We start from the raw sequence: 112,443 nt of genomic DNA on the forward strand, positions 1-112,443 counted from the left end.
TCAGTCTTTCATCAATGGTGCAAAACTACTGGTAGGCAGGATGATCGAACCTGATAGGGGCGAAACCTTCAGCCGTGCCGGACCGCTACCAGCTTCCCCGGACATCACTGTCCGGAGAGATACCGATAGATGGTCGCTCGGGAGCATCCGAGCATCTTCGCGATATCCGGTGCGCTGATCCCCTTAGCCCTCAGCTGTCGAGCCTTGGCGGCGTCGTCATCGTTGACCTTGCGGGGCCGTCCACCTTTGCGGCCGTTGGCCGCTGCGGCTGCCAGTCCGGCCTGAGTCCGTTCGACCATCGTGTCTCGCTCCAACTGAGCGAATGCGGCCATGATCGTCAGCATCGCCTTGCCCATCGGCCCATCGGTGTGCAGACCTTCGGTGACGCTGCGGAAGCCGATACCGCGCTCTGTCAGGTGCTCGATCAGCTGGAGTACATGAACAGTGTTGCGGCCCAGCCGGTCCAACTTACACACCGTGAGTACATCACCCTCGCGAAGGTGGTCCAGGCACCGATCCAGTTCCGGCCGTTCGGCCTTGGTGCCGGATACGCCATGGTCCGTGAAGATACGTTCGGCACCAGCCGATTCGAGCGCGTCTAGCTGAAGCTGTGGGTCTTGGTCGGTGGTGCTGACTCGTGCGTATCCGATGACTGCCACTGACTCGTTCCTATCTCATAATCCCGTCGATCTAGTGATTTTGAGATTATAGGTTATGAGACGGGTTTTCAAGACAGTTGGTTCGGAAGTTCCTCGAGGGCAACGAGAGTCCGACCGGGGGGCGGTCTCAGTCGCAACAATCGATCGTTTTTGAGACACCGAATTGTGGGAGTGGGACGACACCGGAGTAGGCCCGGAGTCGGCAGGGCAGAGAAGGTGGGCACCGGCAAGCCGTAGAGGCGGACACCGGGGAATCGTCGGATTACAGAGCCCAGACAGGCGGATCTGATAGATACGGCGCTTGACCGAGGAGTGCGCCGGAACGGGCCGAGTGTCGAGCAAGACCCGCGTTCGGCTGGGTAGCACATCCGTGCATAGGCACGTCGAGATCGGCATCACGGCCCCCAGGGGGTATACCCTCCCCATGTCCTTTAGACCGGGGCGTTATGCGGGTTCGAGGCCCTGTACGGGTTGGGGAGTCGCGAAGCCGGGACAATGCGTTTGATATGTTGTGCAATGAGTGATGTATGGCTCGTGGAACATCAAATGGAACACGGGTATCAGTCAATCAGGTGGCTGAGAGCTACCGACGATGTCGGTCAGTCGGACAGCAGTCGAAGTCGATGGTCTGTGTTGTTCCTCAGCGGCAGATCCGCCCCGCGTTTCCGAGTAGTGACAGGTTTCTGCGAGAATCGGGGTGTGACCGATGCCGATATATCTGCCGCACATCATCGGGCTGAGCGCAGTGGTCCGGGAGCGGAGTTTCTGCGTTGTCATCTGCCGATGGCGATTGTGGCACTGGTCATCGTAGTGGCGGTGGTGCTCGTCGCTGCCGAGCGATGGCGGCGGGGGGTGCTGTTCTTCGGCGGTGCGACGTTGCTGGCCGCGGCATTCCGGCTATGCCTTCCGACTGCGCGGGTCGGACTGCTCGCGGTGCGCAGCAAGCCCTTCGACGTCGGTGCGCTGATTTTGCTCGGCTCCAGCATTATATTTCTCGCGGTCACGATCAATACTCTCGGTATCGGCTAGCCGATGCGGGACACTTTCGGCATCGGCTAGCCGATCAGGGTGCAGCCTCTGGCCGCCCCTGAAGCATGCCGCCCCGAGGAGATTCGGTGCGGCTCTCAGCGCTCGGGCCGCACGGCGAACTTTGCCAGTCGCATGGTCTCGGTCAGCAGTTTCGCCACCGCCGCGGTCTCGGTGAGGAACCCGTCGTGCCCATAGCGTGAATTCAGAATCTCCAGTCCGTCGCAGCCGGGTAGCAGATCGGCCAGCTCCTGTTGGGTTTGCAGGGGATACAGCCGGTCGGAGTCGACGCCGCCCACTACGCACGGCACCGTTGTCGCCGCGAGCGCGGTTTCGATGCCGCCACGGCCACGGCCGATGTCGTGTCGGTTCATCGCCTCGGTCAACAGGACATAAGTGGCGGGATCGAAGCGTTTGCACAACTTTTCGGCCTGGTGGTCGAGGTAGCTCTGCACCGCGTAGCGGCCGCCGGCACGGGGATCCTCGCCGCTCTGAGGCTTGTTCTCGAATCGGTGGTCGAGTTCGAATTCGGTGCGGTAGGTCAGGTGCGCGATCCGCCGGGCGATGCCCATACCCGTCATCGGGGCCCGGCCGGTGCCGTGGTAGTTGCCGCCCTGCCAGTCCGGGTCGGCTTTGATCGCTGCGATCTGCGTGGTCTGGGTACCGATCTGGTCGGCGGTGGCGCGGGCGCCGACCGCGAGCACCAGAGCGGCGGCCACCCGCTCGGGCATGTCTACCATCCACTCCAGCACTCGCATCCCGCCCATCGACCCCCCGACCACGGCGGCGAGACGGTCGATGCCGAGCAGGTCCATCAACATCATCTCCGCAGTCACTTGATCGCGGATGGATACCTCCGGAAACCTTGCGCCCCAGGGCTTTCCGTCTGGAGCCCACGAGGAGGGGCCGGTGCTGCCCTTGCAGCCGCCCAGCACATTCGTCGCGATCACACACCACTCGTCGGTATCCAGTGGCGCACCCGGTCCGACCATGCCGTCCCACCAACCTGGCAGTAGGTGGATGTCGTCGGGTCTGCCGACGACGTGCGAGTCACCGGTCAGTGCGTGCTCGACGAGCACGACGTTGTCCAGTCTGGGGGAGAGCTCGCCCCAGCGCTGCACCCCGAGGTGCACATTCGGAACGACCATGCCGTTTTCCAGCGGTACGTCCCCGATGTCGATGGTGCCGAGCTGTCCGTCCGGAGGCGGTAGGGCGATGCCTGTGGTCCGAATGCTCGATTCGGTGCTCACGGTCACGTTGCCGCTGCCGCGAAGCCGGCGCGCAGATCGGTCAGGATGTCTTCGATGCCTTCGATACCCACCGCGAGGCGGACCAGTCCGGGGGTGACACCGGAGGCCAGCTGTTCTTCTGGCGTGAGTTGGGAATGTGTTGTCGAGGCAGGGTGGATCACGAGGGAACGCACATCCCCGATATTGGCTACGTGGCTGTGCAGGGCCAACCCGTCGACGAACTTCTTGCCCGCGTCCACCGCACCCCGCAGTTCGAACGCGACGATCGCGCCGGTGCCTTTCGGAGCCAGCCGTTTCCCGCGTTCATGCCATGGTGAGGAGGGCAGGCCCGCATAGTGGACCGCCTCGACTGCCGGGTGTGTGCTCAAGAACTCGGCGACCTTCTCGGCATTGGCGACGTGCCGTTCCATCCGGAGGCTCAGTGTTTCGATGCCCTGGCTGATCAAGAACGCGTTGAACGGCGAAACCGCCGAGCCGAGATCACGCAACAGTTGCACGCGAGCTTTGACCGCGAAGGCGGGTGCGCCGAGATCGGCGTACACCACGCCATGATAGCTCGGATCGGGGGTGGTGAAGCCGGGGAAACGGGACTGTCCCTGCTCGTCGGTCGCCGTCCAGTCGAAGGAGCCACCATCGACGATCACGCCCGCGACAGCCGCGCCGTGCCCGCCGAGATATTTCGTGGCCGAGTGCACGACGATGTCAGCACCGTGCGCCAGCGGCTGAATCAGGTATGGGGTGGCCACGGTGTTGTCTACGATCAGCGGGATCCCCGCGGCGTGGGCGACGGCGGAGACGCCGGGGATGTCGAATACGGCGCCGCTCGGGTTGGCGATGGTCTCGCCATAGCAAGCTTTGGTGTTCGGACGAATCGCAGCCTCCCACTGCGCCAGATCGTCGGGATTTTCGACGAAGGAGACCTCGACGCCGAGCTTGGCCAGCGAGTAGCGGAAGAGATTGTAGGTGCCGCCGTAGAGGTGCGAACTGGACACGATATGGTCGCCGGCTTCTGCGATATTGAGGATCGCGAAGGTTTCCGCGGCCTGACCGGAGGCGAGCAGCAGTGCGGCCACACCACCCTCCAGGGCGGCGATACGCTGCTCCACCACGTCCTGGGTGGGGTTCGTTATCCGGGTGTAGATGTTGCCCGGCTCGGCCAGGCCGAACAACGCCGCCGCGTGGTCGGTGTCGCGGAAGGCGTAAGAGGTGGTTTGGTAGATCGGTAGGGCGCGGGCTCCGGTGCTGTTGTCGGGAGTCTGGCCCGCGTGGATCTGCTTGGTCTCGAAGGACCACTGCGTCGGGTCGTTCCCGGCCACAGGCGCGGTGGCTTCACTCATTATTGCTCCATAGATGATGTTCGCCGGTACGGGTTAGGGGTTAACGGTGTGACGAGCGACAACACATGCCAGAGACCTCCTGATGCGCGCTTGCTCCCGACTCTCGGGAGCCAGGTCATCACCCGGAGCACCCCACCGCTGCTGGAGGGTTGCCGACCAGCGAGCCGGGGCTTGCCGCTGGTACTCATGACCTATCGGGCATCATAACTGGCGAGTGGTCAGCAGCCGAAATCTGCTGTCGAATTCACTGGCCAGGGCTTGGTCGCGTGAGACAGCACACGCGCACGAAAGCGTCGAAGCTCTCGTTGAGCGCGGTGCGTACCGACTCGGCCGTGGTCGCGATGTCCTCTTCCGTGAAGACTTTGTCGGGCGGGAACTGTTCGTCCGAGCACTCCATGCCGACGTGGCAGATCACTTGCCAGGTCCCGACGATGAGTCGTACTTCGCGCGCGTCAGGTTCGGTACCGAGACGTTCGGCGACCACGGCCGCGGTCGCCGCGTTGTCGGTGCGCTCCAGGCTGCGTGCGTTGACCGATGGACTGCTGCGCAGAATTCGCCGTATCTGCTGGAACTGTCGAAATGAAACCGCGCTATCGGTGTCGGCGGCTCGATCGATCACACGCAGGAAGGCTTCGCGCAGGGCTTCCAGTTCATTGCTGGTACGGGGGAGTTCGCGCAGAGTCTCGGCGACAGCGGCATCGAAGTCCTCGATAGGACCGAGGATTATGTCTTCTTTGCTATCGAAATAGCGATTGACTGTGCGTGGTGAGACGTCTGCGGCATGGGCGACCTGTTCGACCGTGGTTGTGTCGAAGCCGTGCCGGTCGCACAAGTCGAGACCGGCCGCGATGATGCGCAACCTGGTTTGTCGCTTCTTGCGTTCACGCAGCCCCAGGGCTGTGCGGGTGTCCGCGGCGTTGTCGGCCGCGACGGTCGCGCCCATCGGGGCCGATGACTCGAGCATGCTTCCCATGGTATGGCAAGCCATCATTTCCTGTTCAAAGCAGCCAAATGTCGTATTACGACACTTGGCTATTGACGACAAATGTCGCTTACTGCCAGTATGGCTTCAGCGTATCGAAGGACGAGGAGACGGCAATGAGCCAAGTGGTGACAGCGGCGGACCCGCCGCGAAAACAGGGGAGTTCAACGCGCTGGCTCGCGCTGGCGGTGATCGCGGTGGCTCAGCTCATGGTGGTGCTGGATGCCACCATCGTGACTATTTCGCTGCCGTTCGCACAGCGCGATCTCGACATCAGCGATAGCGACCGGCAATGGGTGATCACGGCCTACACACTGATCTTCGGTGGTCTGCTGCTGCTGGGTGGTCGATTGGCCGACTACTTGGGACGACGCCGGATCTTCATCATCGGCCTGATCGGTTTCGCGGCTTCTTCGGCCCTGGCAGGTCTCGCGCAAAGCGGCGCGGAAATGTTCGCGGGCCGCGCACTGCAGGGTGCCTTCGGTGCGCTGCTCGCACCTGCCGCGCTTTCGCTGTTGTCGGTGACCTTCACCGAACCCAGTGAGCGCGCCACCGCTTTCGGGGTGTTCGCCGGCATCTCCGCGGGCGGCGCCGCGCTCGGTCTGATCGCAGGTGGCGTGCTTACCGAATACGCATCGTGGCGCTGGTGCCTACTGGTCAATACGCCAGTAGCGTTGCTCGCATTGTTCGGCGCGCTGGCCTGGGTGATGAAAGATGCTCCCACGAAGCGCACGGGTGGCTATGACGTGCCCGGTGCGGTCACGGTGACGCTCGGCTTGATCGCCGTTGTGTATGGATTCAGTCGTGCCGCGGACGACGGTTGGCTGGCAGGCAGCACGCTGTCGCTGTTGATCGCGGGGGCGGTCCTGCTCGTCATCTTCGTCGCGGTCGAACAGCATTCATCGAATCCCCTGCTGCCGCTGCGTATTCCAGGAGAGATCAACCGGGGCGGCGCGTTCTTGGTGGCGCTGCTCATCCCGATCCCTATGTTCGCGATGCTCCTGTTCCTCAGCTATTACTTCCAGATCACGCTCGGTTATTCTGCGTTGAAGGCGGGCTTCGCGTTCCTGCCTTTACCCGGGGGCATCGTGATCTCAGCGGCTGTCACCAGCGCGTTGCTGCCGAAGCTCGGCCCACGTCCGTTGATGATGGTCGGCGCTGTACTCGGCGTCGTCGGACTGGTGTTGTTGGCCCAGCTGAGCTATGGCGACAGCTATCTCACCAGTGTGTTGCCCGCTCAGGTGATCATCGCGCTCGCCATGGGCCCCTTGTTCATCGGTATGCAGGCTGTCGCACTGCACCAAGTGGGAGAAGAAGACTCGGGTGTCGCCTCCGCCCTGCTGAACGCGGCGCAGCAGATCGGCGGCGCGGTGGGTACGGCACTGCTGACCACTATTTCGGTGCAGGCCGCCCAGGCATTCGCGGAGAACAACCCGGCCATCGACAACCTGGCTGCCCGAGCCGCGATTCACAGCTACGATGTGGCCTTCTATATCGGTGCCGGATTCTTTCTCCTAGCCATCCCGATTATCGCCTTGATGATCCGGGACCGGCCGGAGAATCTGATCGAAGGATCGGAGGAGGAGGCCCGGAGCCCGCTCGCGGTCTGACCAGGTCGTGCGAGGTCCGCGTATCATATCGGTGGTACGCGGACCTCGGCGTTACCCGGACCGGGTCGGCGGCGAGATTGTCATCGCAGTGCGGGAAGCGGATCATTGCGGAGACGGCAGCTCTACACACCTCGCCGCAGCCTGGGTGCCGCTTGGTCGATCGATAACCGGGGTGGTCTGGCTCACTGTCCGGGTTGCCCGCGCGGTGAGAATGTCAGCAGCAGTACGCTTGTCTTGTTTGCACCACACGTCTCGTGGACAGCGCGGGACATATACGTTGTCTGTTGGAACAGCTGGGGTCCGCTCACAAGCGTGTTCACCTGGCCGTGCAATGATGGCACCATCCTAGGAGGACACGAAGATCCATGTCCAAGATCAAGGTTGAAGGCACCGTTGTAGAACTCGACGGTGACGAGATGACTCGGATCATCTGGCAGTTCATCAAGGACAAGTTGATCCACCCCTATCTCGATGTGAATCTGGAGTACTACGACCTCGGTATCGAGTACCGCGACAAGACAGACGATCAAGTCACCGTCGACGCTGCCGAGGCGATCAAGAGACACGGTGTGGGCGTGAAGTGCGCGACTATTACGCCGGACGAGGCACGGGTCAAGGAATTCGGCCTGAAGAAGATGTGGCGTTCGCCCAACGGCACCATCCGTAACATTCTGGGCGGCACCATCTTCCGGGCGCCTATCATCATCTCGAACGTTCCTCGGCTGGTGCCGGGGTGGACCAAGCCGATCATCATCGGTCGACATGCTTTCGGTGACCAGTATCGCGCTACCGACTTCAAAGTGCACCAAGCGGGCACTGTCACCCTCACCTTCACTCCGGAGGACGGCAGCGAGCCGATCGTCCACGAGGTGGTTAAGGTTCCCGAGGACGGCGGCGTTGTACTCGGGATGTACAACTTCAAGAAGTCCATCGAGGATTTCGCGCGGGCTTCGTTCAACTACGGTCTGCAGCAGAACTACCCGGTGTATCTCTCTACGAAGAACACCATCCTGAAGGCCTACGATGGTATGTTCAAAGACACCTTCCAGGACATCTTCGACGCCGAGTTCAAGACCCAGTTCGACGCGGCGGGCCTGACCTACGAGCATCGCTTGATCGACGATATGGTCGCCTCGTCCATGAAATGGGAGGGCGGCTACGTCTGGGCGTGCAAGAACTACGACGGCGATGTACAGTCCGACACGGTGGCGCAGGGCTTCGGTTCTCTCGGTCTGATGACCTCCGTGCTGCTGACTCCGGACGGCAGGACCTGTGAGGCAGAGGCCGCGCACGGGACTGTCACCCGGCACTTCCGCCAGCACCAGCAGGGCAAGCCGACCTCGACCAACCCGATCGCGTCGATTTTCGCCTGGACTCGTGGTCTGGAGCACCGCGGCAAGCTGGACAATGCCCCCGAAGTGATCGGCTTCGCGCAGACCTTGGAGGACGTTGTCATCAAGACCGTCGAGGGTGGCCAGATGACCAAGGACCTCGCGCTGCTCGTCGGGGGGGACCAGGGATACCTGAGCACTGAGGAGTTCCTCGGCGCTCTGGATGCCAATCTGGCTCGCGCGCTGCGCTGAATCGGCTCGTTCGACCTACTTCGGTGCTGGGGCGTACCCAGCGCCGGGCATGAATGCCATCGGGCACCCGCCCCACGTGTAAGTGGAACGGGTGCCCGGATTGTTTCCGGTCAGTTTCGGTGCGATTTCCTCTTGATTGCCAGACGGGTGGTTCCATCGCCGGAAGATGCCATGTTTTTACCGGCAGTATGGCGATGAAGAGGGCTGCTGCGGTTATGCTGATCTCGAGCGCCGTCAATGTAGCCGGCGTTCCCGCTGTCATCCGAATCAGGTCGGCAGTTTGCCCGGCGTGGCTGCCGAACTGAGCGGCCATTGGTCTTCTCCGTGAGATCCCACCTTGTCGTGAACTGACTGGTGGAGGAATTCCTCTCGATCCAGCCGTGTTCGAAATCCATTCGGTGTGGACAACTCGCCACTGACGGGCCATCGCAGCGGTGACGAAGTCCCGTCCAGGCGGGCCTCGATCAACCCGTAAACCTCCCAGGCGCCGGCCTTTGGGGGCCAGTAGGGTGACGTGATGGGCGAAGACTTGTCTGTCTACCTGCAAGTTTGTAGTTTTGTCTCAGAGAGTTCTCGTGCCGATGACGTTACTCGAGGAGTGCGAGGAAGTCAGACTGCTGACTGTGGCCGGGCCAAGGTGAAATCGACAAGGATCGGAACGCATGGCGCATATCGAGGAGATCAGGGATATAGATACCTCTCCGGAAGAGGTATGGGCTTTTGTCGCCAACCCGCATACTTGGGGCGAATGGTTCACGAACATAGACCATTTTCTGAAGGAGCCGCCAACGGTACTGACCGAGGGCGCCAAGCTGGCTGTCAAGTTCACGTTGCTCGGCATGACGAGCGATTCCGAAGTAACCGTTGTCTCGATGGCCGCACCGAATACGCTGATCATTCGCAGTGAAACAACTGGGGTGAAGACTGATTTCGTCTATGACATCCAGCCGAACGGCGATGGCAGCACGATCACGGTGCAGTGTGAATTCTCCGGACTGATGATCAGGGGCTCACTCGCCAAGGCAGTGGAGTCGATCGGCCGTGAACAGCTCGATCGAAACCTCACACAGCTCACCGCGCTGGCCTCGGGGAACACGACGCCGTCTGGTGATTCAGGGCCAGTGGACAGCTGATGCCGCAGGGGCGGCATCCGACCAGCACGGTACGGTCAGCGTGTGCCATGCATCTCGACGGTGAACGTGAACGGTGTCCGCGCGGCCGCGAGGAAAGGCCTACTCGCCTGGTTGGCGACCACAGCGGCCGACGTTGTCTGTCTGCAAGAAACCCGCGCCACCGATGAACAGGTCAGAGTCGCACTGGCATCCGCGCTGGACGCGGGGTGGCAGTTGACGCACGCCGAGCCGGAATCAAAGGGACGTGCCGGCGTCGGCATTTTGTCTCGACAGGCGCCGCGCGCAGTGCGGATCGGTTTCGGCAGTGACGAGTTCGGGGCCGCGGGTCGTTATCTAGAGGCCGATTTCGACGACACCACGGTGGCGAGTGTGTATGTGCACTCTGGTGAAGCGGGCACCGCGCGCCAGAACGAGAAGTATCGTTTCATGGCCGAACTCGGTGCCTACTTGACCACGCGGCCCGGCGATTTCGTGGTGGCAGGCGACTGGAACATCGCGCACACCGAGCGGGATCTGAAGAATTGGAAGGGCAACCTGAAGTCGGCCGGGTTTCTGCCGGAAGAGCGCGCCTGGATCGATGAGTTGCTGGCCGCGGGCTATATCGACGTGGTGCGCAGCTTGCATCCCGGGGTCGAAGGCCCCTACAGCTGGTGGTCGTACCGCGGGCGTGCCTTCGACAACGATAGTGGATGGCGCATCGATTACCATCTGGTCCGGGGTGAGCTCGCCACGCGCGCTGAACATGCGCGGGTAGAGCGGGCCGATGCTTACGATCAGCGCTGGTCCGACCACGCACCCGTCACGGTGCGGTACCAGTGAATCGCGCACAGGTGAATTGGTCGGGCTGGACCGATGCGCCGCGAGCGTAAATGTTCGCACGGCCTATCCGGTACGGCGCGCTGATAGGTCAAAGTGTGGTCACGATTCTGGTAGAGGGTGTTGCCAGAGTGGTTGATTCTGTCGGATCCTGTTGCTGGATGCTCTCGAGGAGACCGCGATGTCCGAGCCCGGCTACTTCAGTGACCATTCGATGGTTCGACGAGTCATGCGCAAGCGTGCGGTAGGTCTCACCTATGGTCTGCGCGCTCTGGTCGTCGGCGCGGTACACCCGCTGCTCTATGTCGGCACCGCGGAAAACACCGAGCATCGGACGATGCCCTACACCAGGCTCGCGCTGACCGGGAGGCTGTTCGAGGCGGTGTTCCTCGGCAGTAAGACCGAGGCCGATCGCGCGCTGGCGTTCACCAAAAAGAAGCACAGTACAGTTCGTGGCGCGCTGCCAGAGGACGCGGGCGCCCATTACCCGGCGGGCACCCGATACTCCGCGCTCGACCCGCACCTGATGTTCATGACGATGGCCTTCGCCTTCGATTCTGCTGAGGTGATGCACGACTTGCTGGTGCGTACCCTGAGCGACGACGAACGGGAAGGTCTCTACCAGGACTATGTGCGTTGGGGTGAGCTATTCGGTATGTCCGCGGCCGCCGCACCGGGCAGCTATCGAGAGTTCCGCGCATTCTTCGACCATTACCTCCACTCCAGTGAACTGTTTCTCACCGAAGAGGCGCGGCTGGTCGGATCTTATCTGGCCGGCCAGCGCGTACCGTATGCGCCCGGTATGCCGCTACGGCAGGTTACCTCGGCGTTCTATCTGCTGGTGCAGGGTAGTTTGCCGTCGCGTATCCGCCGGATGTACGGGATGCGCTGGGGGATTGCGGACGAGGCCGCCTATCTGATGCTGGCGCGTGCAGTCCGTACTGCGCATGTGCCGGTCCCACTGCTGCCCGAGATATTACACGGCGCCCTCGCAGGCCCCAGCGCGCCGGTATACACCATGCTCGCCGAACGCGAACGCGAACTGGTCGGCAGTGGGCGGCCGAGCATGCCGGGGATCGATCCGCGGAACTGGGTGCAGCGGAATCCGGCTTGAACCGCATGCGAAGATCGGTGGCATGTCCAGTCCTGCGCCCACTCCGGCCGCCGAACGCACACAGCGGGTTCTGTCCGGGATCCAGCCGACCAGCTCCTCATTTCATCTCGGGAACTACCTTGGCGCGTTGCAGTACTGGGTGACCATGCAAGACGACTATGACACGTTGTATTTCATCCCTGATCTGCACGCGATCACCGTGCCGCAGGACCCGAAGGAGCTGAAAGCGCGGACCAGGGCCGCCGCCGCGCAGCTGCTCGCGCTCGGTATCGACCCGAAGAGGTCTACCCTTTTCGTGCAGAGTCAGGTACCCGAACACGCCGAATTGGCCTGGGTACTCAGCTGTATCACGGGCTTCGGCGAGGCGAGCCGGATGACCCAGTTCAAGGACAAGTCGGTGAAACAGGGCGCGGAGAACGCGACCGTCGGCCTGTTCACCTACCCAGTGCTGATGGCCGCGGATATCCTGCTCTACCGGACCCATCAGGTTCCGGTCGGTGAAGATCAACGGCAACACTTGGAACTCACCCGAAACCTGGCGCAGCGCTTCAACACCCGGTTCAAGAAGACGTTCGTGGTGCCGGAGGCGCATATCGTCAAGGGCACTGCGAAGATCTACGACCTGCAGGATCCGACCGCGAAGATGAGCAAGTCGGCCACCACCGACGCGGGCCTGATCAACCTGCTGGATGACCCGAAGATCACCGTGCGGAAAGTGAAATCGGCGGTCACCGACACCGGACGCGAGATCCGCTACGACACCGAGCGCAAGCCGGGCATCAGCAACTTGCTGGTGGTCCTGAGTGCGCTGACCACAACGCCGATCATCACGCTGGAGAAGGATTTCGAGGGCAAAGGCTATGGCGAGCTGAAGGCGGCTGTCGCCGACGCGCTGGTGGAGTTCGTCACACCATTGCAGGCGAAGGTGCGAGAATATCTGTCGGATCGAGGGGAGCTGGACCGGGTCCTCGCCACCGGAGCCGAGCGGGCGCGCGAGATCGCGGGCAGTACTCTTGCACAGGTATACGATCGAGTCGGCCTGTTGGGCCGCTGAGCACCGTTCGTGAGTTTTCGCGTCGAAAGGCGAATGGTGCGGTGATCGACACTATCGTGACGGGGGTCAAGCGCTGGATTCAGGCCCGACCCTGGTTGGAGCATCTGGTCCGGGCGGCAGGCCGCTACCGTGACCAACGGGGCGACCATTACGCGGCAGGCATCACGTATTTCACTGTGCTGTCGCTGTTTCCGCTGTTGATGGTCGCTTTCTCGGTCGCGGGCCTGGTCTTGTCCAGCAATCCCGACTTGATCGATATGGTGCGGGCCAAGATCATCGAGAATATGCCGGGCCTATTCGGCACGCAGGTGAGCGATCTGATCGACCGGGCGATCGAATCACGGGGCACGGTCGGCGTGCTGGGTCTGCTCGTCGGGATCTATACCGGTCTCGGTTGGATGACCCATCTGCGCGCTGCGCTCACCGAGCAATGGGAGCAGCGGACCACTGAGCGCAACTGGCTGGTGACCAAACTCTCCGATCTGGGCGCGTTGGTCGGTCTCGGTCTTGCTCTCACAATTCTGCTCGGCTTGTCGGCGTTGGCGTCGAGCGCGCTCGGTACGCAACTGCTCAGAGGTCTCGGCCTCATTGATCTCCCTGGCGCCGATTTACTGCTGAGGGTGGCTTCCATCCTGCTCGGGCTCCTGGGCTCCTGGGCGATGTTCGCCTGGATCATTGCCCGGCTTCCGCGTGAACCGGTCACGCTGGCCAGTGCGGCCAAGGCGGCGGCGTTGGCCGCGCCGGTATTCGAAGTATTCAAGCTCGTTGCCTCGCTCTATCTGCAAATAGTCCTGAACAGTCCCGCGGGTGCTACATTCGGTTCGATCATCGGCCTGATGGTGTTCACCTACACCACCTACCGCATCACGCTGTTCGCTACCGCATGGGCCGCCACTGCCGCCGAGAACGAGCCGGAGGCCGAGATCTCCCCGCCCGGCACTGCTGTGATCGTGCCCCGGGTCGGCGCCAGCGGCCTGCCGGTGGGCGCGGGCGCCAGTTACTTTGGTGCGGGTGTCCTTGCCGCCCTTATTCTTTCGAGGTTGCGGAGGCTTTCCGGCCATCGTTGACCGGAAAGCGCCGAGTCGGGCGACCCCTCATGTTCTCCGAGTGGTCGAACGTTGGCGGGTATCTACGCTGTGCGGTGCCTCGACCGCGACCAGCTGGTCGCTCGGCCGGATCGTGGGTAACTGGTCGCTATCGCTGTCGTGGTGTTGGGAACGATGTTGTCCACTCGTTATCAACCGCGACTGGGTGCGCTGAATCGCGATCCGATCGTCGATGGGTCGATGTGGGTTCAGCCAGTGTATGTGCGCTGGATGCGGCAGAATCGATGCATGTCGGTCGAGCTACCCGTGCGCGGCGCGGTGCGGACGCTGCGCGAGCGGAAGAAGGAGCGCGATCGCCGGACGATTCGCCTGGAAGCGTTCCGGCTGTTCCGTGCGCAGGGCTACAGCGAGACGACTATCGAGCAGATCGCCGCAGCGGCTGATGTCTCGCCGAGTACCTTTCTTCGCTATTTCCAGACCAAAGAGCAGCTCGTGCTCACCGATGACCTCGATCCGTTGCTGGTGGAGGCGCTGCGGCGTCAGCCGCGCGATATCACTCCGATGGCTGCTTTCCGCAACGCGGTGCTAGAGGTCTTCGCGGAGCTGCCCGCCGCCGCTCTGGGCTTCGAGCAGGAGCGGCAGGCGTTGCTGCACCACGTGCCGGAGTTGCGGTCAGCTATAGGCGTGGAGATCATCCGTAGTATCGACCTCATTGCGCACTTGCTGGCCGAGCACACCGGCCGCTGTGCCGACGATTTCGAGGTTCGGGTAGCGGCGGGCGCTATGGCGGGCGCAGCTTTGGCCATCTCGACGATCACACCAATGAATGTCGAGAACATCACCCATACATTGGATTTTTTGAACGCTGGTCTCCCGATCGGGACGAATCGCGCATCCTGAGGGTCGACTCCGATCCCATCATTACTCGACCGGGAGCCGAGTCCGGGCAGCGTCAGAGCGCAGTAAGCGGTCGGGTGTGTCGTCGTCCATGGTCGCGAAGAAGCCGCCGAGCACATCTTCGATCTGGGCAACCGAGTCCGCGCAGTAGAGAACCGGTTGGTAGCGGGTGATGTCGTAATTCGCGCTGCCCATCTCGGTGACATCCAGTGGCCGGAGTTCGACATGCCGGAATTCCTCGATCTCTCCGAAAGACGACAGCAGGCCTGCTCCGTAGCAACGGATTTCGCCATGCTCGCGAACGACGCCGAATTCCATCGAGAACCAGAAGACGTTGGCGAGGAATTTCAGTGCGCGCTCGGTGTTCAGCCTGCTCGCCGCCGCGCCGACCATGGCGTAGATGGCCGCGAAACGTGGGCTGGCGATCTGGTTGGCGTGCCCGATGATCTCGTGGATGGCATCTGGTTCCGGAGTGTACAGCGGTGCGGAATGATGCCGGATGTATTGGGTCGAGTGGAAGGTTCGCGCGGCGAAGGAGCTGAAGAACTCCCGTAGCGGTACTAGGCCCGCGGCCGGGACATAGCGGAATCCGGTGAGTGGCTCCAGCGCCGCGGATACCTCGTCCAACTGCGGAATGTGATCAGTGGGCAGGGCTAGTGCCGCAGCGGCCGTGAGTATTTCGGCACTGGCATAGGTGTGGTGTTTGCGGGCTAGCTCCGTCGATACGATCCGCCACACCCGCTGCTCGGAGTCGGTATAGGCGATACGGGAGAGCGGCTTTCCTGGCGTGTATTCCAGGGCCGCCGCGGCGATGGCATTGCGGCGGACCCGATACGAAAGATCGTGTACGCCGGGATGCTCTTCGCATAGGTGCACAGTCACGTCGCCGTTACCGGTGCTGGTCACCGGCGAGTACAGCTGGGCCTCGGTGAACATACTTCGATGCAAGCATCGTCGAACGCCATCGACAACAAAAGCCCGTCAAACTGAGCAAAATGCCTAGTTTAATTCACTTTTCCAGTGGATTCTGTCGGCGAATGGCATTCGCTGTCGGCCGAACAGTGTCCGACATCGCCGACTTTGGGCCGGTGTGCGTGGATTGGTCGCCGACCAGGTTGTGCTGGCACTCCGTAATAGGAGCCATACCCCTGCGTGGTAAGTAAGGCGAGTCGAGTTCGTGATTTGCCAGACATGAGCGGGCATCATGACGCAAGATGGCGAAAGTAAGAAGGAGGGCGCATGAAGTACGTGCGGATCGATCTCGATCAAGAATTGCTCGACGCGGCTGCCGCTATCATGGGCACTTCGACGAGTGCTACCACCGTCAACGAGGCTTTGCGCCGAATCGTTGTGCACGAGCGCCAGTTGCGCCATCTGGAGAAGCTCGCCTCGGACGTGTTGTTCGCTGTGCCGGAGCCGGAGGTCGTCGGCGCCGATCGGTAGCAGGGTGCCTGACCGTGCGTCGGCTGTTCCCGGCATCTCGTGGCTCGTGACCAGGCATCGCACGCGTCCGTAGTCGGCTTGTTCGATGTGGGCGAGGTGTCGGTGCCTGCTGGCAGAATCCGGGAAACTGTTGGCGTGACCGAGGGGGTGGAGTCATGGCGGTTTCCCTAGTCGATGTGCCTGCCGCGCAGCGGCCGCGCGAGCGTCTGCTGGCGCTCGGGCCGCAGGCGCTCAGCGACGCGGAGTTGCTCGCACTGTTGTTGCGACATGGCAGGCGCGGTGCGAGCGCATTGGATTTGGCGGTGGAATTGCTGGTCGAGCACGGTGGGCTGACCGGATTGGCGTCGGTGCGACCGGAGGAGTTGTCGCGGCGAGCTGGGATCGGGGTGGCGAAGGCCAGCACGATCATCGCCGCGTTCCATATCGGTGCGCGGGCGCGCGGCGGGCAGGATATCGCGATCCGGTTGGCCAGTGCCGCCGACGTGGCTGCCGCTGCTCGGGCGCAGTTTGCCGGCGCCAGGGTGGAGCGGCTGCTGGTGCTGGTGTGCGATACTCAGAATCGGTTGCGCCAGAAGGTATTCGTCGCGCAGGGCGCCGTCGATCAGGTCGCGGTCCCGGTTCGGGAGATCCTTAATACTGTGTTGCGCCATGATGGCCGTGGCTTCGCCGTCGTGCACAATCATCCTTCCGGCGATCCCACCCCGAGTGCCGATGATCGCCGCGCGACCACCATTCTCGCCGAAGCCGCTCATATCGTCGGCCTCCGTTTCCTCGACCACATAGTGATCGCGGGGGAGAAGTGGGCCAGCGCCCCAGGCCATCCGATTCCTTGACCGGAGCGCGCTGGTGCTACCCCGAAGGCCGCCTTCCTATCCAGGAAAGACGACTCTCGGAGTAGCTGGGCCACGGTGGTCAGCGGGTGAAGAGCAGGGCTCGCTTGACTTCTTGGATGGCCTTGGTGACCTCGATACCGCGCGGGCAGGCATCGGTGCAGTTGAAGGTGGTGCGGCAGCGCCAGACGCCTTCGACATCGTTGAGGATGTCGAGACGTTCGCGGGCGCCTTCGTCGCGGCTGTCGAAGATGAAGCGGTGCGCGTTCACGATCGCCGCCGGACCGAAGTAGCTGCCGTCACTCCAGTACACCGGACAGGAGGTGGTGCAGCAGGCGCACAGGATGCACTTGGTGGTGTCATCGAAGCGGGCGCGGTCGGCCTGGCTCTGAACGCGTTCGCGGGTGGGCTCGTTACCTGAGGTGATCAAATAAGGCTTCACGGCGCGGAATGCGTCGAAGAACGGCTCCATGTCCACCACGAGATCCTTCTCCACCGGCAGGCCGCGGATCGGCTCGACGGTGACGGTGAGAGACTTGTCGCCCTTGGGCAGCATGTCCTTCATCAGCACCTTGCAGGCCAGCCGGTTGACACCGTTGATGCGCATGGCGTCGGAACCGCAGACACCGTGCGCGCAGGAGCGGCGGAAGGTGAGCGTACCGTCCAGGTAGGACTTGATGTAGATCAGCACGTTCAGGAACCGGTCGGTCGGCAGCACCGGCACTTGGAAGGATTCCCAGTGCGCGCCTTTATCGTCTTCAGGGTTGAACCGGGCCACCTTGACGGTGATCATCACCGAGCCTGCGGGGACCGGAGCAGGCTTTGCCACAGGCGCTGCTGGGTTCTCGATAACAGCAGTCATCAGTACTTACGCTCCATCGGCTCGTAACGGGTCTGCACCACGGGCTTGAAATCCAGGCGGATATCGGAGAGAAGCTCGGCCGGAGATCCTGTTTCGACCTGTTTGTAGGCCATGGTGTGCCGCATGTAGTTCACGTCGTCGCGATCGGGGTAGTCTTCGCGGGCGTGGCCGCCACGGGATTCTTTGCGGTTGAGCGCACCGACCACGGTGACCTCGGCCAGCTCGAGCAGGAAGCCGAGCTCGACGGCTTCGAGTAGATCACTGTTGTAGCGCTTGCCCTTGTCCTGCACCGTGATCCGCGCATAACGCTCCTTGAGCGCGTGGATGTCGGTGAGGGCCTGTTTGAGGGTGTCTTCAGTACGGAACACCGAGGCGTTGTTGTCCATCGACCGCTGCAGTTCGGTGCGGATGTCGGCGACCCGCTCGTTGCCATGGTCGCTCAGCAGCTGGGCCAGCCAGTTCTGCACCATCCGCGCCGGATGCTCCGGCAGGTCGACGAACTCGCTGCGCTGTGCGTACTCCGCGGCGGCGATGCCGGCGCGGCGACCGAACACGTTGATGTCCAGCAGTGAGTTGGTGCCGAGACGGTTGGCGCCGTGCACCGACACACAGGCGCATTCACCAGCGGCGTAGAGTCCGGGGATGATATCGGTGTTGTTGCGCAGTACCTCGCCACGGATGCGGGTAGGGATACCGCCCATCACGTAGTGGCAGGTCGGGAACACCGGCACCAATTCCTTCACCGGGTCTACGCCGAGGTAGGTCCGGGAGAATTCGGTGATATCGGGCAGCTTCTCCTCGAGCACATCTTCGCCGAGGTGGGTCACATCGATGTAGACGTAGTCCTTGTTCGGCCCGGCGCCGCGGCCCTCCAGTACCTCGAGCACCATCGAGCGCGCGACGATATCACGCGGAGCGAGATCCTTGATGGTGGGGGCGTAGCGCTCCATGAAGCGCTCGCCATCGGCATTGCGCAGGATGCCGCCCTCGCCGCGGACGGCCTCGGAGATCAGGATGCCCAGGCCGGCCAGACCTGTCGGGTGGAACTGATGGAACTCCATGTCCTCTAGCGGCAGCCCCTTACGGAACACGATCGCCATACCATCGCCGGTCAGAGTATGGGCGTTCGACGTGGTCTTGTACATCCGGCCGGAGCCGCCGGTGGCGAACACGATCGATTTGGCATGGAAGATATGGATGTCGCCGGTGGCCAGCTCATAGGTGACCACACCGGTCGCGACCGGACCGCGTTCGGTATCGGTGAGCACTAGATCGAGTACGTAGAACTCGTTGAAGAACTCCACGTCGTGCTTGACGCAGTTCTGATACAGCGTCTGCAGAATCATATGACCGGTGCGGTCGGCGGCGTAACAGGCGCGGCGCACCGGGGCTTTGCCGTGGTCACGGGTATGGCCGCCGAAGCGCCGCTGGTCGATCTTGCCCTCTGGGGTGCGGTTGAACGGCAGCCCCATCTTCTCCAGGTCGAGCACCGCGTCGATGGCCTCTTTGGCCATGATCTCCGCAGCGTCCTGATCGACCAGGTAGTCACCACCCTTGACGGTGTCGAAAGTGTGCCATTCCCAGTTGTCTTCTTCGACGTTGGCCAGGGCGGCGCACATACCGCCCTGGGCGGCGCCGGTGTGGCTGCGGGTCGGGTACAGCTTGGTCAGTACCGCCGTCCGCGCACGTGGGCCTGCCTCGATCGCGGCACGCATGCCGGCGCCGCCCGCGCCGACGATCACGACGTCGTAGCGATGCTCCTGGACAGGGCGCGATTCGCCGGTCCCGTTGATTGGTTCGCTGCGCTCACTCATGCGAGGGGGCCTGTTCCTAACTGATGTTGGGGTCGAAGGTGAAGATGACGTAGGTGCCCACGCTCATGATCAGGATCATCGAGATGGCCAGTAGGGTGTTCAGCCAGAACCGGGTCGAATCCTTACGGGCATAGTCCGCGATTACGGTGCGCAGCCCGTTGCCGCCGTGCAGCTGTGCCAGCCATAGCATGCTCAGGTCCCAGAGTTGCCAGAATGGGCTGGACCAGCGACCGGCGACGAAAGCAAAATTGATCCGCTTCACACCGCCGTCGAGTAGCAGCATGATCGCCATGTGCCCGAGAACGAGCACGATCAGCAGGAGACCGGAGAATCGCATGAACAGCCACGCGTACTTCTCGAAATTGTTGTTCGAGCGCGCGCGTGGCGAGCGGGGCAGATCCAGGCTCGCCGGACGGTCGTAGGACTTGCCGAGAACAGGTGCGCTCATGATCAGTGCTCCGTGAACAGGTAGAAGAACTGGCGTCCGATCGCGGGAACCGCCAGCAGGAACCAGGCCGCGAGGACAATCCAGAGCATCAGGCGCTGGTACTTCGGTCCCTTGGTCCAGAAGTCCACCAGGATCACGCGGACGCCATTGAGCGCGTGGAACAGCACGACGGCGACCAAGGCCATTTCCATCAATGCGACGATGGGGGTCTTGTAGATCTCGACCGCCTCGTCGTAGGTCTCTGGGCTCACGCGTACCAGCGCAGTATCCAGCACGTGGACGAAAAGGAAGAAGAAGACGGTGACGCCGGTGATCCGGTGCAGCGCCCACGACCACATTCCGGGGTCGCCTCGGTATAGTGTCCTTCGCTTCGGCTGGGCCGGAGCTTGAATCGTGGTCATAGAGCGCGGTGCCTCCAACGTCGTTGATGGACCCGGTTGCAGGTCCGACGCCGACCGCAGTGGGGGTTGAATGCCCTGGTGGCTGTCCTCCGGCCCATCGCAGGGAACCTGAACCGATCTGTTGTGGACTCTAATCCCCTTACATTCTCGGAACTAATTCGGTGTGTCACACGTTATGCGGCAAACGGTTGAGTTAGGTTCGCCTTCCTCTGTGTGTGCGGGGTTTCCGCGCGGGCCTCGCGCGGCTGCGTTCCGCTCGACCGAAAAGAGCTTCTTATGTCGAATATCGACTGGAAAATATTGCACGACAATGCAATTGAAGTTATGCATAATGCCTATGCGCCGTACTCGAAGTTTCCGGTGGGCGCTGCGGCTCTCAGTGCCGATGGGCGAATTGTGATCGGCTGCAATGTGGAAAATATCTCATATGGATTGGCCCTGTGCGCCGAATGTGTACTGATCGGTAACTTGATTTCGGGGGGTGGGGGACGCTTGCTGGCCATCTCGGTGGTCGATTCTCGCGGCGAAATCCTGATGCCATGCGGGCGTTGCAGGCAATTGCTCCATGAGCACGGTGGTGCCGAGCTCCTGGTGGATAGTAAGGCCGGAGCGGTGCCGTTACGTATGCTGCTGCCGGATGCATTCGGTCCAATGGACCTGAACGCTGGGCAAGTGCCCGATTCTGCCGAGAAGAGTAGGCCACGGTGAGGTCGGCGGCGCGGGTAGCGGTGGACGCGATGCGGTGTCGGCCGACCCGGGTATGCGCCAGCGACGGCCGGCAGTAACTGAGGGGGAGGCGGAGCGAGCTCATGTCAGACTGGCGGGCGTGACAGCATTCGACGCGGTTTCGATCATCACAGCCAAGCGGGATGGCAGGGAACTGTCCGATGCGCAGATCAACTGGGTAGTGGACGGATTCACCCGAGGTGCGGTGGCCGACGAGCAGATGTCCGCGCTGGCCATGGCGATTATGTGGCGCGGGATGACCCGGCGCGAGATGTCCGGATGGACCGCCGCGATGATCGATTCCGGGCAGCGCATGGATCTCACCGGCCTGTCCAGACCGACCGTGGACAAGCACTCGACCGGCGGGGTGGGAGATAAGATCACGTTGCCGTTGGCCCCTCTGGTGGCCGCATGCGGGGCCGCGGTACCGCAGTTGTCCGGACGTGGGCTCGGCCACACCGGCGGAACCCTGGACAAACTGGAAGCCATTCCCGGCTGGCAAGCCGACGTGTCGGTGCCGCGAATGTGCGACATTCTGGCGGATCCGAGGATCGGTGCGGTGGTATGCGCGGCGGGCGCCGACCTCGCGCCAGCCGACCGGCGCCTATATGCCCTGCGCGATGTCACCGGCACGGTCGAATCGATCCCGTTGATCGCCAGCTCGATCATGAGCAAGAAGATCGCGGAGGGCACCGCGGCGTTGCTGCTCGATATCAAAGTCGGCTCCGGCGCCTTCCTGAATACGCTCGATGCGGCAAACGAATTGGCCACGGTCATGGTCGAGCTGGGCATCGACGCGGGCGTACAGACAGTGGCACTGCTCACCGCCATGGATACCCCGCTCGGCCGCACTGCGGGCAATGCCCTCGAGGTCGCGGAATCGGTGGAGGTACTCGCCGGAGGTGGGCCTGCGGACGTGGTAGAGCTGACGCTCACCCTGGCCCGCGAGATGGTCGCTCTGGCCGGAATCGATACCGACCCCGCCGATGCGCTGACGGACGGCCGGGCGATGGACCACTGGCGGGCGATGGTCCGTGCGCAAGGAGGCGACCCGGATGCGCCGCTGCCCGTCGCGAAACACACCGAGACCTTACGGGCTACTGCTGATGGTGTGCTGACCCGGCTCGACGCGCTCGGCGTCGGCATCGCTGCCCGGAGTCTCGGCGCGGGTCGCGCGCGCCAAGATGATCCGGTGCAGTCCGGCGCGGGCGTCATTATGCACGCCAAGCCGGGCGACTCCGTTACCGTGGGACAGTCGCTGCTCACCATGCACACCGACACTCCCGAAGCATTCGCGGGTGCGGCGGCGGCGCTGAACGATGCCGTCGCCATTGCCCCCGTCGCTATTGCCCCTGATGCTGTTCTGCCCGCTCCGCTGATTCTTGATCGTGTCGTGCGTTGATCTGTCGCGCTGGTTTGCGGCATCGAGTCGCTGACATGCTGATCGGCAGGATGCGACGGGCTTGATTCGGTAGCTCATTTTGTTCCAGCCGGCTTCTGTCCGGCAACGAGATAGTCGCCACGCCTGGAGTTGGCTGCCGATCCGGAGTGTTACAGCTACCGTCGATACATGACTGGACCGATGCCTTTGACCCTCGCTTCGATCCGCCAAGCGCCGAAAGCGTTGCTGCACGATCATCTCGACGGTGGCCTACGGCCCGCGACGGTGCTAGAGCTAGCCGCGCACAACGGCTATGCCGACCTGCCTGCCTCCGATGAGGCGTCACTAGCGGCCTGGTTCCGTGACGCGGCTGACAGCGGATCGCTGGAACGGTATCTGGAGACCTTCGTCCATACCGTCGCCGTGATGCAGACCCCGGAGGGGCTACGCCGTGTTGCCCGCGAATGCGTCGAGGATCTCGCTGCCGACGGTGTGGTGTACGCGGAGGTGCGTTTTGCCCCGGAACAGCACTTGGAGCACGGGCTCACCCTGGACGAAGTGGTCGAACACACCCTCGCCGGTTTCCGTGAGGGTGAGGCCGCGGTTGCCGAGCAGGGGCACACCATCGTGGTGACTTGCCTGCTCATCGCGATGCGGCATGCGGCGCGATCGCGAGAAATCGCAGAGCTGGCGGTGCGCTTCCGCGACCGTGGCGTCGGCGGCTTCGATATCGCGGGCGCGGAGGCGGGCTTTCCGCCGAGTAGGCATTTGGACGCATTCGAGTACATGCGTACCAATAGCGCGCACTTCACGATCCATGCGGGCGAGGCCTTCGGTCTGCCGTCCATCCATGAAGCGCTCGCGTTCTGCGGCTGCGACCGGCTCGGTCACGGAGTTCGCATCACCGACGATATCAGTGTGCCGGGCGCGATCGAGGACGCGCAGCTCGGGCTGGTTGCCAGTTATGTGCGAGACATGCGCATTCCGCTGGAACTGTGCCCGTCGTCGAACGTCCAAACCGGCACTGTGCCCTCACTGGATAAGCACCCCTTCGACCTGCTGGCCCGACTGCGCTTCCGCGTGACGGTCAATACCGACAACAGGCTGATGAGCGATACCAGTATGAGCCAGGAGATGCTCAAGCTGGTCGAGACATTCGGCTACGGTTGGAGTGATCTGGAGCGGTTCACCATCAACGCCATGAAGTCGGCGTTCATCCCGTTCCCGCAACGGCTGCGGATCATCGATGACATCATCAAGCCCGGATATGCCGTGCTCATCGGATAGTGTGCGGATACAACGAGATTCGACTAGATGCCGACGTAATCGACCGCATGGTGTCGGGCCGGCCGATGGCGGGTGAACGGATCGAGCGGCGCTCGGCTCGATCTAGGGTCGAGCACCGTTCGCTAGGGTAGTCGGCCATGGCGATCTTGCGTATTCCTCGCCGGTTCAATGGCCCGCCCGACTCCGGAAACGGCGGTTACGTATGCGGCCTGCTCGCCGAGCGGCGTGCGGAGGCCGCGGTGACGGTGGTCCTGTGCAGCCCACCGCCGTTGGATACGCCGCTCGAAGTGCGGGACGAGCGACTGTATGACGGCGAGGTGCTGGTCGCCGAGTTGAGCGGCGGTGCGCTGGAACGGGACGCACCGCTTCCCGTTCCGTTTGCTGAAGCGGCCGCGGCGTCGGGTACCTATCGGAGCAACACGATGTTCTCTTCTTGCTTCGTCTGTGGTGGCGACCGTGCGGATGGGTTACGCATCAAGCCGGGTGCGGTAGGTGAGGGACGGGTAGCCGCGCCATGGGTGCCCGACGGCACAGTGCCGCTGGAGCCACCGGTGCTGTGGGCCGCACTGGACTGTCCCGGCGGTTGGTCGCTCCCCGGCATGCTCGACCGTCCCGCCTTGCTCGGTACGATGACCGCTACCGTGCACAGCATGCCTTCAGTCGGAGAGCATTGTGTCGTTGTGGGGGCGAGGCACGGCGAGCAGGGCCGGAAATGCTTCGCCTCGACCGCGGCCTACGGCGCGGACGGACGCCTGCTCGGGCAGGCTGAGCAGGTCTGGATCCGCTTGTTTTAGCTACTGCTTGTCGAGCCGGGATTCCAAGTTGTGTTCCAGCTCACGCCAGGCCTGTGCTTCGGCGGTGAACGGCGGATTAGGCGCCAACCGGGTGGGATCGGGATTCAGCAGGTAGGAGACGTACCAGCCCAAGGGGGTGGACTGGGCCAGCGCCTGTTCGACGGCGTCGTTGTCGGCGTAGTCGGCGGCATCGGTGAACAGTTCGACCGCCAAGTCGAGTTGTTCGATGTCGACCGCCTCCGGTCCTTCCGCTAGATCGTCGGTCAGGCCGGGCAGCACATAAACGTTCTCGTCGGTGATCTCGATCTCTAGGGAGCCGTCCACCGCTGCGGTCTGCACATCGACGAAAGTGCTCACTCGGGTCAGATCGTGTTCGTGATCATCGGCGAGGTAGCGGGCCAGTGCACGCTCAGAGGAGAACACCGTGATCGAGCCGTCGGTGCCGAGGAAGATCGGCTCGTCTCCGAGATAGCAGCGTAGGGTGAAAAAGTTGCCCTCGGATGTGACGATCTTGACTGGGTCGATGCCGACCTCATGCCAGAACGACTCGTTCTCATCTTCCTCGTTCTCGTCTTCCTGGTTTTCGTCTTCCTCGTCTAGGTCGACCGGCTCGAATTCCTCGTCTTCGTCACTATCGGCCGCGTCGTCCGCATCGACGACATTTTCCTCCGCGGCCAGCAGTTCGGCCTCGGCGACCGCGACCGCCTCGGCATTGACCTCGGGTGTCTGGATGGTGGAGTCGATGGCATCCAGGACGTCGTCCCACCCCTTGGCGATAGCCGCGCCGATCTGGTCCCACAGTTCCTCGCCGTCGCGCCCGACGAACGCGCTCGCACCACCGGGCAGCGCGCCGAGCACCGGATGTGAACTGAAGAACTTGGTCACAGTTTCCAGTTCACAGACCTCGCCGAGGTTACGCACCATGTCGAGGGTGTCTTCCAATTCGGCGACAACGTCCACGTCCGGCTCACCTGCGGCAAGCTCCGGTACCGCGATCAAGTCGAAGGTGAAGTTCTTCTCCGGCTCCAGTTCGACCGCAGACAGACCTGCGACGACTGTCCACGCCGGATGGTCGACGAGGTCGTTGTCCGAGCTGGTCCGGATGAAGGCGGCCAGTTCCGCGATGGACTCGAAGCCGTAGAGGGCATCCTCGTGTCCGAGGAATGCCTCCCACTCATCATCGCCATCGCGCCAGCGCGGTGCCCAAAGGGTGACGAGATCGCCGTCGGTCAGGCCGAGCTCGATCGGGACGATGTCTCCAGAAGCCATGTGCGGTAGCCTATCGACCTTCCCCGTCAGGCACTATCCCGCCCGCCCCCATGCTGGTCAGCCAGGGGGCCGGTGGGAGAGACAAACGACTCGTTCAGCGTCGCAACGACCTTGGATCGCTGCGCGCTCGCATCCTCGGCGGCTTGCCCACATGCCCAGACGATCAACTGTCCGACCTCGGTGGGCGGCAGGGCGGTGACCGATTCCGCCAAGGTCAGACCCACCAGCGCGCCATCGCTGTTCACCTCGACACGCACCGAGCCGTCCTCGGTGGTGAATTGTCCGTGTACCTGCTTCAACCCATACAGCGCCGCTTCCAGCGCCTCTAGTTTCTGGGTCGCCGACGTCACCAGAGCGTCCATCTCCGCGCTCATATTGTTCCTTTTCTGGTGTGGACGGGGCCTATAGAGTTACGTTTCGCTATCTTTTGCAGGCTTTGCCGCTCATGTTGGGTTCTGTTCTGGTATGAGCGGAGCCCTGCGGGGTTACGCTTCGCTACCGCCTGCGGGCCTGACCGCTCATGCTGGGTTCTGTTCTGGTATGAGCGGAGCCCTGCGGGGTTACGCTTCGCTACCACCTGCGGGCCTGACCGCTCATACCGGTCTCATCCAGCTTGTCGGTCCGGTGTCCGCGTCGTCGATCCGGTCGAGTTCGTTCACTGCTTGTTGCCGGGTAGGCAGACCGAGCCGGTCCAGAACGTCCGAGGGCATGCCGGCCTCGGCGAGAAGTTCGCGCCGCCGGGCTCGTGCCGCGATGGTGGAGCGCTTGGTAAGCCGCAGGATCTCATCGGCGAGTGGCTGTGCGCCGTAGCGATACTCGCTGCGTTCGAAGGTGATCTCCACCGGCATGCCCTGATCGGTCGCTCGCACCGAGACGGTGCCCGATCGGTTACTGCTTCCTGCCACCGTAACGTTGGGGACTTGGGGCTGGTTCATGCCGTCGGCCTGTAGAAACCGTGGAAGTCCATGCCTGAGTTCTCCGTTCGAATAGAGCTGATCTGGACTGGGTCACCCGCCTCGACGAACTGTCCGTTACCGATCACCATGGCCACATGACCATCCCAGATCGCGAGGTCGCCGGGCATCAGGTTACCGGGGGACACTGCTGTGGCCCCAGTGCTCTGCTCGGCCGCGAGCCGGGGCAGATCGACGCCGGCCTCGCTGTAGGCGTACTTGGTGAGCCCGCTGCAGTCCAGTCCGGCGCCTGGGCTGTTTCCGCCCCATACGTAGGGGGTGCCGAGGGCACCGAGCGCCGAGCGGACCGCAGTGGCGGCCTGTTCGTTCGGTGCCTCCACGAGACTGCCGTCGGGTAGCGCGATTCGCACGCCATCGCCATCGGCGGGCATTTCCGATGAACCGGTGCCTGGTTCGATAGCTGTCGATGGGGCGGGAATCTCGCCAAGACCGTGCGGGGCGGATGGCTGCGGATGCGGTGCGGCCAGCGCGGTGCTCAGCATCTGGCCGACCCCGTCGAGCGCACCGGCACCGACGGATATCACCTGGTTTATGCCGAGGCCGGGTACACCGGAGAGCGGTGGAGTCGGCGGCGGGGGGATCAGGTCGTTCATCAACGCGGTGCAGGTACGCAGCTCATTCCGCACCCGGCCGACTACCGCGAGCGCCCGGCCGATGTGCTCGATCGCCGAACCCACGAGCGCGGCGAGCCCCTGCGGCGTCGTCAAGGCGGGCCCAAGGCTCGCCGCAGCGTGCACGAACGACTGCACGATGGCGGTGAGCTCTTTCTGGCCTGCCTCGACCTCGGCCGCCGCCTGGCCGATCACCATGGCCATTTGGTTACCGCGATCGGAGATGGTGGCCGTTGTGGTCTGCACTCGCAGTGCTTTGGCGGTGGCGGCATCCGCGGCTCGCCCGTCCCACGCGGTGTTCATCGCGGTGATGCTGTCGCGACCACGCTGATGGATCTGATCGATCACGGCCGAAGTGCTGCGCAGTGCATCGGCCGGACCGCCAGTAGGCAGCACCCCGGTGCCGAGGCAGGCGAGCAGATCCAGGAGCGGTTTGGTCAGCGCGTTGATATCCATCATGAACTCACTCCAGGCCGGCAGCGACGTTCCGCAGCGCGTTCGCGGCCGCGGCGTCGGTTTCGGTGAGGACGGTCGCCGCGCCGGTGGCCGCGCCACCCATACTGGCCAATACCGCCGAGAGCTGACCGATCGAGGCGAGGTGCCCGGCGTGTGCCGCGGTGTAGGCCACCATGAAGTCGGCCCCGACGAGCCCCATGATCGGGCCGAGCGCCGCGGGCTCCGCCGCCGCGCCGCCCCCCGCCGTCGCCAGCTCACTCGCCATGGCGTGGGCGGTCGCGCCATAGGCGGCGATGCCCTCGGTATCCGCCGACATCTTTCGCATTCGAGATTCCCCCATCTGTTGTTCCCACGCAGAGTACGTCATCTACTCGGTTCGACGCGCATTACCCGGGTTCGGTTCCGTCCCTTGGGAAAACCGGGTACGCCGGATAGATCCGGCGCTGCGCCTGAGCTGAGTTTATCGTTCTTTCATGCATACCCACACCGTGGACCACCCACTTGTCGCAGCTCTGCTCACCACGATGCGGGACGAGCGCACAGCGAATCCGGCCTTCCGCGCCGCCCTGCGCGATCTGACCGGCATCCTGATCTACGAGGCGTTGCGTGCCGCGCCGGTCGAGCGGTTCGAGATCCCTACCCCGGTCGCCGTCACCGAGGGTATCCGACTTGCCCAGCCACCGTTGCTGGTTCCGGTGCTGCGTGCCGGGCTCGGCATGATCGACGCCGCCGCTGAGTTGATTCCGGAAGCCAGAATCGGATTCGTCGGTCTTGCCAGGGACGAGGACACCCACCTGCCTGCGCCTTATCTGGAGTCGTTACCCGCCGAACTTGCCGGTTTACCGGTTTTCGTGCTCGATCCGATGCTGGCCACGGGTGGGTCGATGCGCTACACCTTGGAGTTGCTCGCGGCGCGAGGCGCTACCGACATCACTGCGGTATGTGTTGTCGCCGCACCGGAAGGCATTGCCACGTTGGAAGACTCGGGTCTTCCGGTGCGATTGGTCGCTGCGGTCGTCGATCAGGGCCTGAACGAGGACGCCTTCATAGTGCCCGGTCTCGGCGACGCCGGGGATCGGCAGTTCGGCCCGCGCTGATCAGGCCCGCGCTGATCAGGCCTGCGCTGATCAGGCCTGGGCGCTGATCTGGTTCGAGAAACGTCACAGTGCCAGGCAGAAGGTACGCAGCGCCGAAAGACGCTTGTGCGCAGCGGTGCGTGCCGCTGGGAGGCCCGCGCGTGAGCCGACCGGTTCGACCACCTCCAGATAGCACTTGAGCTTGGGTTCCGTGCCCGAGGGGCGCACGACTATGCGCGATGTGCCGCTCTCGAAGATCAGTGCGTCGGTTCGCATCCGGCCGCGCTCTTGGAGCTGATCGGTGTATTCGACCGGTTCTCCAGCGATCTCATCCGGTGGGTTGGCTCGTAACCGTTCGACGATCGCCTCGGCCTCCCGCGCGGAGGCCAGCCGCAGCGACACCTGATCACCTGCGTGCAGGCCGAATTCGAGCGCGTAGCCGTCGAGTTCGTCCGCCAGAGTGCGGCCTTTCGCCTTCAGCCCGGCCACCAAGTCGGTGATGAGCACGGCGGCGGAGATGCCGTCTTTGTCACGGACCACCGCCGGGTCGACACAGTGGCCGATCGCTTCCTCATAGGCGTATACCAAGCCGTCGCCTGCGCGGGCCAGCCATTTGAAACCGGTGAGCGTTTCCGCATAGCGGCCGCCGCGCGCGGGAGCCAGTTCGGCTAGCAGGCGCGAGGACACGAGGGTCGTCGCCACCAAGGCGCCTGCCGGTGCGGTGCGCAGCACGCAGTCGGCGAGGAGCACACCGGTCTCATCGCCACGCAGCATCCGCCAGCTGCCGTCCGGCTGCGGGATGCCGACCGCGCAACGGTCGGCATCAGGGTCGAGCGCGATCGCCAGGTCTACACCGGTCCGCGCGGCCAGTGCGAGGAGTAGGTCGGTCGCGCCGGGTTCTTCAGGGTTCGGGAACGCGACGGTGGGGAAGTCCGGGTGCGGCTCGAACTGCTCGTCGACCACGTGGACGTCGGGATAGCCTGCTGCGGTGAGCGCGTCCACCGTCAGATGTCCGCCGACACCGTGCAGTGCGGTGAGCGCGATCCGCACACTGGCCCGTTCACCGGAGCCGCCGATCAGCGCGGGAAGTTCGGCGACGCGGTTCAGATAGCGGCGCACCACAGCGTCGTCTGCCGGGCTGATCGGCGCGCGGGCGATCGGTTCGGTGACCGCTTCGATGCAACGCTCGATCTCGGTGTCGGCCGGTGCGATCAGCTGTGTCCCGCCGTCGAGATAGACCTTGTAGCCATTGTCGGTGGGGGGATTGTGGGACGCGGTGATCTGTACGCCCGCGACCGCCCCTAGTTCACGCACCGCGTACGCGACCACTGGTGTCGGCACCGGATAGGGCAGCAATGTCACCGGAAAACCCGCCGCGGTGAAGACTTCCGCGGTCGCCACGGCGAACTCAGCGGAGCCGTGCCTGGCGTCGTGGCCGACAACCACCGCGCCGCCACTGAGGCGACGCTCGCGCAGCCAGTCGGCGATTCCGGCGCTCGCCCTGGTCACCGTGGTGATATTGATACCGTCCTGGCCATCGCGCAGCGGTCCGCGCAAGCCTGCCGTACCGAAGCGCAGCATCTATATCCGTTCCAGCACGCCGCGCAGCAGTTTACCGAGTCGTGACGCGGCGGCGCGCCCTTCGGCGAGCACCTCGGCATGGGACAGATTCGCCTCGGTGACACCTGCGGCCAGATTGGTGACCAATGAGATCCCCAGCACCCGTGCGCCGAGCGCGCGGCAGGCGATGGCCTCCAGCACCGTGGACATGCCGACCAGATCCGCGCCGAGGGTGCGCAGCATCCGGATCTCGGCCGGAGTCTCGTACTGTGGACCGGCCAGGCCGGCATAGACCCCCTCGGCCAGGCTCGGGTTGAGCTCTTTGGCCAGCGCCCGCAGTTCGGGGTCCCAGGCATCGACGAGGTCGACGAAGGTCGCTCCGGCCAGCGGCGTACGGCCGGTGAGATTGAGATGGTCACTGATCAGCACCGGTTCGCCCACCTCGAGGTGCGGGTCGAGGCTGCCTGCGGCGTTGGTCAGTACAACGATTTCCGCGCCCGCTGTGACAGCCACCGTCACCGGATGTACTACGTCGGCGGGCCGGTAGCCCTCGTAGAGATGCTGTCTGCCCACCAACAGCAGCACCGAAGTGTCGCCGACTCTGACCGAGTGGACCATGCCCGGATGGCCCTCCGCGCTCGGCTTACCGAATCCGGGGAGCTCCGGCATCGGCAGCGACACACGTGGCATCCCGATCTCCTCGGCCGCGTCCTGCCACCCTGATCCCAGTACTACCGCGACTCGATGGTGCGCTACTCCGGTACGTTCGGCGATTGCTTCGGCGCCCAATTCGGCAAGCATGATCGTCACCATATCTGTATCTGATTCGCAGTGCCTGCGGCATTGCGTGTTCGCGGCCCCAGGAACTTTCGCGTCCGAGCGACCGAGGCTCGCGTCCGCGGCGCATGCGCTTCGGTCGCTCGGACGTGAGATGGGCTGTGATGTGGTGCTCGTTTCTGTGGTGTGTGCGTTTGGTTGCTTGTACGCGACTCGCATCTGAGGGGATGTGGGCGAGTGGGGTGTGTTTGCCGAGTGGTGTGTTTGCCGAGTGGTGTGTTTGCAAGGGCCGAATCCGACGGTTCGGGTGGGTCGTTCAAGGGGTGGGGCCTCTGTGGTCAGGGGCCACGGCGTGGAGCGGGCGGCGCATGGCGAATACAACGTAGTCTATACGCTGCATGCATGCCGTATCTGGAACGTCAAGGGGAAGTGTTCGTTGTCTACCTCGGGACCGAGGGACAGACCGATAGCGAAAACCGCTTTCACCCCGATTGGATCGATGAACTCCACGGGCTGCTGGACAAGGTCGAGAGCTCTGAGGGTCCTGCCGCGTTGGTGACCACTTCCACGGGGAAGTTCTACAGCAATGGTCTGGATACAGACTGGTTGTTCAGCAACCCGGACAAGACGCACAGTTATCTCGACCGGGTGCACTCGGTCTACACCCGTTTGCTCACCTTCCCGATGCCGACTGTCGCGGCGATCAACGGACACGCTTTCGGCGCGGGCGCCATGCTGGCGACCGCACACGATTTTCGTGTGATGCGTGCCGACCGCGGTTTCTACTGCTTGCCCGAGGTACATCTGGGCATGCCGTTTACTGTCGCGATGAATGCCCTGCTCACCGAGAGGTTGTCCAATCAGGTCTGTGTACAGGCGATGACCACCGGTCACCGTTACCCTGCCGACGAGGCGATCGCCGTGGGCATCGTGGACGGGAAGGCCGAAGCTTCCGTGCTGCTCGCGACCGCGATCGAGCGGGCCGCGGCATTGACGGGCAATCGTAAGCCGAACTTGCCGGTGATAAAGCGCGCATTGCACGCGAAAGCGCTGGCAGGCCTCGCGGTACCGACCACCCCGGAGAACCTGACGTTCACGGCGGGCTGAGCAGGGTGCGTAACTCCGGTGGACCGGCGTGGGGCGCGCCGGTTCGCCGGGCTGATGCGAGACTGTGTTGTATGCCACCCTCGTGCAGTGGATACCGGGAATCAGACCCGGACGACCACGCAGTGTTCTCGGCTGCCCGCAGCGATGCTGTGATCGTCGCCGCGTCCGCCGAGCTGATCGCGCTCTCGCATGCCATCCACGCCGAACCTGAACTGGCGTTCGAGGAGCATCGCAGTGCCGCCAAGATCATCGCCTCGCTCGCCGAACGTGGTTTCGAGGTCGAGACCGGCATCGCCGAGCTGCCGACGGCCTTCCGAGCCAGGTATGGCAATGGAGCGCTGACCGTGGGGATCTGCGCCGAATACGACGCCTTACCAGAGATCGGGCATGCCTGCGGGCACAACATCATCGCGGCCGCTGCGGTGGGTGCGGCACTCGGACTCGCTGAGGTCGCCGACGCACTGGGCATCACGGTACTGGTGTTCGGTACGCCGGCCGAGGAGAGCGGCGGCGGCAAGGTGCTCTTGCTGGAGCGCGGGGTATTCGACGACGTCGCGATGATGATGATGGTGCATCCGGGGTCGGCGGACATCGTCGGTGCTCGTTCGTTGGCGCTCGCCGACCTGTCGGTGACTTTCCACGGGCGGGAGGCACACGCCAGTGCGGCCCCGGAGCAGGGGCGCAACGCGGGTGACGCGAGCACCGTCGCGCAGGTTGCTATTGGTTTGCTAAGGCAGCATCTTCTGCCCGACCAGCAGTTGCACGGTATAGTCGGGCATGGTGGCGTAGCCCCCAATATCGTGCCCGGATATGCGGAATTGCTGTATTACTTACGCGCAGCCGATTCCGCATCCCTCGATAATCTGCTGCGACGAGCATCGGCCTGCTTCGAGGCAGGCGCTCTCGCGACCGGCTGTACCCACGAGATTCGGACACTCTCGCCGACCTACACCGAGTTGACCCCGGATCCGGAGTTACTACTTGTTTACCGCGAGCAGATCATCGCATCGGGACGTGTGCCGATAGCCCCGGAGCTCGAGGCACAACGGCCGCTGGGCAGCACGGACATGGGCAATGTCACCAATGTCATTCCGGGTATTCACCCGGTTATCGGCATAGAAGCCGATGGCGCGGTGCTGCACCAGCCAGGATTCGCCGCGGCGAGTGTCAATGCTTCAGCGGATCGGGCGGTCCTCGACGGTGCGGCCGCGCTGGCACGTACCGCAATCGTTGTCGCGCGCGATGAAGTCCATAGGGACAGATTGTTGCAACGGTTGGTTCAACGACAGGAGGACATTCGGTGAGCATAGTCAGCCGTTCGTCGGCAACGGAGCCGATAGCGGGCACCTGGGGAGCCACGGAGAGTTCTGGAAACTCTGTGGTGCCTGGTATCAGGAGATCCGGGCATGAAGTGGTGCAGTCGTGGCTGGCCGATCACGCCGACGATCTCGTGCAGTGGCGCAGGCACATCCATGCGAATCCGGAACTGTCCCGTACCGAGTTCGGTACCACCGAATTCGTCTCCTCGTGGCTGGCCAAGGCGGGCTTGGAGTCGCGGGTGCTTCCTGGCGGAACCGGTTTGATCTGCGATATCGGTCCGGATGGGCCACGGATCGGGCTGCGCGCCGATATGGACGCGTTGCCGCTGCAGGAGTTCACCGGGCTGAGTTTCGCCTCCACGGTGCCGGGCGTGACGCACGCGTGCGGTCATGACGCGCACACCTCGATCCTGCTCGGCACAGCTCTGGCGCTGGCCGAGGTGCCTGAGCTGCCCGTCGGTGTCCGGCTGATCTTCCAACCCGCCGAAGAGGTCATGCCAGGCGGTGCGATCGACGTGGTCGCTACAGGTGCGATGACGGGGGTGGAGCGGATCTTCGCACTACACTGCGATCCTCGTCTCGAGGTGGGGCAGGTCGGAATTCGCGTCGGTGCGATCACCTCGGCCGCCGACACCATAGAACTTGTGCTCGACTCGCCGGGTGGTCACACTTCGCGCCCACACTTGACCAGCGATTTGGTCTATGCGATCGGCACAGTGATCACGGGTCTGCCCGGCTTGCTCAGCCGCCGTATCGACCCGCGCACCAGCACTGTCATGGTGTGGGGTGCGGTCAGTGCGGGTAAAGCGCCGAACGCTATTCCGCAGACCGGCATGCTTACCGGAACTATCCGGACCGGCGATCACACGACCTGGTCGTTGTTGGAGCCGATGGTCCGCGAAATTGTAGACGGACTGCTCGCCCCCACAGGCGTGCGTTACCAGCTGAACTATCGGCGTGGCGTGCCACCGGTAGTCAATGATGTGCATTCCACCCGTATGTTCGAGGAAGCGATCCGTGCGCTCGGCCCGGATGCGCTGGCCGACACCACGCAATCCGGCGGTGGCGAGGATTTCTCCTGGTATCTGGAGGAGGTTCCTGGCGCGATGGCGCGCCTGGGCGTCTGGTCTGGTGAGGGGGAACAGTTGGATCTGCACCAACCGACCTTCGATCTGGACGAGCGGGCGCTCGAGGTCGGTGTTCGGACACTGAGCAATATCGTGCTCCGGGCACACTGAGCACTATCAGTGCTCCGGGCACACTGAGCACTATCAGTGCTCCGGGCACACTGAGCACTATCAGTGCTCCGGGCACACTGAGCACTATCAGTGCTCCGGGCACACTGAGATCTCCTCGCCGATCCGGTTGTCGTACTACCGGGCGCAGTGATATTCGCCATAGTGGCGATTTCGTCACAGGGTGGGCCCATTGCGCGGCAACCCGATGGACACCAGCAGCGGCTACGGACTTCGCGTTTCGCGACGTGCGATCAACTGAAGTGCCCCGGCCCCACATTACGACTGTTGCGGGTGCGCAACGCGTGTACGTACTTTTCTGGTGCTCCTGCCTTCTCGGCCGCGTCGGCGATGACGCCGAGATAGCGGGCCGATGGCAGGCCGCCTTCATAAGCATCCAACACGTAGAGCCAGGCCAACGTGGGTTCGTCGGTGCCGCGGGTGACGCGCAGGCGGATTTTCTTGTGGATCCCGAAGTCCGAGCCCTCCCAACGGTCCAGCCGTTGTTCGTCCTCAGGGGACACGTCGTAGAGCACGACGAACACGCGTGAACCAGGGTCCTCGACGACTGTCGCGAGCGGCCCTTCCCAGCCGATGTCGTCACCAGCGAAGGTGAGCCGCCAGCCTTCCAACCAGCCCGTCCCGGACATGGGTGAGTGCGGACAGCGCTCGAGCATCTGCGTTGAGTCCATGTTGGACCCGTAGGCGGCATAGATCGGCACGACAAAAGAGTAGCCAATAATCTCCGCGGACTGCGTTTGATTACCGCACCTGCGGCGTAACACCCGTCAGGGATCTGGTTCGCACGGCAGTGACGTGAACGGAGGTGCGAGGTGGTTGCCGGATAACGTCTATCTCGTGCCGGAGATCCCGGTGCGCAGGCACGAGCGGAGGTATCAATGACCCGCATCGCGATCATCGGCGGTGGACCGGCCGGCTACGAGGCGGCGTTGGTAGCCGCCCAGCACGGGGCGTCGGTGACACTGATCGATTCCGACGGCATCGGCGGGGCATGTGTGCTGTGGGATTGTGTCCCTTCCAAGACATTCATCGCTTCGACCGGCGTACGTACCGATCTACGCCGCGCTCGCGGTCTCGGAATCACTCTCGATCCGAATCAGGCACAGGTGCAGCTGCCCGAAGTGAACGCGCGGGTGCAGGCGCTGGCACTGGCGCAATCCTCGGACATCCGTTCGAAGCTACAGACCGTCGGGGTGACGGTATTGTCAGGTCGCGGCGAGCTGATCGATCCCACTGGTGGTTTGGCCGCGCACCGAGTGCTGGCCAAGCTGGCCGACGGTGCGCAGCAGACTTTATCGGCCGAGGTGGTGTTGATCGCTACTGGCGCGAGCCCCCGTGTGCTGCCTGGTGCTGAACCGGATGGTGAGCGCATACTCAACTGGCGTCAGCTCTACGACCTGGAGAAGCTGCCGGAGACCTTGGTGGTGGTCGGTTCCGGCGTGACGGGCGCCGAGTTCGTCTCCGCGTATACCGAAATGGGCGTGCGGGTGAAGCTGGTCTCCAGTCGCGACCGGGTGCTGCCGAGCGAGGATGCCGATGCGGCGCTCGCCCTGGAAGAGGCGTTCGCTGAGCGCGGCGTCGAATTGGTCAAATACGCGCGTGCCGATGCCGTGGAACGTACTGCCGATGGCATTGTGGTCAAGCTGTCCGACGGCCGCACCGTCTCTGGTTCGCATGCGCTGATGACCGTCGGTTCGATACCCAACACCACGGGGCTCGGGCTGGAGCGGGTCGGTATCGAGCTGGACAGCGGTGGCTATCTACGAGTGGACCGAGTATCGCGCACTTCGATTCCCGGCATCTATGCTGCGGGGGACTGCACCGGTTTGTTGCCCTTGGCCTCGGTGGCCGCAATGCAGGGACGTATCGCGATGTACCACGCGCTCGGCGAAGGCGTCAGCCCGATCCGGCTTAAGACCGTCGCTTCCGCGGTATTCACTCGGCCGGAGATCGCGACCGTCGGTGTCAGCCAGACCGCGATAGACAACGGCGAGGTGCCCGCGCGTACAGTGATGCTGCCGCTGAACACCAATCCGCGTGCCAAGATGTCCGGGTTGCGACGCGGTTTCGTCAAGATCTTCTGCCGTCCTGCGACTGGAGTGGTGATCGGAGGCGTTGTCGTCGCACCGATCGCCTCGGAGCTGATTTTGCCGATCGCGCTTGCGGTGCAGAACAATCTGACGGTCAACGACCTGGCTCAAACCTTCTCGGTGTATCCCTCGCTCAGCGGTTCGGTGACCGAAGCCGCACGCTTGCTGATGCGCCACGACGATTTGGGCTGATCGCCGCCGCGAAATATCACCGGCACGATGCGCGAAACTGATGACGCGGAATTGATGACATCGTCGGAAAACATTTTGGTATGCGCTGAGCCCAGCGGGCTTGGGCTCTCTTGTCACCCTTGACTATTCGTCACGTTGCTCATCATGCGTGCATGTGGTTCACTCCTCGGCAGAGACGCGATCGGAGGGCGGTCGCGAGGTTCGGCGTGGGGGATATGTCCTTTCCAAATAGGCACGGCGAATGACTCGGATCGTTCGACGGTCAGGCGTCTCACCCAGAGACAACTGAATGTGACCGATCAGGTCGCATCCGGGAAGGGATCGCGAAAAGTGAAACATCGTAAGCCGAGCCGGGCACAGCGAGTGATGGCGAACAGCTCGCTGCCGCTGGCCACAGCGGCTGCAGTGGCTACTCTCTTCGCTGCGCCGGCGGGGGCGGCTCCCAACGACCAGCCGACCACGCCTGCGACGCCGGCTCCAGCGCAGCCGGGTGTGAGCGAGTCGCCGAGTACCCCGGAAACGCCGGCTCCGGCGCAGCCGGGTGTGAGCGAGTCGCCGAGTACCCCGGAGACCACTCAGCCGCAGCCGAACAAGCCGGAGTCCGGGCAGGAGCCGCAGCAGCCGGACAGCACACCGACGCCGAGCCAGCCCGGCATCACCACTCCGGATTCGAACCGGGCTCTGTCCGAGCAGGAGGACGATCAGGAACTGGCAGAGCCCACTCAGCCGGGGGTGACTACTCCGCGAATCGCTCCGTTGCCGGTTCCGGGTCGTTCGGCGGAGAAACCGCGGCCAGGGACCCTGTCGGAGCAGGCCGCGCCGGAGTCGGGCGGCCAGGCCGAGGAGGATACCGAGAACGCCGAGGCCGCTGAGGCCGACGATGAGCGGCAGCCGGAGAATTCCATGCTGGTGCAGCCGCAGCAGCCGCGCTGGGAGGCGCCGCGCCTGGAGGAGGCTCCGCCCGCTCCGGTCGTGGAGATGACCGGTCCGCACGCTGAGCTCGGCGCGAATATCGACGGCGGGACTCTACTGCCCGGTCATGTGGCCAATACTCATCACTTCGGCAACGATGCGGGTTACGTCGGAACCATCGGCTATCGCACTCCGACGGGCGCGGGCGAGGCAGGTGTCTCGGTGGAGTTCGTCGACCCGAACACCATCAAGCTGACCACCTATACCGGTGGCGAGGGGGTAGAGGACAACAGCACCGCTATGGTGCTCGATACCACTCAGCTGAACATGGCCAGGGCGGCGGTGGAGAACTGGATCCGGGAGCAGCCGGGTGGCGCGGTGGCATTAGAGGCCGCCGCAGCGGTCAGGCTGCCGCTGCAGCCGGGTGAACTCGTACCGCAAACCATCGAGGTGGGTGGTGTCATCACCCAGTGGGGTGGTTCACTCCAGTACTGATAGTACTGACACGAATCGATTTCGATGGGTGGGGCGGTCGTTCACGGCCGCCCCACCTGTGTGTCCTGGAAAGGATTGGGTGTGGCTTCCGAGGGTGATGCGAGGGAGAACGAATCCGACCGGTCCAGCTCGGAGTTCGGTCCTCCGTTGGGGGAATTCGGGCCGCCGGTTTCCGCGTTCGGGCCGTCGATGGGCGATGATACTGGTCGGCGTTGGCAAGTAGCGCAGCAGCAGGCCGACCACCCTGAACTCATTTGGCGCCCAGCGGGTGAGCCAGACGCGCCATCCGCACTGCCCCCGCAGCACCGCGCTCCGGATGCCACGGGCAACGTCGAACAATCTGCCACGTCATCTTCGCCCGCCCAGCCCGAGCAGTCTGCCACTGCGGCCGCGCGTCCGCAGCCCGTTGGCGGGGAGCGGGACGCGTGGTGGAACCGGCCGACCGCGGAGGGGGATGTGCCCAAGCCTCCCCTGTCCACCGAGCCGGGCCTGTCCTGGGCTGAGGACCCGATCGCCATGCGGCTGGCATTGCGCGCCCAGGCGGCGCCCGAGTCCGCACCGCGTTCCGGTTTCTCGTCCCGGTGGGTCGTGCTCGGTATAGTCGCGGCGATCGTGGTGTCGATCGCGTTGACCGGGACCGTCATCGCGCTCTCCAGTAACAGCGACGATACCGGCGCCGCTTTTGGATCGAGTGGTACTACGGCGGCGTTGAGCTGCCCATTCAGCCAGACCGGCGCGGTCACCATTGGTAATGGTTCGGGCGGCACCGACACTGGTCCAGACGCCATTCTCGGCTTCCAGCATGCTTTCTACGTCGAACGCAGCGGCGAGCGGGTCCGGCAATTCGTCGCCGAGGATGAAGAGAACATCTCGGTCGCCGAAGTCATCCAGAAGGGCATCGACGAACAGGTGCCGGTCGGCACCACACATTGTCTACGGATCACCGAGTTGACTTCCGATACCTTCGATGTCGATGTGACCGAACACCGACCCGACGGAACCACCACGGTGTACCGGCAGACAGTCACCACGGTGAACCGGAATGGCAAGTTCCTGGTCTACGCGATCTATCTGACCAAAAAACGCCCATAGTGAAAATCGAGTTCGCCACGTATCGATATCAGATCATGGGATGAATACTTAGAATTCTGATCGAAGTGTGCGACAGTGGGATATCGCGTACCGCGGCGTTCTCTGGAGGTCTTCTATGTCGTCGACTATCCCACCGCTGGCAAGCAAGTTGGATGGGCTGCACAGTTCGGCGATTCGTGACCTGTTGAAGCTGACCATGCGGGCCGAGGTCGTGAGCTTGGCCGGTGGCCTGCCAGATGCCGCGTTGATGCCACGTGAGCGACTGGCCGCCGCCGCGGCTGCCGTGTTGAGCCATCACGGGTGCTTGCAGTACACCGAGTCGTCAGGATGGGGGCCGTTACGTGAGGTGCTCGCGCAGCGGGAGTCGGACGGGCTCGGCCGCTCGGTGGGAACCGCCGAGGTGTTCGTGACCCATGGATCACAGCAGGCATTGTCGCTACTGACCGAAGTACTACTTGATCCAGGCGCGTTGGTCGTGGTCGAGAATCCAGCGTATATCGGTGCACTGCAAGTCTTTCGGGCTGCGGGTGCCCGCATCGTCGGGGTGCCGTTGGATGCCGAGGGCATGTCTACAGAGGCGATCACGACGCTGCTCGCCGCGGGCGAGCGGCCGGCCGTGGTGCATACGGTAAGTAATTTCCATAACCCTGGTGGGGTGACCATGAGCTTGCGGCGCCGTACGGAACTAGCCCGGTTGGCGGAGGAATACGGCTTTTGGGTGATCGAAGACGACCCGTATGGTGAGCTGTGGTTCGATAGCCCTGTACCTGTTTCGGTGGCATCTTTCGCGCACAATGTCATACGGCTGTCCAGTACGTCGAAAATCCTCTCGCCGAGTCTGCGCGTGGGCTGGATGGTCGCACCAGAACCGGTCTGCCGCGCGGTCGAGCTGCTGAAACAGGGTGCCGACCTGTGTGGTTCGGCGCTCACCCAGCAGATCGCCGCCGAGCTGCTCGCCGATGCGATGTGGCTTACCGACCATATCGACCATGTACGCGGGGTCTATGGTGCGCGGGCGAAGGCGCTCACGCACGCTACGCGTACCAGGTTCGGCGATCGTGTGCGGTGTAGCGATGCGGCGGGCGGGATGTTCGTCTGGGTCGATTTTCTCGACGGCACCGACACCGACTGCCTGTTGCCGCAGGCGCTCGCCGCTGGTGTCGCCTATGTTCCCGGTTCCGCTTTCTCGGTCGATGGTGGGTACCGCAACTCGATGCGGATGTGTTTCGCCACCTCCGATGCGCCGACATTGGAACTGGCGATCGATCGTCTCGCGTCTGCGCTCGGATAGCTACTCGGCCACTGCCTGCTCAGTCGATCCGGTGGTGTGTGGGTTCGCTCGCCGCGGCTATCGCATTGCCGGAGCCCCTCGCTATTAGCATAAGAAATGTTGCCAACTGATAGCTGCAAGTGGGGCGTATTCGGTCGCGGCCGGTCGGGCGGCGGCGATTCATCTAGCCTGTAGAGGAAGGCTCGATCGGACAAATCCGTATCGGCTGGAGGAGTCGGGCATGGTCATCAAACCGAATGCGGAGTTCCTCGGTCCGGAGCAGCGAAGAGCGGCCTGGGAACGTTTCGGCAAGGATCATTTCGATATGGTGGTCGTCGGAGGCGGGGTGGTCGGGGCAGGTATCGCGTTGGATGCGGCGACCAGAGGATTGCAGGTCGCGCTGGTCGAAGCGCGTGATCTCGCGGCGGGTACCTCCAGTCGGTCTTCGAAGATGTTCCACGGTGGCTTGCGATATCTGGAACAGCTGGAGTTCGGATTGGTGCGTGAGGCACTGCGAGAACGCGAGCTTTCGCTATCCAGACTGGCGCCGCATCTGGTCAAACCACTGCGCTTCTTGTATCCACTGACCCATCGGGTCTGGGAGCGGCCTTACGTGGCGGCGGGCCTGGTCCTTTACGACTCGATGGGTGGTGCCAAATCTGTCCCCGGTCAACGACATCTGACTCGCGCGGGCGCCCTGCGGCTGGCACCTGGATTACGGCGCAATGCTCTGGTCGGCGGGGTCAGCTACTTCGATACGGTGGTCGACGATGCGCGCCACACCATGATGGTGGCGCGTACGGCCGCCCATTACGGCGCGGTGATTCGTACGTCCACCCAGGTGGTCGGTTTTCTGCGGGAGGCTGACCGAGTGGTCGGCGTACAGGTGCGCGATACCGAGGACGGGCGTTCGGGCCAGATCCGCGCTCATGTGGTGATCAACGCGACCGGCGTGTGGACCGATGAAGTCCAGGCCCTGTCGCATCAGCGCGGACGGTTCTATGTGCGCGCTTCCAAAGGTGTGCACATTGTGGTGCCCCGCGATCGGATCATCAGCGACGCCGCGATAATCCTGCGCACCGAGACCTCGGTGTTGTTCGTCATCCCGTGGGGCGCGCACTGGATCATCGGCACGACCGATACCGAGTGGAACCTCGACCTGGCGCATCCGGCGGCTACCAGGGCCGACATCGACTATCTGCTCGAGCGGGTGAACCAGGTGCTGGTCACGCCGCTCACGGCCACCGATATCCATGGAGTGTACGCGGGTCTGCGCCCGTTACTGGCGGGAGAGAGCGACGAGACTTCCAAGCTGTCGCGCGAGCACGCCGTCGCTCGGGCCGCGCCAGGACTGGTCGGTATCGCGGGCGGTAAGTACACCACCTATCGGGTGATGGCCTACGACGCGGTGGACGAAGCCGCGCAAGATATTCCGGCTCGGGTCTCACCATCGATCACAGCGAAGGTGCCGCTGCTCGGCGCAGACGGCTATTTCGCGCTGATCAACCAGACAGTGCAGTTGGCCGAAACGTACGGTGTGCATCCGTACCGGATCAAACACCTATTGGGTCGATACGGTTCGCTGATCGATGAGGTCATGTCCTTCGCCGAGGGGAAACCCGAACTAGTGCAGCCGATTACAGACGCCCCGGCTTATCTGCAGGTGGAGGCGGTGTATGCGGCAGCGGCCGAGGGCGCCTTGCACCTGGACGACATCCTCGCCCGGCGAACCAGAATCTCGATCGAATACCCGCATCGGGGCATCAACTGCGCCGAGCAAGTGGCGCGGCTGGTCGCGCCTGTGCTGGGCTGGGATGAGGAGCAGATCGATCTGGAGGTCCGGATATACCAGGCACGAGTCGGCGCGGAGATCCGCTCGCAGACCCAGCCGGACGATATCTCCGCCGACGCTCTGCGGATCGCGGCCCCCGAGCCACGACAGCAGATCCTGGAACCGGTGCCGCTCGAGAGCTGATCCCCTGCTACCGCGCGTGCTCGGTGCGATCGGGTCAGGTAACTGGGGTGGGCTGGCAACGGGGGCAGAAAAAAATGCCGCGTTCCCGCGTTGCCACCCGGTCGTAATCGGGTGCGGTGTCACCGAGCAGTCCGGCTACCAGTGGGGCACCGCAGCGCTGACACGGGCGATCGGCACGGCCATAGGCCAACGGGCGTCGCGGAGGTTTACGGATGGCTTCGGTGAGCACCCGATGCGCCTCATTGACCAGTGCGAGCAGGTCCGGCACTGCCGCGACGGGAGTAGCGGGGTGCACCCGGCGCAGGAAACAGACCTCACTACGATAGATATTGCCGATACCTGCCAGATTGCGCTGATCGAGCAAGGCGACGCCGATCGGCTGACTCGGCCGCTGCTCCAGCCGCCGGACTGCCTCGGTCGCATCCCAATCCGGACCGAGCAGATCGGGACCGAGTCGCTCGACGATCCGATGCTCATCGCGCACTCGCACCACCTCGACGGTGCTCAACGAGAACCCTACGGCCTCCACTTCTTCGGTGCTCAGCACGATCCGTGCAGTGACCCTGGGTTTGGACCAGCGTTGTCCACAATGGAACACATGCCAGCTGCCCTCCAGCTTGTGGTGCGTATGCACGCTCACCGTCGATGTCCGGATGAACAGATGCTTGCCATAACTGCCGACACTATCGACCACCTGACCGCACAGATCTGTGTTCGCATACCGTTGAACTCGAAAATCGCTGCGCATCAAAGTTTTTCCAGCTAAAGCCGTACGCAGGCGTTGGGCAGTCAGATAAACGGTGTCTCCTTCAGGCATACCGTGATCCTGGTGTGGGGACAGTGGTCTCGGCGCACCGGCTCGAGCCGGAACTAGCTATGACCAGATCGGTCGAGGACGCCCATGCGGACCATGCGCGGCCGATACCGCTCGTAGTCTGGACAACCATTTCGTCGAGTACCTCCTCGGTCGGCCGACTGGGTCGAGGTGGGGCTGTTCATGGGTGGCTGCGCAGGCGAAGACCGCGCGGGGTTGCGGTAAAGCCCGCTTCGATGAGAAATCCGGCGCCGACATTGCCGTGCACAGTATCTCCGTTGATGCGGTCTACCACCAGTGCGCTCACCCGGCGCCGTCGGACCAGGTCGGCGAGTGCATGCGCCGCATCGCGGCAGGCATCGAGTTCCTCGGTGAAGGTCAGCAGGGATTTGCCGCCCCGTTCCAGATAGAGAACCAGCTCCCCGTTGATCAGAACGACCAGCGCCCCTGCTTTGCGCCCTGGGCGATGTCCGCTGTCGATATCGCTCTTGGGCCAGGCCAGTGCGGCGCCGTATGGATTGGCGGGATCGCACGCTGCCAGCGCGTGCACAGTGCCCGCCCGCTGTCCGGACACGGGGCGGATGCGCTCGGTATCCAAGGAGCGTAAGCGGTCTACCACATCGGTAGTGGAGAACTGGGCGCCGCCGAGGGAGTCGACGAAATACCCGCGGCGGCACCGGCCACGATCCTCGAATTCGGTCAGCACCCGGTACATCAGTGCGAATCCGCCCGGCACCGCTTCGTTCTGTACCGACCCCCTGGTCAGTACTCCATAGCGCTCCAGAAGCAGATCCGCGCTCGCATGCGCGCGCACGGTGGTGTCTGATACTCGATCGGGGAGCAGAGACCATCGGCCGGCTACCACGGGCGGACCGGAGCGGGTCGGCATGCTCGGCCGGGGAAGATAGGCGCGCGCGCGTGGTGCGCGCCGGGGCGTGCGGTGCGCGGCGGTAACCCGTGTTGTTCCGGCCAGTCGCGCACGCACCGGCGCGAATGTATCACCGGAAACCCGGCCCGCCCAGACCAGTTCCCACAGCGCGGCGACCACCGCGGAGTCGTCCACCGCGGCGGTGGCGTCCGCGAGTTGCCGGAAGAAGAACGCACCGCCCGTACGGGCAGGCCGATCAGCGGCTGGATCGATGCGCGCACCGCTGCTTTGGGCTGCTGCGGCGAGCCCATCCAGCACTACCGGCGGGTGCCCGGCCGGACCGAGGGGTGTCCTTGGCGCAAAATCCGCACCGAGTGCGCCGAGCAACCGTAGTTGAGTATCCGTGTGGTCGATATTGTCCGGCAGTGCGAGAGTGAATGGGGCCTGCTCAGTCAGGTGCAGGGCGACCCAGCCGTCCTTCGCGGTAAGGGCGCCGTGACCGGACCAGATCACATCGCCTGCCGCCATGAGCTCGTCCAGCATGGCCGGGGTGTAATCGGGTACCCGCGCGGGCAGGATGAGCGATTCCCAGGCCGATGCCGGAAGCGGAACGCCGGCAAGCTGCTCCACGACTGCCGCCACGCCGTCGATAGCGCGCAGTTCTCCGGTGCCGACGTGTTGCCAGGATGGTAGGAAGCGGCTGAAAGCGGCGGTCGAGACCGGCTCGACCTCGTGCCGTGCGGCGGCGAGCGACCGGCGGCGCAGCCGGCGAAGCACCTGCGGGTCGCACCACTCCGAACCCGTAGCTCCTGGTGTGAATTCACCCTGTGTCAAACGTTTTTCGGTCACCAGCCGATGAAGTGTGGCGGCGACTACAGCGGTGCCGAGCCCGAACCTGTCCGCGACCGTTTCGGTGCGGAAAGGGCCATGGGTGCGGGCATAACGGCCGAACAGATCGCCGAGGGGATCGGCCACCGGCTCGATGAACGCCGACGGGGTGCCGAGCGGTAGCGCCACTCCGAGCGCGTCCCGTAGCCGGGCCGCGTCCTCCATCGCAACCCACCAGGTGTGACCCGCAAACGAGACCTCCAGTGCGCGACGCGAGGCGATGAGATCGGTGAACCACCCGGTCGGGTCCGCAGCGCAACGCTCGGCAGCCTCCGATGCGGTGAGCGGCCCGAGCAGCCGCAGCAGGTCCGCCAGCCCCTCGGCATCCCGCGCATAGCGTTGTGCGGTGATCCGCTGCAATTCCCGCTCGATCTGTTCGACCACCGAGGCATCGAGCAGATCACGTAGTTCGACGCGACCCAGCAGTTCGGCAAGCAGGCTCGAGTCGAGCGAGAGCGCGGCGGCGCGACGTTCGGCCAGTGGGCTGTCACCGTCGTACATGAACTGACCGATGTAGTCGAACAGCAGAGAGTTCGCGAGTGGCGACGGCGCCGCAGTCTCCACTTCGACCAACCGCACCTGACGCCGTGCCACCCGGCCGAACAGCTCGCGCAGTGACGGTAGATCGTAGACGTCGCGCAGACATTCCCGCACCGTCTCCAGCAGAATCGGGAACTCGGGGAACTTCCGGGCTACGTCGAGCAGCTGGGCCGAGCGTTGCCGCTGCTGCCACAACGGGGCCCGCTTGCCCGGATCGCGGCGCGGCAGCAGCAGTGCGCGTGCGGCGCACTCGCGGAACCGGGTGGCGAACAGCGCCGATCCGCTCACCTGCTCGGTGACGATCTCGTCGATCTCGTCGGGCTCGAAGACGAACAGCTCGGCGCCGGGCGGATCGTCGGTGGTGTCGGGCAGGCGCACGACGATGCCGTCGTCGGACGCGTTCGGCGCGGCGTCTACCCCGAACCGCTCACGCAGTCGTGCCCCGATGGCCAACGCCCATGGCGCGTGGACCGGCAGTCCGTAGGGCGAGTGCAGGACCAGCCGCCAGTCGCCGAGTTCGTCGCGAAACCGCTCCACCACCAAGGTGCGGTCGGTAGGCAGCTGCCCTGTCGCGGTGCGCTGTTCGTCCAGCAGAGTGATCAGGTTCGCGGTCGCGTTGTCGTCGAGACCGGTCGTCCGCATATCGTGCGCGTTGCCCGCAGCTATAGAAGCTGTGCCGGATTTTCGCTGTTTTGTTGTTCGCGCGCCGGTAGCCTCAGCCGCCATAGTGGTGAGTTTCTGCCCGGTCGTGCGCACGAACTCGCCGAGTGCCGCGCCGAGTTCCGCAGGGCGACCGAGCCCGTCGCCATGCCAGAACGGCAACCGGCCCGGCTGTCCGAATGCCGGTGCCACCAGCACCCGATCGAAGGTGATCTCTTCGATCCGCCAGCTCGTCGCCCCGAGCGCGAACACATCGCCGACCCGAGACTCGTAGACCATCTCCTCGTCGAGTTCCCCCACTCGCGAAGCCTTCTCTCCGACCATGTACACCGCGAACATGCCGCGGTCGGGAATCGCGCCACCCGAGGTCACGGCCAAGCGCTGCGCGCCGGGTCTGCCGATCAGCGTCCCGGCGTCACGGTCCCAGATCAGCCGGGGCCGCAACTCCGCGAACTCCTCGGAAGGATAGCGTCCGGAGAGTAGGTCGAGTACCGACTCGTAGGCCGAGCGCGGCAGCGCCGCATAGCTTCCCGTGCCACGGACGACGTCGAACCACGTGTCGACATCGACCGGGTCGAGCGCGCACGCGGCAACGGTCTGCTGAGCGAGGATGTCGAGCGGATGCGCCGGTATCCGGACCGCCTCGATCCGGCCCGCCGTCATCCGCTGCGCCGCTACCGCGCAGCGGACGATGTCGGTGCGATGCTTCGGGAAGATCACTCCACGCGAGATCTCACCGACCTGATGCCCGGCTCGCCCGATCCGCTGTAGCCCGCTCGACACCGAAGGGGGCGCTCCTACCTGTACCACCACGTCGACCGCGCCCATGTCGATACCGAGTTCCAGGCTGCTGGTCGCGACGACGCACCGCAGCCGCCCGCTTTTGAGATCGTCTTCGATCAGTGCGCGCTGCTCCTTGCTGACCGAACCGTGGTGTGCTCGTGCCAGCAGTGGTTCGGCGCCGTGGATCACCTCGGTGGACGGCCCGAGCTGAGCGGGCGGCCCGTGCTCGGTTGGCGTCGGTGCGCCGAGCCGTGCCGCGTAGGCCTCGTTCAGCCGGGCGGTGAGGCGCTCGGCCAGCCTGCGCGAGTTCGCGAATACGATTGAGGATCGATGCTCCAGCACGAGGTCGACGATCGCCTCGTCCACGTGTGGCCAGATCGACCCAGGCTGGTCGGATTCACCCGGCTCGGTCATATCCGCTACGGGCACTCGGATCGAAAGCTCGAAAGTCTTCGGTGCGGGCGGCGCGACCACTGTGATCGGTGCGGCGCCGACCAGGAACCTCCCGATTTCCTCCGCGGGTCGCACGGTAGCGGATAGGCCGATACGTTGCGGCGCCCGTTCGGTCAGCAGGTCGAGTCGGGCCAGCGACAGTGCCAGGTGGGCGCCGCGCTTGCTCCCTGCGATCGCGTGTACTTCGTCCACGATCACCGTGCCGACCTCACGCAAACTGTCCCGCGCCGCAGAGGTGAGCATGAGGAACAGCGACTCCGGAGTGGTGATCAGGATATCCGGCGGGGTGCGCAGCATAGACCGCCGGTCGGCGGCACTGGTATCACCGGAACGGACCCCGACAGTGATATTCGGCGGCTCCAGCCCCAAGCGTTCGGCAGTCTGGGTGATGCCGACCAGCGGTGACCGTAGATTGCGCCGCACGTCCACCGCGAGCGCTTTCAACGGCGACACGTACAACACGGAAGTGCCGGTGCGCTCGCCGGACGGCTTTCGGGTAGCCAACTGGTCTATCGCCCAGAGGAACGCCGAGAGCGTCTTGCCGGACCCGGTCGGTGCGATGACGAGCGTGTGCTCGCCCGCCGCGATCGCCTGCCACGCCCCGAGTTGAGCGGATGTCGGCGCGGGGAACGCTCCGTCGAACCACTCCTGGGTGGGGCGGGAGAACCTGGTCATGGCATCAGTGTGCATCGGGTGACCGACAAGTACGCCGGTACCGCTGGTTGGTGCGGTATGAGTGGCTCGACGGCAACTGGACCGTACCCTGCTATGGATGCGGAAGGTGCTCAGACTCGACTTGGTCAGCCATGGCATCACCGAGGCGATGCGCAAGGCGCGCTTTCCGGGTGACGAATCGCTTACCGAGGCGGGCCGCCGGTCGTTGTCAGGGTCAGGCCGGCCGATAGGCAGGAAGGTGCGCACCGGTCCAGAGCGCCGGACCGTAGAGACCGCTGTCGCCCTCGGGCTGTCCGGCGCACCGGACCATCGGCTGCGCGATCTGGACACGGGCGCCTGGCGTGGTAGAGAGCTGGGGGCATTGCCTCGGGACGAGTTGTCCGCGTGGCTCACCGACCCCGGTTTCCGCGGACACGGCGGAGAGTCCGTGATGGACGTCATCGAGCGGACCAGGTGCTGGATGGCTGAGGTCGCCACGCAGGAGGTGCCCACCATCGCGGTCACCCACCCGGCGATCATCCGGGCCGCGCTGCTGGTGACCCTGTCCGCCCCGCCGAAATCGTTCTGGCGCATCGACATTTCACCCGGAAGCAGCACCCGTCTGCACTATCGTGGTTCGTGGACGCTGCACGGCATGGCTTAGCGGAGTCGTGGTCGAACACGACGCGGTCGAACAAGGAGCCCTCGTATGCGAATCCTCGGATCCGACTACCCGCATATCGATCTGCGTGAGGCGAATGTCCTGGTCACCGGGGGTGGCCGTGGTATCGGCCGAGCCACTGCGGAACTGTTCGTCGCCAAAGGCTCTCATGTCGTGCTGGGGGATGTGGACAAGCCGGCGGCCGAAGCGGCGGCAGCCGAGATCGGTGCCATCGCCCATGAACTGGATGTTCGCTCCCGCAGTCAGTGGGACACGGTGCTTGCTGCGATGGGCAGGGTCGACATCCTGGTCAACAACGCGGGTGTCATGCCGGCGGGCGCCTTCCTGAATGAGCCGGACATGGTCGGGCAGGCCACATTGGACATCAACCTGTGGGGTCTCATCCACGGCATGCGGGTTGTCGCGCCGGGTATGGTGCGGCGCCGTCGCGGCCACATCGTCAATGTCGCCTCCTTGGCGGGCAAGGTGCCGGTCCCCGGTCTGGCTGTCTACAGCGCGAGCAAGTTCGCGGCTGTCGGACTCTCGGCGACAACTCGGCTGGAGTTCGCCGGACAGGGGGTCAGTGTCAGCTGTGTCCTTCCTTCCGCTGTGCGCACCCGTCTTTCCTCGGGGCTGACACTCGGACGCGGCATGCCGACTGTCGATCCGGAGGATGTCGCTGCGGCGATCGTGCGCACCTGCGCCACCCGTAAGGCCGAAGTGGCTGTGCCGAGTTATCTCGGCCCGGTGGACATTGCGCTCGCTGCGGTGCCGGAACGCGCCGCGCACTTGGTCCGAAGGCTGTTCGACGGCGATCGTGCGCTATATCCGGCCGATGAGCGGACTCGTGCGGAGTACGAGCGGAAGATTCGTTCACTCAGTTGACGCCTACGCGCTCAGCGCCGAACCGGCCGTACCCGGCGGCGCACGAGCAGCCGCACCGCTGAACTATCCGGTTTGTGGGATGGGGCCGGCCATTGTTATTCGCACTGCTGCTCCGGGACATCGGCTCAGAGCAGTGAATGCCATGGCACTGTCGCCTACCTCACATGGTGCATAGGTGGCGTCTACTCGCACCGTATAGGGTTGAGCAAAATGCTATATACCTAGATCAACAGTTGTGCGTCCAGATCTCTGAATGCAGGATATCCACACCAAGTGCTCAACAATGTGAGGCGCCTGATCGGTGCCGAGCAGACGGATGGATCTGTATGACCGAACTCGCTGACCGCGATCTGATCGCAGCGCCTGATGATCTCGCCGACCGCTATCGGCTCGCCGACCGCTATCGGGTCGGGGGGCGCACTGCGGTCCTCACCGGTGTCCAGGCCATCGCCCGGCAAATATTCGAGCAACATGCGCGCGATCTGCGCGCAGGCAAGCGGGTTGGTACGTTCGTATCGGGATACCAAGGCAGTCCACTCGGCGGTGTGGACAAGATGCTGGCCGGAATGCCGGATGCCCTCGCTGAGCACGACGTCGCCTTCGTCCCAGGATTGAACGAGGAACTGGCCGCGACCTCGGTGTGGGGCAGTCAGGCCGATCTGCCCGCCGACGTCATGACCCATGACGGTGTCATCGGGGTCTGGTACGGCAAGGGGCCAGGACTGGACCGTGCGACCGATGCTCTGCGCCACGCCAATATGTACGGTGCGAATCCGCGTGGTGGCATGCTGCTGCTGGTCGGCGACGACCCGGCCGCGAAGTCCTCCACCGTGCCCGCCGCCAGCGAGCGCTCGCTGGCGGCGCTGAACATCCCGGTGTTGTTTCCGCGCAATGCCCGCGAGATCATCACCATGGGTATGCATGGGGTAGCCCTGTCGCGTGCCTCGGGATGCCTCGTGGCGCTGAAGGTCGTTGCCGATGTTGCCGACGGCGCGTGGACGGTCGGCGGTTCGGTCGGTGACATCGACATAGTGGTGCCCGAGATCGAGTGGGAGGGGCAGCGATTCCGCTATCGGCAGCGCCCGATGGCCGCGCCTGCCGACAGCCTGCTCGCCGAGGCGGACCTCTACGGTCCGCGCTGGGCGATGGTGCAGGCATACAGCATGCGCAATGAACTGGATGTGCTCGAGCTGAACCCGGCCCGCGCGACAATCGGGATCGCCGCCACGGGAACGACCTTCGACGCGGTCCGGCAGGCGCTGGTCGATCTCGGCGCCGATGACAACGCCTTGTACCGCGCGGGTGTTCGGCTGCTGCGCATCGGCATGCCATATCCGCTGGCCCCCGAACGAGTTCGGGAGTTCGCCGCTGGACTGTCCCGATTGGTCGTGGTCGAGGACAAGACGCCTTTCCTGGAGACCCAGATCCGGGACATCCTGTACGGTACCTCCAGCGCGCCCGAGATCGTGGGTAAACGCGATGACGTAGGTCGACCGCTATTCGCTCAGGACGGTGAACTCACCTCAGGGCGTATCGCCGCGCCATTGCGCCGAGTACTCGATGGCTTCCTCGAGCTGCGCCGTCCGCTACCACAACCGCTGTCGCTGTCGGTGCTGCCCGCCACCCGCGCACCTTATTTCTGTAGCGGCTGTCCGCATAATCGCTCCACTGCCGTGCCGGAAGGTTCACTGGCCGGTGGCGGTATCGGCTGCCATACCCTGGTGACCGTGTCGGGTCGCGCCGACAGCAAGGTCACCGGCCTGACTCAGATGGGCGGCGAGGGTGCGCAGTGGATCGGCCAGGCGCCGTTCACCGATCTGCCGCATCTATTCCAGAACATCGGTGACGGCACATTCTTCCATTCCGGCCAGCTCGCCGTGCAGGCATGCGTCGCAGCGGGGGTGAACATCACCTTCAAACTGCTGCACAACGATGTCGTCGCGATGACAGGCGCGCAGCACGCCGAGGGAGCGCTCACGGTACCGATGCTCACACACAAACTCACCACCGAGGGGGTGCGGCGGATCATCGTCTGCGCCGACGAGCCCGAACGCTACCGCAAACGCGATCTCGCTCCTGGCGCGTTGCTCTGGCATCGGGATCGGCTCGACGAAGCACAGCGCGCCCTGCGTGAGACCCCCGGTGTCACAGTGCTCATCTACGACCAGCACTGTGCCGCGGACGCGCGCAGGCAGCGCAAACGCGGCACATTGCCGACGCGCCGGACCAGGGTGGTCATCAACGAGGCGGTGTGTGAAGGCTGCGGTGATTGCGGCGTGCAGAGCAATTGTCTGTCGGTCCAGCCGGTGGACACCGAGTTCGGCCGGAAGACCAGGATCGACCAGACCTCCTGCAATACTGACTACAGCTGCCTGAACGGCGACTGCCCTTCGTTCGTCACCGTCGAGCTGCCCGACCCGACTGACGCCAAGGCGAACAAGCGCTCCGGGGTATGGATCGAGCCGCCGCGGCTACCGGAACTTCCCGGCCACCTGCCGGCATCGACCCAGAACATCTTCCTCGCCGGTATCGGCGGAACCGGCATCGTCACTGTCAACCAGGTGTTGGCTACCGCGGCGTTGCGCGCTGGGTATGACGTCGCCGGACTCGATCAGATCGGCATGAGCCAGAAGGCGGGCCCAGTGGTCTCCCATCTGCGTTTCGCGCGCGGCGACCTGGAACCGGCAAACCGGCTCTCGCCCGCCTCGGCGGACTGCATTATGGCCTTCGACCTGCTTACCGCTACCGATGCCAAGAATCTCGCGTATGGCGCGAAGACGGTCACCGCCGCCGTGGCATCGACCAGCAGGACACCGACCGGCGATATGGTATACGACGCGTCGGTGGCTTATCCGGACGAGCAGCTGCTGCTGGACCGTTTGGCGAGAGTCTCCCGCGCGGTGCGTGCGTTCGACGCGCTGGCCGCGGCCGAAGCGCTGTTCGGTAATACCACCACCGCCAACTTTCTGTTGGTCGGCGCCGCCTATCAAATCGGTGGTCTACGGATACCCGCCACGGTGATCGAGGAAGCCATCACGGTCAACGATGTAGCGGTCGAGGCGAACATCGCCGCGTTCCGCTGGGGTCGCGTCGCGGTGGCCCGACCCGACGAGTTCGCCGCGGCCACCGCGGCGACACGTCGCGCGGAAGCCGAGATCGATGTTCCGGAAGGACTTTTCGACGGATTCACTGCGACAGGAGAGACCAGGCGGCTGGTCGAGTTGCGCGCGCTGGAGCTGGTCGGCTTCCAGAACGTGAAAATCGCTCGTACGTATGTGCGGACGATGCAACGGATCTGGGATGCCCAGCGTCGGGTCGGCGACCGCACCGAGTTCAGCGAGCAGGTGGCGCGCGGACTGTACAAGTTCACCGCCTATAAGGATGAGTACGAGGTGGCACGGCGGCTCACCGCCCCTGATTTCTTGGCGGATGTCGCTGCCCAGTTGCCTACAGGTGCGAATCTGACCTATCAGCTGCACCCACCGATCCTGCGTGCTCTGGGGCGTGGGAAGAAGATCGGCTTCGGTCCGAGAAGTCATATCGCCCTACGTGTACTGGCCAAAGGTAAACGTCTGCGCGGCACTACGTTCGACCTGTTCGGCTATAGTCGCGTGCGCCGGGTGGAGCGTGCCTTGCGTGACCACTACACCGCGATGGTGACCGCTCTCGCCGATACTCTCGCCGAAGCGAACTACGATCGCGCCGTCGAGGTTGCGGGTCTGCCTGATCTCGTCCGAGGTTATGAGGACGTCAAGCTCGCCAATGTGGCGGTCTACGTCGATCGTCTGCGCGATCTCGGTATCGAGCCGCCACGTTATTAGAGCGGCTTGATGGTGGTTCGGAGTGCCGCGCAGAAGCTGCCGAGGTGATGTTTGGGCTGCGCTCCAGCGCGCTATAGTCCAGAATCAATGTATAGATTATTCCTATTTATATAGAATCTAGACATGGCGTTGAGTATCAAGCATCCCGAAGCGGATCGGCTGGCGCGTGAACTCGCGGCCCGAACCGGAGAGACGATGACTGAAGCGGTGGTCATTGCCTTGCGCGAGCGGCTCGCCCGGGAAACCGGGCGGGCACGTTCGGTACCGCTGCGTGCTGAGTTGGCCGCGATCCGCCGCAGCTGCGCTGCGCTGCCGGTTCTCGACAACCGCGGCGCCGAAGAAATCCTTGGCTATGACCGCCGAGGTCTGCCGTCCTGATGGTGATCGATACATCAGCTGTCATAGCCATGCTGACCGATGAATCGGACGCACCTCGCTTCGAAGCCGCGATCGCGGCCGACCCCGTTCGATTCATGTCTACCGCGACCTACCTGGAGACCTCGATCATCATCGAAAGCCGCTACGGCAATGCCGGTGGCCGAGAGTTCGATCTGTGGATGCACCATGCGGCTGTCGACTTGATCGCAGTGCATCCCGAACATGTCCATGCGGCACGGCTCGCGTACCGCACTTACGGTAAAGGCAGCCATTCAGCGGGATTGAACTATGGCGACTGCTTCTCTTACGCTTTGTCCAAGGTCAGTGGCGAACCGCTCTTGTTCAAGGGGAACGATTTCCCGCACACCGATATCACCCCCGTGGTACTGCCCGAGATCGGCGTCGAAGACGAATAGACAGTCTGGACACGACATAGTGGTCCAGCCGACCGGCAGTCCTCGACCTCGACCCGATCCGCCCCTCGCGGCCGATGAGGCCGCAAGGGGTGGATATCTATAGGGACTGCCATCCGGTCGGCATCGGTCACTACTTCCATTCGAACAGCTTGCCTTCGGACTTGCCGCTCACGACGGTGTACTCGAACATGACAGCGATCCCGTTCAGTGCGTTCAGTTCGTCTCCGGTGGTCTCGTAGAAGTTCGAACCTCGCCAGGTGACGGTTCCGGGGCTGGTGAAGTTGCCGACTCCCTGTCCACGGAACGTTGCTGTCTGCCCGTTCTCGGTGACCACAAACCCGGTTCCTTCGCCCGCGAGCGTGCCGTTGGGGCGCATTGTGCCGGTGTAGGTCACGGTGATCTCGACCCGAACGCCACACATCGTGCCGACCTGATGGTCGGTCATCTCTGTTCGGGGGCCGAGGCCGGTGTCGTCGAGAACGCGTGTGCTGATCACCTGGCCGCTGGCCTCGCCAACCTGCTCACCAAGCATGATGACCTCCTCGAGGTGTCCGTGTTGGGGCTGGAACGGTACCCCCTCGGGAGGTGGACAATGCGGATATGCCGTCCGACCTCACCGGCAGAACAGCTTTGTAGTGCCGGGGCCCGCCCCAGCTCGTCGACTTCGTGATGAAGCCGACAAATCAATCGTAGGCCGAGTGGGTGGGGTGGTGGGAGTGCCACGGCTGCCTGTCGAGAACGAAATCGATGCGGACTCGACCGCCCACGATCGGGTTGTTATGGGTCCATATAGGGAGGTAGCGGAATCGAGACGCAACCCAGATGGCGGGTGGATTCCTCATCGGGCCGGGTAAAGGGGACCCGGGCTTGGCGGTATGGTAACCGGCAAGCCCGGGTCTTGGTAGCGGGGACAGGATTCGAACCTGCGACCTCTGGGTTATGAGCCCAGCGAGCTACCGAGCTGCTCCACCCCGCGTTGGCGTGGACAACACTACACGGGTAGAGGCGAACTACCGAATCGTGTCGGTAGTGGGCGGTTGTTCAGCCGAACTCGATGCCTTGGGCCAAGGGCAATTCGGTGGAGTAGTTGATGGTGTTGGTGGCCCGGCGCATATACGCCTTCCAGGAGTCCGAGCCGGATTCACGGCCACCACCGGTCTGTTTCTCTCCGCCGAAGGCGCCGCCGATCTCGGCACCCGAGGTGCCGATATTGACATTGGCGATTCCGCAATCGGATCCGTCGGCGGCGAGGAAGCGTTCGGCCTCACGCTGATCGATGGTGAAGATCGAGGACGAAAGGCCATGTGGTACTTCATTGTGCAAGGTGATCGCGTGATCGAAGTCGTCATAAGTGAGCACGTACAGGATCGGCGCGAAGGTCTCTTCGCGCACTACTGCGGTTTGGGCGGGCATGCGTACGATGGCGGGACGCGCATAGTAGGCATCGTCGCCGAACCCTTCGACTCGCTCGCCGCCGCAGACCAGTTCGCCGCCGTCGGCCACTGCCTTGTCCAGTGCGGCGCGCATCGCGGCGTATGCCCTCCCGTCGATAAGTGGGCCGACCAGCACCCCATTGTCGAACGGATTGCCCACCGGCAGTTGCCGATATGCCCGTTCGAGCCGGTCGAGCAGAAGGTCGGCGACATCGCGGTGCGCAATCAAGCGACGCAGAGTGGTGCACCGCTGTCCGGCGGTGCCCGCTGCCGCGAACACGATGGCCCGCGTTGCGAGCTCCAAATCGGCGGAAGCGGTGACAATCGCGCCGTTGTTGCCACCCAGTTCCAGCAGGCACCGGCCGAACCGTTCGGCTACCCGTGGCGCGACGAGCCTGCCCATTCGTACCGAACCGGTCGCGCTGACCAGCGCCACCCGATCATCTTCCACCAATAAGGACCCGATATCGGTGCCGCCTTGAAGTAATTGATGCACTTCGGGGTCCGCGCCTACCTCGGTCGCCGCGCGGCGCAGCAGCGCATGGCAGGCCAGCGCCGTCAGCGGTGTCGTCTCCGAGGGCTTCCACACCACGGTGTCACCGCAGACCAGTGCGATCGCTGTGTTCCATGCCCAGACTGCGACCGGGAAGTTGAAAGCCGAGATCACTCCGACCACACCGAGCGGGTGCCAAGTCTCCATCAATCGGTGCCCCGGTCGTTCAGAGGGCATGGTATATCCGTAAAGCTGTCGGGACAGGCCGAGAGCGAACTCGCAGATATCGATCATCTCCTGCACTTCACCCGCGGCCTCGGCCGGTATCTTGCCCGCTTCCAGAGTCACCAATTCGGCCAGGTTGTCGCGATGTGCGGTGAGCAGTTGGGCCAGTCTGCGCACTACCGCGGCTCGGTTCGGTGCCGGAATATTCCGCCAGCCCCGGAAGGCCGTGACGGCCCGGCCGATAGCCGCTTCCGCCTCATGCGGTGAGCTGGGCCGCAGGGTCAGTAGCTGCCCTCCGGTGATCGGAGTGCGCGCGGGCAGGCCGCCCGGTTCCGGTACTCGCATGCCGAGCTCGTGCAACAACGTGGTCGTGCGCTCGGCGAGTTCCTGGGTGGACTTGGTGTCGAGTACCTCAGTCATCTGTTGCTCCGCTATACCTTTCGGCCGCATCGCGGCATCGTGTTCCATATGGAGGGTGAGGTGAGTCAGGGCTTCGGGCACGAATCGGGTCGCCTGAGTTAGCCTTCGCTGATGGCGGATACACCGGCAAGACCTGTACTCGATGACATCGATCGTCTACTGATTCGTGAACTGATAGCCGACGGCCGGGCCACGCTGTCGAACCTGGCCGAAAAGGCGAGTCTCTCGGTATCCGCCGTGCAGTCACGGGTCCGTCGACTGGAGGCGCGCGGCGTGATCCGTGGGTACACCGCGGACGTTGATCCCGAAGCGCTCGGCCAGATGCTGTCGGCATTCGTCGCGATAACTCCTTTCGACCCGTCGCAACCCGATGACGCGCCTGCGGTACTGCAGCACATCCCGGGTATCGAGTCCTGTCATTCGGTAGCAGGAGACGAGAGCTACGTCCTGCTGGTGCGGGTGGCGTCCCCTCGGCACCTGGAGCAGCTGCTCCAGGAGATCAGAGTGACTGCCAACGTACGTACCCGGAGCACCATTATTTTGCAGACATTCTATGATAGATAGCAAATAGTTGTAATTTATACGTCCAAGTGTGGATATTTCGCTAATTCTTTCGTACGCTCTGGGGGTGGCCATCGAACTGGAAAGCACCCGCGCTACAGTCACTTCCGCCGCTCGGGTCCATGAGATCGTGTCGGCCAGCATCCTTGCTGACGGCTTCGATCTGGTACTCGACCTCAGGCGGTCCCGCGGCTGCCGTTTGATCGACGAACGTGACGGCAGCTCCTACCTCGACATGTTCGGTTTCTTCGCCTCCAATGCGTTGGGCATGAACCATCCTGCCCTCGTCGATGACGCGGATTTCCGGTCAGACCTCGTCACAGCGGCGTTGAACAAACCGAGCAATTCCGATGTGTACACCGTCGAGATGGCTCGCTTCGTCGAGACATTCGTGCGAGTGCTCGGCGATCCGCGGCTACCACATCTGTTCTTCATCGACGGTGGCGGCCTTGCGGTGGAAAACGCGCTCAAGGTCGCGTTCGACTGGAAGAGCAGGCATAACGAAGCTTGTGGTCGCGCACCGGAACTCGGCACCAAAGTGTTACACCTGACCGGTGCGTTCCACGGCCGTACCGGTTACACCATGTCGCTGACCAATACCGATCCAGTGAAGATCGCGCGCTTTCCCCGCTTCGACTGGCCGCGGATCAAAGCGCCTTATGTAACCGACGCCTTCGATATCGAGGAGGCAGAGTCATACGCACTGGACCAGGCGCAACGGGTGTTCGCGGACAATCCGCACGATGTCGCGTGTTTCATCGCAGAGCCGATCCAGGGCGAAGGAGGTGATCGGCACTTGCGGCCGCAGTTCCTACAGGCGGTGCAGCGGCTGTGCCATGCGAACGACGCGCTGTTCATCCTGGACGAGGTGCAGACCGGAGTTGGTATGACCGGAACCACCTGGGCGTATCAGCAGCTCGGGCTGGAGCCGGATGTTGTCGCTTTCGGTAAGCGCACTCAGGTGTGCGGTGTGATGGCGGGCGGGCGCGTGGACGAGGTACTCGACAATGTGTTCGCGGTCAGCTCCCGGCTGAATTCCACCTGGGGCGGCAATCTCACCGATATGGTGCGCACCAGGGGCATTCTGGAAGTGATCGAGCGCGATGAGCTGATCGAGCGGTCGGGGCCGTTGGGCGCGTACCTGCTCGATCGGCTGACCGAGCTCGCCGCGCGGCATGTCGCCATCAGCGAGCCACGCGGACGCGGCTTGATGTGCGCGATCACGCTCTCGTCGGCTCGATTGCGTGACGAGGTGCTCACCGCGTTGCGCGAGCGTGCGCATGTGCTGATCCTCGGCACTGGTGAGCGGGGCATTCGTTTCCGTCCGCCCTTGACGGTCTTGCGTGCCGAACTGGACGAAGCTGTCGATGCACTGGATCGGGTGCTGACGAGGCTCGAGTAGCTCGCGAACGAATTGATCAAGGTGTATCGGTGTTCTCGGTCAAGCCGAGACCGTCGGCGAGGAAGCGACGGACAGACCTCAACCCGGCGTTCAGGGCGGATTCGTAGCCGGGATGTGCCCATCCGTTGACGGTCGCGGTGCCACCGCCGGTAGGCGTTACCCCGATCTCGGCGACCATTTCGGCGGTTGTTGGTTCGCAGACCGCCCAGGAGAAGTGGGTCTGCTGCTCCCAGCCCACACCGCGCAGCGCCACATAGTCCGGATCGGTGATCCCGACTGCCGCCAGTGCGGGGCGATCATCGATGCGGTCGTCTGCGCGAAGGGCGCGCAGGTACCAGACGCCCGCGTTGATTTCGATCGGTTCCATGGTGTTCACCTCCCGCACTGCGTTGGGGCTGACCAGCGCCCAACGCGGTAGCTTTGAAGAAACTCGGTGTTGTGCCGGTCACGCGGTGGGCGCGACGGTGGCGGAAAGAGCGGACACCACGGTTCGGCGGCCGATGCGCAGAGCGGTAGCCAGCAGCCTGGTGTCGCGGTCGGCGCTGCCGACATCGGGTGCGCCGAGCGGAGGACGGATCTGCAATACAGAGTCGCCGAGATCGACCAGCGCTTTGTCTTCGATGTCCTGCTGTCTCGGCCGCTCGCGCCAGGCCCGATAGGCGCCGGGCGCTACTGTACGTAGATAGCCGCCGCCGACGATCCGGTGCAGCAGCGAGGCAGGCGGGCGTTTTTCGTCGGCGCGCCGGGTACGCAGAACCAGGGCGTGTGTGGCGGATGCACGGAAAGCGGTGCGGATGGGCACAGTTTCGACGAGACCACCGTCGAAGTAGGCGTTGTCGCCCAAGGCGACCGGTGGCCCGGCCAGGATGGGCAGGCCGGCCGAGGCGCGTAGTGCACGCATGAGCGTGTGTTTGTCGGTGATGTGTGGTTGTAGGTCGACTGCTCGACCGGTACGAATATCGGTGGCGATCGGATGAAATGTGGTGGAGTTGGACAGGATCGCGTCGAAATCCATCGGCTCGATGCCGTCGTACACTTGATGCACGAGGTACCGCAGATCGAACGGGGGACGTCCACGCAGGAAGCGGATGGGGTCGATGGCCCGCCGCATGATCGCCGGGTCGGTCCAAGGGCGCATGCCGACAATCGCGCGCCCGCACAGCAGCCAAGCACCGTTGATCGCTCCCGCGGACGTGCCGTACACCGCGTCGAATACCGAGGTGAGCCCGAGTTCCTCCAGCGCGGCTACCATGCCGCTGGAGTACACGCCCCGGCTGCCGCCGCCTTCGATGACCAAAACGAGCCGATGCCCATCGGCGCGACTGGCAGCGGCATGACGCGCGCGGATCAACTCCGCGACAGGGGAGTTACTCGGCGAACTGGTCACCGGACCACGATACGGCATCGTGGTATGCGTATCGGGCTCGGAAAGCGGCGGTGTGCGGTGGCTCGAAGGGCCGCGAATGCCACCAGCGGGTGTGGACGACGAAGCCCGCGCCTGCCGGTGTTCGCCGGGTATCTACTTGATTTCCGCGAGGACTGTGCCTTGTGTGATAGCTGCCCCTGCCTCGACTGCGAGGCTGGTAACCACACCCGTTTTGTGCGCGGTGACCGGATTCTCCATCTTCATGGCTTCCAGCACTACGATCAGGTCGCCCGTCTCGACCGACTGGCCTTCGGCGACCGCGACCTTGACGACAGTGCCCTGCATCGGTGCGGTGACCGCGTCGCCAGAAGCAGCCCCCGCTCCCGCGCCCCCGCGCCTGCGTGGCTTGGGCTTCTTGCGGACCACGCCGCCGCCATTGCTTGCCGCCGCGTTCGGACCGGCTCCGACGGTGAAGTTGCCGGGAAGGGAGAGCTCGACTCGACGCCCGCCGACCTCGACGACGACCCGCTGCCGCGGCAATTCCTCGTCCTGGTCGGCTGCCGCGCCTGCCCCGTGGTGGGGCTCGACGGTGTTGACCCACTCGGTCTCGATCCACTTGGTGTAGACCTCGAACGACTTGCCGTCACCGACAAACGCCGGGTCTTCGACGACGGCCTGGTGGAACGGAATGACGGTAGCCAGTCCGTCGACCTCGAACTCGGCCAGCGCGCGCCGCGCCCGCTGCAGTGCCTGGGTGCGATTCTCGCCGGTAACGATCAGCTTGGCCAGCATCGAATCGAATTGCCCGCCGATCACGCTGCCGGCCACCACGCCGGAATCCACCCGTACGCCGGGGCCCGCCGGCTCCTTGTACACGGTGACCGGACCGGGCGCGGGCAGGAAGCCGCGCCCGGCGTCCTCGCCGTTGATGCGGAACTCGAAGGCGTGTCCGCGCGGGATCGGGTCCTCGGTGATCTCCAGTTCCTCACCATTGGCGATCCGAAACTGCTGACGCACCAAATCGATGCCCGCAGTCTCCTCGGTGACCGGGTGCTCGACCTGCAGTCGGGTGTTCACTTCGAGGAAGGAGACGGTGTCGCCCTGCACCAGGTACTCCACGGTGCCCGCGCCGTGATAGCCGGCTTCCCGGCAGATGGCCTTGGCCGAGGCGTGGATCTTCGCGCGGACCTCGTCGGAAAGGAACGGCGCCGGGGCCTCCTCGACGAGCTTCTGGAACCGTCGCTGCAGTGAGCAGTCTCTGGTGCCCGCGACCACCACGTTGCCGTGGACGTCGGCAATCACCTGTGCCTCGACATGGCGGGCTTTGTCCAGGTACTGCTCCACGAAGCACTCACCGCGCCCGAAGGCGGCGATCGCCTCGCGAGTGGCCGACTCGAACAGCTCCGGGATCTCTTCGATGGAATGCGCGACTTTCATCCCGCGGCCACCGCCGCCGAAGGCGGCTTTGATGGCGACCGGGACTCCGTATTTCTCGGCGAACTCCACGACCTCGTCGGCATTGCGCACCGGATCCTTGGTGCCTGCGGCCATCGGAGCATTCGCGCGCTCGGCGATGTGCCGCGCGGTGACCTTGTCACCGAGATCGCGGATCGACTGCGGAGAAGGGCCGATCCAGATCAGCCCCGCGTCGATCACTGCCTGAGCGAAGTCGGCATTCTCCGAGAGGAAGCCGTAACCGGGGTGGATGGCATCGGCACCGGACTTGGTCGCGGCGTCGAGGATCTTGTCGAACACCAGATATGACTCGGCCGAGGTCTGACCGCCCAGGGCAAAGGCCTCATCGGCGAGCTTCACGAACGGCGCGTCAGCATCCGGTTCGGCGTATACCGCGACGCTACCGATGCCGGCGTCCTTGGCCGCCCGGATCACGCGCACGGCGATTTCGCCTCGGTTAGCTACGAGTACCTTTGTAATCTGCGCGCTGGCGTGACTGGGCACTGCGCCTCCTGTGTGCATTCTTTTGGTCGCTTCGCGGGGGATTGGGGTCGCTGCGCAGGCTACGCTCCCGTAGATCGGGGTCGCTGCGCATGCTCCGCTCCCGTAATCGACAAACTGACGTATCGGGCGAGTGTAGGCAGTCTGCCAGCAGCCTCCGAACTCGACCAGCCCTACTCGACAGTAGGTCGTAGATCACAATGTACGCCGTCTATCGCTGGATCTGTGCGTGGCCTATCCGCTGTGAATCACTATCCGGGGAGATCTCGCCGGGGTAGTCCCCCGTGACGATCGGCATGCGCACCGAGTTGCCCCATTCGGCCCAGGAGCCGTCGTAGTTGCGCACAGTGCTGTGGCCGAGCAGATGGGTCAGCACGAACCAGGTGTGGCTGGAGCGCACGCCGATCCGGCTGTAGACCATCAGGTCGTCGCGATCATCCAAGGATCGGTAGACTTCATCGAGTTCGGTGCGTGGGCGGAATCGCTCGTCGGAAGTGAGCGCTTCGGTCCACGGGATGTTCGACGCATTGGGGATATGTCCGCCGCGCAGCGCATCCCCGGGCCTACCCGGCTGGGTGGGCACACCGCGGTATTCCATGGCGGAGCGCACATCGATCAGTGGCCTGCCGAGATGAGCGAGCACGTCCTCGCGAAAGGCCCGGATGGTGCTGTCATCGCGGCGAACGTCGGGGTAGTCGCTGCGCACACAGTGAGCAGGTTCGAAGACGGTGTCGCGTTCCTCGGAAATCCACATAGCGCGCCCGCCGTCGAGTAACCGCACGTCTTTGTGTCCGAACAGAGTGAATATCCACGCTGTATGCGCTGCCTGCGCATTACCGCGATCTCCATAGACCACCACGGTGTCGTCGCGCTCGATTCCTTTGGCGCGCATCAATTCGGTAAAGCGGGTTCCATCGACATAGTCGCGTGTGACCGGATTGTTCAGGTCATTTCGCCAATCCAGTTTTATGGCGCCAGGAACATGCCCGATGTCGTAGAGCAGTGCGTCGTGGTTCGCCTCGATGATCTTGAGCCCCTGCGCGCCTATGTTTGCAGATAGCCACTCTGTGGTTACCAGTCGGTGTGGATCTGCGTAAGAACTGAATGCGGAATGAGAATCCGGGGCAATAGGCACGGTGTAGGTCCTCCAAACGTGGGTAGGCGGTGGATTGCGACTGTTCGGGTCGCACGGCGATGGTTGATGCGAGGCGGCGACTCTCCGTTTCGGATCACGAATCGGATGAAGGGGTGAATAAATGGCATCGACATCCGATAAAGTCTCCTGGAAGGAGGGGTGAGTTATGTCGGATTCTTGGCCGCGGCGGCGACTGCTCGCGATCTTACGTGGCACCAATGAGCCGCTCGATGCCCAGGAACTGGCCAGGATCACTGGGCAGCACGTCACCACGGTTCGATTTCATCTGGATGTGCTCACCCGAGAATCGCTTGTCCGGCAATTCCAGCAGCCGCCGCGGGGACGCGGGCGACCGCGTATCGGCTACAGCGCGGTGCAGCGATCGGTCGGTTACCAGGATTTGGCGCAGGTGCTCGCCGATCAGTTGGGGCCGGATCCCCGGCGCAGGTCGGAGGCCGCCATCGCGGCGGGCCGGGCGTGGGGTGCTCGGCTCGCCGCGGGCGACCACCGGATCGAATCACTAGAAGACGCCAAAGAAGTCACCATGACGTTGATGTCGGAACTCGGCTTCGCGCCCGAACGCGATCCCGCTTCGGGGGGCGAGGGCAAGGCGCTGATCCGGTTGACGGCATGCCCGCTGCGCGAACTCGCACGGATACACTCCGAGGTGGTGTGTGGCGTGCATCGGGGCCTGATCGAAGGGATGCTCGATCGCACGGGCACGCGGAGCGAGATCGAGGTTCGGATGCATTCATTCGTCGAACCGGATCTGTGTGTGGCGCGGTTGGAATTGATCGCCGCGCGATGCGACCGAATCCAGGAGGCGGCAACGGTGCCCGTCGTCGACGGTGTCGAGGCGCTCACCGCGCCATCAGGCCGAGTGGCTCCACAGGTGCGTAATGCCGACCCCCACCTCGCCAAGCAACCGGCGCAGCAGTGGTAGTCCGATTCCGATGACGCTGGACGGGTCACCGTCGATGCGATCGACGAACCAGCCGCCCAAGCCATCGAGAGTGAAAGCGCCTGCCACCTGCAATGGTTCGCCGGTCGCGATGTAGGCGTCCAGTTCATCGGGCTCTGGCTTGGCGAAATGGACAGTGGTGCTGCTGCAGTCGACCACCTCTGCGGTGACTCGATTGTCGCGTAGGCGCGCAACACAGTGTCCGGTCACGAGATCCGCGCTGCGTCCGGCCATGTCGCCCCAGCGGGCCCGCGCGATCTCGGGCGTATGCGGTTTGCCCTGCAGTTCACCGTCCAAGAGCAGCATCGAATCACACGCCACCACAACGCAATCATGCGAGAACTCGCGAATGTCCGCTGTTACGGCGGCCGCTTTGGCGCGAGCGAGTTCTACCACGACCTGCTGCGGGGAAGTGCCTTCGGGAAGAGCGGCGGCCACCGCGTCCTCGTCCACAGCGGAAACCCGGACGATGGGGTCGATGCCCGCCGAGCGGAGAACTTCCCGGCGGGCAGGAGACGCGGAAGCGAGAATCAGTCGGGTCACCCGCACAGGCGGGACACGTGTGCGAAAGCGTACGAAGACAGCGGCGCGGCACTGCGATGCAGTGTGATCGGATGGCCCCACAGGTCCGACGGGCCGGAAGGACCGTTCGGTGCGGCGCAGGCCGCGGCAGCGGACAGCACGCACGCCAGGGCGGCGAGCTCTTCGTCGGTGGGCGAGCCGCCGTGCACGATACGGAATAACGGCTCCGCGGTAGCTTCGACGGGCGTCGCGGCTTCTGCGCTCGGGGTGACGGCAGCACCGGCCTGGTCCGCGGCCGGATCGACTGTGAGGTCCAGTTCGACGGCATTCAATACATCTTCATCTGCCACGGTCGTCACAGTGCAGATCCTCTCTTCGCCTTGATCACGGTGGTCCGATCAGGCTGACTTTCGATTATCGACCAGCTATGGACGAAGCGATCGTCCTCTCGTCCACTCAATGCCTTTCTGCGATCAGTGTTCGCGGCTTTCGAGGATATCGCTCGGTCACAGCGGAATGTTGCCATGTTTCTTCGATGGAAGGGTCACCATTTTGCGTTCGAGTAATCGCAGTGCGGACACGATTTGGCCGCGTGTGTGAGATGGTGGGATGACTGCGTCCACGTATCCGCGTTCGGCGGCGATGTAGGGATTCACGAGTGTGTCCTCGTATTCGTTCTGCAGCTCGAGTCGCAACTTATCGACATCTTCGCCCTCACTAGCGGCTTGTTGCAGCTGTTTGCGGTAGACGAATCCGACGGCGCCGGATGCGCCCATGACGGCGATCTGAGCAGACGGCCAGGCAAGATTCACATCGGCGCCCATGTGTTTGGAACCCATGACGTCATAAGCGCCACCGTATGCCTTGCGAGTGATGATTGTGATCTTTCCCACGGTAGCCTCGCCATAGGCATAGAGGAGTTTCGCGCCGCGCCGGATGATACCGTTGTATTCCTGCTCGGTGCCGGGAAGGAAGCCGGGAACGTCGACCAGGGTGATGATCGGGATGTTGAACGCGTCGCAAGTGCGTACGAAGCGCGCGGCCTTCTCGGAGGCATCGATGTCCAGGCACCCCGCGAACTGGGTGGGCTGGTTGGCCACGATGCCGACGCTACGGCCGTCGATCCTGCCGAAGCCGACGATGATATTCATCGCACGCGCGGCTTGCACCTCGAGGAACTCATCGTCGTCGAGTAGGCGAAAGATCACCTCGTGCATGTCGTATGGCTGGTTCGGCGAGTCCGGGATGATCCGGTCCAGCTCCAGGTCTTCGTCGGTGAGACAGTCCTCGATCGCGCCGGTGATCGGATCGGTGGCCGCGAACCGGGGCGCCTCGGCGCGGTTGTTGCTCGGTAGGTAGGACAGTAGATCCTTCACGTAATCCAGTGCGTCTTGCTCGCCGGAGGCGACGTAGTGCGCTACGCCGGACTTGGTCATGTGGGTGTGCGCGCCGCCGAGTTCTTCCATGGTGACGTCCTCGCCGGTGACCGTCTTGATGACATCCGGGCCGGTGACGAACATCTGGCTGGTGCCGTCGACCATCACCACGAAATCGGTCAGCGCGGGGGAGTAGACGTGCCCCCCTGCGGCCGGGCCCATGATCAGCGAGATCTGCGGAATCACCCCGGAGGCTTGGATATTGCGATGGAAGATCTCACCGTAGAGGCCGAGCGAGACCACCCCCTCCTGGATGCGCGCACCTGCGCCTTCGTTGATGCCGATCAGCGGACGGCCGGTTCGTAAGGCCAGGTCCATCACCTTGACGATCTTCTCGCCGTAGACCTCGCCGAGACTGCCGCCGAATACGGTGACGTCCTGGCTGAAGATGCACACATCGCGACCATCGATGGTGCCGTAACCGGTCACCACACCGTCGCCGAGCGGACGGTTGTTCTCCAGGCCGAAGTTGACGCTGCGGTGCCGGGCCAGCGCATCGAGTTCGACGAAGGACCCTTCGTCCAGCAAGGCGAGGATGCGCTCACGAGCGGTCATCTTGCCCTTCGCGTGCACCTTGTCGATCGCGGCCTCGCCCACTGGGTGTTTGGCTTCTTCCAGCCGATTCCGAAGGTCAGCCAGCTTCCCAGCGGTGGTGTGGATATCGGGTGAGCCCGCCGGACCTGACGCGGGCTGCTGCTGGACATTCGTCATGGCTCCGGAGTGTAACCAGTGTCAGTGCGACTCGGTAACCCAAGACTGCGCTACCCACAAGTAGAAAACCGCAGCTAGATCATGCTTCGATGGGAAGAAACCCCTGGTCGATCACCGGGGCGCAGCGGCGGAGAACGAGTAGAGCTCAGTCGGGTAACACTCCGAACGGTGGGTAACCTGCCATGGTGCAGAGGTCACCGTTGAACGCAGAGCTATTACGGCGCAGTCTTCTGGAGTCGCCTGAGCTGTCGTTCTTTTCCCGGATCGACATAGTGGAGTCGACGGGGTCCACGAATACCGACCTGATCGCGCGCGCGACAGAGCCGGATATCGGCCATGCGGTGCTGCTTGCGGAGAGCCAGTCGCAGGGGCGCGGCAGGCATACGCGGACCTGGGTCGGTCCGCCACGGGCACAACTCGCGATGTCGCTGCTGGTGGAGGTGGACGGGGTCGCTCCGACCGCGCTGGGTTGGCTGTCGCTGCTGACCGGCGTCGCCGTGGTCGACGTGCTGCGGGCTACCGCGGGCGCGCCCGCGGAACTGAAGTGGCCCAATGACGTGCTGATCGATGGGCGCAAAGTCGCGGGCATCCTCGCCGAGGTGGCGACGGGTGGCGCCACACCGAAGGTAGTGGTCGGTATCGGGCTCAATGTCAGCCTTACCGAGGCGGAGTTGCCAGTACCACATGCCACTTCGCTTGCCCTCGCCGGTGCGAAACAGATCGACCGCACGGTGCTCGTCCGCGCGCTGCTGACCGAGTTCGCTCGTCGCTTCACCGATTGGCAGGACAAGGGTTGGGCGACGAGTGAGTTGGCCGCCGCCTATCGGGAGCGGTGCGCCACGATCGGCACCCCGGTCCGCGCCGAGTTGCCCGGCGGTCGGACGCTGACCGGCATCGCTGATGGTATCGACGATGCCGGTCGCCTGCTCATCGGTGACGAGGCGGTATCCGCGGCCGATGTCACGCACTTGCGCGTGCAGGATTGACTATCCGAGCCTGCGAGCGGTGTGAACACCACCTGCTTTGTCCGATCCACTCGGCTGTCGTCCTCGCCGACACGCCGAGCACCCGGTTGTCATGGGGTCAGACGGACAAGGTAAGGCCGCGCGCGGCGTCGCGGGCGAGTGAGCGGTCGCGTTGCTCCTCGAACCGGATCACGTTCTTGTCCAGTTTCTCCATGAACAGGGCGAGTTCCTCGCGCGCCTGTTCGCCGCGTGGTCCGAAATCGGATCGGTCGAAGATATTCCATTGTTTGAGCACCGGCCCCATGACTTCTTCCATATGCTGGCGCAAGTCATAGATACCGTACTTGGCTATCAGCACGCTGTTACGGCGAAAGTTGGGCATGCCCGTGCCGGGCATCTGGAAGTTCGTCACGACTTTGGTGAGCGCGACCATCGCCTGGTCCGGCACCAGATCGAGTGCCGCGCCGCAGAGTGAGCGGTAGAAGATCATATGTAAGTTCTCGTCTGCGGCGATGCGTTGCAGCATGCGTTCGGCAATGGGGTCATTACATGCCTTGCCGGTGTTGCGGTGCGACACCCGAGTCGCCAGCTCCTGGAAGGTGACGTAGGCGATGCCCTCGAGGAATCCGCCCCAGCCGTCCGGCGATCGGGCGCCGTTGGTCATATGGATCATCCTGGCTTCTTCCAGGGCGACCGGATCTACACCGCGGGTGACAACCAGATAGTCACGCATGACTATGCCGTGGCGATTCTCTTCGGCAGTCCAGCGGTCCACCCAGGTGCGCCAAGGGCCTGCCTCGACGAAATACTGCGCGATCTCCCGGTGGTAGGAGGGCAGATTGTCCTCTGTGAGCAGGTTGGTGATCATGGCGACCTTGGCCACCTCGCTCAGCCTCGATTGTCCTGGAGCCCAGTCCTTGCCACCCATGGCGGCGAAATTGCGTCCCTCGGACCATGGGATGTATTCGTGCGGGTTCCAGTCTTTCGCCATCGACAGGTGCCGGTTGAGATTCTGTTCGGCCACTGGTTCGAGTTCGGTCAGAATTTCCAGTTGGGTCAGTTCCATGATCAGTCGTTCCTCCACGGTCGGAATCGGCGATAGTGTTGTGCCGAGCGTTGTGCTGTGCGCTTGGACGGGACTGAAGCCGGCTCGAAGAGAAAGCTGCTGCGCGGAATCGTCACACGCGGATGGCCGATTGCGCGGTACGACGCGCTGTGGTGGCAGGGTATCCCGACATCTTTACGAGGTAGGGTGCCTGACATGGGTTATCCGGAGAATGTGCTGGCGCCCGACGAACAGTTGCTGCTCCATCGGCATCCGCATTGGAAAATGCTCTTCTGGCCGATCGTGACGCTCATCGTCGCCACCGCACTCGCCGGATTCGCGGCCGGGTTCGTCTCGCGCCGGGTCGAGGGCACCACGCGATCGGCCTGGCTGGTCACAGTGCTCGTGGTGTACCTGATGATTCTCGGGTGGCGTTGTGTCGCACCGATCATCAGCTGGAAATCGACGCATTTCATCGTCACCGACCGCAGGGTGCTGGTACGGGAGGGAGTGCTCACCCACAGCGGTATCGACATTCCGATGAGCCGGATCTCCAGCGTTCAGTTCCGACACGGGCTGTTCGATCGGTTGCTCGGGACCGGGACGCTGACCATCGAGTCGGCTTCTTCGGAGCCACTGGAATACGACGACATCCCCTCGGTCCAGCGGGTGCACTCATTGCTGTATCACCAAGTGTTCGAAGTCGACCAGCAGCACAACGGGCATGACGAACGCTGGGATGGAAGCAGCACATATCGGTGAGCCGTAACCTGGGCGTATGACCGCTGTACTGCTGGCCGAAGATGACGAGGCCATCGCTGCCCCGCTGTCGCGTGCGCTCAGCCGCGAGGGGTACGCGGTGACCGTCGAGAGTTTCGGCCCCGCTGTGCTGCAGCGAGCGCTGCAGGGCAGCCATGATCTGCTCATCCTCGACTTGGGTCTTCCTGGTATGGACGGATTGGAGGTATGCCGTCAGGTACGTGCCTGCGGAGCGGATCTGGCCGTGCTGATGCTCACCGCTCGCACCGACGAAGTGGATTTCGTCGTCGGGCTGGACGCGGGCGCCGACGACTACGTCGGTAAGCCGTTCCGGCTCGCCGAACTCCTCGCCCGGGTGCGGGCGTTGTTGCGGCGTAGCGGGCTCGGAGACGATACGGTCGAGGTCGGCGGTATTCGCCTGGAACCGGCGGCGCGGCGGGTACTGGTCAACGGGGTCGAAATCAACTTGGCCAACAAGGAATACGAGCTGTTGAAAGTGTTGATAGACCGGGCGGGTCAGGTGGTGCCCAGGGAGACCATTTTGCGTGAGGTGTGGGGTGGCGCCGAGCTGCGCGGATCCAAGACCCTGGACATGCACATGTCGTGGCTGCGCCGCAAGATCGGTGACGAGGGTCCGCTGGCCGAACGGCGCCTTGTCACCGTGCGGGGAGTCGGATTCCGGCTGAATACCGATTGACATGCGCCGTCGCATTCTGCGTTCGATGCTCACCGTGCTGACTCTCACGACAGTGGTGCTCGGTGTGCCGCTCATCTACACGGCCTGGCTATGGGTGGAGGACATCACCCGTAACGATCTACAGAACCGGCTGGACCGGATCGCCGCAGAGATCGTCGCGCAGGAGCACACCGATGGCACGGTGCTCGGAGAGCTGGATGTCCGGTCGGTAGCGCCACTGGTCCCCGACGACGGCAGGCTCACCATCGTCTTTTCGTCGGCGCGCGACAGTGCTTCCCGTCGTGATGTCGGGGTGGCCGAGGTGCCGGACCCGCTGGTGGAGTCACTGTCGATGGGCACCTCAGGATCGTTGCGATTGGAGGTGCCTGCGGCGCCGATGCATGCCAGGCAGCGCCAAGCGGTCGCAGTGGTGGCTTTGGCGGTGCTCGCTTCGCTGGGCGTGGCTTTTTTGGTCGCGGTGATCACCGCGCGCCGGGTGGCCGATCCGCTGCGCGATGTCGCGGCGCGTGCCGCGCGGCTGGCGATGGGTGATTTCCGACCAGATCCGCGCAGGCATGGCATTGCCGAACTGGACCGGGTTTCCGATGTGCTCGATTCGGCGACTGTGGAGATCGCCGGTCGGCTCCAGCGTGAACACGCCCTCGTCGCCGATGTCTCCCACCAATTGCGCAGCAGGCTGACTGCCGTGCGGCTGCGCCTCGATGAGCTTTCCGCGCATACAGATCCGGAGGTGGTGCACGAGTCAGAGGAGGCGATGGCCCAGGTGGACCGGCTCACCGACGCGATCGACGACTTGGTGCGCGCATCCCGCGATGAGGACGCGGCCGACCGCGATCCGGTGCCGGTGATGGACGAGCTGCGCGGTGTGGTCGCCGAATGGACCCACCCGTTCACCGAGGCTGGGCGGACACTGACCTTGACCGGCGATCAGTCGCTGCGCGCGCCGATTACGGGTTCGCGGTTGCGCGAGGCGGTGGCGGTGCTGGTGGACAATGCGCTCATGCACGGCGGCGGGACCTGCACGGTATCGGTGCGCTCGGTGTTGCCGGGGACGGGCCGCGAATCTTTGGTGTGCGTCGAGGTCGCCGACGAGGGCGGCGGCGTGCGCGATGAATTGGCGCCGCACATCTTCGACCGTGGTTTCTCTGCGGGCGGTTCGACCGGTGTGGGGCTGGCACTCGCGCGGGCGTTGATCGAGGCCGACGGAGGGCGACTGGAACTGCAGCGGCGCAGGCCCGCGCTGTTCGCGGTATTTCTCGGATCCTCGAAGGTCCGAGCGTTGAACTCGGTGGTTTCCGAGCCTCGGTGATTCAGCTGCGGCGGAATTCCTCCTCCACGAGATCTTCGAATTCCGCGGCGATTTCGCTCATCTCGTCCGGGAAGACCCAGCGGCGCATCGCCCAGAATCGGAAGGCCATCTGCATCAAGTTGCCGATCACGAAGGCACTGATGAAGTCCGCGATGTTCTCGACGGTGAAGCTTACATTGGGTTGGCGCAGGTCGAAGACATAGCTGGAGATCCACAGCGGCGTGAAGGCCAGGACGACACCGACACCGCTGACGCCGAAGAACAACAGCGCTTCGTGATGGCGTTCGCGTCCGCCCCGGTTCTTGAATGACCATTCCCGATTCAAGATGTAGGAGGCGATCACCGCGATGATGCCGGAGATGATCTTGGCTGTGACGGGCTTCTCCGCGAGAACCGTCCATTTCAGCAGGTAGAAGATGCCACTGTCGATCACGAAAGTGGTCGCGCCGACAATCGCGAACTTGATCAATTCCCGATGCCGGTATGCGACATCTTGCAGCGGTTCGGGGAGGGCGTTGACCACACCGTCGACGAGTGACACAACAGCACAGTGTACCGGTACCGGTCATTCATCCCGGACATGACAATATTGTCCGATGTGAGCGCCCGTTCTTTTGATCCACTGGCAATGCCGACCGTCACCATGATCGGCGGTGGCCAGTTGGCGCGTATGACCCATCAGGCAGCGATCGCCCTGGGGCAGCGACTGCGCGTGCTCGCCGAGCGTGCCGAGGATCCGGCCGCACAGGTGAGTTCCCAGGTGGTGTTCGGCAGTCATACCGATCTAGCCGCACTGCGCAAGGCCGCGGTCGGCTCGCATGCGCTGACCTTCGACCACGAGCACGTACCGACCGAGCATTTGCGAGCACTGGTCGCCGAGGGGGTCAATGTGCAGCCGTCGCCATCGGCGCTGGTCTACGCGCAGGACAAACTGGCGATGCGCACCACCTTGCGGGAGTTGGGACTGCCGGTACCCGTGTTCACTCCGGTGACCTCGATAGCCGACGTGATGCGATTCGGCCAGGAGCGCCAATGGCGGATCGTGCTGAAAGCAGTACGCGGCGGTTACGACGGGCGGGGTGTGTGGATGCCCGATTCCGCTGCCGCGGCCGAGGCGATCGTCACCGAGCAGCTCGCTGATGGCGTCCAGTTGCTCGCGGAGGAGAGGATCAACTTGAGGCGAGAGCTGTCGGCGATGGTGGCTCGGTCGCAGTTCGGGCAGGCGGCGACGTGGCCGGTCGTGCAGACAGTGCAGCGCGACGGGCAGTGCGCGGTGGTGATCGCACCCGCGCCCGAGCTGCCGGAGAATACAGCTACGGCGGCGGAGGCCATGGCGCTGAACCTCGCTGAGCGACTCGGTGTCACCGGCGTGATGGCGGTGGAGCTGTTCGAGACCGTGGGCGGAGAATTGCTGGTCAACGAGCTGGCTATGCGCCCACACAATTCCGGGCACTGGGGTATGGACGGCGCTCGCACCGGACAGTTCGAACAGCATCTGCGCGCGATACTGGACTACCCGCTCGGTGATACCACGCCGCTGGCCGAGGTCACCGTGATGGCCAATATCCTCGGTGCGCCGCAGGCTCCTGCTATGTCGATGGATGAGCGATTGCACCATCTTTTCGCCAGGATGCCTGAGGCGAAGGTGCACCTGTACGGCAAAACCGAGCGTCCCGCCCGCAAGATCGGGCACATCAACATCCTCGGCGACGATGTGGCCGAGGTTCGGGAGAAAGCGGAGCGGGCGGCGTATTGGATGTCGCACGCGGTATGGACTGACGGATGGGATCCGCATGAGTGAAACAGAGGCCGCAACCCCGGCGGTAGGCTTGATCATGGGCAGCGATTCCGACTGGCCCACTATGGAAGCCGCCGCGGAAGCTTTGGCGGAATTCGGAATTCGCTTCGAGGTGGGTGTCGTCTCCGCGCACCGCACCCCACAGCGCATGCTGGACTACGCACGTGCTGCCGCAGGCCGTGGGCTGAAGGTCATCATCGCAGGGGCAGGTGGCGCGGCTCATCTACCCGGTATGGTCGCTTCGGCCACCCCGCTGCCGGTGATAGGTGTCCCGGTGCCACTCAGATACCTCGACGGGATGGACTCGCTGCTATCCATCGTCCAGATGCCCGCAGGCGTCCCCGTGGCTACCGTCTCCATCGGCGGTGCCCGTAACGCGGGTCTGCTCGCCGTGCGTATCCTCGCCGCGCACGATCCGGCTCTTCGGGACCGCATGGAACAGTTCCAGGCCGGACTCGAACAGATGGTCATGGTCAAGGATGACGCTCTGCGTACCAAGCTCCTGGGTTGAGCCGGAAGCCACGGAGCGGACGTGCCAAGGCTTCGGCCACAGCTCGCACCGCACCGCCCGGCTCGGGCGGGTAGTGCCTTACGGGAAGCGAGTCCCTGTGAAACAGGAACCCACCAAAGCGCCACATCGCAGCGCAGGAGGAACCCCGGTATTTCGCGACCAGGAGGATGCCGTTACCGGCGACATCACCCGCCCAAGAAGCGGGGATGGCCCCGCGCATTTTCGGCTGACGGTGGTGGATCAAGCGCTGCGGCTGTTCGCCGAGAAGGGATATGAGGCGACGACGGTGGATGAGATCGCCGAAGCCGCCGGGATCTCCCGACGGACGTTCTTCCGGCAGTTCCGTTCGAAAGAAGACGTGGTCTTCGCCGATCACGAATACCAGCTGGCGCAAGCCCAGGAATATCTGTTGGCCGCGCGGGAAGATCCGTGGGAGGCGGTATGCGTGGCGGCGGTGGGAGTGTTCGAGCGATTCACCCAGTGGCGGGAAATCGCGGCGCGACGATACCAAGTGGTGCGCCGGGTACCCACATTGCGCGAACGGGAGATCGTCACGGTATTCCGCTACCAGCGATTGTTCACCGATTACCTCCGTGAGCGGCTGCCGGATGTGCCGGATCTGGCACGGGTGCAGTTCACCGCGTCCGTAGCGGCGACGCACAATTACTTGTTGCGCCGGATGGTGCGAGGGGAGTCGGCGGCGGGTGCGGCGGATCTGCGCAGGGAACTGGCCGTCCTTCCGCGCGGTGCTGTCCGCACGACGAACGCCGACGAAGTGGTTGTCGCGGTATTTCCCCGTGGTACCGCGCCAGGGCAGGTCGCCGAACTGCTCGCCCACAAACTCGCGGCGTTGTGACCTCAGTGCGCTGTGGCATAGACCAGAGTGGGTTGTATTCGGAATATCGCCGGTCTGACACTAAGTGCCATGATGACTCCGCATGTGGTCGGGATATAAGTGCGTACAATCGTCTTTAGTTTGGCACTCAGTGCCGCTAGATTGATGCTGTGCTGGATTCGCTCAGAGAAATTCAGTGACCATCACCGACGACCATCACCGACGACCAGGAGTGAATCCGATGGCGGGAAATCCCGATTTCGACCTGTTCAAGCTGGAGGACTTCCACGATGAGCTGCGTGCCGCGATCCGCGCTCTCGCGGAGAAGGAGATCGCCCCGCATGCCAAAGACGTCGACGGCAGCGCCCGTTTCCCCGCAGAGGCGCTGACCGCGCTGACCGCCTCCGGCTTCAACGCCGTGCATGTGCCGGAGGCGTATGGTGGCCAGGGGGCGGACTCGGTGGCTACCTGCATCGTGATCGAAGAGGTCGCCCGAGTGTGTGGTTCGTCCTCGCTGATCCCCGCGGTCAACAAGCTCGGCACCATGGGGATGATCCTGAACGGATCGGAAGAACTGAACCAGCGAGTGCTGTCCGACATCGTCGACGGTGAAATGGCCTCCTACGCGCTGTCTGAGCGCGAGGCGGGTTCGGACGCGGCAAGTATGCGCACCCGGGCCAAGCAGGAGGGCGACGACTGGGTCATCAATGGTTCCAAGTGCTGGATCACCAATGGCGGCGAGTCCTCCTGGTACACCGTGATGGCCGTGACCGACGCTGATAAGGGAGCCAACGGTATCTCGGCATTCCTGGTGCACAAGGAGGACGAGGGCTTTGTGGTCGGCCCGCTCGAGCACAAGCTCGGCATCAAGGGCTCGCCCACTGCCGAGTTGTATTTCGAGAACTGCCGGGTGCCGGGTGATCGCATCATCGGCGAGCCGGGCACCGGTTTCAAGACCGCGCTGCAGACCCTCGACCACACCCGCCCGACCATCGGCGCGCAGGCCGTCGGCTTGGCTCAGGGCGCGCTGGACGCGGCGATCGCCTACACCAAGGATCGCAAGCAGTTCGGCAAGTCGATCGCAGACTTCCAGAACACGCAGTTCATGCTCGCCGATATGGCGATGAAGATCGAAGCCGCTCGCCTGATGGTCTACAGCTCAGCCGCCCGTGCCGAACGCGGCGAGCAGAACCTCGGCTTCATTTCCGCCGCCGCCAAGTGCTTCGCCTCCGATGTCGCCATGGAAGTCACCACCAACGCGGTACAGCTGTTCGGTGGCGCCGGCTACACCACCGATTTCCCGGTGGAGCGCATGATGCGCGACGCCAAGATCACCCAGATCTACGAGGGCACCAACCAGATCCAGCGTCTTGTCATGTCGCGCGCCCTGCTCAAGTGAGGTTTTTCTAGATCGCGGGATGTTCGGGCGTGCCTGGGATCGCATCTCAGGCCGTCAAAGGACACAGGCCGCCCGGACATTCCTTCGATCGCATTCCGTGCTCGCTGACAGCTCGGCGGCACCACATGCGTGTAGGTGCGCGACGAGAAATCCAGGGCGTTCTGTCTCGAGATGCCCTTCTGTTGTCGCCGTGATTGCCCGCAGTATCAGTAGGCTAGACCACCAGGTCGGCGTACTCGGCATGATCGGCGATGTACTTCTCGACGTACCAGCAGGTGGGGACGACGGAGAAGCCGGCGGCGCGGGAGTCGTCGAGGGCGTACCGCACGAGCTGGGCGGCTGCGCCGCGGCCACGGAACTCGGGGAACGTCATGGTGTGGTGGAAGTCGCGGACCTTGGAGGCTTCGCGTTCGGCGTAGTCGGCGTACCCGGCCAGAGCGTCATCTATGTAGATCTCGAAACGGGTGTCGGCGACGTTGTGCTTCAGCTTGGTCGTCATAATGCGGACAACTCCTTTCTTGCGGAAATGTTCCGGCGCCCGTCAGAGGATCGCGCCGGGATTGAGGATTCCGTTCGGGTCGAGCGCGTCCTTGATGCGCCGGGTCAGGGCCATGACATCGGGGCCGAGCTGATCGGGTAGCCAGGCCTTCTTCAATCGGCCGACGCCATGCTCGCCGGTGATGGTGCCGCCGAGTGCGATGGCCAAGTCCATGATCTCGCCGAAGGCGCGGTGTGCTCGCGCGGAGTGGTCCGGATCGGACGGATCGTGCACGATCAGCGGATGGGTATTGCCGTCGCCCGCGTGCGCGATCACCGAGACCGTCACCGCGTTGCGCTCGGCGATCGCGGCGATGCCGGTGACCAGGTCGCCGAGCCGGGGCAGTGGTACCCCGACGTCCTCCAGGAGCAGCGGACCGAGTTTCTCTACGGCGGGAATTGCGAAACGCCTTGCAGCGGAGAAGGCTTCGCCATCTTCGGGGTTGTCGGTATGGAAAACTTCTGTCGCGCCAGCCTTCTCGCAGGCCGCAGCCATGGTCTCGGCTTCGTGCCGGGCGAATTCGCCGGGGGCGTCGGAGCGCGCGACCAGGAGCGCGGCCGCGGTGCGGTCTAAGCCCATCCGCAATTCGTCCTCTACGGCGTTGATCGACACCGAGTCCATGAACTCGAGCATCGATGGCCGTAGCTCGCCGGTGATCGCCAGGATCGCTTCAGTCGCCGCGGTGAGCGTGCCGAAGGTCGCGACGACGGTGCTCTGTGGAGGCTGCGCAGGCAGCAGTCGCAAGGTCAGTTCGGTGATTACGCCGAGCGTGCCTTCGCTGCCGACGAACAGCTTGGTCAATGACAATCCCGCCGAGTCCTTCAGCCGAGGACCGCCGAGCCGAACAGGAGTGCCATCGGCGAGTACCACTTCCATGCCGAGGACGTAATCGGTTGTCACGCCGTACTTCACACAGCACAGCCCGCCCGCATTGGTGGCGGCGTTGCCGCCGATCGAGCAGATCTCGAATGACGAGGGATCGGGTGGATACCACAGGCCGTATGCGGCGACCGCGTGTTTGACTTCCGCGTTGAGCAGCCCCGGCTGTACCACCGCGGTCCGCGTTACCGGATCGACCGAAATCGCGCGCATCCGTTCGGTGCTGAGCACGATCGCCCCGGTGACGGCTGTCGCGCCGCCGGACAGCCCGGACCCCGCGCCGCGCGCAACCACAGGTACACCGTGGGCGGTAGCCCAGCGCAGTGTCGCGGCCACGTCATCGGTGCTGGTGGCGCGTACCACGGCGCGGGCGGTGCCCGCGTTCGGATCACGCGCCCAATCCTGCCGGTAGCCCGCGAGCAATCCGGGGTCGGTGAGTACCGCGCCGTCGGGGAGACAGGCGATCAGATCATCCATGTCCACATCTCTCACGCTAACCTTTATGCCCGATATTTGCTGATTCGCCTGCGTCGTTACGGGTAGTAGGCGGGCGAACCGGAATGTGACGTTTCCTACCTCGGTGGCATTCTTGCCCATGGCGAGCCACAATGCCGGATAGGGGTTTGACCGTTGGGGTATCGAGTTCACCCGGCGCCATCACATCGGGCGTCGGCCATCATGCGGTTTGCTCTGTGTTACGGGTACTACGCATATCACTCGAAGGGATGGAACGGATGCAGAGTGGACAATATAGTCGCCGGGAATTGGTCTCCGCGATGTTTTCCGGCGAATTCGTCGACGGTGGCGTCGACCCCCATATGCTGCGCCGGGTGCATACGGGTGACCACGGTGAATGGCTGAACGCGCTGGATCGCTCCGGTATCTTCGGTAAGGAGGCACTCGCCGAGTTGGCGGACGGCTGGCGCCGCGATCCGCGGGAATTGCTGGAAGCGCTGCTGGCGACGGCCGACGATGTCACCCGGCGGCGGTGTCTCGCGGCATGGTCCGATCTGGATCAGATCCTAAGCGAACCTGTTCAGGCGCGAATCGGCTGAGCCGCCTCCCGGTCTCCAGCTGTTCATCCGCCGCCGATCCCGGTTCGCCTGCCTATCCGCCGCGTGAGCGGACGCGGCGGATGAGGCGTTCACCGCGCCACCGGCGTGATCAGTTCCTCGGTCCGTGATCCGTCGACAATGATCGCGTCATTGTCGGTGAGCGCCCAGTGTGTGACGCCCTCGGCCCGGTAGCGGGCGGCGAGCCGACCACAGCTACCGTCTGGATCGGTCATGGAACCGATATGCGGCACGATGGCGCGATCGACCAAACCCAGGCCATCCCATTGTGGTTCGATACCGCAGGCCGATGCTACTTCGGCTGGGTCGTCGACGGAGTCGAGGCCGTGGAGATCCGGGGTTAGCACACACGCGCCCGCGCTGTAGCCCGCGTAGACCAATGTGTCGTCGGCGAGCAGCTGGGTGAGGACACGATCCGCCCCGCTGCGGGCGAACTGGGCACGCAGCACAAAGGTATTCCCGCCACGCACCCACACCAGCGGGAAATCGATCAGCTGCCGCGCCAATTCTGTAGTGCGCCCGATGAACTCGCGCAGGTCGAGTTCCGTCGGGACGTATCCTAGATCGCGCAGCGGCACCAGGTCGCTGGTGACTGCCGCTGCCCGCATCTCAGGCCACGCGTCGCAAGCATTTCCTATCACCGCGACGCAGCCGGGCGCGCCCGCCAGCGCGATCAGCCGATCGTAGTGAGCTCCGAAACGGTAGCTGGACAGGAACAGTCGCACCGGCTTGCTTCAGAATGTGAAGGCCAGGTGACGAACCACCTGCTGCCCGAGCTCGATGTCACCGGTCACGGTGATCTCGTCGAGGTGCTCTTCGGCAGTGGCCCTTCCGCTACCAAGTCGCACGAAAAGACTGCTGTCCATGCTGATTTCTACTGTTGCTGGTTCATCGAACGCATCGACGTAGCTTGCCCGGCCTGCCACCTGGATGTGCAATGTCCTGGCCAGCGGCCCGCTCAATACGAAGGTGATCCGCGACCCGTCCGGTGCCCCGCCTTTCTTGACCACTGTGCGCGGGATATTGCCCGCGAACTCGGCGAAGGCCAGCTCCCCGCACGGCCCGCCTTCCTCGGCCTGTGTACCGAGTGCGTCGGTGATATCGAGCTGGTGTATCCAGCAGTCGAACAACCGCACCCGCATGAACCTGCCATAACTCACTTGTCCGACCGGCGTGTTGGTTTCTTTCTCCCACTCGGCGTCGCTCATCGCCTGGAGCGCCGAAAGCCTGCGGTCGATGACGTCGCGGTAGAGCTCGAGCAGCCGGGCGCCGGACAGTGGGCGCAGCCGGTCCACCCAGATTTCGTTGAGTACCGCGGTCTCGTTGCGCACGTAGGGTAGGGCACGCACGTCGGTCTTGATCCTGGTCGGGTCGTGTGCGGGCGGACGATCGCCGAGCAGCCAGGACTCGGTGCCGATGATGTGCGCGACGACATCGAACACAGTCCAGCCGGGCAGTGACGATGGGGTGCGCCAGCGTTTCTCGTCCAGGGCGCGGACCAATGCTTCGATCCTGTCCCACTGCTTCGACAGCAGGTTGATCTGCGTGATCCGGTCCGTGGTTTCGGTCATCAGTCGACTCTCTTTTCCGGGGTTTCGCCCCCGTTGTCCAATGCCGCCATACCGGCTCGTACGGCGGCGGCTGTGCCGATCGGGTCATGCGAGCGGCGCAGCAGGAATCCCTTGGCGAACCGCAGGATATCGCCGTGTTTACGGGGAACCACATGTAAATGAACGTGCGGGATGGTCTGGAAGGCGGCCGTGCCATCGTTCAGTACCAAGTTGGCCCCATCCGCAGCGAGGCTGCTGTGTCGGACGGCCAGCGCGAGTTGACGCCCGGTGCGGAAGATCCGAGCGCCGAGCTCGGCATCGAGGTCCGTCAATTCCGCGGCGTGCTGCTTGGGTATGACCAATGTGTGGCCGCGGGCGATCGGTCGGATGTCGAGAAACGCGCAGAGGGTGTCGTCCTCATACACTTTTGCCGCTGGGGCCTCGCCTGCCGCGATGCGGCAGAAGACGCAGTCGTTCACATGCTGGACCATACGGCGTAAGAGCCGAGTGGAACAGCCCCTGGTACGGATCGAGCCCGATTCGCCTCGCCATCGGCGACACACCGAGCCTGTGACCACAGGGAATTCCGTAACCTGGCAGTTGAGTGCGCTGGGATCGAACGTAGTACCGAGTATCGAGAACGAAAGCGGGCGAGCCGGCGTTCGGCAGCTGTCGAGCGGCTTCATAACAACCAGAAATTCCGGTGTATCGGTACGATTCACTCAGCATGTGTGACGGGCGTCTCGGCTCAGCTCACCGCGTGCCGGGTACAGTTGCGAGGAATTCGAGTCAACTTACCCGAGAGCAACAGTGTCCGGCCGTCTACCTATTGCCTGAAGCTCAGCACGAAAAGGAAGTCTGACAAGTGGAGACAACGCAGAGCGTGGGCGATCCATCGTCACGTGGCACGCGTGTCGGAGTCGTTCGCGAGTTCAACGCGGGCGAACGACGTGTCGCATTGGTGCCGAAGGTCATCGCGAGTCTACTCGGGCAGGGCATCGAGATCGTCGTCGAGCCAGGAGCAGGCCAAGGCGCGCTGATTCCGGACCGCGCCTACACAGAAGCGGGTGCTTCGATCGGCGATCCCTGGTCGGCTGACGTGGTGGTGAAAGTGGCCCCGCCCAACGACGACGAAGTACGGAAACTGTCGGCGGGACAAACCCTGATCGGGTTTCTGGCGCCGCGGAACACGGACAACCAGATCGATGCGCTACGGGCTGCGGGGGTACGGGCTTTCGCAGTGGAAGCGATACCGCGGATCTCGCGCGCGCAGGCGATGGACGCGTTGTCATCGCAGGCGAACGTAGCCGGCTACAAGGCGGTGCTGCTGGCGGCCTCGGAGTCGACACGGTTCTTCCCGATGCTGACCACCGCGGCGGGCACAGTGAAGCCCGCGACGGTGCTGGTGCTCGGTGTGGGTGTCGCGGGCCTGCAGGCCTTGGCCACGGCCAAGCGTCTCGGTGGGCGGACCACCGGTTATGACGTACGACCCGAAGTGGCCGATCAGGTGCGCTCGGTGGGCGCGCGGTGGTTGGACCTGGGGATCGCCGCCACCGGTGAGGGTGGCTACGCGCGTGAGCTGACCGAGGAGGAGAAAGCCGCGCAACAGCAAGCACTGGAGGACGCGATCAAAGGCTTCGACGTGGTGATCACCACCGCGCTGGTACCAGGCCGTCCCGCGCCGCGCCTGGTGACCGCCGCGGCGGTGGAGGGCATGAAACCGGGCAGTGTGATCGTGGATCTGGCCGGGGAGACCGGCGGCAATTGCGAACTGACCGAGCCGGGCAAGACCGTGGTCAGGCATGAGGTGACCATCGCCTCCCCGCTGAACCTGCCCGCCACCATGCCCGAGCACGCCAGCGAGCTGTACTCGAAGAACATCGCGGCATTGTTGGAGTTGATGCTGGTCGACGGCAAGCTCGCACCGGACTTCAGCGATCAAGTGCTGGCGGATTCCTGCGTCACCCGTGAGGTGGAGGCCTGATGTACACCGACCTGCTGGCGAACATCGCGATCCTGGTGCTATCCGGGTTCGTCGGTTTCGCTGTGATCTCCAAGGTGCCCAACACCTTGCACACCCCGCTGATGTCGGGCACCAATGCCATCCACGGCATCGTGGTGCTCGGCGCGCTGGTCACACTCGGCAACAAACAGGATCCGTCGGTCCTGACCCAGGTGATCCTGTTCGTCGCGGTGGTCTTCGGCACTCTGAACGTCATCGGTGGCTTCGTGGTCACCGACCGCATGCTCGGTATGTTCAAGGCCAAGAAAGCCACCGGGAAGAAGGACACCGGCGAGACTGCCGAGAAGGCCGATATCTGATGCATACCTTCGACAATGTGACCTATCTGGTCAATGGCCTCTACATCGTGGCGTTCTCGATGTTCATCTATGGTCTGATGGGCTTGACCGGCCCGAAGAGCGCGGTGCGCGGCAATCAGATCGCCGCAGTGGGCATGGCGATCGCGGTGGTGGCGACACTGATCTCGATCCGGCACACCAGTAACTGGATTCTGATCATCGCCGGATTGGTGGTCGGCGTGGTGCTCGGCGTGCCGCCGGCCCGCTATACCAAGATGACCGCGATGCCGCAGCTGGTGGCCGCGTTCAACGGTGTAGGTGGTGGCACGGTCGCCCTGATCGCCTGGTCGGAGTTCATCAATTCCGAGGGCTTCTCACACCTCGAGGAGGAACCCACCGTACATATCGTGATCGGCTCGCTGTTCGCGGCGATCATCGGCTCGGTGTCGTTCTGGGGTTCGCTGATCGCGTTCGGCAAATTGCAGGAGATCCTGCCAGGGCATCCGATCGGGATCGGCAAGCTGCAGCAGCCGCTGAATCTGTTGTTGCTGCTCGGCGCGATCGCCGCAGCGGTGGTGATCGGCATCGGTGCCACGGGTGGCGGGGTGTCGCAGCTGTGGATGATCGCGGTACTGGTGCTGGCCGGTGTGCTCGGCCTGATGGTGGTGCTGCCGATCGGCGGCGCGGATATGCCCGTGGTCATCTCGCTGCTCAACGCTCTGACCGGTTTGTCGGCCGCGGCAGCCGGTCTGGCGTTGAACAATACCGCGATGATCGTCGCGGGCATGATCGTCGGCGCTTCCGGCAGTATTCTGACCAACCTGATGGCGAAGGCGATGAACCGGTCCATCCCGGCTATCGTCGCCGGTGGATTCGGCGGCGGCGGTACGGCTGTCAGTGGTGCGGGTGGCGAGCAGAAACAGGCCAAGGCCACTTCCGCGGCGGACGCTGCGATCCAAATGGCGTATGCCAACCAGGTCATCATCGTCCCCGGCTACGGTATGGCCGTCGCGCAGGCGCAGCACGCGGTCAAAGAGATGGCGACATTGCTGGAGGCCAGAGGGGTGGAGGTCAAGTATGCCATCCACCCGGTCGCGGGCCGTATGCCCGGCCACATGAATGTGCTGCTCGCCGAAGCCGAAGTGCCCTACGACGCACTCAAGGAAATGGACGAGATCAACGGCGAATTCGCCCGCACCGACGTGGCTTTGGTGATCGGGGCCAACGACGTCACCAACCCGGCCGCCAGGGAAGACGCCGCCAGCCCGATCTACGGCATGCCCGTGCTCAACGTCGACCAGGCCAGGAGCGTCATCGTGCTCAAGCGCTCGATGAGCTCCGGTTTCGCCGGTATCGACAATCCGTTGTTCTATGCCGACCACACCGCCATGCTGTTCGGCGACGCGAAGAAATCCGTCGGGGCGGTCACCGAAGAGCTGAAGGCGTTATAAGGCAGTCGTTTCGACAGCAGGGTGCTCGGTCTCCTGCTTGACGAAGTGACCGAGGAGCAGCCTGCGTAGAGCAGTAGCCGTGGCGGTTCGCCGACCAGATCGGTGAGCCGCCGACGGCGCTCCGCACTAAATGGCGGCCGGTGTAGACCGAGGGGGCGGATGCTCAACGAGCATACATGAGTTCGCACGTATATCTTTGCGACAAACAAAACAATGAAACGGCGATATCAGGCACAGTGCTGGAAAATTTCCAGCAGAAATATTCCTGTTATGGAAGTTTTGGAGCCATCTGCCAAGAGGGGGATCATCGACAAAGGGGCCGGCTGTTCGAACCCGAGTCGGTTGACATCGACTGGTCGGTTGACGTCGACTGGCTGTAAACACTAGCGGGAGCAATGGCCCTGAGTTTCGAATGTGCTCCAATCGTCGCTGGTGTCACTTCGTATATCTGCGTTCTACTCCACAACGAGTTTTTGCATGTGGGAGCGCAGCGGCTCCTCGATGGGTACTGGGCGTCGTGTCTCGCGGTCCACGAACACGTGGATGAAATGGCCCTCAGCGATGGTCTCCCCGTCCGACTTGAACAGGCCGAGCTCGTAGCGAACACTGGATGCTCCCAAGTGTCCTATTCGCAAGCCGACCCGGATCTGTTCTGGATATGAAACAGATCCCTTGTAGTTGCAGTGGGACTCGACGCACAAGCCGATGATCCCGCCATTGTGGATATCCAGGCCGCCGGTACGGATAAGCCAATCATTGATGACAGTATCCATCAGCGAATAGTGCACGGCGTTGTTGACGTGTCCGTACACGTCGTTGTCTTTCCACCGGGTCGGGACGGTCTCCCAATGCACATACTCGGAACGCATTCGCCGATTCTAGGTGGCTGCCCGGACCGGTGGTCCGTCCAACTCCTGGTCTGTGGGATGGTGCTGGTGCTGGTGTGCATCGCCGCCGCGGTGCGCCGACCGCTACGGTATTGCCAGGTCGCGCCAGCAATTCGGTGACCTGGCCCGTGAACGGCGATGGCAGCGAAACCACCGCTTCGGCCGTCTCTACCTCCGCGATGGTCTGATTCAGTTCCACCACATCGCCGATGGCGACCGATCAGGGCACCAGCTCGACGTCGGTCAGCCCCTCTCCGAGATCGGGAAGCCGGAATTCCAGGACGGAGTCCGGAAGTTCCTGGCGGGTGAGGTCTTGCACGTGAGTACCTCGCACTACGGCGGCCCTGAGCCAGGCTGCGAGTGGACGGTCGAGCGCGTCGGGAATGCGACCGAGGTCGGGCAGAGGGTATTTCTCGAGCTCAGCCGGGGGTAGGGGATGTCGAATCCGCCGTCCGCCGACGCGCAGGACCGGTGTCTCCAGGCAGTAGAAGCAGCGTTCGACGATCCGCGCGGCGGCGAAGTAGCGGCGCCCATAGGCCGAGTTCGCGTTGCTGTTGCAGTACGGTGGCCTCGGCGTCGATTCCACTGGATGTGCGGCTTTGCTCGGCATGGGCGCTCGCCTCCCCGCAGCGGATTATGGTGTATCTCACAGCGTCCATTAGAATGCGAATTGCACAAGTGTATGAGAGGACAATTGGCAGAATGCTCAATTCTGGCCGGAGAAATGATGTCGAGTTGTGTCCTTTGACCAGAGAAATGCTATGACCAGAGAAACCGTCGGTACGCGTCTGGACGCCACCGATGCCAGGCTGTTGCTGGAACTGGTCGCCAACCCTAGGGCGACGGGTGTTGAGCTGGCAGCCAGGCTCGGTCTGTCCCGCAATACCGTGCAGGCTCGTTTGTCTCGTTGGGAGGCAGGTGGAGTGCTCAGCAGTTTCGAACGCCGGGTCGAGCCGCGGGCGCTCGGCTATCCGCTCGCGGCCTTTGTCGCGGTTGTCGTCGATCAGCACCGGTTGGATTCGGTAGTGGACGAGCTCGCCGAGGTGCCCGAGGTGACCGAGGTGTGCGGCATGACCGGGTCCACCGATCTCACCGTGCGGGTGGTCGCGCAGGATGCCGACGATCTGTACCGGATCGCTGGGCAGATCCTCAAGATCCCCGGTGTCGAGCGAACCAATATGGCGCTGGTGATGCGGGAGTTGGTCGGTCCGCGTACCGCGCCGTTACTGGAGCGTCTGGCAAACTGATGTTGGGTGCCCTCGCGGCCCGTGTGGACAAGGTGTCGCCGCACTTTTCGCGGCGAGGTTTGCGTTCTCCCGCTAGGACGTGAGGTTCTCCCGTTAGGGTGCGGGAATGGAGATTTCGGGCAAAGTTGCGATTGTCACCGGAGCGGGCTCAGGTATCGGGGCCGCTTTGGCGGACCGGCTTGTCGCCGCAGGCGCCCAGGTGGTGCTTGCCGATCTGGATGGCGAGCGCGTGGCACGGGTGGCGCGGTCCCTTGGTCCTGGTGCGGTCGCGGTCGGTGGCGACGTGACCGAGGAAACGGTGATCCGTGCGCTTATCGAGCGTGCGGAAGCCGAATTCGGACCGGTGGATCTGTATTTCGCGAATGCCGGTATCGGCGGGGGCGGGGATGTGGACAGTACCGATCAGCAGTGGGCGGCCGCGCTGGAGGTCAACATCATGGCGCATATTCGGGCCGCGCGGCTGTTGGTGCCCGGCTGGCTGGAACGCGGCTGTGGTTATTTCGTCAGCACGGCGTCAGCGGCCGGTCTGCTCACACAACTCGGATCAGCGCCCTATTCGGTATCCAAGCATGCTGCTGTCGGGTTCGCCGAATGGCTCTCGGTCACATACGGCGACAGCGGGATTCGGGTGAGTTGCGTATGCCCTATGGGGGTGGAGACACCGCTACTGCACGGTTCTCCCGTTCCGCCGGAGCACGCCGCCGCGGCCGAGCTGGCGGTGCGGGCCGTCACCAGCGCGGGCGCGGTATTGTCCCCGGAGCAGGTCGCCGACGTCGTGCTCGCCGGGGTGGCGGATGAGCGCTTCCTGATCCTGCCGCACCCCGAAGTGCTGAAGATGTACCGCTACAAAGGCTCCGACTACGACCGCTGGCTCGATGGCATGCGCCGTTTTCAGGCCACCTTGCAGGCATAGTGGGCCGATGTGTGTGTCCTGGGTCGGGTTCGTATGCCACGCGCTGCGGACCGAGGTAGAGCGACACGAGGCATGCTGATGCGTAGGGTAGGGAAGTCGATGCGCGAGGATGCGATTCGGGACGAGGAGCTGAGTTGAGCACGGTACTGATCTCACCGAGGGAGCTTCGAGAAGAATTGGCGGACAAGCGGCTTCGCCTGCTGGATGTTCGCTGGGCGCTGGGCGACCCGGACGGGCCACAGTATTATCTCGACGGCCACATTCCCCGAGCGGTATTCGTGGATTTGGAAACCGAACTGGCCGCCCCACCCTCAGCCGCGCGGGGTAGGCACCCGCTTCCTGACCCCGCTCAATTGGAGAAGTGCGCGCGGAGCTGGGGTGTGCGCAATGGCGATCCTGTTGTCGTCTACGATGCCACCGCAGGTTTGGCCGCCGCCCGCGCCTGGTGGCTGCTGCGTTGGGCGGGTATCGCCGACGTGCGTATTCTCGACGGCGGACTGTCCGCCTGGATCGGTGCAGGCGGTTCGATCGCGACCGGCGCCGAACCAGACCCCGAACCAGGAGATGTCGATATGAGCTCCGGCCGGCTGCCGGTGATCGACACAGACGCTGCGGCCCAATGGCAGGGAGTGTTGCTGGACGCGCGCGCGGGCGAGCGTTACCGCGGAGAGGTGGAGCCGATCGACCCGAGGGCAGGCCACATTCCCGGCGCGATCAGCGCCCCGACCGTCGAGAATCTCGACGCCGATGGCCGGTTCCGTCCTGCAGACGAGCTGCGCGAGCGGTTCGCCGGATTCGGTTCTGGGCCGGTCGCGGTGTATTGCGGATCCGGTGTGACGGCGGCGCACCAGATCGCGGCGCTGGCCATGGCCGGCGTCGACGCGGCGCTGTATCCCGGTTCGTGGTCACAGTGGTCGAATGACCCGAAGCGACCGGTGGCGACCAGCGACTGAGGTGGCAGTTCTGCTGCTCGGCGCCTATAACCAGGCGCGAGCCAGCAGATCGTCGTCGGCGACCTCGCTCGTCCTCGGTGGAAATCGGGTCGCCGCGATCGACTCTGTGCGCGTTCCGTCGTGTCCGACCAGCCATGAGCCGCCACGATCTTCGCACTCGGCGATTTTCGCGAACGCGGTGAGCAGAAAGGTGATCGCTTCACTTGGGTCGGTGGTCCGGGCCAGACGCTGGGATTCACCTGGCCGGGAGAGGTCCAGCCACACACCGCCCTGTCCGTCGAGCCGCATGCCGACGATCTTGTCGGCGTGCACAAAGGTGAATCTGCGCCGTTCCCATGGGGTCGTCGGCGTAAAGCTCTGCTCGAGTACCTGGAGCAGGATCGTCATGCTGCTTCCTCGGCTTCCCTTGACACCAAACTGCGGTTCTTTCACGATGACCAGCGGTTATTCCAGTATGTTCCGGGATTGCGCAGAAATCCAGGAGGGCCGCGCCGTGGCGGCGTCGGCGCCGCTTGATTGGATGGGCTGATGCTGCACGGTCTGTGGTCGCCGGGGTCCGGGTTGTCGCTCTGGTACGACACGCCAGTCACCACCCGATCCGCTGATCCGGACGTCGTGCAGCCTGGCCCGGTGGGCAGTGTATCGGGGGTCGCGAAGCTGCGACATCGAGCGGAGGTCCTGGTCGCCGGGCCCGGCGGCATCATGACCGAGCGGGTTCGCGCGCATGCCCTCGCTCCAGCCGCGGCTGCCGAGGTCCTGCTCGGGCGGTTACTCGCCGAGGAGGTGTCCGGGGATCTGCGTTTTCTCGCCCATGTCGCGCGCGGTATCGAATGCTGGGTGCGGGCCGGGCGAGTCGTTCCGGGCCTGTGCAGGGCGGATGGTCAATGGTGGGTGCGCTGGCGGCTGGTCGGCGGCGAACGGCAACGTGCGTGGCTGGCCGAACTGGCCGCTGTCATGCCACAGGCATTACAGGTGGCCGAGGCGCTGGAGCGTTGGCGAGCCTGCCTGACTGAGGACGAACCGGATCTGGTGCTCCGCTTGCTAGAGCCGGAGGGCGAACTCGATGCCGCGCCTGAGCCGATGACACTGTGGCGGCTATAGGTTTGCTTGTGTGTCCCCGGTGCGGCGCCCATGCCGGTTCCGCTGCATGGCGATCCGAGTCGAGTCCGGATCGCTGTGGATAAACTCGGCGCGGCGCAGCGGGTCTACCCACGGTTGCGGGATGTGCCGGGCGATCCGCGCACTATGGACCTGTTACTGCCGACCGAGGTGGTGATCGACCTCGTCGAGCACGGCGCGCACGCCCTGCACGCGTCGGGAGTGCGGTTGCTGCTGCCAAGGGCATGGAGCATCGCCGAACCGAGTATGCGCCTTCGGGTAGATAGTGCCGTGCCTGCTGCGGAAAGCGTCGTCGGGATGAGTGACCTGGTCTCCTATCGTTGGGAGCTCGCACTCGGTGACATCGTGCTGACCGAGGCCGAGATAGAACGGCTCGTGCGCGAAAAATCCGATCTAGTCCAGTTGCGCGGCCACAGGGCGCTCGCCGCCGCGGCCCGCTATATCGCCGCGCACACCGACGACTCCCCGATAACTTTCGCGGATCTGCTCGGCGATATCGCGGGCTCACGGGTGCCGCGGGTGCCGATCGCCGAGGTCACCGCCTCAGGCTGGGTCGCGGACCTGCTCGATCGCACGAGGGAACTGGAACCGGTGACCCGACCGATCGGGCTGAAAGCCGAATTGCGGCCCTATCAGGAACGTGGTCTGGCCTGGCTGGCCACCATGAGCAGGCTGGGCTGCGGGGCGATTCTGGCCGATGACATGGGACTGGGCAAAACCGTACAAGTGCTCGCTCTGCTGGCGCACGAGCGCGAACAGGCACCGTCGTGGCCTGCCTCGGCCTGCGCCACGCCCGAGATGGCTGCGCCGCAGGGACCGACGCTGCTGGTATGTCCGATGTCGGTGGTGGGCAATTGGCAGCGGGAGGCCGCACGATTCGTGCCCGACCTCAGGGTGTGGGTGCACCATGGCGCGGGGCGGCGGGCAGGGCCCGAACTCGACGCGGCGGTCGCCGCGGCCGATCTGGTGATCACCACCTACGCGCTGCTCGTCCGCGACGTCGAGGAACTCAGCAGGCAGGGCTGGAATCGCATCATTCTGGATGAGGCACAGCACGTCAAGAACGCGGGCACCAGGCAAGCACGGGCGGCGCGGTCGTTGCCCGCACGGCACCGGCTGGCGCTCACCGGGACTCCGGTGGAGAACCGGTTGGAAGAGTTGCGCGCGCTCATGGATTTCGCGGCGCCGAAGCTGCTCGGCAGCCCGCAGTCGTTCCGTGCTGTTGCGCAAGGCGCTACGGATGACTGCGGCCGACGAGGCGATCGCCGCCGCAGGACTGCGCGAACTCACCGCGCTGTACCGTGTGTTCGTCAGCTGACCAGCGTGGTTGGCACCCGGTATCGGGGCTGATGGCTGCACCGGATATCAGGGGCAGGGCGATTCCGGTGCAGCGAAGGGACCAGAGACTTCCCGACGCCGGGTACCGTTCTCCATTCTCCCGCCGGTCGGAGCGACCGGGAACTGTCACAACGGTGCCCGCATACTGCCTTTGCGCTGAACTGGGCACGCGCGCGCACCCGAGGGATGCGCACACCTGGCCATTTTCTATGCGGAAACCATACCGACCAGAACGAATGCTTTGTTGTAGTCTGGCAGGTGTGGCAGGCGAGAGCCCATCGGCGATGGCGCCGCACGACGACCTCGGCGCCCCTGTCGATGTACGCACACCCCCACGCCGGGTGGTTTCCTTGGTTCCGTCCTTGACCGAGGCAGTGGCGCTCACCTGTCCGGAAGTCCTTGTCGCCGCTACGCTATGGTGCACGCACCCGGCCGGGCTTGCGGTGGAACGGATTCGGGGAACCAAGAATCCAGACCTGCGGCGCATCATCGAGCTCGCCCCCGATCTGGTGCTGTGCAATAAGGAGGAGAACCGCCGTATCGATGTCGAACGGTTACGCGCTGCGGGAATCCCGGTCTGGGTCACCAAGGTGGAAACAGTCGACGAGGCTGTGGACTCGCTCACCAGAGTCTGTGCGCAGGCGCTCGGGGTCGATATTCCTCCCTGGCTGCTCCAGGCCGAATCCGTTTGGGCACCAGAGGTACCCGCATTGTGTCGTGCCGCCGTTATCCCGATCTGGCGGCGCCCGTGGATGGTGGTCGGGCGTGATACTTTTGCCGGCGATATCGCGCGCCGCCTGGGTCTGCGGTTGGTGCACGCTGATCGCCCGGACCGTTACCCGCGCGTCACCCATGCGGAGCTGACCGGAGGCATCGACCTGGCGGTACTTCCCGACGAGCCGTATCCTTTTACCGAAACCGATGGGCCCGAAGCTTTTCCGGGCATCCCGGTCGCGTTGGTGGAAGGGCGCGCCCTCACGTGGTACGGGCCGTCACTGGCGACAGCGCGTGGTGTGCTCGCCGCACAACTGACCGGTGCGCGAGCTGTGGATCAGCCGCGCGGTTAGCCGCTCCCGGTGCGGGTATCTGTTCAGTCCGCGATCCGGTACACGCGCTGCGCGGTGGTCCGGAAGACCTGCTCGAGTTCCTTCTGGCCTCCGCCGTGGCCGGTTATCACGGTCGCGATCGCCTCGATACTGTCGGCGATGGTGGTGATCGGCTTGTCCACCGGGAAGTTGGAGCCCCAGATCAGGCGGTCGGCGCCGAAGACGTCGAGGGCGTGCTCGACCAGCGGGCCGATCCGGTCGACCAGGTCCGCTACCGGGGTCGACTTGCCGTGGGGCGGGACCGGGTGGCCGAGAACCGGCATCATCAGTCCGCTGACCTTCGCGACCACGTTCGGGCGCGCGGCCAGTGCGGTGAGATCGTCGCGCCACCGCGCCATCAGCTGTCCGCGTAGTCCGGGATGCGTCCCGGTGTGCTTGCCGACCGCGCCGAGAATGCCTGCCGGAGTGCCGAGATGGTCCAATACGATCGGCACTTCGGGGTAGTGTTCAGCCAAGGTGGTGACGTCGGGAATGGTCTGCGAATATACCCACGCGTCGAAGGACAGGCCTCGTTCGGCGAGCTGTGCGAAGCCGTTCAGGAACGCTGTCGAGGTGAGTGTGCCCGCCGTGTCGACGAACGGCCGCACATCGGGATCAGGATGCTCAGCGGTCATGGTCCGGATACCGCGCAGCAGCGGTGACGCGGTGGCATGCGCGTCCAGCAGCTCGGCGAACCCCGGTGCCGCTGGGTCACCGCCGGCGACTATCGCACCGAGCCGGGGAGCTTCCCGCAGCGGCAACCCCGCTACCCACCTGGTCTCGCCGGCCTTGCCGAGCGGCCCCGGCTGTAACCACCCGGCCTCGACGTGTGTGATCGTCTCGATCGGTGTGTTCCCGGCATCGGCGCGGTAATCAGAGGGAAGGTAGGGCCGCAGGAAAACAGTCGGGTCGTCCCCGACGAACCGCCGTTCCCGTCGCGGCGCGAGGTGCTTGACCACACCCAACGGCACCGGCAGCAGCCGGAGCAGTTTCGCCAAGGCGCCGAAAGGTCGTGGAGTGGTGAATGGATCCCACTGGTGGATATGTGCGTCGACGATCTGGATACCCGAGAGGTCCATAGTTGCCGTCCCAACGGAGTCAATGGTTTTCCCGGCAGATTCTCACAGGTCCGGTGTGGCTGGTGGGAAATCAGCGAGTTCGTCCCGACGTGGCGACGCCCATCGCGATCTCGTCTGTTTCCCACATGGCGTAGGAGTAGGTCGAAGTAAGGGCCGGTAGACCGTAGAAGCCGGTATCCACGTCGTAATGGTGCTGGATCGCTTGCCGGGAAGCACTTCGCGGGTCTCACATGGTGCGGCGGTACTGCCCGCCGACGGTGCAGAAGGTGTCGGTGATTTGCTGCAGCGTACACACCCGAGCGGCGGCCATCAGCACCTCGAAGATGTTGTCGTCAGTGCGCGCTACCGCTTCGAGGTGGGCAAGGGCAGTGTGGGCGGCGTCATGGTGCCGCTGCTGGAATTCACGAACCCGCCGTAGCTGGGACTGCTTTTCCGCCTCGGTGCCGCGCGCTAGCTCCATGACCCGATCCGGCTCATCATGGGTGGCACGGAAGGTGTTCACGCCGACGATCGGCAGCGAGCCGTCGTGCTTGCGCTGTTCGTAGCGCATCGATTCGTCCTGGATCTTCCCCCGCTGATAGCCGGTCTCCATCGCGCCGAGCACGCCGCCGCGTGCGCTGATCCGGTCGAATTCGGTCAGCACGGCCTCCTCGACCAGATCGGTGAGTTCGTCGACTAGAAAGCTTCCCTGCAGCGGATTCTCGTTCATGGCGACACCCCACTCCTGGTTGATGATGAGCTGGATGGCCAGGGCGCGGCGTACCGATTCCTCAGTGGGGGTGGTCACCGCCTCGTCGTAGGCATTGGTGTGCAGGCTGTTGCAATTGTCGTAGATCGCGATCAACGCCTGCAAGGTGGTGCGAATGTCGTTGAAGTTCATTTCCTGTGCGTGCAACGACCGGCCGGAGGTCTGGATGTGATACTTCAGCTTCTGTGACCGTTCATTGGCGCCGTAGCGGTCGCGCAGGGCGATCGCCCAGATACGCCGGGCTACCCGACCGATAACCGAATACTCCGGGTCCATGCCATTGGAGAAGAAAAACGAAAGGTTTGGCGCGAAGTCATCGATGTGCATGCCGCGTGCGAGGTATGCCTCCACATAGGTGAACCCATTGGCCAGTGTGAAAGCAAGCTGACTGATCGGGTTCGCGCCGGCCTCGGCGATGTGATAGCCGGAAATCGACACCGAGTAGAAATTGCGGACGCCGTTGCGCACGAACCATTCTTGGATATCGGCCATCATGCGCAGGCTGAACTCGGTGGAGAAGATGCAGGTGTTCTGGCCCTGGTCCTCCTTGAGGATGTCCGCCTGCACAGTGCCACGCACCGTGGCCAGGGTGCGCGCGCGGATCTCAGCTGCTTCATCGTCGGTCGGTGGCCTGTCCTGAGTGGCCGCGAAACGGTCCAGCGCTTGATCGATAGCAGTATTGAGGAAGTACGCCAGGATGGTCGGTGCGGGACCGTTGATGGTCATCGATACCGAGGTGGTCGGCGCGGTCAGATCGAAGCCTTCGTAGAGGACTTTCATATCGTCGAGCGAAGCGATCGATACCCCGGAGGTGCCGACCTTGCCGTAGATATCGGGACGCTCGGCGGGATCGTGCCCGTAGAGCGTCACCGAATCGAACGCGGTCGACAGTCTTTTCGCCTCGGCATGCGCGCTGAGTACTGTGAACCGGCGGTTGGTGCGGAATGGGTCGCCCTCGCCCGCGAACATTCGCGCCGGGTCCTCGGTGTCGCGTTTGAATGCGAACACTCCTGCTGTGAACGGAAAGCGACCGGGCAGATGCTCGGTACGTAGGAAGCGCAACAGCTCGCCGTGATCGGTATAGCGGGGGAGGGCGACTCGCGGGATCGATGTACCGGACAACGTTTCCCGGCGCAGCGAGGTGCGTATCGCGCGATCGCGTACCCGCACCACATGCTCATGCCCACAGTAGGACGCGGCGAGTGCGGGCCATTCGGCCAGCAACGCGGTATTCGCCGCGCTGAGCTCGGCGCGGGCGTGCTCGGTCAGCTCGGCGACGGCGGTGTCGGCGGGTAGTTCGGCGGCTACCTGTTCGAGTCTTTGCAGGCGTTGCGCGGCAAGGACTTGTGCGGCGGTCTCGGCGTGGTAGCCGCGTACGGTCTCGGCGATCTCGGCCAGATAACGCACCCGTGCTGGTGGGATAAGCTGCGCGAAGCGGGTGGACACGCGGGTATCCACCCTGGGCAGCACGCCGGGCTCCAGGCGAAGGCCATAGTGGGCGAGCACACCGATCAGGTGCTGGTAGAGCGCGGTCACCCCATCGTCGTTGAATGTCGCCGCGCTGGTGCCGAAGACCGGCATATCCTCCGGCACGGCATGGAATTCTTCCCGGTTGCGGATCAGCTGCCGAGCCACATCGCGTAGCGCGTCCGCGGCGCCACGGCGTTCGAACTTGTTGATCGCCACCACATCCGCGAAATCCAGCATGTCGATTTTCTCCAGTTGGGAGGCAGCGCCATAGTCGGGAGTCATCACATACATCGCCACGTCGACGTGCTCGCTCACTGCCGAATCACCCTGGCCTGTGCCCGGCGTTTCCAGGATGATCAGGTCATATCCGGCGGCCTTGCAGGCAGTCAGGATCGTATCGATGTTGTCGGGCAGTTCCCGGCCGCCGCGGGTGGCTAACGAGCGGAAGAAAATGTGCTCATCGTCGAGCGCGTTCATTCGGATGCGGTCGCCGAGCAATGCGCCGCCGCCACGGCGGCGAGTCGGATCGACCGCGAGGATTGCCACCCGTACCTTGTCCTGCTGATCCGAGCGCAGTCTGCGCACCAATTCGTCAGTGAGCGAGGATTTCCCTGAGCCGCCGGTGCCCGTGATGCCCAGTACCGGCACAGTGCGCGCGGCCGCGTTCAGTCGCTGCCGGTCGGTCTCGGGCAACGCGCCTGCTTGCAGACAGGTGATGGTGCGGGCCAGGGCGGCGCGCTCGCCCGCGAGCACTGCCTCCAGCGCAGGCGGTGCGGTCGTCAGGTCGGTATCGCAGGCCCGGATCAGCTGATTGATCATGCCTGGCAGTCCGAGTCGCTGCCCGTCCTCGGGAGAGAAGATGGTTACGCCGGATTCGGCCAGCCGGGTGATCTCCTCGGCGACGATCACGCCGCCGCCACCGCCGAAGATCCGGACATGTTCGGCTCCGGCTTTTTTCAACGCCTCGGCCAGATATTCGAAGTACTCGATATGCCCGCCCTGATACGAACTGACCGCGACACCCTGAGCGTCCTCGGTGAGTACCGCGTCGACCACCTCGCTGACCGCGCGATTGTGACCGAGGTGGATCACCTCAGCGCCTTGGCTCTGCAGGATGCGGCGCATGATGTTGATCGCTGCGTCGTGCCCGTCGAACAAAGCGGCGGCGGTGACGAAGCGAACAGGGTGAGTGGGTGAGTAGAGCGCGCTGCTGTCGGCCATGGGATTCCTCCGGCGATTCCATTGGCGCCCGACACTAGGACGTCAAACCAATCGTACGGTGGCCGTGCTCACATTTCTAGCCGCACTGCCTGCCGAGTCCCGTTTGCCGCAGCTGTTGGTCGCGTGGACCTGCCGAGGCTAATTCGGCTCGTTACGGTGGATACGGGCCTGGGTCGCGGATTTCGGTTGCGCCGCGCGCAGTTTGCCGCACTGCGGCAGCCGACTTGGACATACTGGGCGCATGGTGAGTGATGATACGGCGGGGGCTGCCATGGCACGACTGGTCGCGGTGGGGGTGCTGTCCGAGTCTCAAGCCGATGCGGTGGTCGCGGCGCTAGCGGTTGAACAAGAGGCGGAGCCTTCGCGCGGAAAGGTGTTCGCGGAGATTTTCGCCTATCTCGGGGCTGGTCTGCTGTTCGGTGGGATCGGCTTGATGATGGAGTCGTCATGGGAAAGGCTGGATGAGCTGGTGCGCGGGGGTGTGCTGGCGGCGATCGCGATCGGGCTGCTGTTCGGTGGGATGGCACTCGCCAGAAGTTCGTCTCTTTTGTTCTCTGGTCCCGGCATTTCGCACAGCGCCCGCACGCGGCTAGCGGCGGTGCTGTTCGCGCTGGCTTCGGCCGCCGCGGCTGGGTCGGTCGGTACCGCGATCGATCACGGGAATGTCCATAGCGGGTGGGTTTTCGTCTGCATTGCCGGTGCGGTGGTGGCAGTGTTCGGTTATGTCGCGTTGCCCTCGTTATTGGGTCTGTTCGTCTGCGCCTGCTTTGTGCCCGCCGCGTTGGTCGGCCTGTTGATCGAGGTCTTCGAGCTGGGTGAGGTGTGGGGCAGTGTGGCCGCGTTGCTGCTCGGTGGGTTGTGGTTCGCACTGACCAGGTTCGGCGCTCTGGTCGAGACATGGGCCGGGTATTCGATCGCGATAGTCACCTCGATTGCCGGTGCGCAAACCATCGACGTCGTTGGGTCGATATGGGCCCACGTGCTCACTGCCTTGGTGGCGGTCGTGTGTTTCGGTTTGTACACGACGCAGCGGTCGACAATGCTCGTCATCGGCGGTGCCAGTGCGATCGCGCTCTCGGTCGGTCGCGCGGTGTCCGAATGGACCGACGACACGCTCAGTGCGGCCAGTGTGGTCGTGCTGACCGGCGCGACTCTTCTGATTGTCGCCGCGCTCCGCCTCACTCGAACCGACTAGCCGCTTCGCCTATCTGTCGTGGCTCTGCGGCGCTGGTTCAGCGTCGAATAGTCACTGTGGGTAGGTCATATAATTTTGATACTTGGTCATCCAACTATAGGGTGACAAACAATACCGAACTGGCGGGGTTCGGATCGGCAACGAGAACAGGACTGGCATGGTTCGCGAACTCACCCACTTCATCAGCGGACAACAGGTGCCGGGCGCCTCTGGCGACTTCGGCGATGTCTTCGACCCCAATCTCGGCCAGGCGCAGGCACGGGTGCCGCTGGCGAACAGATCCGAGGTCGAAGCGGCTATCGTCGACGCAGTGGCCGCGCAGCCGAAGTGGGCTGCGTTCAACCCGCAGAGGCGGGCGCGGGTGCTGATGAAGTTCCTGACCCTGGTACAGGACGAGATGGACTCGCTCGCCGCGCTGCTGTCGTCCGAGCACGGCAAAACCATCGCCGACGCCAAGGGCGATATCCAGCGCGGCCTGGAAGTCATCGAATTCGCCACCGGGATCCCGCACCTGCTCAAGGGTGAGTACACCGAGGGCGCTGGCACCGGCATCGACGTCTACTCCATGCGCCAGCCACTCGGCGTCGTCGCGGGTATCACCCCGTTCAACTTCCCGGCGATGATCCCGCTGTGGCAGGCCGGTCCAGCATTGGCCACCGGCAATGCATTCGTGCTCAAGCCTTCTGAACGCAACCCGTCGGTGCCGCTGCGCCTTGCTGAGCTGTTCGTGGAGGCAGGCCTGCCTGCCGGGGTGTTCAATGTGATCAACGGAGACAAAGAAGCTGTCGACACGCTGCTTCGCGACCCGCGGATCAAGGCTGTCGGCTTCGTCGGCTCCACCCCGGTCGCGCAGTACATCTACGAGACTGCGACTGCGAACGGCAAGCGCGCTCAGTGCTTCGGCGGCGCGAAGAATCATGCGATTGTGCTGCCGGACGCTGATCTGGACGATGTCGCCGACCAACTGGTCGGTGCTGGTTATGGGTCAGCGGGGGAGCGGTGTATGGCTATTTCGGTGGCTGTTCCGGTCGGTGAGCAGACCGCTGATCGGCTGGTGGCCAAGTTGACCGAGCGGGTGCGCAAGCTCAATGTCGGCCGCTCCGATGACCTCGGCGCCGATTACGGCCCGTTGATCGGTCAAGACGGGGTAGACCGGGTGAACAAGTACGTCCAACTCGGCATCGATGAGGGGGCCGAGCTGGTGGTGGACGGACGTGGCCTTGTCGTGGCAGGCGCCGAGGAAGGCTATTTCGTCGGCGCCACCTTGTTCGACAAGGTCACCCCGGACATGCGGATCTATCGCGAGGAGATCTTCGGGCCAGTGCTCAGTGTGGTCCGCGCCAAGGATTACGAAGAAGGGCTGCGCCTTGCCGACGAGCACGAGTACGGCAATGGTGTCGCGATATTCACCCGTGACGGCGATACCGCCCGTGATTTCGCCGCGCGTGTCCAAGTCGGCATGGTCGGGATCAATGTGCCGATCCCGGTGCCGATCGCGTATTACACCTTCGGTGGCTGGAAGCGCTCCGGATTCGGCGATCTGAACCAGCATGGACCGGATTCCATCCGCTTCTACACCAAGACCAAGACAGTGACCCAGCGCTGGCCGGCTGGTCGGAAGGAAAGCAACACCTTCGTCATCCCTACGATGGACTGACCGATGTTCGCACTCGACGACGACGAACGGGCGATCAGCGACACCGCGCGCGGCTTCGCGGACGAATTTCTCGCACCCAACGCATTGGAGTGGGACGAGCAGAAGCATTTCCCGGTCGATGTGCTGCGTAAGGCGGGACCGCTCGGTCTCGGCGGTATCTATGTGCGCGAGGACGCCGGCGGTTCCGGGCTGCGCAGGCTGGACGCCGTGCGCGTCTTCGAGCAGCTGGCCACCGGCTGCCCAGCTATCGCCGCCTACATCTCCATCCACAATATGGCGACGTGGATGATCGACCGCTACGGCGACGAGCGTCAACGCCACCACTGGTTGCCTCGATTGACCGGGATGGAACTGCTGGCCAGCTACGCACTCACTGAGCCTGACGTCGGTTCGGACGCGGCGGCGCTGAGCACCAAAGCCGTCCGTGACGGCGACGACTACATCCTCAACGGCGTCAAACAGTTCATCTCCGGTGCCGGCGCCACTGATGTCTATGTCGTCATGGCGCGCACTGGGGAAGCGGGAGCACGCGGGATCTCGGCATTCATCCTGTCTGCCGACACTCCGGGCATCTCTTTCGGCGCTGACGAAAAGAAGATGGGCTGGAACGCCCAGCCGACTCGCCAGGTGATCTTCACCGACGCCAGGGTGCCTGCGGCGAACCGGCTCGGCGCGGAAGGCGACGGTTTCCGCATCGCCATGAACGGGCTCAATGGCGGCAGGCTCAATATCGCCGCGTGCTCGGTCGGCGGTGCGCAGTTCGCACTGGACAAAACAGTGCCCTACCTCGCCGAACGACACGCATTCGGCAAGCCGCTGCTGAAAAACCAGGCGCTGCAATTCGACCTCGCCGATATGCGCACCGAACTGGAAGCCGCGCGCACTCTGCTGTGGCGGGCCGCCGCGGCTCTGGACGCCGACTTGCCAGACAAGGTGGAGTTATGCGCGATGGCGAAACGCTTCGCCACCGACGCGGGCTTCGAGGTCGCCAACAAAGCGCTTCAGTTGCACGGCGGCTATGGCTACCTGGCCGAATACGGCCTGGAGAAGATCGTCCGTGATCTGCGGGTACACCAGATCCTCGAGGGCACCAACGAAATCATGCGGGTAATCGTAGCCCGCTCACTGGTCGGCGCGGCATGAGCGGTCAGGCCTGGAGGTGGCAGCGGAGCGTGGCCATGGAGGGCCCCGTTCGTGCCGGAGAGGTAACAGCATGAGAGAACATCACATGGACCAACCGGAAGTCCTGCTCGAACAGCGTGACGGGCTCGGCCTGATCACCCTGAACCGGCCCAAGGCCATCAACGCGCTGAACCATCCGATGGTTCGCGCTATCACGGACGCACTGCACGCCTGGGCGCAGGATGACCAGGTGCGCAGTGTCGTGGTCACCGGTGAGGGCGAACGTGGCTTGTGCGCGGGCGGCGATATCGTCGCCATCCACGCCGATGCGAAAAACGGTGCCACCACGGCCGATTCGGCGACCGGCCGATTCTGGCGGGACGAATACATTCTCAACGCGCTGATCGGTCGCTACCCCAAGCCGTACGTGGTGGTGATGGACGGCATCGTCATGGGCGGCGGCGTCGGCCTCTCCGGGCACGGTAGCCATCGCATCGTCACAGAACGGTCCAAGATCGGTATGCCCGAGGTGGGCATCGGCTTCGTCCCGGATGTCGGTGGCACATGTCTGCTGGCCCGCGCTCCAGGGGAGATCGGCACCCATATCGCACTGACCGCCGCGCGCATGAGCCCGGGTGATGCCATCGAGGCAGGTTTCGCAGACCACTTCGTTACCACTGAACATCTGCCCGCTCTGCTGGAGACCCTGCGTACCGAGAGCGTCGATATCGCGATCGCCAAGTTCGCTACGGACGCGCCAGAATCCGCGCTGCTCGCCGGGCAGGAGTGGATCGACGCCTGTTACAGCGCCGACTCCGTCGAGGAGATACTGGCGCGCCTACAGGCGCACGAAGCACCAGAGGCGCAAGCGGCGGCCGTCGAGATCCTGGCGAAATCCCCGGTCGCGCTGAAGGTCACGCTGCGTTCCCTACGCGCGGCGCGGACCGCGTCCAGCTTGGAAGCGGTGTTGAACGAGGAGTACCGCGTCTCGATCGCCTCGCTGTCCTCACCTGATCTGGTCGAAGGTATTCGGGCGCAGGTGATCGATAAAGACCGCACCCCGCGCTGGTCGCCCGCGACCCTCGCGGAGGTCACCGACGTACAGGTGGACGCATACTTCACCGGACTGGGCGATCGAGAACTGGGTCTGGCGGTTCCGGAGGTGGCGCGATGAGCACGAAGATAGGTTTCCTCGGCCTCGGCCATATGGGCGCGCCGATGGCGGCGAACCTGGTGCGGGCCGGATATGAAGTACTCGCCTTCGACCCGGTGCCCGTGGCGAGGGAGCAGGCTCAGCGGAACGGGGCGACGGTCGTCGCTACGGCCACTGCCGCCGCTGCCGCCGACCTCGTGATCACCATGTTGCCCAACGGCGAACTCGTCCTCGACGTTTACGCTGAGCTGCTTCCGGTCGCCGTGCCGGGTACGTTGTTCATCGACTGTTCCACCATTGATGTGGCCGACGCCAAGACCGCTGCCGAACGCGCTACCGCCGCCGGACACCATGCGCTGGATGCCCCGGTCTCCGGCGGCGTAGCCGGCGCGGCGGCAGGCACCCTGACCTTCATGGTCGGCGGCGGCGCGGAAGATTTCGCTGCCGCGCTTCCTGTGCTCGAGGTAATGGGCGGCAAGGTCGTGCACTGCGGTGGCCCCGGGGTAGGCCAAGCGGCGAAGATCTGCAACAACATGCTGTTGGGTGTTTCGATGATCGCGCTGTCGGAGGCCATAGTGCTCGGTGAGAAGCTGGGGTTGAGCCATCAGTCGTTCTTCGACGTGGTTTCCACCGCCTCTGGCAATAGCTGGGCGCTGACCAGCTATTGCCCGGTCCCAGGCCCGGTGCCGACCAGCCCGGCCAACAACGACTACCAACCGGGCTTCGCCGCCGCCTTGATGGCCAAGGACCTCGGGCTGGCCGCGAACGCGTTGCGGGAGAATGATATCGACGGCCGACTCGGGCAGCTCGCCGCCGAGATCTACACCCGGTTCGACCAGACCGACGCTGGTCGGGATTTCTCGGCCATCATCACCGATATCAGAGAACGGAGTGATGAGCCCCGCTCGGGTGGCTGAGAGCGTCAGCCACTTATTGTGAATTAACGACGGTAGTCGAATGGTGGTCGAGCAGCGTTCTGATGCCACCAAATCACTCCGCTCACTCACTGATGCTGTGCCGAGCCATGGCACGCTGACTGCGGTTACCCGGAAGTCCCTTTTGACATGCTCCGGATAGCAGTGAGTTAATGGCCACGTGCCCGCAGTGCATACCCCACGTGGTCTTCGCGTGGCGGCCGTTGCCGACCTGCACATGCACGAGGTGGTAGCGGGGAGATTCCGCCACGATTTTCTCGGTCTCGCCGCGCACGCTGACGTCTTGCTGTTGGCGGGCGACCTCACCGAAGGAGGTACTCGCGAGGAATCCGACCTGCTTTGTGCTGAACTCGACGGCATTCCGGTACCGGTGGTGGCGGTACTCGGCAATCATGATCACGATCAAGGACTCGGTTCCGAGATCGCGGATCAGCTCACCGCCCTCGGTGCGCACGTTCTGGACGGTGATTCGATACTCCTCGAATTCGACGGTGTCCGTGTCGGTATCGCGGGGGTAATGGGCGGTAGTGGCGGCTTTCCCGGCTATCCGGGCACCCCAGACGAAGGGACCGCTGAACACCGTGCCCGCATGCGCCGTGGTCCGCTCGACGCTCTTCGCCTGCGGCAGGCGCTCCAGTCGCTGGACTGTGAAATCCGCATAGCTTTGATGCATTTCGCGCCGGTTGTCGACACCTTGGTCGGTGAACCACCCGCGATCTACCCCGGACTAGGGTGCCACGACCAGGCCGATGCGGTCGATGCGGGCGGCGCGCTGCTCGCGATTCATGGACACGCCCACGGTGGAACGGAATTCGGCCGCACTCGCGGTGGTGTACCGGTACGTAATGTCTCCTACCCTGTTCTCGGCCGGACATACGCGGTGTACAAGGTCGCCCCGATCGCACGCCATCAGATGGAGGTGACCACATGAGGCTTGGCGGTGTGGTACCGAGAGATCGGCTGTGCCCGAGTATGGGGAGCTGTTCGGTGATGGTGGCGATGGTGAAGTCCAGCAGCGCTCAGCAGTGCTGCCCGTACTGAGCGAGCCGGCGTGGTATGTCGAGAGCTTCCGACTAGGCATCTGTCACGTGATCACGTTCGATGTTGCGGCGAAGTTCGGGCCCAGTACCTGGATACGTCGATCGTGAGAAATTGTGTCGGCCGGTTTGCGAGCGCTCGAAGCCTTCGAAGAGCACACGCCGTTATTCGGACATCTCGAGCAATGCCGGGTGTCCGTCAGCGGTGACCTGAACTCTGTTGGTGTACCTACCAGGTTGGAGAAGGTCTGGAGTGATATAGATTGCCCTGACTACTTCGCTCCCCTTCAAGAAGACAAGTATATTTCCACGCTGCATAAATGTATCATCCATGTCGACTTTGCCACCTACTTGACTCTCGACATAGTCACGGGAAACCGGATGGTGGGATACGAACACCGAATCCCAGTCGCCGGCGGTCCAGTCGACTAGAGTTACCGAACCCCCCGTTTGTCGAAGCTCTGTCAATCTCGTGGACAGCATCTGATTCTCTTCCAAAACAACCCCTTTATGAGCAGAACATGCAGCCAGTAAAACGATACCGATGGCTATCGAGGCGCGGAAAACCTTCTTAGCTGTCATAGGTGCCATAACTTTCGCCATCGCTTCCAGGGTTGTACCCCCCTGAAGTGAAGTCTTTTCCGGTCGGGGCAGGCTTGACTCCGCCAGTGGCGGGTGGGCCATCGGCTTTGCCTGTATTGCCGATAGGAATCTGATCGCTCGGCGCAAGCAGGCCATCCGGACCCACTACGACCATATCGCCTCGAAGCACTGAGTTCTTCACATAATCTGCCAGTTCCTCAGGGCTGGCATCGGGGTGTTCGGCTGCGATTTTGCGTCCGATCAAATTATTGTGAAGGTCCATTGCTTCAGCTGCTGCTGAGCTGGTGTCCACACCTTCATGGGCGTTCGTATACTGTTCGGCGAATTCTGCCCCGAAGCGGTTGGCGAGCATTGCGTTCCAGTATGCGTGCCGAAATGCATCCGAATGACCATCGGTAAGCCCCTGGCGGTCGAAAACATTCTCGGATTCGTGAATCGCGGTTTTGTACACCCCATATGCATCGCGGGCGCCGAGAATTCCGAGGTCATCGAGCAGTCGTGCTTCTTCGGATGTCATCTTTTGCTCGCCGAACGCCCAACTGAGTGGCGGCTTCGGCCATGTGGTCATTCCCTCCGGGTCCACTGGAACATTGAATCTATTCAGTATGTCATCGTGGAACCGTTGTGCAAGTGTTGTCTGTCGGTTACTAGTCGACTGTTCGTCGATAAAGTTACCGGATCCAAGAAGATCACCTGCAGCCTCGATTGCTCTCGCCTGATTCAATATGTTCTTTTTGAGATCGGAAATTTCTCGAACCAAAGCAGTGTGGGCTATGTCAATTGCATCTTGATATGTTGCTGCTTTCGTATCGTCTGGTCCATGAACGGTCCAATCATCGTCTACGAGAAAGCCGGCTTCGACCGCATCGTCGGCCTTGCCGCAGAGTACGTTGCGCAAAAGCCCGAGATCGGTAACCGAGTTCTTTACCAGACCGGGGACATCCGAGATTTCGTAGTACACGCGTCGGGATTGATCATGATCCTCGGATACGCGCTCATATGCCGCGTTGTATGCAACGCCTTGCCACCGCGGCCCTGCTTCTGCGAAGTGAGTTCGCGCACCGCCGATGGCGTTCAAGACTCGCTCATTGATTCCTTGAAGTGTGTCAGCCCACTCTTGAAGGGGCGTCAGGTTCCAACGCTCCAGATCGGATTTCGATATCTTCATCAGTTCTGTGCAACCGTGAAATCGAGTTCGTTCATTTTTACTGAGAATTCTTGATCTGTCATATTATAGTTATTGGCGCATGTTCGGGTCTTTGCTGCAACGGACCGCATTCGATCAGATATTTGTAGATACGCACCCTCGACCTTCTCGGCAAGTTCTGCGAAGTAGTGATGAATTTCGGCACCGGCTAATTCTGGGCTCGGCTTGCTTCGAATGTCCAGGCTATCTATTTCGTTTCCGAATTTTTCGAGTTTCTGCGCGACTTCGATCAGCTCATCTGCATCGGCTTGCAGCACAGTGCCTCCCTTGATCTGCGGTAGCTCGGGTCACTCGGGTTTAAATGCCAACGAGTGTGCTACCTGCGAACTCGGTCGACCCTAACATGAGCGGCAATGCCTGTAGGAAGCCGCCGATGTATTCGAAGTCGTTGCGATAGTGCGGCATTGCCGGTTCGGTGAGTTCGCCAGTAGCTGTGTCGCTAGCCAGTGGCTGTGACGCTAATGGAAATGATGAGGTCCGGCTGCGGATGGTGCTGCTCGCGCTGAGTGGGTTGTATCGTCACCGATATCCATAACCGCTGCGATCAAGAGGATGCCGAGTGACCGACTTCGAGACGATTCTGCTGGAGCGCAAGGGACGGGTCGGCTGGATTGCGCTGAACCGCCCGAAAGCGCTGAACGCGCTGAACGCGCAGGTTCTCGACGATGTTATCGCCGCGCTCGACGAGCTGGAGCAGGACGTGGAGATCGGCGCCGTCGTGATCACCGGATCGGAGCGGGCTTTCGCGGCGGGCGCCGATATCAAGGAGATGCAGCCCAAGTCGTATATGGACATGTTCCTGAACGACTACTTCGCCCGCTGGGAGCGGTTGGCGCAGTTCCGTAAGCCCACCGTTGCCGCGGTCGCCGGCTACGCACTCGGCGGCGGTTGTGAGCTGGCCATGCTCTGCGACATCCTGTTGGCGGCCGATACCGCGAAGTTCGGACAGCCGGAGATCAAGCTCGGCGTGATCCCCGGTATCGGCGGCTCGCAGCGCTTGACCCGCGCGATCGGCAAGGCCAAGGCGATGGATCTGGTGCTCACCGGGCGCACTATGGATGTAGAGGAGGCTGAGCGGGCCGGGCTGGTTTCGCGGGTCGTGCCCGCAGTGGAACTGCTCGATACCGCGCTCGAGGTCGCCGAGACCATCGCGGCGATGTCGTTGCCGGTCACGATGATCGCCAAGGAGGCGGTGAACCGCTCGTTCGAGACGACTTTGGCCGAGGGGCTGCGGTTCGAACGTCGGGTCTTCCACTCGTTGTTCGCGATCGAGGACCAGAAGGAAGGTATGAGCGCGTTCGTCGAGAAGCGTTCGGCGACGTTCACCAACCGTTGACGACGGCGTCCAGGTCGAAGGGCTCGACCGGGGTAGGTGTGCTGTGGACTATCCGCCAGGTTCGGGTGTGGGCACGACTATCTCCACAGGTGAGGGTACGCTGCGGTCGCGCAGTGGGGGCGAGTTCCTATCAGTGATGAGCAGTCCGGCGACAGTGGCCCCAAGAGCTACGGTAACCGCGGCCGCCGCAATCAGTTTGCGTCGGTCCGTGGTAGCCGTGACCAGCGTTGCGTCGGCCCGGAGTCGGGGCATTCGGATACTGCCGCCCGGTCGCGCGGCAGCGAGTAGGACAGCGCCACGTGCGGAGACGAAGTCGGGCTCCGGGTCGGAGATGACCGGCAGCTCGACCAGTTCGGCCAGCTTCGCGCGTAGGTCGGGATTACGGGTGCAGCCGCCGAGTAGCGCCATGACCTTCGGCTGGACCTCGGTTTCGGCAATGATCTGGCGCACGAAGGAGGCGGAGTGGTGGATGCTCGCGACGCACAATTCGGCCAGGTCGCTGCGGGTTACCACGGTTCGCTCACCGGTGCCGCGGTCGATCGCGGTTACCACTCTGGCCGCGCTGAGCTCTTCACGATACCGTCGACTGGTCGGCTTGTCGGTGAGTACCCCACTACGGGCCAGCCGCCAGCGTAGTAGCGTGTCGTAGCCGTCACCGCACAGCACAGTGCTGCGTTTGCTGGCCAGGATCGCGCCGGTGCGGCAATCGGCGTGGGTGATGGTCAGTCCGGAGCTGCCCAGATCGTAGAGAAGTACCGTGCCGCCGTCCGGAAGTTGACCGGTGAAGCGCAGGTAGCGCAACTGGGCTAGCGGTTCATCGATGATGGTGAGCCCGGGCGCGCCCGCGCGGATGGTTTCGGCGTGCAGAGGGCAGCGGCACGTCACGGCCGTTGCGGAGATCAGCTCGTCGCGCTGGTCGGCGGCGCTGTTCATCCGGCGGATCGCCTCGATGACCGGCTCCTCGATACCGCCGCCTGCGCGCCGTGGCACCGCGCAGCGATCGATCGGAGGTAGATGCGGCTGATCGGAGTGCGTCAGCATCGCGTGCGCCCCGCTAGCGCCCGCTGACACCCCCAAAACCAGCACCATGAAACATATGGTGGACCTTTTCGTCGTCGCTGCCAAGCGATAGGGCGCTGCTGTCGAGTCGACAAGGCCCGGAAAGCGCGCAGGAGACGGATGCCCAGCGTAGTCACGTAGCTGAATCACGCGAGTATGCGACCGATCGGTCTCTGTCGCCTCAGGTCGTGGTGCCTGCCGACCAGCGCGCCGTCTCTTCCCCAGTATCGAAGTCGCCAGCGGTATGCCGGAATTCAGCCAGCAGTTGCAGGAGTGTACGCAGCCGGTCCGGCGGGAGTCCAGGGAAAGCGAACACCCTCGCGTTGAGTTCTTCGGTCGCTTTCGCCGCCAGTGCCTTTCCGGCGTCGGTGATTTCGATCAACGTCGTGCGTCGGTCGCTGGGGTGCGGTACGCGCTCGACGAGTTCCGCCGCCTCCAGACGGTCTACGGTGTTGGTCACACTGGTGGGATGCACCTGCAATCGCGCGCTGGCCTTCGCCATCGGTAGGGTGCCGGTCTTACTGAAGCTGAGCAGCATCAGCAGCTCGTAGCGGGAGAAAGTCAGGCCGGTCGGCTTCAGTGCTTCGTCGACTCGTGCCATCACGATCTGCTGGGCCCGTACCAGTGAGGTCACCACGGCCATACCGTCGGCGACATCTCCCCAGCCGTGGTAGGCCCACTGGCGGTGGGCCTCCTCGATCGGGTCCAGTGGAAGCGGGCGTGGTCGAGACATGCTCCGATCATTTCATGCGGGCGAGTGCGGGTGTGGGTATCCGACCGGGCTCTGGACCAACCGCCGGTCAAAGGCGGGTGGCGTCGGCTTGCCGAGCGCGCGGAGGATGGCCAGGCCGCTCGGCTACGTTCGGCTCGGCATACGCTACTGCCGAGCCGAGTACCGTAAGGCCAACGCGTTGTCCTGGAGCAGGGGCAGCGGCACTGGCCCGACGGGCCAGCACCGGGGCGGTGGCGTTGACCAAGTCAACGGTCACGATGACTTCAGCGCCACGGAATTCGACAGCACGAACCCGGCCGCTTTCCGGCTGATCTTCCGAAACAGGTTGGGGTACTATCTGTTCCGGACGCAGCATGAGGGTCACTGATCCGGTGGGAGCGCTGGCCTGCACCGGGATCCGGCCGAGTGCGCACTCGGCTACCTCGGCCTCGACCACCGCGTCGAGCAGCACGCAGTCGCCGAGGAAGTGGGCAGTGCGCAGGTCCTTCGGCGTGGTGTAGACCTCTTCCGGTGTGCCGACCTGGGTGAAGCGTCCCGCGCGCATTACTGCGACCTGTTCGGCGAAGCTCAGCGCTTCCTCCTGATCGTGGGTGACCAGAATGCTGGTCATGCCTGCCGCGTGCAAGGCTGCGGCCACGGTTTTCCTGGTTGTCGCGCGCAGCCCGGCGTCGAGTGCGCTGAACGGTTCGTCCAGCAGCATCACCGCGGGTTTACGGGCCAGCGCGCGCGCCAGGGCGACGCGCTGTTGCTGTCCGCCGGACAGCTGGTGTGGTCGCCGATCGGTGTACGACGGGTCCAAAGACACCATCGCCAATAGTTCCCGCACTCTCGGCAGGGCGCGATTGCCGCGGCGATGCAGACCGCTGAGCCCATATGCGATGTTCTGACCGACGGTCAGATGCGGGAACAGCGCTCCGTCCTGCGCGACGTAGCCGACATTGCGCCGCTGTGGCGGGACCGAGCTGCCCGCGTCTGCCACGGTATGTGAGCCGATCGAGACGCGCCCCTGGTCCGGGGATTCGAATCCGGCGATCACGCGCAGCAATGTGGTCTTGCCGCATCCGGACGAGCCGACTACGGCGGTTGAGGTGTGGTCGGGCACGTCGAGGGTGATCGCATCGAGTACCAAGGTGTGCCCGAAGGTCTTCGACACACGGTCGACGACAACGCGACTCATATCCCAGCCGCCTTCCGTGATTGCGTGAACAGCAGATACGTCACCGGCACCGCGGTAACGATCATGATCAGGGCGTACGGAGCCGCGGCCGCATAGTCCAATTCGCCGGACAGTGCCCAGAACCGCATGGCCAGTGTGCGGGTTCCGATGGGGGCGAGCAGTAGTGTCGCGGTCAATTCGGTGGCTACGGCGACGAACACCAGGGCGGCCGCCGCGGCCGCGGCAGGCGCGGTGAGCCGCAGGGTGACAAGGAAGAAGGTCGTGGTCCCGGATTTGCCCAGCGCCCGTGACGCCTCTTCCAGACCGACCGGCACCTGCGCCAGCCCGGCTCGCACGTTGACCAGGGCTCTTGGCAGGAACATCAGCACGTATGCGGCGATCACCATGCTCGCGGTCTGGTAGAGAGGTGGTGCCCAGCGGATGGTCACGGTCACCATAGCCAGCGCGATCACGATACCGGGCAGTGAGCTGGTGATGTAGTTGGCGCCCTCGATCAGTCGCGCGAACGACGAGGTGGAGCGCACCGCGATCCATGCCACTGGAAACGCGCACAGGCTGGTGAGCAGTGCGGCGACCGCCGCGAGCCCGATCGTTTGCCCCAGCGCGTCGCTGATCGCGGTGAAATCCCATACGCCCGCGCCCCCGATGCGCAACCAGCGCCCGATGGTCCATAGTGGCACGCCGAGCGCGCCCGCAGTCACCGTGGCGAGCCCGGCCAGCACCGGTGCCGTTCTGAGGCCCAATCGAATCCGGGTCACGGTGCGCGGCGCTCCGCCGCCGATCCGCGCATAGCGGGCCTGGCCGCGCAGTCCGGCTTCGGCCCCGAGCAGTGCCAGGCAGCACAGCACGAGCACGCCCGCCAGCATGCTGCCCGCCGGGCCGGCGAAACTGGACTGGTACTGCTCGAAGATAGCGGTAGTGAAGGTATTGAATCGGACCATCACGAAGGCGCCGTACTCGGCAAGCAGATGCAGTGCGATGAGCAGCCCACCGCCGAGGATGGCCAAACGTAACTGTGGCAGCACGATCCGCGCGAACACCGCCACCGGTCCGGAGCCAAGTGCCCGCGCCGACTCCTCTACTGCAGGGTCCAGCCGACGCAGTGTGGCCGCAGCGGGCAGGTAGGCCAGTGGGAAATAGGACATCGTCGAGATCACTATGCCTGCTCCCAGGCCGTGCATCGCCGGAAAGACGCTGATCCAGGCGTAGCTGTTGACGAAAGCAGGCACTGCGAGCGGTGCCGCGAAGATCGGCCCCCACCAGGATTTCCCTGGCACATCTGTGCGCTCGACCACCCAGGCCAAGCCGACACCGAGCGCCACACAGATCGGTACGGTGCATGCCACCAGTAGGAGCGTATTGCGCAACAGCTCACCGACTCGCGGCCGGAATACCAGCTCGGCGGCGCGATCGAGGCCGGTGGAGAAGACCGTCGAAACGATATATCCCAATGGTACGAACGTCGCCGCCACCAGTAGTAACGCGGCAACCGTCACCACTGGCCCTGGCTTGCCGATTCCAGGTGCGGCGACAACGCTGCGCAGTGCCACGATTACAGCAATCCCGCTTCGGTCATCAGCGCTGTGACCTTTTTCGAGTCGAGCTGGGCCGGGTCGATCGCAGGGGCCTGCAGATCGGCCAGTGGCGGCAGTGCCGGATTGGCGGCTACGTCGCTGGCGACGGGATATTCCATCGAAGAGCCGTCGCGCAAAACTTCTTGCCCGGCTCTGCTCGTGATGAACGACAGAAACTTCTGTGCCGACTTCTGCTTCTTGCCCGATGCGAGTACACCACCACCGGAGATGCTGACGAATGCGCCGGGGTCTTGGTTCCTGAAGTAGTGCAATGCGGTTTCGGCACTGCTGTCCTTGGTGGCAGCCTGATCGCGATACCAGTAGTAGTGGTAGATGATGCCGCCGTCAGGGCTGCCGGAATTCACTGCTTTCATGGTGGCCACATTGTTTGGGAAGGGTACTGCGTTCGCTTTCATACCTCGTAACCACGCGCGGGTGGTTTCCTCGCCTTTCAGCGCGAGCAGACCCGCCACGATGGCCTGGAAATCGGCCCCGGAGACGCCCGCGCCCCATCGGCCTCGCCACTGCGGCTGGGCCAGATCGAGCAGCGAGGCGGGGAGCTGGTCGGCCGGTACCTGGTTCTTGTTGTAGACGAAAACCGTCGACCGCGCGGCGATGCCGGTCCACTTGCCGGTGGATGGGCGGAACCGAGTAGGCACCTGGTTCAAGGTTCGGGGATCCATGTCTGCGAACAGGCCCGCGTTCTCCACCAAGGCCATGGCGGGGGAGTTCTCGGTGAGGAAGACATCGGCGGGCGAAGCCGCGCCCTCGGCGACCAGTTGGTTGGCCAGCGCGGTATCGCCACCCTGCCGCAATGTCACTCTGATGCCGGTGTCCTTGGTGAACGCATCGGCCCATTCTTTGGTGAGCGATTCGTGCTGCGCATTATATACGATGATGTTGTTCACATCGTTCGAGGAATCCGCGCAGGCGGTCATGCTGAGTGCCATTGCCGCAACGGCTATGCTCGCGGCAATTGTTTTCCATCGAACCGGCTTCATCCTCGTCCTCCCGGTCGCATCCAGTACCTCGTGTTTATGACGAGGTTTATTCAAGAAAGACGTCGCTGCCGATAGTTCAGGTCCGGTAATGGCTCCAGTGGGTTTTCCGGCTGGTCGG

At 63.8% G+C, this 112,443-nt stretch carries 105 protein-coding genes, 1 tRNA gene, 1 pseudogene and 1 riboswitch (1 of these 108 only partly in view); of the genes and pseudogenes, 56 read left to right on the forward strand and 51 right to left on the reverse strand.

All coding sequences use genetic code 11. The features are described 5' to 3' along the window. Nucleotides 1-104 precede the first annotated feature (104 nt). Entirely contained in the window at nucleotides 105-659 is a 555-nt protein-coding gene (locus tag ACX4ZE_RS10635) for a recombinase family protein (RefSeq protein ID WP_480273193.1), read from the reverse strand. A gap of 783 nt (nucleotides 660-1,442) precedes the next feature. Between ACX4ZE_RS10635 and ACX4ZE_RS10640 the strand changes: the two genes are divergently transcribed. Then, entirely contained in the window at nucleotides 1,443-1,688 is a 246-nt protein-coding gene (locus ACX4ZE_RS10640) for a DUF3017 domain-containing protein (protein ID WP_480273317.1), read from the forward strand. Nucleotides 1,689-1,783: 95 nt separating this feature from the next. On the opposite strand, the gene metX is transcribed toward ACX4ZE_RS10640, so the two are convergent. The 3 genes from metX to ACX4ZE_RS10655 form a co-directional block, all read right to left on the reverse strand. Then, a complete protein-coding gene (gene metX, locus ACX4ZE_RS10645; RefSeq protein WP_480273194.1) occupies nucleotides 1,784-2,941 on the reverse strand; it encodes a homoserine O-acetyltransferase MetX in 1,158 nt (385 codons plus the stop codon). Then, entirely contained in the window at nucleotides 2,938-4,272 is a 1,335-nt protein-coding gene (locus ACX4ZE_RS10650) for a bifunctional o-acetylhomoserine/o-acetylserine sulfhydrylase (RefSeq protein WP_480273195.1), read from the reverse strand. The genes metX and ACX4ZE_RS10650 overlap by 4 nt, the downstream gene beginning before the upstream one ends. Before the next feature lie 81 nt (nucleotides 4,273-4,353). Beyond that, nucleotides 4,354-4,464, reverse strand: a riboswitch (SAM riboswitch). 52 nt (nucleotides 4,465-4,516) lie between these two features. Next, complete coding sequence (locus ACX4ZE_RS10655; protein WP_480273196.1) at nucleotides 4,517-5,236, reverse strand: TetR family transcriptional regulator; 720 nt, start codon at nucleotides 5,234-5,236, stop codon at nucleotides 4,517-4,519. Between the two features lie 134 nt (nucleotides 5,237-5,370). On the opposite strand from ACX4ZE_RS10655, the gene ACX4ZE_RS10660 reads away from it, so the two are divergent. The 8 genes from ACX4ZE_RS10660 to ACX4ZE_RS10695 all read left to right on the forward strand — a co-directional run bounded on the left by ACX4ZE_RS10660 (nucleotide 5,371) and on the right by ACX4ZE_RS10695 (nucleotide 14,510). Continuing rightward, entirely contained in the window at nucleotides 5,371-6,864 is a 1,494-nt protein-coding gene (locus ACX4ZE_RS10660) for an MFS transporter (protein ID WP_480273197.1), read from the forward strand. 365 nt (nucleotides 6,865-7,229) lie between these two features. Continuing rightward, nucleotides 7,230-8,447 carry an NADP-dependent isocitrate dehydrogenase gene (locus tag ACX4ZE_RS10665; protein WP_480273198.1) on the forward strand — a complete coding sequence of 406 codons (1,218 nt, stop codon included), beginning with the start codon at nucleotides 7,230-7,232 and terminating at the stop codon, nucleotides 8,445-8,447. 662 nt (nucleotides 8,448-9,109) lie between these two features. Next, the gene (locus ACX4ZE_RS10670; RefSeq protein ID WP_480273199.1) at nucleotides 9,110-9,580 is read left to right on the forward strand and encodes a type II toxin-antitoxin system Rv0910 family toxin; all 471 of its coding nucleotides are present in this window, start codon (nucleotides 9,110-9,112) and stop codon (nucleotides 9,578-9,580) included. A 42-nt stretch (nucleotides 9,581-9,622) separates the two neighbouring features. Next, the gene (locus tag ACX4ZE_RS10675) at nucleotides 9,623-10,399 is read left to right on the forward strand and encodes an exodeoxyribonuclease III (protein WP_480273200.1); all 777 of its coding nucleotides are present in this window, start codon (nucleotides 9,623-9,625) and stop codon (nucleotides 10,397-10,399) included. Nucleotides 10,400-10,577: 178 nt separating this feature from the next. Then, on the forward strand, nucleotides 10,578-11,510 hold the full coding sequence (locus ACX4ZE_RS10680; RefSeq protein WP_480273201.1) for an oxygenase MpaB family protein: 933 nt from the start codon (nucleotides 10,578-10,580) through the stop codon (nucleotides 11,508-11,510). Between the two features lie 22 nt (nucleotides 11,511-11,532). Further along, complete coding sequence (gene trpS / locus ACX4ZE_RS10685; protein ID WP_480273202.1) at nucleotides 11,533-12,564, forward strand: tryptophan--tRNA ligase; 1,032 nt, start codon at nucleotides 11,533-11,535, stop codon at nucleotides 12,562-12,564. A 41-nt stretch (nucleotides 12,565-12,605) separates the two neighbouring features. After that, nucleotides 12,606-13,631 (forward strand): inner membrane protein YhjD, encoded by a 1,026-nt coding sequence (yhjD, locus tag ACX4ZE_RS10690; RefSeq protein ID WP_480273203.1) that lies wholly within the window; start codon nucleotides 12,606-12,608, stop codon nucleotides 13,629-13,631. Nucleotides 13,632-13,898: 267 nt separating this feature from the next. Then, a complete protein-coding gene (locus ACX4ZE_RS10695; protein WP_480273204.1) occupies nucleotides 13,899-14,510 on the forward strand; it encodes a TetR/AcrR family transcriptional regulator in 612 nt (203 codons plus the stop codon). Between the two features lie 21 nt (nucleotides 14,511-14,531). Here the strand turns inward: ACX4ZE_RS10695 and ACX4ZE_RS10700 are convergent, their stop codons facing one another. After that, nucleotides 14,532-15,443 carry a phenylalanine 4-monooxygenase gene (locus ACX4ZE_RS10700; RefSeq protein WP_480273205.1) on the reverse strand — a complete coding sequence of 304 codons (912 nt, stop codon included), beginning with the start codon at nucleotides 15,441-15,443 and terminating at the stop codon, nucleotides 14,532-14,534. Between the two features lie 303 nt (nucleotides 15,444-15,746). Here ACX4ZE_RS10700 and ACX4ZE_RS10705 point away from each other — a divergent pair, with 303 nt between their 5' ends. Both ACX4ZE_RS10705 and radC read left to right on the forward strand, forming a co-directional pair. After that, nucleotides 15,747-15,950 (forward strand): type II toxin-antitoxin system VapB family antitoxin, encoded by a 204-nt coding sequence (locus ACX4ZE_RS10705; RefSeq protein WP_480273206.1) that lies wholly within the window; start codon nucleotides 15,747-15,749, stop codon nucleotides 15,948-15,950. A 155-nt stretch (nucleotides 15,951-16,105) separates the two neighbouring features. Then, nucleotides 16,106-16,783 (forward strand): RadC family protein, encoded by a 678-nt coding sequence (radC, locus tag ACX4ZE_RS10710; protein WP_480273207.1) that lies wholly within the window; start codon nucleotides 16,106-16,108, stop codon nucleotides 16,781-16,783. A gap of 79 nt (nucleotides 16,784-16,862) precedes the next feature. On the opposite strand, the gene ACX4ZE_RS10715 is transcribed toward radC, so the two are convergent. From ACX4ZE_RS10715 to sdhC, 4 genes are read right to left on the reverse strand one after another with little or no spacing between them, the layout of a single operon-like run. Continuing rightward, entirely contained in the window at nucleotides 16,863-17,642 is a 780-nt protein-coding gene (locus ACX4ZE_RS10715) for a succinate dehydrogenase iron-sulfur subunit (protein ID WP_480273208.1), read from the reverse strand. Then, nucleotides 17,642-19,456 (reverse strand): succinate dehydrogenase flavoprotein subunit, encoded by a 1,815-nt coding sequence (gene sdhA, locus ACX4ZE_RS10720; RefSeq protein ID WP_480273209.1) that lies wholly within the window; start codon nucleotides 19,454-19,456, stop codon nucleotides 17,642-17,644. The genes ACX4ZE_RS10715 and sdhA overlap by 1 nt, the downstream gene beginning before the upstream one ends. 16 nt (nucleotides 19,457-19,472) lie before the next feature. Continuing rightward, complete coding sequence (locus tag ACX4ZE_RS10725) at nucleotides 19,473-19,904, reverse strand: succinate dehydrogenase hydrophobic membrane anchor subunit (protein ID WP_480273210.1); 432 nt, start codon at nucleotides 19,902-19,904, stop codon at nucleotides 19,473-19,475. 2 nt (nucleotides 19,905-19,906) lie between these two features. Beyond that, nucleotides 19,907-20,305 (reverse strand): succinate dehydrogenase, cytochrome b556 subunit, encoded by a 399-nt coding sequence (gene sdhC / locus ACX4ZE_RS10730; RefSeq protein ID WP_480273211.1) that lies wholly within the window; start codon nucleotides 20,303-20,305, stop codon nucleotides 19,907-19,909. Between the two features lie 276 nt (nucleotides 20,306-20,581). On the opposite strand from sdhC, the gene ACX4ZE_RS10735 reads away from it, so the two are divergent. The 4 genes from ACX4ZE_RS10735 to ACX4ZE_RS10750 all read left to right on the forward strand — a co-directional run bounded on the left by ACX4ZE_RS10735 (nucleotide 20,582) and on the right by ACX4ZE_RS10750 (nucleotide 24,493). Beyond that, nucleotides 20,582-21,013, forward strand: a complete 432-nt coding sequence (locus tag ACX4ZE_RS10735) for a cytidine deaminase (RefSeq protein WP_480273212.1) — start codon at nucleotides 20,582-20,584, stop codon at nucleotides 21,011-21,013. A 118-nt stretch (nucleotides 21,014-21,131) separates the two neighbouring features. Continuing rightward, the gene (locus tag ACX4ZE_RS10740; protein WP_480273213.1) at nucleotides 21,132-22,433 is read left to right on the forward strand and encodes a thymidine phosphorylase; all 1,302 of its coding nucleotides are present in this window, start codon (nucleotides 21,132-21,134) and stop codon (nucleotides 22,431-22,433) included. 168 nt (nucleotides 22,434-22,601) lie between these two features. Continuing rightward, on the forward strand, nucleotides 22,602-23,699 hold the full coding sequence (locus ACX4ZE_RS10745; protein WP_480273214.1) for an adenosine deaminase: 1,098 nt from the start codon (nucleotides 22,602-22,604) through the stop codon (nucleotides 23,697-23,699). 137 nt (nucleotides 23,700-23,836) lie between these two features. Continuing rightward, nucleotides 23,837-24,493 carry a hypothetical protein gene (locus ACX4ZE_RS10750; protein ID WP_480273215.1) on the forward strand — a complete coding sequence of 219 codons (657 nt, stop codon included), beginning with the start codon at nucleotides 23,837-23,839 and terminating at the stop codon, nucleotides 24,491-24,493. On the opposite strand, the gene ACX4ZE_RS10755 is transcribed toward ACX4ZE_RS10750, so the two are convergent. From ACX4ZE_RS10755 to ACX4ZE_RS10775, 5 genes are all read right to left on the reverse strand, one after another. Further along, nucleotides 24,494-25,762, reverse strand: coding sequence for a primosomal protein (locus tag ACX4ZE_RS10755; RefSeq protein WP_480273216.1), 1,269 nt, complete (start codon nucleotides 25,760-25,762; stop codon nucleotides 24,494-24,496). Nucleotides 25,763-25,788: 26 nt separating this feature from the next. Then, nucleotides 25,789-26,136 carry a YbaB/EbfC family nucleoid-associated protein gene (locus ACX4ZE_RS10760; protein ID WP_480273217.1) on the reverse strand — a complete coding sequence of 116 codons (348 nt, stop codon included), beginning with the start codon at nucleotides 26,134-26,136 and terminating at the stop codon, nucleotides 25,789-25,791. Nucleotides 26,137-26,355: 219 nt separating this feature from the next. Next, nucleotides 26,356-26,697 (reverse strand): hypothetical protein, encoded by a 342-nt coding sequence (locus tag ACX4ZE_RS10765; protein WP_480273218.1) that lies wholly within the window; start codon nucleotides 26,695-26,697, stop codon nucleotides 26,356-26,358. Continuing rightward, complete coding sequence (locus tag ACX4ZE_RS10770; RefSeq protein WP_480273219.1) at nucleotides 26,694-27,806, reverse strand: C40 family peptidase; 1,113 nt, start codon at nucleotides 27,804-27,806, stop codon at nucleotides 26,694-26,696. Before ACX4ZE_RS10770 ends, ACX4ZE_RS10765 begins: the two co-directional genes overlap by 4 nt. Nucleotides 27,807-27,810: 4 nt before the next feature. Next, complete coding sequence (locus ACX4ZE_RS10775) at nucleotides 27,811-28,128, reverse strand: hypothetical protein (protein WP_480273220.1); 318 nt, start codon at nucleotides 28,126-28,128, stop codon at nucleotides 27,811-27,813. A 148-nt stretch (nucleotides 28,129-28,276) separates the two neighbouring features. On the opposite strand from ACX4ZE_RS10775, the gene upp reads away from it, so the two are divergent. Next, the gene (gene upp, locus ACX4ZE_RS10780) at nucleotides 28,277-28,900 is read left to right on the forward strand and encodes a uracil phosphoribosyltransferase (RefSeq protein WP_480273221.1); all 624 of its coding nucleotides are present in this window, start codon (nucleotides 28,277-28,279) and stop codon (nucleotides 28,898-28,900) included. A gap of 63 nt (nucleotides 28,901-28,963) precedes the next feature. On the opposite strand, the gene ACX4ZE_RS10785 is transcribed toward upp, so the two are convergent. Continuing rightward, complete coding sequence (locus ACX4ZE_RS10785) at nucleotides 28,964-30,460, reverse strand: phospho-sugar mutase (RefSeq protein WP_480273222.1); 1,497 nt, start codon at nucleotides 30,458-30,460, stop codon at nucleotides 28,964-28,966. Further along, nucleotides 30,461-31,240: a purine-nucleoside phosphorylase gene (locus ACX4ZE_RS10790; RefSeq protein ID WP_480273223.1), complete on the reverse strand. Its 780-nt coding sequence runs from the start codon at nucleotides 31,238-31,240 to the stop codon at nucleotides 30,461-30,463. Between the two features lie 378 nt (nucleotides 31,241-31,618). Here ACX4ZE_RS10790 and ACX4ZE_RS10795 point away from each other — a divergent pair, with 378 nt between their 5' ends. The 3 genes from ACX4ZE_RS10795 to ACX4ZE_RS10805 all read left to right on the forward strand — a co-directional run bounded on the left by ACX4ZE_RS10795 (nucleotide 31,619) and on the right by ACX4ZE_RS10805 (nucleotide 34,880). Further along, the gene (locus tag ACX4ZE_RS10795) at nucleotides 31,619-32,323 is read left to right on the forward strand and encodes an enoyl-CoA hydratase-related protein (RefSeq protein WP_480273224.1); all 705 of its coding nucleotides are present in this window, start codon (nucleotides 31,619-31,621) and stop codon (nucleotides 32,321-32,323) included. A gap of 71 nt (nucleotides 32,324-32,394) precedes the next feature. Continuing rightward, nucleotides 32,395-33,627: a M20 family metallopeptidase gene (locus tag ACX4ZE_RS10800; RefSeq protein ID WP_480273225.1), complete on the forward strand. Its 1,233-nt coding sequence runs from the start codon at nucleotides 32,395-32,397 to the stop codon at nucleotides 33,625-33,627. Between the two features lie 107 nt (nucleotides 33,628-33,734). Continuing rightward, nucleotides 33,735-34,880 carry a M20 family metallopeptidase gene (locus ACX4ZE_RS10805; protein ID WP_480273318.1) on the forward strand — a complete coding sequence of 382 codons (1,146 nt, stop codon included), beginning with the start codon at nucleotides 33,735-33,737 and terminating at the stop codon, nucleotides 34,878-34,880. A gap of 251 nt (nucleotides 34,881-35,131) precedes the next feature. Here the strand turns inward: ACX4ZE_RS10805 and ACX4ZE_RS10810 are convergent, their stop codons facing one another. After that, on the reverse strand, nucleotides 35,132-35,599 hold the full coding sequence (locus ACX4ZE_RS10810; RefSeq protein WP_480273226.1) for a gamma-glutamylcyclotransferase family protein: 468 nt from the start codon (nucleotides 35,597-35,599) through the stop codon (nucleotides 35,132-35,134). Between the two features lie 177 nt (nucleotides 35,600-35,776). Between ACX4ZE_RS10810 and ACX4ZE_RS10815 the strand changes: the two genes are divergently transcribed. The 5 genes from ACX4ZE_RS10815 to ACX4ZE_RS10835 all read left to right on the forward strand — a co-directional run bounded on the left by ACX4ZE_RS10815 (nucleotide 35,777) and on the right by ACX4ZE_RS10835 (nucleotide 42,924). Continuing rightward, nucleotides 35,777-37,180 (forward strand): NAD(P)H-quinone dehydrogenase, encoded by a 1,404-nt coding sequence (locus ACX4ZE_RS10815; RefSeq protein ID WP_480273227.1) that lies wholly within the window; start codon nucleotides 35,777-35,779, stop codon nucleotides 37,178-37,180. Nucleotides 37,181-37,510: 330 nt separating this feature from the next. Continuing rightward, the gene (locus ACX4ZE_RS10820) at nucleotides 37,511-38,587 is read left to right on the forward strand and encodes a hypothetical protein (protein WP_480273228.1); all 1,077 of its coding nucleotides are present in this window, start codon (nucleotides 37,511-37,513) and stop codon (nucleotides 38,585-38,587) included. An 81-nt stretch (nucleotides 38,588-38,668) separates the two neighbouring features. Further along, complete coding sequence (locus ACX4ZE_RS10825) at nucleotides 38,669-39,679, forward strand: DUF8176 domain-containing protein (protein ID WP_480273229.1); 1,011 nt, start codon at nucleotides 38,669-38,671, stop codon at nucleotides 39,677-39,679. Between the two features lie 115 nt (nucleotides 39,680-39,794). Beyond that, complete coding sequence (locus tag ACX4ZE_RS10830) at nucleotides 39,795-40,970, forward strand: aminotransferase-like domain-containing protein (protein ID WP_480273230.1); 1,176 nt, start codon at nucleotides 39,795-39,797, stop codon at nucleotides 40,968-40,970. A 220-nt stretch (nucleotides 40,971-41,190) separates the two neighbouring features. Then, nucleotides 41,191-42,924 (forward strand): glycerol-3-phosphate dehydrogenase/oxidase, encoded by a 1,734-nt coding sequence (locus ACX4ZE_RS10835; RefSeq protein WP_480273231.1) that lies wholly within the window; start codon nucleotides 41,191-41,193, stop codon nucleotides 42,922-42,924. Nucleotides 42,925-42,958: 34 nt separating this feature from the next. Here ACX4ZE_RS10835 and ACX4ZE_RS10840 read toward each other — a convergent pair whose 3' ends face one another. Then, on the reverse strand, nucleotides 42,959-43,741 hold the full coding sequence (locus ACX4ZE_RS10840) for a DNA-formamidopyrimidine glycosylase family protein (protein ID WP_480273232.1): 783 nt from the start codon (nucleotides 43,739-43,741) through the stop codon (nucleotides 42,959-42,961). Nucleotides 43,742-43,919: 178 nt separating this feature from the next. Then, complete coding sequence (locus ACX4ZE_RS10845) at nucleotides 43,920-48,605, reverse strand: ATP-dependent helicase (RefSeq protein WP_480273233.1); 4,686 nt, start codon at nucleotides 48,603-48,605, stop codon at nucleotides 43,920-43,922. Between the two features lie 97 nt (nucleotides 48,606-48,702). Between ACX4ZE_RS10845 and ACX4ZE_RS10850 the strand changes: the two genes are divergently transcribed. The 5 genes from ACX4ZE_RS10850 to ACX4ZE_RS10870 all read left to right on the forward strand — a co-directional run bounded on the left by ACX4ZE_RS10850 (nucleotide 48,703) and on the right by ACX4ZE_RS10870 (nucleotide 54,745). Then, nucleotides 48,703-49,248 carry a histidine phosphatase family protein gene (locus tag ACX4ZE_RS10850; RefSeq protein WP_480273234.1) on the forward strand — a complete coding sequence of 182 codons (546 nt, stop codon included), beginning with the start codon at nucleotides 48,703-48,705 and terminating at the stop codon, nucleotides 49,246-49,248. Nucleotides 49,249-49,293: 45 nt separating this feature from the next. After that, complete coding sequence (locus tag ACX4ZE_RS10855) at nucleotides 49,294-50,130, forward strand: SDR family oxidoreductase (protein ID WP_480273235.1); 837 nt, start codon at nucleotides 49,294-49,296, stop codon at nucleotides 50,128-50,130. Between the two features lie 326 nt (nucleotides 50,131-50,456). Further along, nucleotides 50,457-53,951, forward strand: a complete 3,495-nt coding sequence (locus ACX4ZE_RS10860) for an indolepyruvate ferredoxin oxidoreductase family protein (RefSeq protein WP_480273236.1) — start codon at nucleotides 50,457-50,459, stop codon at nucleotides 53,949-53,951. A gap of 123 nt (nucleotides 53,952-54,074) precedes the next feature. Next, entirely contained in the window at nucleotides 54,075-54,329 is a 255-nt protein-coding gene (locus tag ACX4ZE_RS10865; protein ID WP_480273237.1) for a type II toxin-antitoxin system VapB family antitoxin, read from the forward strand. Further along, nucleotides 54,329-54,745, forward strand: a complete 417-nt coding sequence (locus ACX4ZE_RS10870; protein WP_480273238.1) for a type II toxin-antitoxin system VapC family toxin — start codon at nucleotides 54,329-54,331, stop codon at nucleotides 54,743-54,745. The genes ACX4ZE_RS10865 and ACX4ZE_RS10870 overlap by 1 nt, the downstream gene beginning before the upstream one ends. Before the next feature lie 130 nt (nucleotides 54,746-54,875). On the opposite strand, the gene ACX4ZE_RS10875 is transcribed toward ACX4ZE_RS10870, so the two are convergent. The 3 genes from ACX4ZE_RS10875 to amaB form a co-directional block, all read right to left on the reverse strand. Next, nucleotides 54,876-55,277 carry a hypothetical protein gene (locus tag ACX4ZE_RS10875; protein WP_480273239.1) on the reverse strand — a complete coding sequence of 134 codons (402 nt, stop codon included), beginning with the start codon at nucleotides 55,275-55,277 and terminating at the stop codon, nucleotides 54,876-54,878. Nucleotides 55,278-55,644: 367 nt separating this feature from the next. After that, nucleotides 55,645-55,721: transfer RNA gene (locus ACX4ZE_RS10880), tRNA-Met, on the reverse strand. Nucleotides 55,722-55,786: 65 nt separating this feature from the next. Then, nucleotides 55,787-57,316 carry an L-piperidine-6-carboxylate dehydrogenase gene (gene amaB / locus ACX4ZE_RS10885; RefSeq protein ID WP_480273240.1) on the reverse strand — a complete coding sequence of 510 codons (1,530 nt, stop codon included), beginning with the start codon at nucleotides 57,314-57,316 and terminating at the stop codon, nucleotides 55,787-55,789. A 111-nt stretch (nucleotides 57,317-57,427) separates the two neighbouring features. Between amaB and ACX4ZE_RS10890 the strand changes: the two genes are divergently transcribed. Together ACX4ZE_RS10890 and lat are read left to right on the forward strand one after the other, a co-directional pair. Continuing rightward, complete coding sequence (locus tag ACX4ZE_RS10890; protein WP_480273241.1) at nucleotides 57,428-57,880, forward strand: Lrp/AsnC family transcriptional regulator; 453 nt, start codon at nucleotides 57,428-57,430, stop codon at nucleotides 57,878-57,880. A gap of 64 nt (nucleotides 57,881-57,944) precedes the next feature. Beyond that, the gene (gene lat, locus ACX4ZE_RS10895; protein WP_480273242.1) at nucleotides 57,945-59,279 is read left to right on the forward strand and encodes an L-lysine 6-transaminase; all 1,335 of its coding nucleotides are present in this window, start codon (nucleotides 57,945-57,947) and stop codon (nucleotides 59,277-59,279) included. A 16-nt stretch (nucleotides 59,280-59,295) separates the two neighbouring features. On the opposite strand, the gene ACX4ZE_RS10900 is transcribed toward lat, so the two are convergent. The 4 genes from ACX4ZE_RS10900 to ACX4ZE_RS10915 all read right to left on the reverse strand — a co-directional run bounded on the left by ACX4ZE_RS10900 (nucleotide 59,296) and on the right by ACX4ZE_RS10915 (nucleotide 63,736). Then, a complete protein-coding gene (locus ACX4ZE_RS10900) occupies nucleotides 59,296-59,646 on the reverse strand; it encodes a hypothetical protein (protein WP_480273243.1) in 351 nt (116 codons plus the stop codon). A 78-nt stretch (nucleotides 59,647-59,724) separates the two neighbouring features. Then, nucleotides 59,725-60,666 carry a patatin-like phospholipase family protein gene (locus ACX4ZE_RS10905; protein ID WP_480273244.1) on the reverse strand — a complete coding sequence of 314 codons (942 nt, stop codon included), beginning with the start codon at nucleotides 60,664-60,666 and terminating at the stop codon, nucleotides 59,725-59,727. Between the two features lie 132 nt (nucleotides 60,667-60,798). Further along, nucleotides 60,799-62,604 (reverse strand): acetyl/propionyl/methylcrotonyl-CoA carboxylase subunit alpha, encoded by a 1,806-nt coding sequence (locus ACX4ZE_RS10910; protein WP_480273245.1) that lies wholly within the window; start codon nucleotides 62,602-62,604, stop codon nucleotides 60,799-60,801. A gap of 208 nt (nucleotides 62,605-62,812) precedes the next feature. Further along, a complete protein-coding gene (locus ACX4ZE_RS10915; protein ID WP_480273246.1) occupies nucleotides 62,813-63,736 on the reverse strand; it encodes a sulfurtransferase in 924 nt (307 codons plus the stop codon). Nucleotides 63,737-63,902: 166 nt separating this feature from the next. Between ACX4ZE_RS10915 and ACX4ZE_RS10920 the strand changes: the two genes are divergently transcribed. Further along, a complete protein-coding gene (locus ACX4ZE_RS10920; protein ID WP_480273247.1) occupies nucleotides 63,903-64,679 on the forward strand; it encodes a helix-turn-helix transcriptional regulator in 777 nt (258 codons plus the stop codon). On the opposite strand, the gene ACX4ZE_RS10925 is transcribed toward ACX4ZE_RS10920, so the two are convergent. The 3 genes from ACX4ZE_RS10925 to ACX4ZE_RS10935 form a co-directional block, all read right to left on the reverse strand. Next, nucleotides 64,608-65,240, reverse strand: coding sequence for a nucleoside triphosphate pyrophosphatase (locus ACX4ZE_RS10925; protein WP_480273248.1), 633 nt, complete (start codon nucleotides 65,238-65,240; stop codon nucleotides 64,608-64,610). The genes ACX4ZE_RS10920 and ACX4ZE_RS10925 overlap by 72 nt on opposite strands. Further along, entirely contained in the window at nucleotides 65,237-65,578 is a 342-nt protein-coding gene (locus ACX4ZE_RS10930; protein ID WP_480273249.1) for an acyl-CoA carboxylase epsilon subunit, read from the reverse strand. Before ACX4ZE_RS10930 ends, ACX4ZE_RS10925 begins: the two co-directional genes overlap by 4 nt. Nucleotides 65,579-65,725: 147 nt before the next feature. After that, a complete protein-coding gene (locus ACX4ZE_RS10935; protein WP_480273250.1) occupies nucleotides 65,726-67,366 on the reverse strand; it encodes an acyl-CoA carboxylase subunit beta in 1,641 nt (546 codons plus the stop codon). A gap of 182 nt (nucleotides 67,367-67,548) precedes the next feature. Here ACX4ZE_RS10935 and ACX4ZE_RS10940 point away from each other — a divergent pair, with 182 nt between their 5' ends. After that, nucleotides 67,549-68,352, forward strand: coding sequence for a biotin--[acetyl-CoA-carboxylase] ligase (locus ACX4ZE_RS10940; RefSeq protein ID WP_480273251.1), 804 nt, complete (start codon nucleotides 67,549-67,551; stop codon nucleotides 68,350-68,352). A gap of 97 nt (nucleotides 68,353-68,449) precedes the next feature. Here the strand turns inward: ACX4ZE_RS10940 and ACX4ZE_RS10945 are convergent, their stop codons facing one another. Then, nucleotides 68,450-69,403: an acyl-ACP desaturase gene (locus tag ACX4ZE_RS10945; protein WP_480273319.1), complete on the reverse strand. Its 954-nt coding sequence runs from the start codon at nucleotides 69,401-69,403 to the stop codon at nucleotides 68,450-68,452. 189 nt (nucleotides 69,404-69,592) lie between these two features. On the opposite strand from ACX4ZE_RS10945, the gene ACX4ZE_RS10950 reads away from it, so the two are divergent. From ACX4ZE_RS10950 to ACX4ZE_RS10960, 3 genes are read left to right on the forward strand one after another with little or no spacing between them, the layout of a single operon-like run. Beyond that, the gene (locus tag ACX4ZE_RS10950) at nucleotides 69,593-70,138 is read left to right on the forward strand and encodes a PH domain-containing protein (protein ID WP_480273252.1); all 546 of its coding nucleotides are present in this window, start codon (nucleotides 69,593-69,595) and stop codon (nucleotides 70,136-70,138) included. Between the two features lie 16 nt (nucleotides 70,139-70,154). After that, a complete protein-coding gene (locus ACX4ZE_RS10955) occupies nucleotides 70,155-70,832 on the forward strand; it encodes a response regulator transcription factor (RefSeq protein WP_480273253.1) in 678 nt (225 codons plus the stop codon). 1 nt (nucleotide 70,833) lies between these two features. Continuing rightward, on the forward strand, nucleotides 70,834-72,141 hold the full coding sequence (locus ACX4ZE_RS10960) for a sensor histidine kinase (protein ID WP_480273254.1): 1,308 nt from the start codon (nucleotides 70,834-70,836) through the stop codon (nucleotides 72,139-72,141). Nucleotide 72,142: 1 nt separating this feature from the next. Here ACX4ZE_RS10960 and ACX4ZE_RS10965 read toward each other — a convergent pair whose 3' ends face one another. Further along, complete coding sequence (locus tag ACX4ZE_RS10965) at nucleotides 72,143-72,682, reverse strand: GtrA family protein (protein ID WP_480273255.1); 540 nt, start codon at nucleotides 72,680-72,682, stop codon at nucleotides 72,143-72,145. A gap of 39 nt (nucleotides 72,683-72,721) precedes the next feature. Here ACX4ZE_RS10965 and ACX4ZE_RS10970 point away from each other — a divergent pair, with 39 nt between their 5' ends. The 4 genes from ACX4ZE_RS10970 to ACX4ZE_RS10985 all read left to right on the forward strand — a co-directional run bounded on the left by ACX4ZE_RS10970 (nucleotide 72,722) and on the right by ACX4ZE_RS10985 (nucleotide 76,684). After that, complete coding sequence (locus ACX4ZE_RS10970) at nucleotides 72,722-73,942, forward strand: 5-(carboxyamino)imidazole ribonucleotide synthase (protein WP_480273256.1); 1,221 nt, start codon at nucleotides 72,722-72,724, stop codon at nucleotides 73,940-73,942. Continuing rightward, the gene (gene purE, locus ACX4ZE_RS10975; RefSeq protein WP_480273257.1) at nucleotides 73,935-74,450 is read left to right on the forward strand and encodes a 5-(carboxyamino)imidazole ribonucleotide mutase; all 516 of its coding nucleotides are present in this window, start codon (nucleotides 73,935-73,937) and stop codon (nucleotides 74,448-74,450) included. Before ACX4ZE_RS10970 ends, purE begins: the two co-directional genes overlap by 8 nt. 184 nt (nucleotides 74,451-74,634) lie before the next feature. Then, nucleotides 74,635-75,306, forward strand: coding sequence for a TetR family transcriptional regulator (locus ACX4ZE_RS10980; RefSeq protein WP_480273320.1), 672 nt, complete (start codon nucleotides 74,635-74,637; stop codon nucleotides 75,304-75,306). 220 nt (nucleotides 75,307-75,526) lie between these two features. After that, nucleotides 75,527-76,684 carry an acyl-CoA dehydrogenase gene (locus ACX4ZE_RS10985; RefSeq protein ID WP_480273258.1) on the forward strand — a complete coding sequence of 386 codons (1,158 nt, stop codon included), beginning with the start codon at nucleotides 75,527-75,529 and terminating at the stop codon, nucleotides 76,682-76,684. Nucleotides 76,685-76,898: 214 nt separating this feature from the next. On the opposite strand, the gene ACX4ZE_RS10990 is transcribed toward ACX4ZE_RS10985, so the two are convergent. After that, a complete protein-coding gene (locus ACX4ZE_RS10990) occupies nucleotides 76,899-77,183 on the reverse strand; it encodes a GNAT family N-acetyltransferase (RefSeq protein ID WP_480273259.1) in 285 nt (94 codons plus the stop codon). Nucleotides 77,184-77,225: 42 nt separating this feature from the next. After that, nucleotides 77,226-78,578, reverse strand: coding sequence for an FAD-binding oxidoreductase (locus ACX4ZE_RS10995; RefSeq protein WP_480273321.1), 1,353 nt, complete (start codon nucleotides 78,576-78,578; stop codon nucleotides 77,226-77,228). A 257-nt stretch (nucleotides 78,579-78,835) separates the two neighbouring features. Here ACX4ZE_RS10995 and ACX4ZE_RS11000 point away from each other — a divergent pair, with 257 nt between their 5' ends. Then, nucleotides 78,836-79,156 carry a hypothetical protein gene (locus tag ACX4ZE_RS11000; protein WP_480273260.1) on the forward strand — a complete coding sequence of 107 codons (321 nt, stop codon included), beginning with the start codon at nucleotides 78,836-78,838 and terminating at the stop codon, nucleotides 79,154-79,156. 89 nt (nucleotides 79,157-79,245) lie between these two features. Here ACX4ZE_RS11000 and ACX4ZE_RS11005 read toward each other — a convergent pair whose 3' ends face one another. The 3 genes from ACX4ZE_RS11005 to ACX4ZE_RS11015 are packed head-to-tail and all read right to left on the reverse strand — an operon-like array spanning nucleotide 79,246 to nucleotide 81,203. Beyond that, a complete protein-coding gene (locus ACX4ZE_RS11005) occupies nucleotides 79,246-79,899 on the reverse strand; it encodes a Type 1 glutamine amidotransferase-like domain-containing protein (RefSeq protein WP_480273261.1) in 654 nt (217 codons plus the stop codon). 9 nt (nucleotides 79,900-79,908) lie between these two features. Beyond that, complete coding sequence (locus ACX4ZE_RS11010; RefSeq protein WP_480273262.1) at nucleotides 79,909-80,745, reverse strand: maleylpyruvate isomerase family mycothiol-dependent enzyme; 837 nt, start codon at nucleotides 80,743-80,745, stop codon at nucleotides 79,909-79,911. After that, entirely contained in the window at nucleotides 80,745-81,203 is a 459-nt protein-coding gene (locus ACX4ZE_RS11015; protein WP_480273263.1) for an HIT family protein, read from the reverse strand. Before ACX4ZE_RS11015 ends, ACX4ZE_RS11010 begins: the two co-directional genes overlap by 1 nt. 386 nt (nucleotides 81,204-81,589) lie before the next feature. On the opposite strand from ACX4ZE_RS11015, the gene ACX4ZE_RS11020 reads away from it, so the two are divergent. The 3 genes from ACX4ZE_RS11020 to ACX4ZE_RS11030 are packed head-to-tail and all read left to right on the forward strand — an operon-like array spanning nucleotide 81,590 to nucleotide 84,476. After that, nucleotides 81,590-82,708, forward strand: coding sequence for a Re/Si-specific NAD(P)(+) transhydrogenase subunit alpha (locus tag ACX4ZE_RS11020; protein ID WP_480273264.1), 1,119 nt, complete (start codon nucleotides 81,590-81,592; stop codon nucleotides 82,706-82,708). Beyond that, nucleotides 82,708-83,046 carry an NAD(P) transhydrogenase subunit alpha part 2 gene (locus tag ACX4ZE_RS11025; RefSeq protein ID WP_480273265.1) on the forward strand — a complete coding sequence of 113 codons (339 nt, stop codon included), beginning with the start codon at nucleotides 82,708-82,710 and terminating at the stop codon, nucleotides 83,044-83,046. The genes ACX4ZE_RS11020 and ACX4ZE_RS11025 overlap by 1 nt, the downstream gene beginning before the upstream one ends. Beyond that, nucleotides 83,046-84,476 carry an NAD(P)(+) transhydrogenase (Re/Si-specific) subunit beta gene (locus ACX4ZE_RS11030; protein WP_480273266.1) on the forward strand — a complete coding sequence of 477 codons (1,431 nt, stop codon included), beginning with the start codon at nucleotides 83,046-83,048 and terminating at the stop codon, nucleotides 84,474-84,476. Before ACX4ZE_RS11025 ends, ACX4ZE_RS11030 begins: the two co-directional genes overlap by 1 nt. A gap of 455 nt (nucleotides 84,477-84,931) precedes the next feature. On the opposite strand, the gene ACX4ZE_RS11035 is transcribed toward ACX4ZE_RS11030, so the two are convergent. From ACX4ZE_RS11035 to ACX4ZE_RS11045, 3 genes are read right to left on the reverse strand one after another with little or no spacing between them, the layout of a single operon-like run. Beyond that, nucleotides 84,932-85,345, reverse strand: a complete 414-nt coding sequence (locus tag ACX4ZE_RS11035; RefSeq protein ID WP_480273267.1) for an acyl-CoA thioesterase — start codon at nucleotides 85,343-85,345, stop codon at nucleotides 84,932-84,934. After that, complete coding sequence (locus ACX4ZE_RS11040; RefSeq protein WP_480273268.1) at nucleotides 85,230-85,565, reverse strand: biotin/lipoyl-containing protein; 336 nt, start codon at nucleotides 85,563-85,565, stop codon at nucleotides 85,230-85,232. The genes ACX4ZE_RS11035 and ACX4ZE_RS11040 overlap by 116 nt, the downstream gene beginning before the upstream one ends. Before the next feature lie 18 nt (nucleotides 85,566-85,583). Continuing rightward, nucleotides 85,584-85,973, reverse strand: a complete 390-nt coding sequence (locus tag ACX4ZE_RS11045) for a hypothetical protein (protein ID WP_480273269.1) — start codon at nucleotides 85,971-85,973, stop codon at nucleotides 85,584-85,586. 151 nt (nucleotides 85,974-86,124) lie between these two features. Between ACX4ZE_RS11045 and ACX4ZE_RS11050 the strand changes: the two genes are divergently transcribed. The 3 genes from ACX4ZE_RS11050 (at nucleotide 86,125) to ACX4ZE_RS11060 (ending at nucleotide 88,476) form a co-directional block, all read left to right on the forward strand. Beyond that, nucleotides 86,125-86,610: an Lrp/AsnC family transcriptional regulator gene (locus tag ACX4ZE_RS11050; RefSeq protein ID WP_480273270.1), complete on the forward strand. Its 486-nt coding sequence runs from the start codon at nucleotides 86,125-86,127 to the stop codon at nucleotides 86,608-86,610. A 106-nt stretch (nucleotides 86,611-86,716) separates the two neighbouring features. Next, complete coding sequence (locus tag ACX4ZE_RS11055) at nucleotides 86,717-87,523, forward strand: SDR family oxidoreductase (RefSeq protein WP_480273271.1); 807 nt, start codon at nucleotides 86,717-86,719, stop codon at nucleotides 87,521-87,523. A gap of 134 nt (nucleotides 87,524-87,657) precedes the next feature. Beyond that, a complete protein-coding gene (locus tag ACX4ZE_RS11060) occupies nucleotides 87,658-88,476 on the forward strand; it encodes a sulfurtransferase (RefSeq protein ID WP_480273272.1) in 819 nt (272 codons plus the stop codon). A gap of 24 nt (nucleotides 88,477-88,500) precedes the next feature. Here ACX4ZE_RS11060 and ACX4ZE_RS11065 read toward each other — a convergent pair whose 3' ends face one another. Further along, nucleotides 88,501-88,863, reverse strand: a complete 363-nt coding sequence (locus ACX4ZE_RS11065) for a hypothetical protein (RefSeq protein ID WP_480273273.1) — start codon at nucleotides 88,861-88,863, stop codon at nucleotides 88,501-88,503. A gap of 141 nt (nucleotides 88,864-89,004) precedes the next feature. On the opposite strand from ACX4ZE_RS11065, the pseudogene ACX4ZE_RS11070 reads away from it, so the two are divergent. After that, nucleotides 89,005-90,816 (forward strand): annotated as a pseudogene (locus tag ACX4ZE_RS11070) (DEAD/DEAH box helicase); the annotation flags it as partial. A 377-nt stretch (nucleotides 90,817-91,193) separates the two neighbouring features. Next, nucleotides 91,194-92,000 carry a helical backbone metal receptor gene (locus tag ACX4ZE_RS11075; protein WP_480273274.1) on the forward strand — a complete coding sequence of 269 codons (807 nt, stop codon included), beginning with the start codon at nucleotides 91,194-91,196 and terminating at the stop codon, nucleotides 91,998-92,000. A gap of 23 nt (nucleotides 92,001-92,023) precedes the next feature. On the opposite strand, the gene ACX4ZE_RS11080 is transcribed toward ACX4ZE_RS11075, so the two are convergent. Beyond that, nucleotides 92,024-93,097, reverse strand: coding sequence for an amidohydrolase family protein (locus tag ACX4ZE_RS11080; protein WP_480273275.1), 1,074 nt, complete (start codon nucleotides 93,095-93,097; stop codon nucleotides 92,024-92,026). A 226-nt stretch (nucleotides 93,098-93,323) separates the two neighbouring features. After that, a complete protein-coding gene (gene icmF, locus ACX4ZE_RS11085) occupies nucleotides 93,324-96,536 on the reverse strand; it encodes a fused isobutyryl-CoA mutase/GTPase IcmF (protein WP_480273276.1) in 3,213 nt (1,070 codons plus the stop codon). A gap of 241 nt (nucleotides 96,537-96,777) precedes the next feature. Between icmF and ACX4ZE_RS11090 the strand changes: the two genes are divergently transcribed. The 6 genes from ACX4ZE_RS11090 (at nucleotide 96,778) to ACX4ZE_RS11115 (ending at nucleotide 103,529) form a co-directional block, all read left to right on the forward strand. Further along, nucleotides 96,778-97,731, forward strand: a complete 954-nt coding sequence (locus tag ACX4ZE_RS11090; RefSeq protein ID WP_480273277.1) for a DUF2157 domain-containing protein — start codon at nucleotides 96,778-96,780, stop codon at nucleotides 97,729-97,731. Between the two features lie 157 nt (nucleotides 97,732-97,888). Then, nucleotides 97,889-99,388 (forward strand): CoA-acylating methylmalonate-semialdehyde dehydrogenase, encoded by a 1,500-nt coding sequence (locus tag ACX4ZE_RS11095; protein ID WP_480273278.1) that lies wholly within the window; start codon nucleotides 97,889-97,891, stop codon nucleotides 99,386-99,388. Between the two features lie 3 nt (nucleotides 99,389-99,391). Beyond that, nucleotides 99,392-100,531, forward strand: a complete 1,140-nt coding sequence (locus ACX4ZE_RS11100; RefSeq protein WP_480273279.1) for an acyl-CoA dehydrogenase family protein — start codon at nucleotides 99,392-99,394, stop codon at nucleotides 100,529-100,531. A gap of 70 nt (nucleotides 100,532-100,601) precedes the next feature. Then, a complete protein-coding gene (locus ACX4ZE_RS11105; RefSeq protein WP_480273280.1) occupies nucleotides 100,602-101,684 on the forward strand; it encodes an enoyl-CoA hydratase/isomerase family protein in 1,083 nt (360 codons plus the stop codon). Next, entirely contained in the window at nucleotides 101,681-102,580 is a 900-nt protein-coding gene (gene mmsB, locus ACX4ZE_RS11110; protein ID WP_480273281.1) for a 3-hydroxyisobutyrate dehydrogenase, read from the forward strand. The genes ACX4ZE_RS11105 and mmsB overlap by 4 nt, the downstream gene beginning before the upstream one ends. Nucleotides 102,581-102,758: 178 nt before the next feature. After that, nucleotides 102,759-103,529, forward strand: coding sequence for a metallophosphoesterase family protein (locus ACX4ZE_RS11115; protein ID WP_480273282.1), 771 nt, complete (start codon nucleotides 102,759-102,761; stop codon nucleotides 103,527-103,529). A 271-nt stretch (nucleotides 103,530-103,800) separates the two neighbouring features. Here ACX4ZE_RS11115 and ACX4ZE_RS11120 read toward each other — a convergent pair whose 3' ends face one another. The 3 genes from ACX4ZE_RS11120 to ACX4ZE_RS11130 are packed head-to-tail and all read right to left on the reverse strand — an operon-like array spanning nucleotide 103,801 to nucleotide 105,702. Then, nucleotides 103,801-104,238: a hypothetical protein gene (locus tag ACX4ZE_RS11120; RefSeq protein ID WP_480273283.1), complete on the reverse strand. Its 438-nt coding sequence runs from the start codon at nucleotides 104,236-104,238 to the stop codon at nucleotides 103,801-103,803. Further along, the gene (locus tag ACX4ZE_RS11125; protein ID WP_480273284.1) at nucleotides 104,207-105,406 is read right to left on the reverse strand and encodes a DUF6973 domain-containing protein; all 1,200 of its coding nucleotides are present in this window, start codon (nucleotides 105,404-105,406) and stop codon (nucleotides 104,207-104,209) included. The genes ACX4ZE_RS11120 and ACX4ZE_RS11125 overlap by 32 nt, the downstream gene beginning before the upstream one ends. Beyond that, the gene (locus ACX4ZE_RS11130; RefSeq protein ID WP_480273285.1) at nucleotides 105,406-105,702 is read right to left on the reverse strand and encodes a hypothetical protein; all 297 of its coding nucleotides are present in this window, start codon (nucleotides 105,700-105,702) and stop codon (nucleotides 105,406-105,408) included. The genes ACX4ZE_RS11125 and ACX4ZE_RS11130 overlap by 1 nt, the downstream gene beginning before the upstream one ends. 302 nt (nucleotides 105,703-106,004) lie before the next feature. On the opposite strand from ACX4ZE_RS11130, the gene ACX4ZE_RS11135 reads away from it, so the two are divergent. Beyond that, nucleotides 106,005-106,781, forward strand: coding sequence for an enoyl-CoA hydratase (locus ACX4ZE_RS11135; RefSeq protein WP_480273286.1), 777 nt, complete (start codon nucleotides 106,005-106,007; stop codon nucleotides 106,779-106,781). A gap of 48 nt (nucleotides 106,782-106,829) precedes the next feature. Here ACX4ZE_RS11135 and ACX4ZE_RS11140 read toward each other — a convergent pair whose 3' ends face one another. From ACX4ZE_RS11140 to ACX4ZE_RS11165, 6 genes are all read right to left on the reverse strand, one after another. Continuing rightward, nucleotides 106,830-107,870: an Hsp70 family protein gene (locus tag ACX4ZE_RS11140; protein WP_480273287.1), complete on the reverse strand. Its 1,041-nt coding sequence runs from the start codon at nucleotides 107,868-107,870 to the stop codon at nucleotides 106,830-106,832. Between the two features lie 151 nt (nucleotides 107,871-108,021). Beyond that, nucleotides 108,022-108,573 carry a MarR family winged helix-turn-helix transcriptional regulator gene (locus ACX4ZE_RS11145; RefSeq protein ID WP_480273288.1) on the reverse strand — a complete coding sequence of 184 codons (552 nt, stop codon included), beginning with the start codon at nucleotides 108,571-108,573 and terminating at the stop codon, nucleotides 108,022-108,024. Nucleotides 108,574-108,640: 67 nt separating this feature from the next. Further along, nucleotides 108,641-109,750, reverse strand: coding sequence for an ABC transporter ATP-binding protein (locus tag ACX4ZE_RS11150; protein WP_480273289.1), 1,110 nt, complete (start codon nucleotides 109,748-109,750; stop codon nucleotides 108,641-108,643). Continuing rightward, nucleotides 109,747-111,303: an ABC transporter permease gene (locus ACX4ZE_RS11155; protein ID WP_480273322.1), complete on the reverse strand. Its 1,557-nt coding sequence runs from the start codon at nucleotides 111,301-111,303 to the stop codon at nucleotides 109,747-109,749. Before ACX4ZE_RS11155 ends, ACX4ZE_RS11150 begins: the two co-directional genes overlap by 4 nt. Further along, entirely contained in the window at nucleotides 111,303-112,274 is a 972-nt protein-coding gene (locus tag ACX4ZE_RS11160; RefSeq protein ID WP_480273290.1) for an iron ABC transporter substrate-binding protein, read from the reverse strand. The genes ACX4ZE_RS11155 and ACX4ZE_RS11160 overlap by 1 nt, the downstream gene beginning before the upstream one ends. Before the next feature lie 127 nt (nucleotides 112,275-112,401). Beyond that, on the reverse strand, nucleotides 112,402-112,443 hold the 3' end of the coding sequence (locus ACX4ZE_RS11165; RefSeq protein WP_480273291.1) for a hypothetical protein. The gene runs 108 nt beyond the window's last position; the window shows 42 of its 150 coding nt (coding positions 109-150); the start codon falls outside the window, past its right edge; the stop codon is at nucleotides 112,402-112,404.

It is taken from the genome of Nocardia sp. TBRC8007 (assembly GCF_056629435.1).

Excerpts from the sequence above, each read along its gene's own strand:
- ACX4ZE_RS10640 (WP_480273317.1), top strand. The coding sequence starts at position 1,443 with ATGGCGATTGTGGCACTGGTCATCGTAGTGGCGGTGGTGCTCGTCGCT.
- ACX4ZE_RS10650 (WP_480273195.1), bottom strand. The coding sequence starts at position 4,272 with ATGAGTGAAGCCACCGCGCCTGTGGCCGGGAACGACCCGACGCAGTGG.
- ACX4ZE_RS10655 (WP_480273196.1), bottom strand. The coding sequence starts at position 5,236 with ATGCTCGAGTCATCGGCCCCGATGGGCGCGACCGTCGCGGCCGACAAC.
- ACX4ZE_RS10660 (WP_480273197.1), top strand. The coding sequence starts at position 5,371 with ATGAGCCAAGTGGTGACAGCGGCGGACCCGCCGCGAAAACAGGGGAGT.
- ACX4ZE_RS10665 (WP_480273198.1), top strand. The coding sequence starts at position 7,230 with ATGTCCAAGATCAAGGTTGAAGGCACCGTTGTAGAACTCGACGGTGAC.
- ACX4ZE_RS10670 (WP_480273199.1), top strand. The coding sequence starts at position 9,110 with ATGGCGCATATCGAGGAGATCAGGGATATAGATACCTCTCCGGAAGAG.
- ACX4ZE_RS10680 (WP_480273201.1), top strand. The coding sequence starts at position 10,578 with ATGTCCGAGCCCGGCTACTTCAGTGACCATTCGATGGTTCGACGAGTC.
- trpS (WP_480273202.1), top strand. The coding sequence starts at position 11,533 with ATGTCCAGTCCTGCGCCCACTCCGGCCGCCGAACGCACACAGCGGGTT.
- ACX4ZE_RS10695 (WP_480273204.1), top strand. The coding sequence starts at position 13,899 with ATGTCGGTCGAGCTACCCGTGCGCGGCGCGGTGCGGACGCTGCGCGAG.
- ACX4ZE_RS10700 (WP_480273205.1), bottom strand. The coding sequence starts at position 15,443 with ATGTTCACCGAGGCCCAGCTGTACTCGCCGGTGACCAGCACCGGTAAC.
- ACX4ZE_RS10705 (WP_480273206.1), top strand. The coding sequence starts at position 15,747 with ATGAAGTACGTGCGGATCGATCTCGATCAAGAATTGCTCGACGCGGCT.
- radC (WP_480273207.1), top strand. The coding sequence starts at position 16,106 with ATGGCGGTTTCCCTAGTCGATGTGCCTGCCGCGCAGCGGCCGCGCGAG.
- ACX4ZE_RS10715 (WP_480273208.1), bottom strand. The coding sequence starts at position 17,642 with ATGACTGCTGTTATCGAGAACCCAGCAGCGCCTGTGGCAAAGCCTGCT.
- sdhA (WP_480273209.1), bottom strand. The coding sequence starts at position 19,456 with ATGAGTGAGCGCAGCGAACCAATCAACGGGACCGGCGAATCGCGCCCT.
- ACX4ZE_RS10725 (WP_480273210.1), bottom strand. The coding sequence starts at position 19,904 with ATGAGCGCACCTGTTCTCGGCAAGTCCTACGACCGTCCGGCGAGCCTG.
- sdhC (WP_480273211.1), bottom strand. The coding sequence starts at position 20,305 with ATGACCACGATTCAAGCTCCGGCCCAGCCGAAGCGAAGGACACTATAC.
- ACX4ZE_RS10735 (WP_480273212.1), top strand. The coding sequence starts at position 20,582 with ATGTCGAATATCGACTGGAAAATATTGCACGACAATGCAATTGAAGTT.
- ACX4ZE_RS10745 (WP_480273214.1), top strand. The coding sequence starts at position 22,602 with ATGACTGGACCGATGCCTTTGACCCTCGCTTCGATCCGCCAAGCGCCG.
- ACX4ZE_RS10750 (WP_480273215.1), top strand. The coding sequence starts at position 23,837 with ATGGCGATCTTGCGTATTCCTCGCCGGTTCAATGGCCCGCCCGACTCC.
- ACX4ZE_RS10755 (WP_480273216.1), bottom strand. The coding sequence starts at position 25,762 with ATGGCTTCTGGAGACATCGTCCCGATCGAGCTCGGCCTGACCGACGGC.
- ACX4ZE_RS10760 (WP_480273217.1), bottom strand. The coding sequence starts at position 26,136 with ATGAGCGCGGAGATGGACGCTCTGGTGACGTCGGCGACCCAGAAACTA.
- ACX4ZE_RS10765 (WP_480273218.1), bottom strand. The coding sequence starts at position 26,697 with ATGAACCAGCCCCAAGTCCCCAACGTTACGGTGGCAGGAAGCAGTAAC.
- ACX4ZE_RS10770 (WP_480273219.1), bottom strand. The coding sequence starts at position 27,806 with ATGATGGATATCAACGCGCTGACCAAACCGCTCCTGGATCTGCTCGCC.
- ACX4ZE_RS10775 (WP_480273220.1), bottom strand. The coding sequence starts at position 28,128 with ATGCGAAAGATGTCGGCGGATACCGAGGGCATCGCCGCCTATGGCGCG.
- upp (WP_480273221.1), top strand. The coding sequence starts at position 28,277 with ATGCATACCCACACCGTGGACCACCCACTTGTCGCAGCTCTGCTCACC.
- ACX4ZE_RS10785 (WP_480273222.1), bottom strand. The coding sequence starts at position 30,460 with ATGCTGCGCTTCGGTACGGCAGGCTTGCGCGGACCGCTGCGCGATGGC.
- ACX4ZE_RS10790 (WP_480273223.1), bottom strand. The coding sequence starts at position 31,240 with ATGCTTGCCGAATTGGGCGCCGAAGCAATCGCCGAACGTACCGGAGTA.
- ACX4ZE_RS10795 (WP_480273224.1), top strand. The coding sequence starts at position 31,619 with ATGCCGTATCTGGAACGTCAAGGGGAAGTGTTCGTTGTCTACCTCGGG.
- ACX4ZE_RS10800 (WP_480273225.1), top strand. The coding sequence starts at position 32,395 with ATGCCACCCTCGTGCAGTGGATACCGGGAATCAGACCCGGACGACCAC.
- ACX4ZE_RS10815 (WP_480273227.1), top strand. The coding sequence starts at position 35,777 with ATGACCCGCATCGCGATCATCGGCGGTGGACCGGCCGGCTACGAGGCG.
- ACX4ZE_RS10830 (WP_480273230.1), top strand. The coding sequence starts at position 39,795 with ATGTCGTCGACTATCCCACCGCTGGCAAGCAAGTTGGATGGGCTGCAC.
- ACX4ZE_RS10835 (WP_480273231.1), top strand. The coding sequence starts at position 41,191 with ATGGTCATCAAACCGAATGCGGAGTTCCTCGGTCCGGAGCAGCGAAGA.
- ACX4ZE_RS10840 (WP_480273232.1), bottom strand. The coding sequence starts at position 43,741 with ATGCCTGAAGGAGACACCGTTTATCTGACTGCCCAACGCCTGCGTACG.
- ACX4ZE_RS10845 (WP_480273233.1), bottom strand. The coding sequence starts at position 48,605 with ATGACCAGGTTCTCCCGCCCCACCCAGGAGTGGTTCGACGGAGCGTTC.
- ACX4ZE_RS10850 (WP_480273234.1), top strand. The coding sequence starts at position 48,703 with ATGCGGAAGGTGCTCAGACTCGACTTGGTCAGCCATGGCATCACCGAG.
- ACX4ZE_RS10855 (WP_480273235.1), top strand. The coding sequence starts at position 49,294 with ATGCGAATCCTCGGATCCGACTACCCGCATATCGATCTGCGTGAGGCG.
- ACX4ZE_RS10860 (WP_480273236.1), top strand. The coding sequence starts at position 50,457 with ATGACCGAACTCGCTGACCGCGATCTGATCGCAGCGCCTGATGATCTC.
- ACX4ZE_RS10865 (WP_480273237.1), top strand. The coding sequence starts at position 54,075 with ATGGCGTTGAGTATCAAGCATCCCGAAGCGGATCGGCTGGCGCGTGAA.
- ACX4ZE_RS10870 (WP_480273238.1), top strand. The coding sequence starts at position 54,329 with ATGGTGATCGATACATCAGCTGTCATAGCCATGCTGACCGATGAATCG.
- ACX4ZE_RS10875 (WP_480273239.1), bottom strand. The coding sequence starts at position 55,277 with ATGCTTGGTGAGCAGGTTGGCGAGGCCAGCGGCCAGGTGATCAGCACA.
- amaB (WP_480273240.1), bottom strand. The coding sequence starts at position 57,316 with ATGACTGAGGTACTCGACACCAAGTCCACCCAGGAACTCGCCGAGCGC.
- ACX4ZE_RS10890 (WP_480273241.1), top strand. The coding sequence starts at position 57,428 with ATGGCGGATACACCGGCAAGACCTGTACTCGATGACATCGATCGTCTA.
- ACX4ZE_RS10900 (WP_480273243.1), bottom strand. The coding sequence starts at position 59,646 with ATGGAACCGATCGAAATCAACGCGGGCGTCTGGTACCTGCGCGCCCTT.
- ACX4ZE_RS10920 (WP_480273247.1), top strand. The coding sequence starts at position 63,903 with ATGTCGGATTCTTGGCCGCGGCGGCGACTGCTCGCGATCTTACGTGGC.
- ACX4ZE_RS10935 (WP_480273250.1), bottom strand. The coding sequence starts at position 67,366 with ATGACGAATGTCCAGCAGCAGCCCGCGTCAGGTCCGGCGGGCTCACCC.
- ACX4ZE_RS10940 (WP_480273251.1), top strand. The coding sequence starts at position 67,549 with ATGGTGCAGAGGTCACCGTTGAACGCAGAGCTATTACGGCGCAGTCTT.
- ACX4ZE_RS10950 (WP_480273252.1), top strand. The coding sequence starts at position 69,593 with ATGGGTTATCCGGAGAATGTGCTGGCGCCCGACGAACAGTTGCTGCTC.
- ACX4ZE_RS10955 (WP_480273253.1), top strand. The coding sequence starts at position 70,155 with ATGACCGCTGTACTGCTGGCCGAAGATGACGAGGCCATCGCTGCCCCG.
- ACX4ZE_RS10960 (WP_480273254.1), top strand. The coding sequence starts at position 70,834 with ATGCGCCGTCGCATTCTGCGTTCGATGCTCACCGTGCTGACTCTCACG.
- ACX4ZE_RS10970 (WP_480273256.1), top strand. The coding sequence starts at position 72,722 with ATGACAATATTGTCCGATGTGAGCGCCCGTTCTTTTGATCCACTGGCA.
- purE (WP_480273257.1), top strand. The coding sequence starts at position 73,935 with ATGAGTGAAACAGAGGCCGCAACCCCGGCGGTAGGCTTGATCATGGGC.
- ACX4ZE_RS10985 (WP_480273258.1), top strand. The coding sequence starts at position 75,527 with ATGGCGGGAAATCCCGATTTCGACCTGTTCAAGCTGGAGGACTTCCAC.
- ACX4ZE_RS10990 (WP_480273259.1), bottom strand. The coding sequence starts at position 77,183 with ATGACGACCAAGCTGAAGCACAACGTCGCCGACACCCGTTTCGAGATC.
- ACX4ZE_RS10995 (WP_480273321.1), bottom strand. The coding sequence starts at position 78,578 with ATGGATGATCTGATCGCCTGTCTCCCCGACGGCGCGGTACTCACCGAC.
- ACX4ZE_RS11000 (WP_480273260.1), top strand. The coding sequence starts at position 78,836 with ATGCAGAGTGGACAATATAGTCGCCGGGAATTGGTCTCCGCGATGTTT.
- ACX4ZE_RS11010 (WP_480273262.1), bottom strand. The coding sequence starts at position 80,745 with ATGACCGAAACCACGGACCGGATCACGCAGATCAACCTGCTGTCGAAG.
- ACX4ZE_RS11025 (WP_480273265.1), top strand. The coding sequence starts at position 82,708 with ATGTACACCGACCTGCTGGCGAACATCGCGATCCTGGTGCTATCCGGG.
- ACX4ZE_RS11030 (WP_480273266.1), top strand. The coding sequence starts at position 83,046 with ATGCATACCTTCGACAATGTGACCTATCTGGTCAATGGCCTCTACATC.
- ACX4ZE_RS11035 (WP_480273267.1), bottom strand. The coding sequence starts at position 85,345 with ATGCGTTCCGAGTATGTGCATTGGGAGACCGTCCCGACCCGGTGGAAA.
- ACX4ZE_RS11045 (WP_480273269.1), bottom strand. The coding sequence starts at position 85,973 with ATGCCGAGCAAAGCCGCACATCCAGTGGAATCGACGCCGAGGCCACCG.
- ACX4ZE_RS11050 (WP_480273270.1), top strand. The coding sequence starts at position 86,125 with ATGACCAGAGAAACCGTCGGTACGCGTCTGGACGCCACCGATGCCAGG.
- ACX4ZE_RS11055 (WP_480273271.1), top strand. The coding sequence starts at position 86,717 with ATGGAGATTTCGGGCAAAGTTGCGATTGTCACCGGAGCGGGCTCAGGT.
- ACX4ZE_RS11065 (WP_480273273.1), bottom strand. The coding sequence starts at position 88,863 with ATGACGATCCTGCTCCAGGTACTCGAGCAGAGCTTTACGCCGACGACC.
- ACX4ZE_RS11080 (WP_480273275.1), bottom strand. The coding sequence starts at position 93,097 with ATGGACCTCTCGGGTATCCAGATCGTCGACGCACATATCCACCAGTGG.
- icmF (WP_480273276.1), bottom strand. The coding sequence starts at position 96,536 with ATGGCCGACAGCAGCGCGCTCTACTCACCCACTCACCCTGTTCGCTTC.
- ACX4ZE_RS11090 (WP_480273277.1), top strand. The coding sequence starts at position 96,778 with ATGGTGAGTGATGATACGGCGGGGGCTGCCATGGCACGACTGGTCGCG.
- ACX4ZE_RS11095 (WP_480273278.1), top strand. The coding sequence starts at position 97,889 with ATGGTTCGCGAACTCACCCACTTCATCAGCGGACAACAGGTGCCGGGC.
- ACX4ZE_RS11100 (WP_480273279.1), top strand. The coding sequence starts at position 99,392 with ATGTTCGCACTCGACGACGACGAACGGGCGATCAGCGACACCGCGCGC.
- ACX4ZE_RS11105 (WP_480273280.1), top strand. The coding sequence starts at position 100,602 with ATGAGAGAACATCACATGGACCAACCGGAAGTCCTGCTCGAACAGCGT.
- mmsB (WP_480273281.1), top strand. The coding sequence starts at position 101,681 with ATGAGCACGAAGATAGGTTTCCTCGGCCTCGGCCATATGGGCGCGCCG.
- ACX4ZE_RS11120 (WP_480273283.1), bottom strand. The coding sequence starts at position 104,238 with ATGGCGAAAGTTATGGCACCTATGACAGCTAAGAAGGTTTTCCGCGCC.
- ACX4ZE_RS11125 (WP_480273284.1), bottom strand. The coding sequence starts at position 105,406 with ATGAAGATATCGAAATCCGATCTGGAGCGTTGGAACCTGACGCCCCTT.
- ACX4ZE_RS11140 (WP_480273287.1), bottom strand. The coding sequence starts at position 107,870 with ATGGTGCTGGTTTTGGGGGTGTCAGCGGGCGCTAGCGGGGCGCACGCG.
- ACX4ZE_RS11145 (WP_480273288.1), bottom strand. The coding sequence starts at position 108,573 with ATGTCTCGACCACGCCCGCTTCCACTGGACCCGATCGAGGAGGCCCAC.
- ACX4ZE_RS11150 (WP_480273289.1), bottom strand. The coding sequence starts at position 109,750 with ATGAGTCGCGTTGTCGTCGACCGTGTGTCGAAGACCTTCGGGCACACC.
- ACX4ZE_RS11160 (WP_480273290.1), bottom strand. The coding sequence starts at position 112,274 with ATGGCACTCAGCATGACCGCCTGCGCGGATTCCTCGAACGATGTGAAC.